This is a genomic window from Hydrogenophaga sp. (genome assembly GCF_050182545.1).
Classification (GTDB): Bacteria; Pseudomonadota; Gammaproteobacteria; order Burkholderiales; family Burkholderiaceae_C; genus Hydrogenophaga.
Genome location: NZ_JBFXCD010000003.1, coordinates 1 through 111765, shown reverse-complemented (window position 1 = coordinate 111765; position 111765 = coordinate 1). Strand labels below are relative to the sequence as shown.

112 protein-coding genes (1 of these 112 only partly in view) are annotated in these 111765 nt (G+C 68.1%); 51 read left to right on the top strand and 61 right to left on the bottom strand.

Features of this window, described 5'->3' with window-relative positions; all coding sequences use genetic code 11:
* Positions 1-172: the end of an RNA polymerase sigma factor RpoD gene (gene rpoD / locus AB7P10_RS04395; protein ID WP_428292631.1), read on the top strand. 2147 nt of this gene lie to the left of the window's left edge; the window shows 172 of its 2319 coding nt (coding positions 2148-2319); its start codon lies off the left edge, out of view; its stop codon occupies positions 170-172.
* Between the two features lie 67 nt (positions 173-239).
* On the opposite strand, the gene AB7P10_RS04390 is transcribed toward rpoD, so the two are convergent.
* The 10 genes from AB7P10_RS04390 to AB7P10_RS04345 form a co-directional block, all read right to left on the bottom strand.
* The gene (locus AB7P10_RS04390; protein WP_428292630.1) at positions 240-656 is read right to left on the bottom strand and encodes a PPC domain-containing DNA-binding protein; all 417 of its coding nucleotides are present in this window, start codon (positions 654-656) and stop codon (positions 240-242) included.
* 5 nt (positions 657-661) lie between these two features.
* Entirely contained in the window at positions 662-1123 is a 462-nt protein-coding gene (locus AB7P10_RS04385) for an N-6 DNA methylase (protein WP_428292629.1), read from the bottom strand.
* Positions 1124-1125: 2 nt separating this feature from the next.
* Positions 1126-1809, bottom strand: coding sequence for a hypothetical protein (locus AB7P10_RS04380; RefSeq protein ID WP_428292628.1), 684 nt, complete (start codon positions 1807-1809; stop codon positions 1126-1128).
* Positions 1802-2485: a hypothetical protein gene (locus AB7P10_RS04375; RefSeq protein ID WP_428292627.1), complete on the bottom strand. Its 684-nt coding sequence runs from the start codon at positions 2483-2485 to the stop codon at positions 1802-1804. The genes AB7P10_RS04380 and AB7P10_RS04375 overlap by 8 nt, the downstream gene beginning before the upstream one ends.
* Before the next feature lie 76 nt (positions 2486-2561).
* A complete protein-coding gene (locus AB7P10_RS04370) occupies positions 2562-3977 on the bottom strand; it encodes a DEAD/DEAH box helicase family protein (RefSeq protein ID WP_428292626.1) in 1416 nt (471 codons plus the stop codon).
* Positions 3978-4016: 39 nt separating this feature from the next.
* Positions 4017-5423, bottom strand: a complete 1407-nt coding sequence (locus AB7P10_RS04365) for a HAMP domain-containing sensor histidine kinase (RefSeq protein ID WP_428292625.1) — start codon at positions 5421-5423, stop codon at positions 4017-4019.
* On the bottom strand, positions 5420-6124 hold the full coding sequence (locus AB7P10_RS04360; RefSeq protein WP_428292624.1) for a response regulator transcription factor: 705 nt from the start codon (positions 6122-6124) through the stop codon (positions 5420-5422). Before AB7P10_RS04360 ends, AB7P10_RS04365 begins: the two co-directional genes overlap by 4 nt.
* Before the next feature lie 9 nt (positions 6125-6133).
* A complete protein-coding gene (locus tag AB7P10_RS04355) occupies positions 6134-6427 on the bottom strand; it encodes a hypothetical protein (RefSeq protein ID WP_428292623.1) in 294 nt (97 codons plus the stop codon).
* Positions 6428-6442: 15 nt separating this feature from the next.
* A complete protein-coding gene (locus tag AB7P10_RS04350; RefSeq protein WP_428292622.1) occupies positions 6443-6913 on the bottom strand; it encodes a Spy/CpxP family protein refolding chaperone in 471 nt (156 codons plus the stop codon).
* A 69-nt stretch (positions 6914-6982) separates the two neighbouring features.
* Positions 6983-7954: a LysR family transcriptional regulator gene (locus AB7P10_RS04345; RefSeq protein ID WP_428292621.1), complete on the bottom strand. Its 972-nt coding sequence runs from the start codon at positions 7952-7954 to the stop codon at positions 6983-6985.
* A gap of 78 nt (positions 7955-8032) precedes the next feature.
* Here AB7P10_RS04345 and uraD point away from each other — a divergent pair, with 78 nt between their 5' ends.
* From uraD to AB7P10_RS04330, 3 genes are read left to right on the top strand one after another with little or no spacing between them, the layout of a single operon-like run.
* Entirely contained in the window at positions 8033-8620 is a 588-nt protein-coding gene (uraD, locus tag AB7P10_RS04340) for a 2-oxo-4-hydroxy-4-carboxy-5-ureidoimidazoline decarboxylase (protein WP_428292620.1), read from the top strand.
* A complete protein-coding gene (locus tag AB7P10_RS04335) occupies positions 8617-9594 on the top strand; it encodes a Bug family tripartite tricarboxylate transporter substrate binding protein (RefSeq protein ID WP_428292619.1) in 978 nt (325 codons plus the stop codon). Before uraD ends, AB7P10_RS04335 begins: the two co-directional genes overlap by 4 nt.
* 5 nt (positions 9595-9599) lie before the next feature.
* On the top strand, positions 9600-9968 hold the full coding sequence (locus AB7P10_RS04330) for a hydroxyisourate hydrolase (protein ID WP_428292618.1): 369 nt from the start codon (positions 9600-9602) through the stop codon (positions 9966-9968).
* Positions 9969-9980: 12 nt separating this feature from the next.
* Here AB7P10_RS04330 and AB7P10_RS04325 read toward each other — a convergent pair whose 3' ends face one another.
* From AB7P10_RS04325 to AB7P10_RS04290, 8 genes are all read right to left on the bottom strand, one after another.
* Positions 9981-10979 carry an aldo/keto reductase gene (locus AB7P10_RS04325; protein ID WP_428292617.1) on the bottom strand — a complete coding sequence of 333 codons (999 nt, stop codon included), beginning with the start codon at positions 10977-10979 and terminating at the stop codon, positions 9981-9983.
* A gap of 5 nt (positions 10980-10984) precedes the next feature.
* On the bottom strand, positions 10985-11947 hold the full coding sequence (locus AB7P10_RS04320) for a Gfo/Idh/MocA family oxidoreductase (RefSeq protein WP_428292616.1): 963 nt from the start codon (positions 11945-11947) through the stop codon (positions 10985-10987).
* 60 nt (positions 11948-12007) lie between these two features.
* Positions 12008-12874 (bottom strand): class III extradiol dioxygenase subunit beta, encoded by an 867-nt coding sequence (locus AB7P10_RS04315; RefSeq protein WP_428292615.1) that lies wholly within the window; start codon positions 12872-12874, stop codon positions 12008-12010.
* A gap of 2 nt (positions 12875-12876) precedes the next feature.
* Positions 12877-13317, bottom strand: a complete 441-nt coding sequence (gene ligA, locus AB7P10_RS04310; RefSeq protein ID WP_428292614.1) for a protocatechuate 4,5-dioxygenase subunit alpha — start codon at positions 13315-13317, stop codon at positions 12877-12879.
* An 85-nt stretch (positions 13318-13402) separates the two neighbouring features.
* Positions 13403-14338: an amidohydrolase family protein gene (locus AB7P10_RS04305; protein ID WP_428292613.1), complete on the bottom strand. Its 936-nt coding sequence runs from the start codon at positions 14336-14338 to the stop codon at positions 13403-13405.
* A gap of 9 nt (positions 14339-14347) precedes the next feature.
* Complete coding sequence (gene ligK / locus AB7P10_RS04300) at positions 14348-15031, bottom strand: 4-carboxy-4-hydroxy-2-oxoadipate aldolase/oxaloacetate decarboxylase (protein WP_428292612.1); 684 nt, start codon at positions 15029-15031, stop codon at positions 14348-14350.
* An 85-nt stretch (positions 15032-15116) separates the two neighbouring features.
* The gene (locus AB7P10_RS04295) at positions 15117-16151 is read right to left on the bottom strand and encodes an amidohydrolase family protein (protein WP_428292611.1); all 1035 of its coding nucleotides are present in this window, start codon (positions 16149-16151) and stop codon (positions 15117-15119) included.
* A 28-nt stretch (positions 16152-16179) separates the two neighbouring features.
* Entirely contained in the window at positions 16180-16893 is a 714-nt protein-coding gene (locus AB7P10_RS04290; protein ID WP_428292610.1) for a substrate-binding domain-containing protein, read from the bottom strand.
* A gap of 123 nt (positions 16894-17016) precedes the next feature.
* On the opposite strand from AB7P10_RS04290, the gene AB7P10_RS04285 reads away from it, so the two are divergent.
* Positions 17017-17910, top strand: coding sequence for a LysR substrate-binding domain-containing protein (locus AB7P10_RS04285; RefSeq protein WP_428292609.1), 894 nt, complete (start codon positions 17017-17019; stop codon positions 17908-17910).
* 27 nt (positions 17911-17937) lie between these two features.
* On the opposite strand, the gene AB7P10_RS04280 is transcribed toward AB7P10_RS04285, so the two are convergent.
* The 8 genes from AB7P10_RS04280 to AB7P10_RS04245 form a co-directional block, all read right to left on the bottom strand.
* Positions 17938-18891 (bottom strand): AEC family transporter, encoded by a 954-nt coding sequence (locus tag AB7P10_RS04280; RefSeq protein ID WP_428292608.1) that lies wholly within the window; start codon positions 18889-18891, stop codon positions 17938-17940.
* Between the two features lie 136 nt (positions 18892-19027).
* Positions 19028-20020: a Bug family tripartite tricarboxylate transporter substrate binding protein gene (locus AB7P10_RS04275; RefSeq protein ID WP_428292607.1), complete on the bottom strand. Its 993-nt coding sequence runs from the start codon at positions 20018-20020 to the stop codon at positions 19028-19030.
* A 118-nt stretch (positions 20021-20138) separates the two neighbouring features.
* The gene (locus tag AB7P10_RS04270; RefSeq protein WP_428292606.1) at positions 20139-21455 is read right to left on the bottom strand and encodes a TRAP transporter large permease; all 1317 of its coding nucleotides are present in this window, start codon (positions 21453-21455) and stop codon (positions 20139-20141) included.
* A complete protein-coding gene (locus AB7P10_RS04265; RefSeq protein ID WP_428292605.1) occupies positions 21455-21976 on the bottom strand; it encodes a TRAP transporter small permease in 522 nt (173 codons plus the stop codon). Before AB7P10_RS04265 ends, AB7P10_RS04270 begins: the two co-directional genes overlap by 1 nt.
* 226 nt (positions 21977-22202) lie before the next feature.
* Positions 22203-23240 (bottom strand): TRAP transporter substrate-binding protein, encoded by a 1038-nt coding sequence (locus tag AB7P10_RS04260; RefSeq protein ID WP_428292604.1) that lies wholly within the window; start codon positions 23238-23240, stop codon positions 22203-22205.
* 149 nt (positions 23241-23389) lie between these two features.
* Positions 23390-24376, bottom strand: coding sequence for a PDR/VanB family oxidoreductase (locus tag AB7P10_RS04255; RefSeq protein ID WP_428292603.1), 987 nt, complete (start codon positions 24374-24376; stop codon positions 23390-23392).
* A gap of 7 nt (positions 24377-24383) precedes the next feature.
* A complete protein-coding gene (locus AB7P10_RS04250; RefSeq protein ID WP_428292602.1) occupies positions 24384-25166 on the bottom strand; it encodes a GntR family transcriptional regulator in 783 nt (260 codons plus the stop codon).
* Positions 25167-25168: 2 nt separating this feature from the next.
* Complete coding sequence (locus AB7P10_RS04245) at positions 25169-26278, bottom strand: Rieske 2Fe-2S domain-containing protein (RefSeq protein WP_428292601.1); 1110 nt, start codon at positions 26276-26278, stop codon at positions 25169-25171.
* Positions 26279-26420: 142 nt separating this feature from the next.
* On the opposite strand from AB7P10_RS04245, the gene AB7P10_RS04240 reads away from it, so the two are divergent.
* Together AB7P10_RS04240 and AB7P10_RS04235 are read left to right on the top strand one after the other, a co-directional pair.
* Positions 26421-27551 (top strand): 5-methyltetrahydropteroyltriglutamate--homocysteine S-methyltransferase, encoded by a 1131-nt coding sequence (locus tag AB7P10_RS04240; protein WP_428292600.1) that lies wholly within the window; start codon positions 26421-26423, stop codon positions 27549-27551.
* Positions 27548-28135 carry a 2-hydroxychromene-2-carboxylate isomerase gene (locus tag AB7P10_RS04235; protein ID WP_428292599.1) on the top strand — a complete coding sequence of 196 codons (588 nt, stop codon included), beginning with the start codon at positions 27548-27550 and terminating at the stop codon, positions 28133-28135. The genes AB7P10_RS04240 and AB7P10_RS04235 overlap by 4 nt, the downstream gene beginning before the upstream one ends.
* 13 nt (positions 28136-28148) lie before the next feature.
* Here the strand turns inward: AB7P10_RS04235 and AB7P10_RS04230 are convergent, their stop codons facing one another.
* Positions 28149-29984, bottom strand: coding sequence for an AMP-binding protein (locus tag AB7P10_RS04230; RefSeq protein ID WP_428292598.1), 1836 nt, complete (start codon positions 29982-29984; stop codon positions 28149-28151).
* On the bottom strand, positions 29981-30844 hold the full coding sequence (locus AB7P10_RS04225; protein WP_428292597.1) for an amidohydrolase family protein: 864 nt from the start codon (positions 30842-30844) through the stop codon (positions 29981-29983). The genes AB7P10_RS04230 and AB7P10_RS04225 overlap by 4 nt, the downstream gene beginning before the upstream one ends.
* A 161-nt stretch (positions 30845-31005) precedes the next feature.
* On the opposite strand from AB7P10_RS04225, the gene AB7P10_RS04220 reads away from it, so the two are divergent.
* The 16 genes from AB7P10_RS04220 to dnaJ all read left to right on the top strand — a co-directional run bounded on the left by AB7P10_RS04220 (position 31006) and on the right by dnaJ (position 49780).
* A complete protein-coding gene (locus AB7P10_RS04220; RefSeq protein WP_428292596.1) occupies positions 31006-31794 on the top strand; it encodes a crotonase/enoyl-CoA hydratase family protein in 789 nt (262 codons plus the stop codon).
* Between the two features lie 152 nt (positions 31795-31946).
* Positions 31947-33800, top strand: coding sequence for a feruloyl-CoA synthase (locus AB7P10_RS04215; RefSeq protein WP_428292595.1), 1854 nt, complete (start codon positions 31947-31949; stop codon positions 33798-33800).
* Between the two features lie 12 nt (positions 33801-33812).
* Positions 33813-35060 carry a thiolase family protein gene (locus tag AB7P10_RS04210; protein WP_428292594.1) on the top strand — a complete coding sequence of 416 codons (1248 nt, stop codon included), beginning with the start codon at positions 33813-33815 and terminating at the stop codon, positions 35058-35060.
* 21 nt (positions 35061-35081) lie between these two features.
* Positions 35082-35846 (top strand): SDR family NAD(P)-dependent oxidoreductase, encoded by a 765-nt coding sequence (locus tag AB7P10_RS04205; protein WP_428292593.1) that lies wholly within the window; start codon positions 35082-35084, stop codon positions 35844-35846.
* Between the two features lie 5 nt (positions 35847-35851).
* Positions 35852-36271: an acyl-CoA thioesterase gene (locus AB7P10_RS04200; RefSeq protein WP_428292592.1), complete on the top strand. Its 420-nt coding sequence runs from the start codon at positions 35852-35854 to the stop codon at positions 36269-36271.
* Positions 36272-36320: 49 nt separating this feature from the next.
* A complete protein-coding gene (locus AB7P10_RS04195; protein ID WP_428292591.1) occupies positions 36321-37454 on the top strand; it encodes an ABC transporter substrate-binding protein in 1134 nt (377 codons plus the stop codon).
* A 274-nt stretch (positions 37455-37728) separates the two neighbouring features.
* Complete coding sequence (locus tag AB7P10_RS04190) at positions 37729-38769, top strand: branched-chain amino acid ABC transporter permease (RefSeq protein ID WP_428292590.1); 1041 nt, start codon at positions 37729-37731, stop codon at positions 38767-38769.
* 10 nt (positions 38770-38779) lie between these two features.
* Positions 38780-40540, top strand: a complete 1761-nt coding sequence (locus AB7P10_RS04185; RefSeq protein WP_428292825.1) for an ABC transporter permease subunit — start codon at positions 38780-38782, stop codon at positions 40538-40540.
* Positions 40541-41275: an ABC transporter ATP-binding protein gene (locus AB7P10_RS04180; RefSeq protein WP_428292589.1), complete on the top strand. Its 735-nt coding sequence runs from the start codon at positions 40541-40543 to the stop codon at positions 41273-41275.
* Positions 41276-41320: 45 nt separating this feature from the next.
* Positions 41321-43030, top strand: a complete 1710-nt coding sequence (locus tag AB7P10_RS04175) for a tannase/feruloyl esterase family alpha/beta hydrolase (RefSeq protein ID WP_428292588.1) — start codon at positions 41321-41323, stop codon at positions 43028-43030.
* Between the two features lie 18 nt (positions 43031-43048).
* Positions 43049-44752 (top strand): acyl-CoA dehydrogenase family protein, encoded by a 1704-nt coding sequence (locus AB7P10_RS04170; RefSeq protein WP_428292587.1) that lies wholly within the window; start codon positions 43049-43051, stop codon positions 44750-44752.
* Between the two features lie 22 nt (positions 44753-44774).
* Positions 44775-45317, top strand: coding sequence for a MarR family winged helix-turn-helix transcriptional regulator (locus AB7P10_RS04165; protein WP_428292586.1), 543 nt, complete (start codon positions 44775-44777; stop codon positions 45315-45317).
* Between the two features lie 152 nt (positions 45318-45469).
* Positions 45470-45811: a winged helix-turn-helix transcriptional regulator gene (locus tag AB7P10_RS04160; RefSeq protein ID WP_428292585.1), complete on the top strand. Its 342-nt coding sequence runs from the start codon at positions 45470-45472 to the stop codon at positions 45809-45811.
* A 167-nt stretch (positions 45812-45978) separates the two neighbouring features.
* Complete coding sequence (gene grpE, locus AB7P10_RS04155) at positions 45979-46539, top strand: nucleotide exchange factor GrpE (RefSeq protein WP_428292584.1); 561 nt, start codon at positions 45979-45981, stop codon at positions 46537-46539.
* An 89-nt stretch (positions 46540-46628) separates the two neighbouring features.
* Positions 46629-48566, top strand: coding sequence for a molecular chaperone DnaK (dnaK, locus tag AB7P10_RS04150; RefSeq protein WP_428292583.1), 1938 nt, complete (start codon positions 46629-46631; stop codon positions 48564-48566).
* Positions 48567-48646: 80 nt separating this feature from the next.
* Complete coding sequence (gene dnaJ / locus AB7P10_RS04145) at positions 48647-49780, top strand: molecular chaperone DnaJ (RefSeq protein ID WP_428292582.1); 1134 nt, start codon at positions 48647-48649, stop codon at positions 49778-49780.
* A gap of 83 nt (positions 49781-49863) precedes the next feature.
* On the opposite strand, the gene AB7P10_RS04140 is transcribed toward dnaJ, so the two are convergent.
* Entirely contained in the window at positions 49864-50286 is a 423-nt protein-coding gene (locus AB7P10_RS04140) for a hypothetical protein (RefSeq protein WP_428292581.1), read from the bottom strand.
* A gap of 130 nt (positions 50287-50416) precedes the next feature.
* Positions 50417-51670 carry an MFS transporter gene (locus tag AB7P10_RS04135; protein ID WP_428292580.1) on the bottom strand — a complete coding sequence of 418 codons (1254 nt, stop codon included), beginning with the start codon at positions 51668-51670 and terminating at the stop codon, positions 50417-50419.
* A 96-nt stretch (positions 51671-51766) separates the two neighbouring features.
* Here AB7P10_RS04135 and AB7P10_RS04130 point away from each other — a divergent pair, with 96 nt between their 5' ends.
* Both AB7P10_RS04130 and AB7P10_RS04125 read left to right on the top strand, forming a co-directional pair.
* Positions 51767-53131, top strand: a complete 1365-nt coding sequence (locus AB7P10_RS04130) for an MBL fold metallo-hydrolase (RefSeq protein WP_428292579.1) — start codon at positions 51767-51769, stop codon at positions 53129-53131.
* A 103-nt stretch (positions 53132-53234) separates the two neighbouring features.
* Positions 53235-54440: a lytic murein transglycosylase gene (locus AB7P10_RS04125; protein WP_428292578.1), complete on the top strand. Its 1206-nt coding sequence runs from the start codon at positions 53235-53237 to the stop codon at positions 54438-54440.
* 3 nt (positions 54441-54443) lie between these two features.
* Here the strand turns inward: AB7P10_RS04125 and AB7P10_RS04120 are convergent, their stop codons facing one another.
* Positions 54444-55409 (bottom strand): helix-turn-helix transcriptional regulator, encoded by a 966-nt coding sequence (locus AB7P10_RS04120; protein WP_428292577.1) that lies wholly within the window; start codon positions 55407-55409, stop codon positions 54444-54446.
* Between the two features lie 112 nt (positions 55410-55521).
* Here AB7P10_RS04120 and AB7P10_RS04115 point away from each other — a divergent pair, with 112 nt between their 5' ends.
* Positions 55522-56127: a glutathione S-transferase family protein gene (locus AB7P10_RS04115; protein ID WP_428292576.1), complete on the top strand. Its 606-nt coding sequence runs from the start codon at positions 55522-55524 to the stop codon at positions 56125-56127.
* A gap of 92 nt (positions 56128-56219) precedes the next feature.
* Positions 56220-56882: a class I SAM-dependent methyltransferase gene (locus tag AB7P10_RS04110; RefSeq protein ID WP_428292575.1), complete on the top strand. Its 663-nt coding sequence runs from the start codon at positions 56220-56222 to the stop codon at positions 56880-56882.
* A 7-nt stretch (positions 56883-56889) separates the two neighbouring features.
* Here AB7P10_RS04110 and AB7P10_RS04105 read toward each other — a convergent pair whose 3' ends face one another.
* The 5 genes from AB7P10_RS04105 to AB7P10_RS04085 all read right to left on the bottom strand — a co-directional run bounded on the left by AB7P10_RS04105 (position 56890) and on the right by AB7P10_RS04085 (position 62174).
* On the bottom strand, positions 56890-58503 hold the full coding sequence (locus AB7P10_RS04105) for a DHA2 family efflux MFS transporter permease subunit (RefSeq protein ID WP_428292574.1): 1614 nt from the start codon (positions 58501-58503) through the stop codon (positions 56890-56892).
* Positions 58504-58522: 19 nt separating this feature from the next.
* Positions 58523-59818, bottom strand: a complete 1296-nt coding sequence (locus tag AB7P10_RS04100) for an HlyD family efflux transporter periplasmic adaptor subunit (RefSeq protein WP_428292573.1) — start codon at positions 59816-59818, stop codon at positions 58523-58525.
* A gap of 39 nt (positions 59819-59857) precedes the next feature.
* Positions 59858-61315, bottom strand: a complete 1458-nt coding sequence (locus tag AB7P10_RS04095; protein ID WP_428292572.1) for an efflux transporter outer membrane subunit — start codon at positions 61313-61315, stop codon at positions 59858-59860.
* 56 nt (positions 61316-61371) lie between these two features.
* Positions 61372-61893, bottom strand: a complete 522-nt coding sequence (locus AB7P10_RS04090) for a MarR family winged helix-turn-helix transcriptional regulator (protein WP_428292571.1) — start codon at positions 61891-61893, stop codon at positions 61372-61374.
* A gap of 110 nt (positions 61894-62003) precedes the next feature.
* The gene (locus tag AB7P10_RS04085; RefSeq protein WP_169801527.1) at positions 62004-62174 is read right to left on the bottom strand and encodes a hypothetical protein; all 171 of its coding nucleotides are present in this window, start codon (positions 62172-62174) and stop codon (positions 62004-62006) included.
* 224 nt (positions 62175-62398) lie between these two features.
* On the opposite strand from AB7P10_RS04085, the gene AB7P10_RS04080 reads away from it, so the two are divergent.
* The 16 genes from AB7P10_RS04080 (at position 62399) to AB7P10_RS04005 (ending at position 76360) form a co-directional block, all read left to right on the top strand.
* Complete coding sequence (locus tag AB7P10_RS04080) at positions 62399-63235, top strand: ABC transporter ATP-binding protein (protein WP_428292570.1); 837 nt, start codon at positions 62399-62401, stop codon at positions 63233-63235.
* Between the two features lie 75 nt (positions 63236-63310).
* Positions 63311-64312: an ABC transporter substrate-binding protein gene (locus AB7P10_RS04075; protein ID WP_428292569.1), complete on the top strand. Its 1002-nt coding sequence runs from the start codon at positions 63311-63313 to the stop codon at positions 64310-64312.
* Positions 64313-64355: 43 nt separating this feature from the next.
* Positions 64356-65141, top strand: coding sequence for an ABC transporter permease (locus AB7P10_RS04070; RefSeq protein WP_428292568.1), 786 nt, complete (start codon positions 64356-64358; stop codon positions 65139-65141).
* Between the two features lie 160 nt (positions 65142-65301).
* Entirely contained in the window at positions 65302-66057 is a 756-nt protein-coding gene (locus tag AB7P10_RS04065) for an SDR family oxidoreductase (RefSeq protein WP_428292824.1), read from the top strand.
* Between the two features lie 122 nt (positions 66058-66179).
* Positions 66180-66677 carry a cupin domain-containing protein gene (locus tag AB7P10_RS04060; RefSeq protein ID WP_428292823.1) on the top strand — a complete coding sequence of 166 codons (498 nt, stop codon included), beginning with the start codon at positions 66180-66182 and terminating at the stop codon, positions 66675-66677.
* A 23-nt stretch (positions 66678-66700) separates the two neighbouring features.
* Entirely contained in the window at positions 66701-67525 is an 825-nt protein-coding gene (locus AB7P10_RS04055; protein WP_428292567.1) for an alpha/beta fold hydrolase, read from the top strand.
* Between the two features lie 18 nt (positions 67526-67543).
* Complete coding sequence (locus AB7P10_RS04050) at positions 67544-68374, top strand: IclR family transcriptional regulator (RefSeq protein ID WP_428292566.1); 831 nt, start codon at positions 67544-67546, stop codon at positions 68372-68374.
* Entirely contained in the window at positions 68371-70062 is a 1692-nt protein-coding gene (locus AB7P10_RS04045) for a thiamine pyrophosphate-binding protein (protein WP_428292565.1), read from the top strand. The genes AB7P10_RS04050 and AB7P10_RS04045 overlap by 4 nt, the downstream gene beginning before the upstream one ends.
* Positions 70059-70856, top strand: a complete 798-nt coding sequence (locus AB7P10_RS04040; protein ID WP_428292564.1) for an aspartate dehydrogenase — start codon at positions 70059-70061, stop codon at positions 70854-70856. The genes AB7P10_RS04045 and AB7P10_RS04040 overlap by 4 nt, the downstream gene beginning before the upstream one ends.
* Entirely contained in the window at positions 70853-72325 is a 1473-nt protein-coding gene (locus AB7P10_RS04035) for an aldehyde dehydrogenase (protein WP_428292563.1), read from the top strand. The genes AB7P10_RS04040 and AB7P10_RS04035 overlap by 4 nt, the downstream gene beginning before the upstream one ends.
* Before the next feature lie 75 nt (positions 72326-72400).
* A complete protein-coding gene (locus AB7P10_RS04030; RefSeq protein ID WP_428292822.1) occupies positions 72401-73381 on the top strand; it encodes a Bug family tripartite tricarboxylate transporter substrate binding protein in 981 nt (326 codons plus the stop codon).
* A 5-nt stretch (positions 73382-73386) separates the two neighbouring features.
* Positions 73387-73719 carry a hypothetical protein gene (locus tag AB7P10_RS04025; protein WP_428292562.1) on the top strand — a complete coding sequence of 111 codons (333 nt, stop codon included), beginning with the start codon at positions 73387-73389 and terminating at the stop codon, positions 73717-73719.
* A gap of 11 nt (positions 73720-73730) precedes the next feature.
* Positions 73731-74174: a RidA family protein gene (locus tag AB7P10_RS04020; protein ID WP_428292561.1), complete on the top strand. Its 444-nt coding sequence runs from the start codon at positions 73731-73733 to the stop codon at positions 74172-74174.
* A 2-nt stretch (positions 74175-74176) separates the two neighbouring features.
* Entirely contained in the window at positions 74177-74956 is a 780-nt protein-coding gene (locus AB7P10_RS04015; RefSeq protein ID WP_428292560.1) for an SDR family oxidoreductase, read from the top strand.
* A gap of 35 nt (positions 74957-74991) precedes the next feature.
* Entirely contained in the window at positions 74992-75978 is a 987-nt protein-coding gene (locus tag AB7P10_RS04010) for a Bug family tripartite tricarboxylate transporter substrate binding protein (protein ID WP_428292559.1), read from the top strand.
* Positions 75979-75991: 13 nt separating this feature from the next.
* Positions 75992-76360, top strand: a complete 369-nt coding sequence (locus tag AB7P10_RS04005; RefSeq protein ID WP_428292558.1) for a RidA family protein — start codon at positions 75992-75994, stop codon at positions 76358-76360.
* A 45-nt stretch (positions 76361-76405) separates the two neighbouring features.
* On the opposite strand, the gene AB7P10_RS04000 is transcribed toward AB7P10_RS04005, so the two are convergent.
* Entirely contained in the window at positions 76406-76879 is a 474-nt protein-coding gene (locus AB7P10_RS04000; RefSeq protein WP_428292557.1) for a hypothetical protein, read from the bottom strand.
* 105 nt (positions 76880-76984) lie between these two features.
* Between AB7P10_RS04000 and AB7P10_RS03995 the strand changes: the two genes are divergently transcribed.
* Positions 76985-77794: a phosphatase PAP2 family protein gene (locus AB7P10_RS03995; RefSeq protein WP_428292556.1), complete on the top strand. Its 810-nt coding sequence runs from the start codon at positions 76985-76987 to the stop codon at positions 77792-77794.
* 49 nt (positions 77795-77843) lie between these two features.
* On the top strand, positions 77844-78347 hold the full coding sequence (locus AB7P10_RS03990) for a DUF1579 domain-containing protein (RefSeq protein WP_428292555.1): 504 nt from the start codon (positions 77844-77846) through the stop codon (positions 78345-78347).
* A gap of 14 nt (positions 78348-78361) precedes the next feature.
* Here AB7P10_RS03990 and AB7P10_RS03985 read toward each other — a convergent pair whose 3' ends face one another.
* From AB7P10_RS03985 to AB7P10_RS03940, 10 genes are all read right to left on the bottom strand, one after another.
* Positions 78362-79348, bottom strand: coding sequence for a fumarylacetoacetate hydrolase family protein (locus AB7P10_RS03985; protein ID WP_428292554.1), 987 nt, complete (start codon positions 79346-79348; stop codon positions 78362-78364).
* 39 nt (positions 79349-79387) lie between these two features.
* On the bottom strand, positions 79388-80050 hold the full coding sequence (locus tag AB7P10_RS03980) for a Crp/Fnr family transcriptional regulator (protein ID WP_428292553.1): 663 nt from the start codon (positions 80048-80050) through the stop codon (positions 79388-79390).
* 8 nt (positions 80051-80058) lie between these two features.
* Positions 80059-80385, bottom strand: a complete 327-nt coding sequence (locus AB7P10_RS03975; RefSeq protein ID WP_428292552.1) for a DUF3470 domain-containing protein — start codon at positions 80383-80385, stop codon at positions 80059-80061.
* On the bottom strand, positions 80382-81158 hold the full coding sequence (locus AB7P10_RS03970) for a ferredoxin--NADP reductase (protein WP_428292551.1): 777 nt from the start codon (positions 81156-81158) through the stop codon (positions 80382-80384). The genes AB7P10_RS03975 and AB7P10_RS03970 overlap by 4 nt, the downstream gene beginning before the upstream one ends.
* A 7-nt stretch (positions 81159-81165) precedes the next feature.
* Entirely contained in the window at positions 81166-82134 is a 969-nt protein-coding gene (locus tag AB7P10_RS03965; RefSeq protein ID WP_428292550.1) for a tripartite tricarboxylate transporter substrate binding protein, read from the bottom strand.
* Entirely contained in the window at positions 82131-83504 is a 1374-nt protein-coding gene (locus AB7P10_RS03960; protein ID WP_428292549.1) for a (Fe-S)-binding protein, read from the bottom strand. The genes AB7P10_RS03965 and AB7P10_RS03960 overlap by 4 nt, the downstream gene beginning before the upstream one ends.
* Positions 83495-83902, bottom strand: coding sequence for a RidA family protein (locus tag AB7P10_RS03955; protein WP_428292548.1), 408 nt, complete (start codon positions 83900-83902; stop codon positions 83495-83497). Before AB7P10_RS03955 ends, AB7P10_RS03960 begins: the two co-directional genes overlap by 10 nt.
* The gene (locus AB7P10_RS03950) at positions 83899-84225 is read right to left on the bottom strand and encodes a DUF1330 domain-containing protein (protein ID WP_428292547.1); all 327 of its coding nucleotides are present in this window, start codon (positions 84223-84225) and stop codon (positions 83899-83901) included. Before AB7P10_RS03950 ends, AB7P10_RS03955 begins: the two co-directional genes overlap by 4 nt.
* A 68-nt stretch (positions 84226-84293) precedes the next feature.
* On the bottom strand, positions 84294-84686 hold the full coding sequence (locus AB7P10_RS03945) for a VOC family protein (RefSeq protein ID WP_428292546.1): 393 nt from the start codon (positions 84684-84686) through the stop codon (positions 84294-84296).
* A 45-nt stretch (positions 84687-84731) separates the two neighbouring features.
* On the bottom strand, positions 84732-84950 hold the full coding sequence (locus AB7P10_RS03940) for a hypothetical protein (protein ID WP_428292545.1): 219 nt from the start codon (positions 84948-84950) through the stop codon (positions 84732-84734).
* 158 nt (positions 84951-85108) lie between these two features.
* On the opposite strand from AB7P10_RS03940, the gene AB7P10_RS03935 reads away from it, so the two are divergent.
* A complete protein-coding gene (locus AB7P10_RS03935) occupies positions 85109-86107 on the top strand; it encodes an aldo/keto reductase (RefSeq protein WP_428292544.1) in 999 nt (332 codons plus the stop codon).
* A 7-nt stretch (positions 86108-86114) separates the two neighbouring features.
* On the opposite strand, the gene AB7P10_RS03930 is transcribed toward AB7P10_RS03935, so the two are convergent.
* Complete coding sequence (locus AB7P10_RS03930; protein ID WP_428292543.1) at positions 86115-87104, bottom strand: cupin domain-containing protein; 990 nt, start codon at positions 87102-87104, stop codon at positions 86115-86117.
* Positions 87105-87197: 93 nt separating this feature from the next.
* Here AB7P10_RS03930 and AB7P10_RS03925 point away from each other — a divergent pair, with 93 nt between their 5' ends.
* The 3 genes from AB7P10_RS03925 to AB7P10_RS03915 are packed head-to-tail and all read left to right on the top strand — an operon-like array spanning position 87198 to position 90949.
* Positions 87198-88337 (top strand): FAD-dependent monooxygenase, encoded by a 1140-nt coding sequence (locus tag AB7P10_RS03925; RefSeq protein ID WP_428292542.1) that lies wholly within the window; start codon positions 87198-87200, stop codon positions 88335-88337.
* Positions 88338-88362: 25 nt separating this feature from the next.
* On the top strand, positions 88363-89361 hold the full coding sequence (locus AB7P10_RS03920) for a Bug family tripartite tricarboxylate transporter substrate binding protein (RefSeq protein WP_428292541.1): 999 nt from the start codon (positions 88363-88365) through the stop codon (positions 89359-89361).
* 7 nt (positions 89362-89368) lie between these two features.
* The gene (locus AB7P10_RS03915) at positions 89369-90949 is read left to right on the top strand and encodes a sulfatase family protein (RefSeq protein WP_428292540.1); all 1581 of its coding nucleotides are present in this window, start codon (positions 89369-89371) and stop codon (positions 90947-90949) included.
* A 25-nt stretch (positions 90950-90974) separates the two neighbouring features.
* On the opposite strand, the gene AB7P10_RS03910 is transcribed toward AB7P10_RS03915, so the two are convergent.
* Genes AB7P10_RS03910 through AB7P10_RS03890 form a run of 5 tightly spaced genes read right to left on the bottom strand, consistent with a single transcriptional unit; the run spans position 90975 to position 96359 of the window.
* The gene (locus AB7P10_RS03910) at positions 90975-91730 is read right to left on the bottom strand and encodes a CoxG family protein (protein WP_428292539.1); all 756 of its coding nucleotides are present in this window, start codon (positions 91728-91730) and stop codon (positions 90975-90977) included.
* The gene (locus AB7P10_RS03905) at positions 91720-92196 is read right to left on the bottom strand and encodes a (2Fe-2S)-binding protein (RefSeq protein WP_428292538.1); all 477 of its coding nucleotides are present in this window, start codon (positions 92194-92196) and stop codon (positions 91720-91722) included. Before AB7P10_RS03905 ends, AB7P10_RS03910 begins: the two co-directional genes overlap by 11 nt.
* A gap of 3 nt (positions 92197-92199) precedes the next feature.
* Positions 92200-93066, bottom strand: a complete 867-nt coding sequence (locus AB7P10_RS03900) for an FAD binding domain-containing protein (RefSeq protein WP_428292537.1) — start codon at positions 93064-93066, stop codon at positions 92200-92202.
* A complete protein-coding gene (locus AB7P10_RS03895) occupies positions 93059-95344 on the bottom strand; it encodes a xanthine dehydrogenase family protein molybdopterin-binding subunit (protein ID WP_428292536.1) in 2286 nt (761 codons plus the stop codon). Before AB7P10_RS03895 ends, AB7P10_RS03900 begins: the two co-directional genes overlap by 8 nt.
* Before the next feature lie 34 nt (positions 95345-95378).
* Positions 95379-96359 (bottom strand): Bug family tripartite tricarboxylate transporter substrate binding protein, encoded by a 981-nt coding sequence (locus tag AB7P10_RS03890; protein WP_428292535.1) that lies wholly within the window; start codon positions 96357-96359, stop codon positions 95379-95381.
* Between the two features lie 246 nt (positions 96360-96605).
* On the opposite strand from AB7P10_RS03890, the gene AB7P10_RS03885 reads away from it, so the two are divergent.
* Positions 96606-97148, top strand: a complete 543-nt coding sequence (locus AB7P10_RS03885) for a MarR family winged helix-turn-helix transcriptional regulator (RefSeq protein WP_428292534.1) — start codon at positions 96606-96608, stop codon at positions 97146-97148.
* A gap of 21 nt (positions 97149-97169) precedes the next feature.
* On the opposite strand, the gene AB7P10_RS03880 is transcribed toward AB7P10_RS03885, so the two are convergent.
* From AB7P10_RS03880 to AB7P10_RS03860, 5 genes are all read right to left on the bottom strand, one after another.
* Positions 97170-98135, bottom strand: coding sequence for a PDR/VanB family oxidoreductase (locus tag AB7P10_RS03880; RefSeq protein WP_428292533.1), 966 nt, complete (start codon positions 98133-98135; stop codon positions 97170-97172).
* A gap of 16 nt (positions 98136-98151) precedes the next feature.
* Positions 98152-99183, bottom strand: coding sequence for a Rieske 2Fe-2S domain-containing protein (locus tag AB7P10_RS03875; RefSeq protein WP_428292532.1), 1032 nt, complete (start codon positions 99181-99183; stop codon positions 98152-98154).
* Positions 99184-99227: 44 nt separating this feature from the next.
* Complete coding sequence (locus AB7P10_RS03870) at positions 99228-99452, bottom strand: recombinase-like helix-turn-helix domain-containing protein (protein ID WP_428292531.1); 225 nt, start codon at positions 99450-99452, stop codon at positions 99228-99230.
* Positions 99453-99470: 18 nt separating this feature from the next.
* A complete protein-coding gene (locus AB7P10_RS03865; protein ID WP_428292530.1) occupies positions 99471-100445 on the bottom strand; it encodes a VOC family protein in 975 nt (324 codons plus the stop codon).
* A gap of 225 nt (positions 100446-100670) precedes the next feature.
* Positions 100671-101552 (bottom strand): transglutaminase-like domain-containing protein, encoded by an 882-nt coding sequence (locus tag AB7P10_RS03860; RefSeq protein ID WP_428292529.1) that lies wholly within the window; start codon positions 101550-101552, stop codon positions 100671-100673.
* Positions 101553-101606: 54 nt separating this feature from the next.
* Here AB7P10_RS03860 and AB7P10_RS03855 point away from each other — a divergent pair, with 54 nt between their 5' ends.
* Positions 101607-104171 carry an FtsX-like permease family protein gene (locus tag AB7P10_RS03855; protein WP_428292528.1) on the top strand — a complete coding sequence of 855 codons (2565 nt, stop codon included), beginning with the start codon at positions 101607-101609 and terminating at the stop codon, positions 104169-104171.
* Positions 104172-104180: 9 nt separating this feature from the next.
* Here the strand turns inward: AB7P10_RS03855 and AB7P10_RS03850 are convergent, their stop codons facing one another.
* Genes AB7P10_RS03850 through AB7P10_RS03840 form a run of 3 tightly spaced genes read right to left on the bottom strand, consistent with a single transcriptional unit; the run spans position 104181 to position 111756 of the window.
* Positions 104181-105500 (bottom strand): glycosyltransferase, encoded by a 1320-nt coding sequence (locus AB7P10_RS03850; protein WP_428292527.1) that lies wholly within the window; start codon positions 105498-105500, stop codon positions 104181-104183.
* Entirely contained in the window at positions 105470-106786 is a 1317-nt protein-coding gene (locus AB7P10_RS03845) for a glycosyltransferase (RefSeq protein ID WP_428292821.1), read from the bottom strand. The genes AB7P10_RS03850 and AB7P10_RS03845 overlap by 31 nt, the downstream gene beginning before the upstream one ends.
* Entirely contained in the window at positions 106783-111756 is a 4974-nt protein-coding gene (locus AB7P10_RS03840) for a putative Ig domain-containing protein (RefSeq protein ID WP_428292526.1), read from the bottom strand. The genes AB7P10_RS03845 and AB7P10_RS03840 overlap by 4 nt, the downstream gene beginning before the upstream one ends.
* Positions 111757-111765 lie beyond the last annotated feature (9 nt).

Here is a 111765-nt window from a genome sequence, read left to right as displayed (position 1 = left end):
GCTGCGCATGCGCTTCGGCATCGAGATGTCCACGGACCACACGCTGGAAGAAGTGGGCAAGCAGTTCGACGTGACGCGCGAACGCATCCGCCAGATCGAAAGCAAGGCGGTGCGCAAGCTCAAGCACCCGAGCCGCTCGGACAAGCTGCGCAGCTTCATCGACACGCTCTAAGCGCGGACGTTGAAATGAAAAGGGGAGCCAGTGGCTCCCCTTTTTTCTGGGACGTTGCGCGCGGCCTCTAGGGTGCGCGCGGCCGCACCACCAGTTCCGCATAGCCGGTCACCGGGTCCGCCTCGCGCGAGAACGCCCAGCCCGGCAGCAAGCCCAGCAGCACCTCGGCGGTGGTGCGCACGCGGCAACCGGGCAGAACGTGGCCGCCGAACACCGCCCCTGTTGCCGTGGACACCGACATGTGCAGGTGCGAGTGGCTGCGCCCTTCCTCGTCCACACCAACGGTGCCACACAGACTCAGGATCTCGCTGTCGCCGCCGAGCGTCTGCGCCTGGTCCGCCCCGGCAAAGCGGATGCGTGCATCACCCAGGCCGCCGATGCCCGAGATCACGAACGCGGCCCGGCAGCCCCGCTCACGCACCACCGCTTCCAGGGCTACGCGCAGATCCTGGCCTGGGGTGAGGCGGATGGGCAGGGTGTTCATGGGGCTCAAGCTGTTTCTTCCACATCGGCACCCAGATCCCCTGCAATCAGTTTGAACTGCTCCAGCGCAGCTTGCAGGTCTTCCACAATTTCCTGGGCAATGACATCGGGTGCGGGCAGGTTGTCGCTGTCCGCAAGCGAATCGTCCTTGAGCCAGAAAATATCGAGACTGGCCTTGTCCCGAGCCACGATGTCTTCATAGCTGTAGTCGCGCCAACGCCCTGTGGGCTGCTCGGGACTCCAGGTGGCCTGGCGCTGGTTTCTATTGGCCTGGTTGTAGAGCGCCACAAACTCTTCCAGGTGCTCGCGTTGAAGTGGATTGGTCTTGAGCGTGAAATGCTGGTTGGTGCGCAGGTCGTAGATCCACAGCCTTTTCGTCCACGGCGTTTTGCTCGCCGGCTTCTTGTCAAAGAACAGAACGTTGGCTTTGACGCCCTGTGCATAGAACAAGCCGGTCGGCAAGCGCATGCTCAAGCAAAAAATGAAATCTGACTCAGGCGCGCGATGACAGTCTCTTCGCGTTCCGGGTCACTCAAGAGACCGGGCAAGGCATTTGTGAAGGCGGGCAAGGCCAGCACTTTCGCCACTGACCGGGCGATATGCACCCGCACATTGTCGGGCGCGGCCTTGACCTCCTCCACAAGGGCTGCACGCCCCTCCACCACGGTCATGATGTCCTCCAGATCATGGCTCACAAACACGTCATTGCCCCCCCGATCCTGGAAGGCTTCGAACTTGGTGGCCAGGAAGTACGGCGCAGAAAGGTGGCGCAGAATCAGGCCGTCTTCGCCTGTGGTCTGCTCCGCGGACTCAAAGCCCGCCCGGTACCACGGGTTGGCAAAACCCAGCACCTTTTCGTCCAGCGGGACCAGGTCCAGTTGCAGACGGTTCCAGAACCAGCGAAACGGTGGCGTGTTGTCCGCCATGGTCTGCTTGAAGCCGCGTTGCGCCAATTGGTCGGCGAGTTGGTGGTAGCCCGCCAGCGACGCCACTTCCACAATGGCGTCCACGTCTTCGGTCGGCCTCACGTCCATCAAGCTCGGGCTGTCGATCAGCAGCCCCGTGGCGCAACCGCCCACGAACACCACCTGCTCGCACAGCGGGCCCATCGCCCGCGCCATGGCCATCAACAGCGCGAGGTTCGGATCAGCCACGAGGCAACTCCTTGCTCGGCGCGGGCGCACTCGGGTCAATGAGCGCCTGCAGCCGCTCCATGGCCATGTTCCGCTCGCGTGCCTTGCCCACACGCAGGGCATCGAACAGCGCCAGCATGTCGTACAGCTTCGCGTCCTGCATGGCGGCAAAGGGCGCAGAAGGGTGCAGCGGCTCCACCCCCATGCCGCGCACCGATCCGTTCGGGTGGGGCCAGACAAAGTCCGTGCTGCCGGGTGCAAACACCCCGGCAAACGCGGGTGCGCTGTGGCTCGTGGGCACCCCCACCGCCAGCGGAAGACGCACGCCGGGAAACGCGTACTTGGCCCCGTGCAAGGCGAACTCCGCCAGCGCCTGGGCATGTACACGCACCGGGTTGTCGAGCGGCCCGAGCTCTTCCGAGGGAATAGCACCGCGGCGCACCCGCTTGCGCGTGACCCGATAAATACCCTGCGGCTCCTGGAGCGCATGGGCTCCCGCGCTGGCTGCGCTCGCATTCGAAGCTGCTGACGCGCGGTTCTGCAGCAGCAACCCTGACAGCAATCCCCGCTTCACCGAAGCATGGGCCTCCGAAGCGCTCAGCCCCAGCTCTTGCGCCAGGCGCGCATACGTCCAGCGCTGATCACCCCAAGCCACGAGCTTGAGGGCAACGAGAAAGTCTTGAGGCTTGAGTTGCATTTGTTCAATATTCGCGATTTGCGAATACAGAATATAACAACCAGGCGACCTTTCCGCAAGTCGACACGGCTGGCCGTCAGGGATACAGCACCAGATCGCCCACCACCTGGACAACCCCGGCCTCTTCCAGACGGCGAGACAGGGCGTCCGCGTCTTCGACCGTCGCGCCCTGCCCCACGATGGACTTCAGGTGGCGCAGCAGCGAGGCGAGCTTGGTCGGGCGGTTCTTGCCCATCTTGGCCAAGGACGACTTGGCCCGCGCCAATGCCTTGTCCGCTGGAGCGGGCGCTGTCTGGATCGCTGGCTTGGTCGCCGCTTTCTTGGACACCGCCTGCGTGGCCGGCTGCTTCTTGGTAGGTACCTTTTTGGCCACAGCCTTCTTCGCCGGCGGCGCCACTTTTTTGGCCGGTGCGGCCTTCTCTGCCTTGGCCTTCTTCGCTGGCACGGCCTTCCTGGCGACTGGCGCCTTCCTGGCCTTGAACCCCAACCGCGTTGCTCTGAACTCCAGCAACTTGGCGTGACCAAGCATCGAGTCATAGCCCTTGTCGTTCGCCACCACCACCAGGTTGGCATCCGGGTGTTTGGCGGCCAGGTAGCCCAGGTAGAACGACAAATGGAAGTCCAGCGCGTTCTTGCCCTTGACCACCCTTGCGCTGCCGTCGATGTGCCCGCCCTGCAGGTGCTGGACGATAAACTCCTCGCCAAACTTGTAGGCGTTGTGGGGGCTGGCGTAGGCGTCAAATTCCTTCTTGGTCTGCCGCGCCAGGTTGCCGCGGTCCACCAGAAACAGCACGCGCCGCGCGCCGCCGAACTTGATGAGCCGGTAGATGGCGCTGATGGCGGTGAAGGTTTTGCCGCTGCCGGTGGCCATCTGGATGAGGGCGCGTGGCTTGTTGGCGGCCAGGCTTATTTCGAGGTTGGTCACGGCCTCGATCTGCGCGGGCCACAGCTTGTAGCTGGCGCCGCCCTGCCCCCATTCGGTGACCAGCGGTGGGCGGCTTTGCATGCGCCGCAGGAAGGTCGGGGCTTCGGTGACGTCGGTGACACCCGCGGCGAAACCCGCCGGAGCCGGCAAATAGCTCAACCACTGAACCAGCAGTTCAGGTCGAAAGAAGGCGAACACCGGGCGGGCGCGGGGCAAGGGGTCCAGCCCGTTGGTGAAACGGGTTTCCACCCCGGTGGACTCGAACACGAAGGGCAGTGGCCGGCGCCACGCGGGCAGGCTGGCTGGCAGCCCCTGGGCGTAGCGGGCGCTTTGCACCTCGACGCCGCTGAGGGTGGACCCTTCCTTCTTGGCCTCGATGACGCCGCAGGCCTTGCCGTTCACGTAGAGCAGGTAGTCTGCAAAGCCATGGCCGGCATTGAGCGGGAATTCGCGTATGGCAACACCTGTGCCAGCCCGCAGGTTGGCGTGGGCCACATCGCAGAAGTGCCAGCCCGCCGCATTCAGCAACGCATCGATGGTCTGGCGGGCGCGGGCCTCAGGGGTCATGCGTCGGGCGTCTTGGTCCTGGTTTCCTCTTGTTGCATTCTAGGTGGCGCCCGGCAACACCACCGTCACCGCCAGCCCCGGCCGCGCATTGCGCACTGAAAACGTTCCCCCGTGCGCCTGCGCCACCAGCCGGCACAGGTACAGGCCCAGGCCCACGCCGCCGGCGCTGCGGGTGCGCGCGGTGTCCGGGCGGAAGAATGGCTGGCCCAGGTGGGGCAGCTGGTCGTCGGGCACGCCGGGGCCGTGGTCGCGCACCTCCAGTTCAATGCCATGCCCCACCGCCCAGGGGCGCACATGCAGCTCCACCGGCTGCGCCGCGCCACCGCCGTGCCGCAGGGCGTTGCCCAGCAGGTTGCGCAGCAGCAGGCGCACGCGGATGCGGTCGAGCGCGATGGCGGGCAGGCCGCTGGCCGCGTGCAGCGCGATGCCCTGCGCTGCGGGCTGCGTGGCGGCCAGTTCGTCGATCACCTCGCGCGCCAGCGCGGCCGCGTCGGTGGGTTCGCGGTGCAGTGCGGCGTGGCGGCCGGCCAGGCGCTCGCTCTCCAGCAGGTCGCTGATCAGGCGGGCCATTTCGCTCAGGTCGCGCAGCAGGGCCTCGCGCTGCGGCGCGATCTCCTCGGTCTCGGGCAGCAGTTCGGTGTTGAGCCGCGCGCGGGTGAGCGGGCTGCGCAGTTCGTGGCTGATGGCCAGCAGCAGCGCGCGCTGGGCTTCGAGCATCTGGTGGATGTCCTGGCCCATGGTGTTGATGGTGGCGGCCAGTTCGCCCAGTTCGTCAGGGCCTTTGGGGTGGCGCACGGGAATGGGCTGGCCGAACTCGCCCGCGCCGAATCGCAGTGCGCCCTGGCGGATGTCGTCCAGCGGGCGCAGCAGGCGGCGCACATACAGGTAGGCCAGCAGCGTGAGCACCAGCAGCGCGGTGAGGGTGTAGCCGATGAGCTTGGGGCGGCGTTCGAACGCGGCCTCGTTCAGGCCGAACTCGATGCGGTGGCCGTCGGCGGTCGTGCGCTGCAGCAGCTGCTGCCAGTCCTGGTCGTCGCCCCAGCCGGCGCCATCGCCATCGCCAGCGTCCTCGCGACCGAAGCCCCGCGGCCGGTCGCGCAGCCAGCGCGGACGTTCCTGCTCCGGGTGCGAACGCCAGTTGACCTGCGGGCCCGTGATGTCGATGGTGAGTGGCAGGCGCTGCGTGATCGCCCGGGCGCGCTCGGTGCTCGGCACGCCACCGCCGCCCGACACCTCGGCCGCCAGCCGGTCCACGTAGTCCATAAGCAGGGGGCGCGCCGCCTCGCGCCAGCCGACCGAGAACGCCTTCTGCGCCCCACTGATGAAGGTGAAGGACATGGCCATGGCCAGCAGCAGAAACACCAGCACCATGCGCAGCTTGAGCGAGCAGCGCAGCGCATGCAACGCGCGGCGGTACCAGGGCGCGCGGGCGGGGGCCATGCTCATGGGCCGAGCCGGCGCAGCGCCAGCGCATAGCCGGCGTTGCGCAGGGTCTTGATGCAGTCCAGCGGTTCGAGTTTCTTGCGCAGGCGGCTGACCACGATGTCCACCGCGCGGGTGTACAGGTCGGCCTCGTGGCCACGCAGCTGGTTGAGGATGTCGTCGCGGCTGAACACGCGACCGCTCTCGCGCGCGAGCAGGTGCAGCAGGTCGAATTCGGTGCTGGTGAGGTCGACCATTTCCCCCTTGCGCAGCACGCTGCGGCGCGTCGGGTCGATGGTGAGGCCCTCGAACACCAGGGTGTCGGGGTCGGCTGCGCCGGTTTGCGCGGCGGGCCCATTGCCGCCGTTGCGCCGCCGCAGCACGGTCTGGAGGTGCGCCACCAGTTCGCGCGGCTCGAAGGGCTTGGGCAGGTAGGCGTCGGCGCCCAGTTCGAGGCCGACCACGCGGTCCATCACGTCGCCGCGCGCGGTGAGCATGACGATGGGGATGTCGCTTTCCTTGCGAATGGTGCGGCAGAGTTCGAAGCCGTCCATCTCGGGCAGCATCACGTCGAGGATGGCCGCGTCGAACAGGCCACTGCGCAGGCGCGCCAGGCCTTCGCTGGGCTTGAGCGCGTGCGTCAGTTCGAGCTCGAAACGCTGGAAGTACGTCGCCAGCGGCGTGCCGAGCTGTTCGTCGTCGTCAATGAGCAGTACGCGGTGCATGCGGCATTGTCACACCGCGCGCAGGGCACGGTGGCGCTCGATCAGGCGGCGCAGGTGCTGCTGGCCACCGCGGTCCATGCCGTCGAAGCGGTCGGCCACCGAGAGGATGGCCGGCAGCGTGAGCAGCGCCTCGGCGGGCTGGCGGCGCGAGAGCCGGGCCCACAGGCCCAGCGCGTGCTCGCGGTCGAAGCGCGGGCCCCAGACCAGGGCCAGCAGCTCGTCGTGCGGGTCGTCCACGTCGGCCAGCAGCGCGCGGCCGTGGTCGCGCAGACGCTGGGCGATCGGTTCAAGCGCGGGTGACATGCAACCGGCCCCCGCTCAACCGCGCGAGAACCAGCCCTTGCGCTTCTGCATGCGCTCGCGCACCTCGGCCTGTTGCGTGGGGTTCAGGCTGTCGTAGAAGTCGGCCAGGGCGTTGATCACGTCCGGGCTGCTCACCTGCACCACGCGCGTCTTCTCGTCGAGCAGGTTCAGTGCACGGGCGCGGTCGAACTTCTCGCCCGCCACCAGTGCGCTGATCTCGGCTCGGGGGTTGGTCGTCTGGCCGATCAGCGCGGTGCGCTGCGCCTGCAGCTTGTCGGCCAGCACGTTGAGCTTTTGCTGCTGTTCGGCGTTGAGGTCGAGCTTGCTGGTGACGCGGCTGATCACCTTGCCGCGCACCTCGGCCATGCGCTCGGCACTCATGGGTTGGTGCGCATGGTCGCCGCGCGAGCCGCAGGCGGCCAGGCCACCGATGGCGATGGAGATGCCGGTGAAAGCCATGAGCGAGCGCTTGATCCAGGGTTTCATGACGGTGTCCTTTCAATGGGACTGTTGAACATGAACGCCATGGTGCCGCCGAGGGCCGCTGCAGGGGTCTCAGCGCGGTTTCGGTTTTTTTCGCTTTGTATCAGCGCCCACAGCGCGCACGCGGGCCAGGTAGTCGCTGACGTGAGTCCCCAGGCGCGCGGCCACCATGCGCGCGATGTGCGGCAACGCGCGGCCGGCGCTGATGGCCACGCCCACGGTCTGCGGCTGGGCGCTCTTGTCCTTCAAGGGCACGAAGCACAGCTGGCCGGCCAGGATCTCCGGGCCCGCATCGAGTTCGGACGTCAGCGCCACGTGGCTGCCGCTGCGCACCAGGCTCTTGACCAGCTGCAGCGAGTTGGTCACCAGCGGCGGGCGGGCTTCCTGCAGCAGCCAGTTGTGGCGCCGCTCAAGGTAGCGGCGAATGGCCAGCGCGCGGCTTTGTGCCGCGAGCGGCCAGGCGGCCACGTCCTTGAACGTGGCCTGGGCCTGCGCGGCCAGGGGGTGCCCGGGGGCCACCACGCAGCCCAGGGGCAGCTCGGCGCTGGCCACCAGGTGCAGGTCGCGCCCGGGCTTGAGGTTGAACGCCACGGCCAGGTCCACCTCGCCCGCGCGCAGCTTGTGCACCGCCTCGTCCGGGCTGACGATGTCCACTTCGAGCACGATGCCGGGGTGCTCGCGCGCCACCGCGAGCACGAACTCTGGCAGGAAACCGTTGACGTGGCTGTCCATCGCGGCCAGCCGCAACTGGCCCTGGCTCACGCCCTGCAGGTGCTTGATGTCGGAGAGCGTGCGGTTGAGGTCGGCCTTCCAGCGTTGTGCCAGCGCCAGCAGCAGCTCGCCCGCCGCGGTGAGCTGCATGCCGCGCGGCAGGCGCTCGAACAGGGGCACGCCGAGGCCGTCCTCCAGCAGCAGGATGTGGCGGTCGATGGCGGAGGCCGAAATGGACACCTCACGCGCCGCGGCCTGCACCGAGCCGAGCTGGGCGACCGCCGCCACGTAGCGCAGAGCCTTGGGATGCAGCATGTGGCTGGTGGGGTTCATGCGTTCTGAAAATTGGAATGCAACGTATTGAATTATGCGATGGACAGCAATGCAATGGCGGCTCAGACTGCGGCCAGCATGAACACTTTCCCCACCAAGCCCCTGCCCTGGGACGCCCTGGCCGAACTCGACGAAGCCGGCTTTGTCGCGCGCCTGGGCTCGGTGGTCGAGCACGCGCCCTGGGTGGCCCGGGCAGCGTGGTCGGCCCGGCCGTTCGCGCACTGGGACGCGCTGTACCAGGCGTTTTCGCAGGCGATCCACAACGCCGACCCATCACTGCAACGGGCGCTGCTGCTCGGCCACCCGGAGCTGGCGGGTCGCGAGGCGCGCGAGGGCAGCATGACGCCCGACTCGCAGGGCGAACAGGGCCGCCTGGGGCTGCTGGCGCTGGACGCGCCCACCGTCGCGCGCATCGCCACGATCAACCAGCGCTACCGGGAGCGCTTCGGCTACCCCTTTGTGGTGGCGCTTCGGTTGCACACGTCCCTGGAATCGGTGTTCCACCACGCCGGGCAGCGCATGGCGCATGACGACGCCACCGAGCTACACACCGCCCTGCAGCAGGTCTGCGAAGTGATGCGCGGTCGGCTCGCCAGAGCGGTCACCCCTGTTCCTTCCCCCGTCATCCACACGCCCACATCAACCCCATCGGAGAGCCCATCATGAAATACCTGCCCCACCGCCGCCTTTTGCTGGTCAGCGCCCTGCTGGGCCTGAGCGTGCCGGCGCTGCACGCCCAGAGCTGGCCGCAGAAGCCCATCCGCATCGTCGTGACCTTCGCGCCAGGGGGGTCGTCCGACATCGTGGCGCGGCTGCTGCAGCCCGGCCTGCAGGAAAAGCTGGGCCAGGTGGTGATCGTGGAGAACAAGCCGGGCGCGGGCAGCACCATCGGCGCGAACGAGGTGGCCCGGGCCGCGCCGGACGGCTACACGCTGCTGCTGTCCAACACCGCGCCCATCAGCATCTCGCCCTTCATGATGGACAAGGCGCCGTACGACCCGGTCAAGAGCTTCAGCCATGTGGCCTACATCGGCTCCGTGCCCAATGTGTTCGTGGTGCACCCCTCGGTGCCGGCGCGCACCCTGCCCGATCTCGTGAAATGGATCAACGCGCAACCCAAACCTGTGAACTACGGTTCGGGCGGCGTGGGCTCGATCGGTCACATCGTCGGCGAGATGTTCAAGCAACAGTACAAGCTGAACATGGAGCACGTGCCCTACAAGGGTTCGTCGCCCATGCACAACGACCTGCTGGGCGGCACGCTGCAGTTCGCGGTGGACACCCTGACGCAGAACGTGCCCTACATGAAGGACGGCAAGCTGGTGGGTCTGGCGGTGACCTCGCGCACCCGCGCGTCGATGTCGCCCGACGTGCCCTCCGTCGTCGAGGCGGGCTACCCGAAACTGGTAGCCGACAACTTCCTGGGTGTGTCCGCGCCCGCGGGCACGCCGGCGGAGGTGGTCGACAAAATCAACAAGGCCGTGAGTGAGGTGGTGGCTCGGCCCGACATCACCAAACGCCTGTCCGACCTCGGCGTGGACCCCATGCCCATGAGCGCGGCGCAGTTCACCCAGTTCGTCACCGATCAGGTGCGCGACTGGGCTCCGGCGGTGAAGGCCTCCGGTGCACGCTTGAACTGAACGCGATGAGCGGCGGACTCTCCATTCATTGCGTGGACGTGGCCAGCGGCCGCGTCGCCGAAGGCCTGCAGGTTTCGCTCAGGCGCCTGGGCCCGGACGGCGAGCCGACCGGGCCTGTGCTGGCCGAAGGCCGCGTGGGTGCCAACGGCGTGCTGCAGCACCCGGCGCTGATGGGCGAAGCCATCACGGCCGGTGGCTACGAGGTGCGTTTCGAGGTGGGCGACTTCTACCGCGGCCAGGGCACGGCCGTGCCCGATCCGGCGTTCCTGGAAACCGTGCCCTACCGTTTCCACATCGCCGACGTGTCGCAGCACTACCACCTGCCATTCAAGTTCACGGCCTGGGGCTTTTCGCTGTTCCGCGGCGGCGCCTGACGCGCCAGCCGTTCAATACGTTTCCGTATCGACTTCGCGGTTCGACTGTTCGTTGTAGCGATTGCCGCTCACCGTGCGCTGGTTGATCAGTGCGTCCAGCTCGGCGAGCGTGGCGGCGTCGAGCTTCACGTCCACCGCGGCCAGGTTGTCGCGCAGGTGCTCCACGCGCGCGGTACCGGGTATTGGCAGGATGTCCGGCCCCTGGTGCAGCAGCCAGGCCAGCGCGAGCTGGGCGGGCGTGCAGCCCACCCGGTCGGCAATCGCCCGGTACGGGGGCAGCAGTTTGAGGTTGGCCGCGAAGTGCTCGGGCGTGAAGCGCGGCATGGCGCGGCGGATGTCCCTGGCCTCGAAGGCGTTGACGTCGAGATCGTCGCCGCAGAGGAAGCCGCGCGCCACCGGGCTGAAGGCCACGAAGGCGATGCCCAGCTCACGACACGTGTCGAGCACCGCGATCTCCGGGTTGCGGGTCCAGAGCGAGTACTCGGTCTGCACCGCGGTGATCGGGTGCACCGCATGCGCCTTGCGCAGGGTGCTGGCCGAGACCTCGGACAAACCCAGTGTGCGCACCTTGCCCGCGCGCACCAGGTCGCTCATGGCGCCCACGCTGTCTTCCACCGGTACCTGCTTGTCCCAGCGGTGCAGGTAGTACAGGTCGATCACGTCCGTCTTGAGCCGGCGCAGGCTGTCCTCGCAGTTGCGGCGGATCGCCTCGGGCCGGCCGTCGATCACGCGCTTGACGCCGTCGTCGAACTGCACGCCGGCCATGCCGCCCTTGCTGGCCAGCGTGAACTGGTGGCGGTGCTTCGAGAGCACGTTGCCCACATGGGTTTCGCTGGCACCAAAGCCGTAGAGCGCCGCGGTGTCGAAATGCGTCACGCCTTCGTCGAACGCGGTGAGCAGCACCCGCTCGGCCTGCTCCTTCGACACCGGCGCGCCGTAGGCGTGGCAGATGTTCATGCAGCCCAGGCCAAGGGCCGAGACACTGAAGGGGCCGAGCTGGCGTTGTTGCATGGCGTTCAGCTGTTCGCGTTGAGCTGCTGTTCCAGCTGGTGCAGCACTTCGTAGCAGGCAAACACGCGCGCCACGCTGGAATTGGGCTCGCGGCCTTCCTGGATGGCAGCAAAGAACTCGCGGTCCTGCAGCTCGATGCCGTTCATGCTCACGTCCACCTTCGACACGTCGATCTTCTCTTCCTTGCCGTTGAACAGGTCGTCGTAGCGCGCGATGTAGGTCGCGGTGTCGCCGATGTAGCGAAAGAAGGTCCCGAGCGGGCCGTCGTTGTTGAACGAGAGCGAGAGCGTGCAGATCGCGCCGCTGGCGGCCTTGAGCTGGATGCTCATGTCCATGGCGATGCCCAGCACCGGGTGGATCGGGCCCTGGATGGCGTTGGCCTGCACGATGGGGCTGTTGGCCTGGTAGGCGAACAGGTCCACCGTGTGCGCGGCATGGTGCCACAGCAGGTGGTCGGTCCAGCTGCGCGGCTGGCCCAGCGCATTGGTATTGGTGCGGCGGAAGAAGTAGGTCTGCACGTCCATCTGCTGGATGTTGAACTTGCCGGCCTGGATTTCCTTGTGCACGTACTGGTGGCTGGGGTTGAAGCGGCGCGTGTGGCCGCACATGGCGACCAGGCCGGTCTGCTTCTGCAGCGCCACCACGTCCTGCGCGCCCTTGAGGCTGTCGGCCAGGGGAATCTCCACCTGCACGTGCTTGCCGGCCTTGAGGCAGGCCATCGTCTGCTCGGCGTGCATCTGCGTGGGCGTGCAGAGGATGACGGCGTCCAGCTCCTTGAGCGCGAGCGATTCGGACAGATCGGTGGTGACGTGGCCGATGCCGTACTGGGCGGCCACTTCCCTCGTCTTCTCCAGGTCGCGGCTGATCAGCGAAATCACTTCCACGCCGTCGATGTTCCTGATGCCGTCCAGGTGCTTGATGCCGAAGGCGCCGGCGCCAGCCAGCGCCACTTTGATGGTTTTGCTCATGTCTTTACTCCAGTTGGGGACAGAGCTTGCCGCTTGGCGGCGGCGGTCTGTCCCGCAAGGTTATTGGTTTTCCAGAATCAGGTGGCCCACCGCCGTGTTCGACGCGGGCACATGGTAGAAGCGTTGCACGGCCTTCGGGCGTGGGCCGCCGGCCGCATCGGCCATCGCGCCGCGCGCGATCAGCCACATCACGAGTTCGATGCCTTCACTGCCCGCCTCGCGCACGTAGTCGATGTGCGGAATGCTGGCGGCGGCCTCGGGGTCGTTGACCAATTTGTCGAGGAAGTCGTTGTCGAAGTCCTTGTTGATCAGCCCCGCGCGCGGGCCCTGCAGCTGGTGGCTCATGCCGCCCGTGCCCCAGATGTGCACGTTGATGTCCTCGTCATAGCTCGCCACGGCTTTGGCAATGGCCTTGCCCAGGTTGTAGCAGCGCCGCCCGCTGGGCACCGGGTACTGCACGACGTTCACCGCGAACGGGATCACCGGGCAGGGCCAGGCGCCCTTCACGGGGTCCTGCTGGCCGCACATCAGCGACAGCGGCACGGTCAGGCCGTGGTCCACGTCCATCTTGTTGACGATGGTGAGGTCGAAGTCCTGCTGGATCACCGATTGCGCGATGTGCGAGGCCAGCTCCGGGTGGCCCTTCACCACCGGCACCGGACGCGGTCCCCAGCCTTCGTCGGCCGGCTGATACTCCGCCGCCGTGCCGATGGCGAAGGTCGGGATGATGTCCAGGCTGAAGGCCGTGGCGTGGTCGTTGTAGACCAGGAAGATCACGTCGGGCTTGTGGTCCTTCATCCACTGCTTGCCGAACTCGTAGCCCTGGAACACGGGCTGCCAGTAAGGCTCCTGCGTCTTGCCGAGGTCGAGCGCGGCGCCGATGGCGGGCACGTGCGAGGTGTAGACGGATGCGGTGATGCGTGCCATGTTCAGTTCACTTTCCGGCCTGCGGAGCCTTGCGGTTGGCGGTGTGCCTGGGCGTCGCCGTCTTCACCGACCACGCGGTTGCCCTGGGCCGAGCGGCCACCGGCGACCATCATGTTGCGGTATTCCTCTTCCGTCATGCCGGTCATGGAGCCCGCCATTTGCTGGAAGCTCTTGCCGTCGGTCGCGCCGATCTTGGCCAGGAAGTAGATGTTGCCGCCCAGGCGGATGCACCAGTTCAGGTCGCGCGCGAGCACGGCCTGCTTCTGTTCTTCCGTCATGGCCCATTCGTCGAGATACGCGCGCTCGTCCTTCTTGAAGCGCTCGCGGTTCTCGGCCTTCATCAGGCTCATGCAGAACTGGTTGAGCCAGTAGCCCTTGCGGCTCTGCTCGGCGTCGAAGATGGTCGTGCCGGGCACGTCCAGGTAGGGTTTGTCGAGTGCCATGGTTATGCCTCCCGCCGAGCCGCCTCAAGGGCGGCATGCGCCCCCTGGGGGGGCAGCGAATACACGAAGTGAAGAGCGTGGGGGTTCATTGATTTTCCTCCGGCCAGTAAAGGCGCATGGGGTTGTCCACCAGCAGCTTCTTCTGCAGCTCGGCCGTGGGCGCGATCTGCGGGATGAAGTCGACCAGCAGGCCGTCGTCGGGCATGTGCTTCCTGAGGTTGGGGTGTGGCCAGTCGGTGCCCCAGATCACGCGGTCGGGGAACTCGTCAACCACGCGGCGGGCGAAGGGCACCACGTCCTGGTAGGCGGCCCGCTCGCCATCGAGGGCGCTGGGGCCGGTGACGGAGAGTCGCTCGGGGCAGGTCACCTTGCTCCACACGTTGGGGTGCTCGCGCATGAACTTCAGGAACAGCTCGAACTCGGGGCCGTCCGCCGGCTTGCTCACGTCGGGCGTGCCCATGTGGTCCACCACCACGGTGGTGGGCAGCGCGGTGAAGAAGTCCCACAACTCGGGCAGGTCCACCGCCTCGAAGTAGATGACCACGTGCCAGCCCAGCTTGTGGATGCGGGACGCGATCTCCAGCAATTCCTCCTTGGGCGTGAAGTCCACCAGGCGCTTGACGAAGTTGAAGCGCACGCCTCGCACACCGGCGGCGTGCAGGCGCTGCAGTTCTTCATCGCTCACGCTGCGTTTGACCGTGGCCACGCCACGCGCCCTGCCGCCGCTGGCGACGCAGGCATCGACCATCGCGCTGTTGTCCGCCCCGTGGCAGGTGGCCTGCACCACCACGTTGCGCGAGAAGCCCAGGTGGTCGCGCAGCGCAAACAGCTGTGCCTTGCTCGCGTCGCAGGGCGTGTACTTGCGCTCGGGCGCATAGGGAAATTCGGCGCCTGGTCCGAACACGTGGCAGTGCGCGTCCACGCTGCCGGGGGGCAGCTGGAAGCGCGGCTTGCTCGGGCCGTCGTACCAGTCGAGCCAGGTGTCGGTCTTGGTGAATCCACCGGAAGTTGGTTTGCTCATGCGTTGATCTCAGTCGATGTACTTGAGGCCCGCGGCAGCCAGCGGCTCGCGCATCTTGTACATGTCCAGCCCCAGCACGCCGCTGGCCAGCTTGGCGCGCTTCTCGCCCTCGAAGCTCTCGCGCTTGCGCGCGGCGTCGAGCGTGGCGGCGGCGCGCGCGGCGGGCACGCAGACCACGCCGTCGTCGTCGGCCACGATCACGTCGCCCGGCGTGACCAGCATGCCGGCGCAGACGATAGGGATGTTCACCGACCCCAGCGTGGCCTTGATCGTGCCCTTGCTGCTGATCGCCTTGCTCCACACCGGGAAGCCCATCTTCTGCAGCTCCCTGACGTCGCGCACGCCGGCGTCGATGACCAGGGCGCGCGCGCCACGGGCCTGGAAGCTGGTGGCCAGCAGGTCGCCAAAGTAGCCATCGGTGCACTCGGCCGTGACGGCCGCCACCACGATGTCACCCGGCTGGATCTGCTCGGCCGCCACGTGCATCATCCAGTTGTCCCCCGGCTGCAGCAGCACGGTGACGGCGGTGCCGCTGACCTGCTGGCCGGGATAGATCGGGCGCATGTAGGGCTTGAGCAGGCCCACGCGGCCCATGGCCTCGTGCACCGTGGCAGAGCCCAGCGCGGCCAGGCCGTCGGCGGCCGCGCGGTCGGCGCGGTGGATGTTGCGGTAGACGACGCCCAGTTCGTACATGTTCAGCCTCCGATGAGCCGCCTCAAGGAGGCGATAGCCCCCATGGGGGGCAGCGAATACACAAAGTGAAGAGCGTGGGGGGCCATTACTTTCCTTTGGATTTGAGGCGCGCATCCAGGCGCGGGAACACGCGGCGCACATTGCCTTCGTAGATCTGGTGCTTGTCGTCCGCACTCAGGATCTTCGAGGCCTCGATGTAGCGCTTGGTGTCGTCGTAGTAGTGGCCGGTGGTCGGGTCGATGCCGCGCACCGCGCCGATCATCTCGCTGGCGAACAGCACGTTCTTCACCGGGATCACGGTGTTGAGCAGGTCGATGCCGGGCTGGTGGTAGACGCAGGTGTCGAAGAACACGTTGTTCATCAGGTGCGTGTCCAGCAGCGGTTTCTTCATCTCCTGCGCCAGGCCGCGGAAGCGCCCCCAGTGGTAGGGCACGGCACCGCCGCCGTGGGGAATGAGGAACCTCAGCGTGGGGAAGTCCTTGAACAGATCGCCCTGGATCAGCTGCATGAAGGCGGTGGTGTCGGCGTTGAGGTAGTGCGCACCGGTGGTGTGGAAGCAGGCGTTGCAGCTCGTGCTCACGTGGATCATGGCCGGCAGGTCGTACTCAACCATCTTTTCGTAGATGGGGTACCAGTGCCGGTCGGTCAGCGGCGGGCTGGTCCAGTGGCCGCCCGACGGATCGGGGTTGAGGTTGATGCCGACCGCGCCGTATTCCTTGACGCACTTTTCCAGTTCCGGAACGCAGGTCGCCGGGTCCACGCCGGGGCTCTGCGGCAGCATGGCCACGGGCACGAAGTGGTCGGGGAACAGCGTGGAGACGCGGTAGCAGAGTTCGTTGCAGATGGCGGCCCAGGTGCTGGAGACGTTGAAGTCGCCGATGTGGTGGGCCATGAAGCTCGCTCGCGGCGAGAACAGCGTGATGTCGCTGCCGCGCTCCTTCATCAGCCTGAGCTGGTTGGTCTCGATGGACTCGCGCAGCTCGTCGTCGCTGATCTTCAGATCGGCCACTCTGGGCATCTGCGCCGGGTCCTTGATGCCGGCGATCTGCTGGTTGCGCCAGGCCTCCAGCGCCTTGGGGGCGGTGGTGTAGTGGCCATGGCAATCGATGATGAGGCTCATGAGGTCTCCGGTGGTTTTCTTGAAATGGTCAGGCGGGTTCCATGCCCTGGCGGCGCTTGGCCGCCTCCGCCTCGGGCGATGTCATGAAATTCAGCAGGGCGCGCACCTGGGCGTCCCGAGGGGAACCGGCCGCCACCCCCACCGGCACGCCGGCGGAAAAGATGGTGGTGATCTCGACCCCGGGCGGCATGCCGCCGACCAGTGTGATGCCTTCGACATGGATCAGCTCGCTGAGCTGCTGGAAGCCGAGTTCGACCTCACCGCGCGCCACCAGCGTGCCCACCGGCACACCGGGCGGCGCCTGCACGGTGCGTTCGCGCACCGCGTCGGCAATGCCCCAGCGCTCGAACAGCGCCGCCAGCGCCACACCGCTGGGACCGGTGGAATAGCTGATGTTGCGCGCGGTCAGCACGGTGCGCCTGAGCGCGTCGTCCGAACCGATGTTGGGCACCGGCGCGCCCGCGCGCACGGCGATCGCCACGCTGGAGCGCACGATGTCGACGCGGCTGCCCGCACGCAGGTGGCCGGCAGCGATCAGCTTGTCGATCGCGTCCGAGCCCAGCACCACCAGATCGAAGGTCTCGCCCGCGGCCACGCGCTTCGCGGCATCGACGCCACCGACCGACTCGATCGCCACCGCACAGCCCGCGCGCTGCCCAAAGGCCTCACCCAGCTCGCTCAGCACCTGGCGGGTGGCCATGGACGAAATGCCTCGGAGGGTGGGGGTTGTCTCGGTGTTCATGGTCGGATGCGTGATGAACTTGGCATTGTGGACCTCGCCACCCCTCTAGAAAAGCTGCAGCCACCGCTAGCAGCTAGAACAAAATTACATAACTATGATCATGGATTCCACCCGGGCTCTTCGATGGATCTGAAACAACTCGAATACTTCGTGCGCGTGGCCGAACTCGGCAGCTTCACGCGCGCGGCCACCGCGCTCAACGTGGCGCAACCTGCGCTCTCGCGCCAGGTGCGCCTGCTCGAAGTGGAACTGCGACAGAACCTGCTGGTGCGCAACGGCCGCGGCGCCACGCCCACCGAAGCGGGCAAGCTGCTGCTGGCGCACGGGCGCGGCATCCTGCACCAGGTGGAGCGCGCGCGCGAGGAGCTGGGCCGCGTGCGCGGCGCGCTCGCCGGGCGTGTGGCCATCGGCCTGCCGCCCAGCCTGGCGCGTGTGCTCACGGTGCCGCTGACGCGGGCCTTCCGCCAGCACCTGCCGCAGGCCAGCCTGTCGATCAGCGAGGGGCTGTCGGTCGCGATGCAGGAGTGGCTCACCACCGGCCGGCTGGACATCGCCGTGCTCTACAACGCGCAGCCCTCGCCCGATCTGGACATCCTGCCGATGAAGGACGAGGAACTGATGCTGGTGGAGCTGCGCCCCCCAGGCCTGCCCGAAGACCCGCCTCCCGCGGCCATTCCCTTGCGCGAGGTGGCCGCCCTGCCGCTGGTGATTCCGAGCCGGCCCAACGCGATCCGCATGCACGTGGAGACCGAGATGGCCAACATCGGCTGCCGGCTCAACGTGGCCCTGGAGATCGACGGGGTCTCGGCCATCCTCGACCTGGTGGCCGATGGCGCGGGCGCGGCCCTGCTCTCGCGCAACGCCGTGGCCAGTTCGATCCGGCCCTCGGCCTACCGCATGCGGCCGGTGAGCGAGCCGCCGCTGCGCACCCGCCTGTGCCTGGCCACCAGCTCGCAGCGACCGGCCACGCTCACGCAGCAGGCGGCGCTGGACCTGATACGACAGGTGTTGAACTGAGCCCCTGCCGCGCATCGCGGCGGGCGGCTATCCCTTCAGCATCCAGAGGATGGCGCTGAGGGTGAAGAAAGAGGCCACGGTCGTGGCCAGCAGGGACGCGGCGGTGAATCCCTCGAAACCATGGCGCTGCGCCAGCAGTGGGTAGATGCCCAGCATCGGCATGGCGGCGGCCAGCACGGCGGCCACGCGCAGTTCGCCGTCCAGCGCGGGCAGGCCCAGCAGGGGCAGCACGCTGACAGCCACCCACACCGCCGCCGGGTGCAGCAGCAGCTTGCCCGTGGCCACCTGTGCCACCTGGCGCCGCAGGCCCCGCACCTGCAGGCCCACCAGCGAGCCGCCGATGATGAACAGCGCCAGGCCGCCGCTGGCCGCGCCGAACAGGTTGACGGTGCGCGCGAGCACGGCGGGGAGTTGCCATCCGGTCAGGGCGACGCCGAACCCCAGCACGATGGCGATGATCATCGGGTTGCGCGCCAGGCGGCCCAGCGTCTGGCGCAGCGCGTCTTTCCACGACAGGCGCGCCGCGCCCGATGCCCCCACGTCGGCCAGCGTCATGAGCAGGGGCAGCTTGAGCAGGTTTTCCACCAACAGGTTCATGGCCAGCGCCACGCCGGCCAGCGGGCCGACCGCGAGCAGCAGCACCGGGTAGCCCACGTAGCCGCTGTTGCAGCAGCTCATGCCCATGGCCATGTAGGCGCTCTCGCTCAGCCCGCGGCGCTGCAGGCGGTGCGCCACCCACAGGCTGGTCAGCAACAGCGCCATCGAACCGGCACCGTAAGCCAGCAGGTAGCCGGGTTGCCACACCTCGGCCAGCGGGCGCGAGGCCAGCGCGTTGAACAACAGCGCGGGCAGCGCGATCTGGATCACGAAGCTGCCCAGCACCCGCATGTCGGCCGGCGAGAACACGCGCCAGCGCACGCTGGCGAAACCCAGCGCGATGCACAGATAGATCGGCCCGGTGATGGCCAGGATGTCGAGCAAGAGATCGCCCCGAACTGGAGAAACGAAAAAAGGTCCGGCGCGCGCGGACCTTCCAGGGCACCCGAGGATCCGGCTGCGCCGGTCCCAGGGTGCGCCCCCCTTCGAGGGGGGACCCGCGCAGCGTGGCGGGGGGTGCTTACTGCTTCGGAATCCCGGCGCGCTCGATCACGCCGCTCCAGCGCTTGATGTCGGACGCCAGCAGCGCGGCGGTCTGTTCGGGCGTGCTCGAGCGCGCGTCGATGTTCAGGTTGCGCAGCTTCTCGCGCACGCCGCCGTCGGCCAGCGCGGTGGCGATTTCGCGCTGCAGGCGGTCCACCGCAGGGCGCGGCGTCTTCGACGGCACGGCCAGGGCGTTCCACGACGATGCGATGAAATCCTTCACGCCCGATTCGACGGCGGTCGGCACGTCGGGCAGCACGATGGAGCGCTTCTCGCCGGTGACGGCCAGCGCGCGCAAGGCGCCGGCCTTGATGTGCGTGAGCATGGGCGAGAGGATCTCGACCGCCACGTCGACCTGCTTGCCGCGGATGGCGCCCACCAGCGCGGGCGTTCCATTGAAGGGCACGACCTGCGCGTCGATGCCGGCCGTGCTCTTGAACAGCTCGGCCGCCAGGTTCTGCGTGCTGCCGATGTTGATGCTGCCCACGTTGAGCTTGCCGGGGTTGGCCTTGGCGAACGCGATCAACTCGGGCAGGGACTTGTGCGGCGAATCGGCGGGCACCACCACCACGATGTCGAAATAGCCCAGGGTGGACACCGGGGTGAAATCCTTGACGGTGTCGAACGGCAGGCTCTTGAACAGGCCGGCGGTGACGGCCGTGCCGTTGGACATCAGGAACATGGTGTGGCCATCGGGTTCGGAGCGCACCACCGAGTCGGCCGCCACCACGCCACCGGCACCGGGGCGGTTCTCCACCACCACCGCCTGGCCGAGCTGGCTGGAGAGCTTGTCAGCCACGATGCGCGCGGTGAGGTCACCGACGCCACCCGGGCCGAACGGCACCACGATGCGCAGACCCTTGGATGGGAACGTCGAAGTCTGTGCATGGGCCGGCACGGCGGCCAGCGCGGCCAGGGACAGGGCCACGCCCAGCAAAGCGCGGCGCGGGGTCAGGATGGGCTTGTTCATGGGTCTCCTCGGGATGGGTCGGAAGCAATCAGGGAGCGCAGACTGTAGTCCCATGCAAAAGGGCCCGCAATGCCTTGCAGGCCCTTTCAGTTATAGCGGCATGAGATAGCTGAGCCGGTCAGATTCTCAAAAGGAACAGTGTGATGGCCGGGAACGCCACCAGGATGGCGGTGCGGATCATGTCGCTGGCCACAAAGGGCAGCACCGCACGGTAGGTGTGCATGATCGGAATGTCCTTGGCCATGGAGTTGATGACGAACAGGTTCATGCCCACCGGCGGCGTGATGAGTCCGACCTCCACCACGATCAGCACCAGGATGCCGAACCAGATCGCGAACTCCTCGGGCGAGAGGCCGAAGTCCAGCACGGTCACGATGGGGAAGAACACGGGAATGGTCAGCAAGATCATGGACAGCGAGTCCATGAAACAACCCAGGACCACGTAGATCACCAGGATGCCCACCAGCACCAGCCAGGGGTTCAGGCCTGAGCCCGCCACCAGCTGCGCCGTCTCCTGTGGCAGCTGCGACAAGGCCAGGAAGGTGTTGTAGAGCCCGGCGCCGAGCACGATCATGAAGATCATGCCGGTGGCCATGGCCGTGCCCAGCACCGCACCCAGCAGCGTCTTGCGGTTGAGCCCTCCGGCGAACCAGGCCGCCAGACCGGTGCCAAAGGCGCCGATGGCCGCACCCTCGGTCGGCGTGAACAGACCGGTGTAAATGCCCCCCACCACGGTCACGAAGATCACCAGCACCGGCCACACCTTGGCGGTGGCGCTCCAGCGCTCCTTCATCGGCATGGGCGGCATGGAGCCCACTTCATGCGGCTTGAGGCGCGCGTAGATCGCGATCACGATCATGTAGCCCACGGCCGCGAGGATGCCCGGCACGAAGGCGGCGAGGAACAGCTTGGCAATGTTCTGTTCGGTCAGGATGGCGTAGATCACCAGCACCACGGAAGGCGGGATCAGGATGCCCAGCGTGCCGCCCGCGGCGAGCGCCGCGGTGGAGATGCCGCCGGCGTAGCCCGCTCGCTTGAGTTCGGGCAGGGCCACCTGGCCCATGGTGGCGGCGGTCGCCAGCGAGGAGCCGCAGATCGCGCCGAAACCGGCGCAGGCACCCACCGCCGCCATCGCCACACCGCCCTTGCGGTGCCCGATCCAGGCCTCGGCCGCCTTGAACAGCGCCTGCGAGAGTCCACCGAGCGCGGCGAACTGTCCCATCAGCAGGAACAGCGGAATGACCGAGAGGTTGTAGTTCGAGAAGGTGCTGTAGGTCACCTGCTTGAGCTGGTTGAGGATGGGGTCGGCGCTGCCATAGATCACCCAGGCGCCGCCCAGGCCGCACAGCAGCATGGCCAGCCCGATGGGGATGCGGATGAAGATCAGCAGCAGCAGGACCGGGAACGACCAGGCCGCGAGTTCGATACCTGACATCAATGTCCCCCAGTCGATTCAACGGTCCAGCCCGCGGGCTCCCTGGCCAGCCCGAGCTGGGCGGCCGTCTTGGCGATGTAGCTCAGGCAGCCGATCACGGCACCCACCATGCACAGGGCATAGGCCCACCAGATCGGCATCTGCAGGATGAAGGTGGTCTCCAGGTACTGGCGCTTCTCCAGCATGCCTTCCCAGAGCTTCCAGGTCAGCACCAGCCACACCGCGAGCATCAGCAGGTCGCTGACGATCACGACCGCCCTTTGCGCCCACGCCGGCAGGTGCATGTAAAGCAGGTCCACCGTGGCGTGGCCACCGCGCAGGTAGCACCAGGGCAGGAAGAAGAACACCGCGATGGCGGTACCGACCTCGACCAGTTCGAAATCGCCGGGCACCGGGCCGAGTCCCACGCCGATGAGCGCGCGTCCGGTCACGCTCACCACGATCATGAGGGTCAGCGCACACAGGGTGATGCCGCCCAGGATGGCCGACCATTTGGCCAACCGGTAGATGAATCCAATCATTCAGCGCTCTTTCATCGTCGAGAAGTGTCTGCCTGCCCCTGGGGGGCGATTGTCCGCCATCAGATGCGCCTGCTCGCCTAGCCTCAGGAACGAAAGCCGAGCAATATAGCGCATCATTTCTTATACGTAAATGACTTTACCCATGTTGAATATCGAACATCCTGCACCGAACAGCACTCCCTAAAAAAAACCGCCCCGGAGGGCGGCCTTGCGAGCGCGCAAGGAATCACTTGCTGTACTTCGCGATCAGGGCACGGGCCTCCGACGCCAGCTTGGCGCCATCGATGTTCTTGCCCTTCATTTCGTTGACCCAGTCGGTCTCCACCGTGGCGGCGGTGCGGCGCCAGCGCTGCGTCTCGGCCGCGTCGAGCGCGATGATGTTGTTGCCCGCCTTCTCGGCAATGGCCCGGCCGGCCTTGTCCCCCTCGTCCATCGCGCGGCCGAACAGGGCCGCGGTCTCGATGCCCGAGTTGGCGTCGATCACCTTCTTCAGGTCCGCCGGCAGCTTCTCGTAGGAGCCCTTGTTCATCGAGAACGCGAAGGTCTGCGTGTACAGGCCCGTCGAACCGGCAAAGGTGGTGTGGTTCTTAACCAGTTCGCTCACCTTGAGCGCGGGCGTCACCTCCCAAGGGATCGTGGTGCCATCGATCACGCCCTTGGACAGGGCTTCGGTCACGGCCGGCACGGGCATGCCCACCGGGGTGGCGCCGAGCTTGACCAGCATGTTGTTGATGATGCGGGAACCACCGCGGATCTTCATGCCACGCAGGCTCTCCAGCCCGGTCACCGGCGTCTTGGTGTGGAACAGGCCGGGGCCGTGGGTGTGCACCGCGAGCAGCTTGACGTCCTTGAACTCGTCGGCGGCGTTCTTCTCCACGTACTCCTGGAACGCGCGGGAAGACGCCTCGGCCGAGCCGCTCATGAAAGGCAGCTCGAACACCTCGGCCTTGTTGAAGCGGCCCGGGGTGTAACCCAGCACCGTCCAGGTGATGTCGACCACGCCGTCACGGGCCTGGTCGAACAGCTGCGGCGGTGCGCCACCGAGTTGCATGGCGTGGAACAGCTGCACCTTGATCTTCCCGCCCGACTCGGCTTCCACCTTCTGCGCCCAGGGCACGATGGCCCGCGCGGGGATGGTGGCCTGTGGCGGCAGCATCTGGTGCAGGCGCAGGGTGACCTGCTGGGCCATGGCCTGCCCGGCCACCGTGGCAGCCGCCACGGCGCCCAGGGCCAGCAAGGCGGTGCGGCGTTTGAAGATAGTCATGGTTGTCTCCGTTCCGTTGTGATGCACCGGGCCGGGAGCGTGTGGGCGCACTCCGGTCCGGCAGGGCTTGAACTCGATGAAACCCACACTGTGCATGTCCACCGGCCTCTCAGCCAGCCAAATAACCCACTTTCAGTTATGCCGTTATATTATGAAACTGTCTCGGGGCGCCAGGCCGTGTCCAGCGTGATGTGGCCCACCACACGGGACACGCAGGCGCAGATGCGGCGGTTCTCCCGCTTTTCGTGCGCACTCAGGAACACGTCGCGGTGGTCGATCTCGCCGTCCAGCGCCAGCACATCCATGGCGCACAGGCCACATTCGCCCCGGCGGCAATCGCTCATCACCTCGATGCCCGCGTCTTCGAGCGCATCGATCAGCGCCTGGTCCGGGCGCACCTCCAGCCGGGCTTTGTGGCGCGGCACCTCCACCCGGAATCCGGCGCTGGGCAGACGCCCGCCGCTGCCGAAGGTTTCAAAACGCAGGCTGGGCATTGGCCGCCCGGCGGCCGCCCACAGGCCGCGCAGCGCGTCCAGCAGGCCGGCCGGCCCGCACACATACGCCTGCGCGCTGGGCGGCAACGCGGCGACCTCGCCCGCCAGGTCCAGGCGCTCGCCGCGCTCCGAGACGCGGGCCACCAGGTCGTCGCCCAGCAGCGCGCGCAGCGACTCGCCATACGCCAGCTCGGCCTCGCTGCGCGCGGCATAAAGCAGGCGCACCGGCTGGCCGCGGCGCACCAGCGCCTGCGCCATGGACACCATGGGCGTGATGCCGATGCCCCCGGCCACCAGCAGCGTGGCCGGCGCCAGCAGCCCGAGCGGAAAGTGGTTCTGCGGTGCGCCGATCTCGATGGCGTCGCCCACGGCCAGTTGCCACATGGCGCGCGAGCCGCCGTGGCCGTCGTCCAGCCGCTTGACCGCGATGCGGTAGCCCGGCACCTCGCCCGGCAGGCCCACCAGCGAGTAGGAGCGCGTCTGCGGCCGCCCGCCCAGGATCACCTGCACCAGCAGGTGGGCGCCGGGCGCCCAGCGCTCGGCTGCGCCTTCGATCGGCGCGATGACGAATTCACGCACGGTGGGGGTGAGGTCGCGCAGGGCGTGGATGCGCGCGGATTGCCAGTTCGAATTGCTCTTCATGTCGGTCTCAACGGCGTCGAATCAGTTTGATGGCGGGCATGCTCGATGGCGCGTGCACCGTGGCATGGCCCGAGAGCACCTCGCGCAGGTTGCGCTGTGCCAGGCGCGAGTGCTCGCGCATGATGGCCTCGGCGCGCGAGCCTTCGCGCTGCTCGATGGCCTCGAGCACCTGGCGGTGCTGGTCCTGCGCCACCACTAGCATGTCGCGCGCGCGCTGGGAATGCGCCTGCATCACGACAAAGCCCGAGGGCGAGGCAAACGGCAGGCTCAGCACCTTCTCCAGCTGGCGCAGGATGGTCGGGCTGTCGGCCATCTCCCAGACCAGCGCGTGGAATTCGCTGTTGAGCGCGACGTAGTCGGAGAAGCCGTCGTCGTTGAGCGCGGGCGCGGCCAGCACTTCGTCGATGCGGTTGAGGCAGCGGCGCGCCTCGCCCAGCACCACGCCGGGCGCGCCGCGCTCGGCCGCCAGGCGCGCGAGCAGGCCTTCGAGCGTGCCGCGCAGTTCGATCGCGTCGGCGATGTCGCGCTCGGAGAAGGTCTGCACCACGTAACCGCCATTGGGCAGGGCTTCGAGCAGGCCTTCCTGCTCCAGCCGCATCAGCGCGGCGCGGATCGGCGTGCGCGAGACACCCAGGCGTTCGACGATGGCCAGTTCGGCGATGCGCGAGCCGCCTGGCAATTCGCCCGAGAGGATGAGTTCGCGCAGTTGCAGCAGCGCGCGCACCTGGGCACTTTCGGCGCCGGCTTCTGGGCGCGTGGCTTCCAGCGCACTGGACGTGACGGCGGCCATGTTCAGCCCGCCCGCCGGATCGGGATCACGGTCGGTCCCGCGCCCGGCGCGTCGCTGCGCTCGGCGTCCACCATGCGATCGATCAGGCGGCGCGCCCACATGGCGCCGGCATCGATGTTGAGGTTGTAGAACTTGTGGTCCGGGTGCTCCTCAATCGCCTTCTGCTGCGCCTCGAGCACGAACTCGTCCTCGCGGAAGATGGTGGCCACGCCCTCGCGAAGCTGGTGCGTGAGGCGCTGCTCGTCCAGGCAGTAGTTGCGCGCGAAGGCCCAGAAGTACAAGCAGGTGTTGCCGGTCTCTGGCGTGATGGTGTTGAGCACGTAGCCGTTGACGCCCTGGCCGCGGTCGCCGGGGTCGTCGCCACGCGGCACCGCTCCGCTGCCCGCGGGCGCCACGCCCACGTCGATGGTCACCGTGCACGGCGCCTCGAAGCGGATGATCTGCCAGCGGTCCACCGGGCCGGTGTAGCCCCGCGCGTGCTGGATCTGCCCGGCCCAGAACGGCGGCGCCTCGATGTTCTCCATCCAGCGCGTGACGGTGGCGGTGCGCTCGCCGTGCGTGGCCACGAACGGGGCCTCGGCCACGGCACGGTTGCCGATGCTGCTGCCATGCACGAAGGTCTCGTGCGTGAGGTCCATGAGGTTGTCCACCACCAGGCGGTAGTCGCACTGCACGCGGATCATCTTGCCGTCGCCGGCCCATGCGGGGTCATGGTTCCAGTGCAGGTCGGGCACCAGCGCCGGATCGGCCAGCGCCGGATCGCCCGGCCAGATCCAGAGGAAGCGGTGCCTCTCGACCACCGGAAACGCGCGCACGCAGGCCGAGGGGTTGAGCGTCTCCTGGCTCGGCATGTGGGTGCAGCGGCCTTCGGCGTTGAACACCAGCCCGTGGTAGCCGCAGACGAGTTCGTCGCCTTCGAGCCGCCCCATGGACAGCGGCAGCAGGCGGTGCCAGCAGGCGTCTTCCAGCGCCACCGCCGTACCGTCGGTCTGGCGGTACAGCACCAGCTTCTGGTTGCAGATCGTGCGCGCGAGCAGGCTGCGGCCCACCTCCACGTCGTAGGCGGCGGCGTACCAGGCGTTGAGCGGGAAATGGAAGGGCGTCGTGTTCATGGATACGCAATGTATACAGAAACATGGCTTTTTCAAGCGAATTCGACCAAATATTGGGGTTTTCCATAGGTTCATGTATTCATGAAAGGCTGGCAAAGTGCGCACTCCCGCTCTTTTCAGACCATCCACCACAGGACTTTCCATGAGCTTGCGCGCCCATCCCCCATTTCGTGCCGACCACGTCGGCAGCTTTCTGCGACCGGCCTACCTGCTCGAAGCGCGCGACCAGTTCTTCAACCAGAAGAGCATCAGTGCCGAACAGCTGCGCAAGGTGGAAGACCGCGCCATCACCGAGATCGTGAAGTTCCAGGCCGACGTGGGCCTGCAATCCATCACCGACGGCGAGTTCCGCCGCACCTATTTCCACATCGACTTCCTGGAACAGCTCGGTGGCGTCAAGACCGACATCCCGGTCACCATCCGCAAGCCCGACGGCACCGAAGAACTCGCGCCGCCCGTGATCCGCGTGATCGACAAGGTGCGCCACGCGAAGAACATCCAGCTCGCCGACTTCCAGTACCTCAAGGCGCAGGTGGAAGCGCTGGGCAAGCCCGGCCTCACGCCCAAGGTGACCATTCCCTCGCCCACCATGCTGCATTTCCGCGGCGGGCGCGCCGGCATCAGCAAAGAGGCCTACCCCGAGCTCGACCCGGTGTTCTACGACGACGTGGCCAAGGCCTATGGCGACGAACTGCAGAGCCTGGCCGACGCGGGCTGCACCTACGTGCAGATGGACGACACCAACATGGCCTACCTGTGCGACGAGCGCATGCGCGAAGCGGCGCGCCAGCGTGGCGACGACCCCAACGAACTGCCGCACCGCTACGCCAACTTCATCAACAAGGTGGTGGCGCACAAGCCCGCCGGCATGACGCTGGCCATGCACCTGTGCCGCGGCAACTTCAAGAGCACGCACGCGGCGGCCGGCAACTACGAACCGGTGGCCGAGGCGCTGCTGGCCGAGATGAAGCTCGACGCCTTCTTCCTCGAATACGACGACGACCGCTCGGGCGACTTCCGGCCCTTGCGCTACCTGTCGAAAGACAAGGTCGTGGTGCTGGGCCTGGTGACGACCAAGTTCGGCCAGCTCGAGAGCAAGGACGCGCTCAAGCGCCGCATCGAGGAAGCCGCGAAGTACGCGCCGCTCGACCAGATGTGCCTGTCGCCGCAGTGCGGCTTCTCCTCCACGGTGCACGGCAACAACATCGCGGTGGAAGACCAGCGCCGCAAGCTCGCGCTGGTGGTGGAGACGGCGCGGGAAGTCTGGGGGTGAAGCCGCTCCACTTCCACTTCGACTTCATCTCGCCCTACGGCTACTTCGCCTCCCTGCGCGTCGAAGACCTCGCCGCGCGCCACGGAAGGACGGTGGCCTGGCACCCCATGCTGCTCGGCGTGGCGGTGCTCAAGGTGATGGGACTCAAGCCGCTGATGGACACGCCGCTCAAGGGCGACTATGTGGAACGCGACGTGCTGCGCCATGCGCGCGAGCACGGCGTGCCCATGAAGCGCCAGCCGCGCGACGCGGTGATGCACCCGCTGGCCTGCGGCCGCGCGCTGGCCTGGGTCAACCGGCATTGCCCCGACCGCGCCGCTGCCGTGACGCACGCGCTCTACGGCGCCTGCTGGGGCGAGGGACAGGACCTGTCCACGCCGGCCTCGCTCGAACCCGTGGTGGGCGCCGAGGTTGCGCAGGCCGCCGCCAGTGAAGAAGCCGCGCTGCTGCTGCGAGCGGAAATCGACGCCTCCATCGCCGCGGGCATCTTCGGCTCGCCCACGCTGGTCATCGACGGCGAGCCGTTCTGGGGCGTGGACAAACTGGAGCAGGCCGAACGCTGGCTGGCGCGCGGCGGCTGGTAAGCCGCGCCCCGTCTCAGCCGAAGCGCACCTCGGTCGGCACGGCAATGGCCGCCAGCGCCGCCTTCAGTTGATCGGCCAGCGCTTCATCGGCCTCGCCCCCAAACCGCACGGTGGCGCGCTGGCGCCCGCCGTCGTCGACCGCGCTGACCCGCACCGGGCGCCCGGGCGCGAGCTCGCGCGCCAGATCGGTGAGCCTGAGCTCGATCGCGCGCAGCCGCAGTGCCGGCTTGAACACCTTGCCGATGGCCGTGAGCGGCAGCGCGTCGACGACGACCACGCGTCTGGGCACGGCGGGCCGCTCGTAGACCTGCGGCGCCACCGCGCGCAGCAAGGCATCGCCATCGATGGCTTCACCGCTGCGCAGCACCACGAAGGCGGCCGGCACTTCACCGGCGTAGGCATCGGGCTCGGCCACCACCGCGCACTGGGCCACCGCCGGGTGCGCCAGGAACGCGTCCTCGACCAGGCCCGGATCGATGTTGTGCGAACCACGGATGATCACGTCCTTGGCGCGGCCTGTGAGGTGCACGCGGCCTTCGGCGTCGAGGTGGCCGAGGTCGCCCGAGACGATCCAGCCCTGCTCGAACATGCCGGCGTTGCGCGTCGCGTCCAGGTAGCCCGGGCTCATGTGCGGGCCGCGCAGCACCACCACGCCGGTCTCTCCGGGCGCGCAGCGTTCGTCCAGCTTCGCTTCGCCATCGCGCCAGGGCACGGCATGCGCCTCGGTGAACGGCAGGCGCCAGCCGGCCGAGCCCGGCACGCGCGGCGCGTGCAGCGGCTCGATGCTCACCAGGCCGGCGCATTCGGTCATGCCCAGGATGTTGCGCACGGGGATGCCGGTGACGGCCTCGAAGCGCTGCGCCAGCTCGGCCGGCAGCGGCGAACCACCCGTGTAGGCGGCGCGGATGCGCGAGATGTCGGCGTCCACCGGCACGCCCAGCAGGCTGGCCAGCACGGTGGGCACGCAGGCGAGGTGGGTCACGCCTTCGCGCTCGCAGAAGCGCCAGTAGCGCTGCACGAAGCCGGTGTTGCGCATGCCGCCGAGCGTGGGCAGCACCTGGCGCGCACCGATGGCCAGCAAGGCCAGGCCATAGACGAAGGCACCCGCCACGTGAAAGAGGGGAAAACCATTCACCTCGACGCTGTGTTCGTCGCAGCCATAGTAGGCGTGCGCGAACCAGGCCGTGTGCGCCTCGTTGCCCGCGGTGTGCTGCGCCAGCTTGGGCGCGCCGGTGGTGCCGCCGGTGTGGAACAGCGCCACGACGCGGTCGGGGTTCAGGTCGGGCTCGAAGCCGAGCGTGTCGGGCTGCGCGGCCATCAGCTCCTGCAGCGAGGCCAGGCCGGGCACGGCTTCATCCACCGTGATCGGCACCAGCGCGCATGCGTGGTGCTGCTGCACCTTCAGCGCGGTGGGCCACACCGCCAGTTCGGCGTTCGGGCCGAGCGCGACCAGCAGCTTCGCGTTGGCCGCCTGCATCAGCGCGGCAATGTGGTCGGGTTGCAGCAGCACGTTGATCGGGCACACGCGCCCCGCGAGCTGGGCGCCCCACAGCACCGCATGGGCTTCGGGCGTGTTGGGCGCGAGCAGCGCCACGCTGTCGTCCGGGCCGATGCCGAGCGCGCGAAAGGCGTTGGCGGCGCGGTGGATGCCGGCCAGCAGTTCGCGGTAGCTCATGCGCCGCGGCGTGCTGGCCAGGTCCGCGTCGCGCAGGAAGGTGAAGGCCTCGCGATCGCCGAAGCGCTCGGCGGCGGTGCGGATCAGGCCATAGGGCGTGCGCTGCGGCGCCACCTCGGCCAGGGGGCGCCGCTCCAGCGCCTCGATGTCGGCCAGCGAGGCGAACGCCTTCATGCGAGACCCAGCAGGCGAACGGCATTGCCCTTGAGGATGCCGGGCATCACCTCGGGCTTGAAGCCGGCGACCTCGAAGTCCTTCATCCAGCGCTCGGGCGTGATCAGCGGGTAGTCGCTGCCGAAGAGGATGCGGTCCTTGAGCAACGTGTTGGCGTACTGCACCAGCTGTTTGGGAAAGTACTTCGGGCTCCAGCCGCTGAGGTCGATCCACACGTTGGGTTTGTGCGTGGCCACGCTCAACGCCTCGTCCTGCCAGGGGAAGCTCGGGTGCGCCATGACGATCTGCATGTCCGGGAAACTGATGGCCACGTCGTCCAGGTGCATCGGGTTGCTGTACTCCAGCCGCAGGCCACCGCCGCAGCGCATGCCCGAGCCGATGCCGCTGTGGCCGGTGTGGAAGATCGTCGGCAGCTTGTGCGCGTTGATCACCTCGTAGATCGGCCAGGCCATCTTGTCGTAGGGGTGGTAGCCCTGCACCGTGGGGTGGAACTTGAAACCCTTGACGCCCTCTTCCGCGATCAGCCGCTCGGCCTCGCGCGCGCCCATCTTGCCCTTGTGCGGATCGATGCTGGCGAAGGCGATCATCATGTCGCTGTTCTCGCGCGCGGCCTGGGCGATTTCCTCGTTCGGGATGCGGCGGCGGCCCAGTTGCGACTCGCTGTCCACGGTGAACATCACCAGGCCGATCTTGCGCTCGCGGTAGTAGGCGATGGTCTCCGCAATCGTGGGCCGGCGGTTGCTGCCGAAGTACTTGTCGGCCGCGCGGTCGTACTCCTCGCCGTAGTTGTCAAAGGGGTTGCGGCAGCTCACCTCGGCGTGGGTGTGGATGTCGATGGCGATGAGGTTCTGGTGGTCCATGTCTGTCTCCGGATGGGGCGGGGGTTGTGCAGAGCACCCTAGGGTAAACACGTAGCCGGCTGCCGGCCGGCGCGCTTGTTTTGGTTATTGTTTATAACAATAATGGCGGTATCCAACAAGCACGGGAATCCGATCGTCCCGAAGCACAGCCGAGAACCGCCATGCCCATCCATTCCACCGACATCAGCCTGAACCTGCAAGGGGAGTCCTCCGAAGTCGCCGTGATCACGCTGAACCGGCCCGCCAAGCGCAACGCGCTCAACGACGGCCTCATCCTCGCCCTGCGCGACATCTTCCAGGGCATGCCGCATGGCGTTCGCGCCGCCGTGATCCACGGTTCGGGCGACCATTTCTGCGCCGGCCTGGACCTGTCCGAGCTGAGCGAGCGCGACGCCGGCGAAGGCCTGCACCACTCGCGTATGTGGCACGCCGCGCTCGAATGCGTGCAGTCCGGCCCGGTGCCGGTCATCGCCGCGCTGCACGGCGCGGTGGTGGGTGGCGGGCTGGAACTCGCAAGCGCCTGCCACATCCGCGTGGCCGACGAATCGGCCTTCTTCGCCCTGCCCGAGGGCTCGCGCGGCATCTTCGTCGGCGGTGGCGGCTCGGTGCGCATTCCCAAGCTGATCGGCGCCGCGCGCATGACCGACATGATGCTCACCGGTCGTGTCTACAAGGCCGATGAAGGCGAGCGCATCGGACTGACCCAGTACCTCGTGCCGCAGGGCACCGCCTTCGAAAAGGCCATGGAGCTGGCCACGCGCATCGCGGGCAATGCCCCGCTGACCAACTACGCGCTGATGCACGCGCTGCCGCGCATCGCCGAACAACCGGCCGACCACGGCTTCTTCACCGAGGCACTCATGGCCGCGATCGTGCAGAACGCGCCCGAAGCCAAGGAGCGCGTGCGCGCCTTCCTCGAAGGCCGCGCGGACAAGGTCAAACGCGATTGAACGTTGCTCCCCCCGCGCCGCCTTCGGCGTCCACCCCCAGGGGGCGATGCCTGCGGCCTGGCAAAGCCAGTTCCGCGGCATCTCCGGATGAAGACACGCGCGCCGATGAGAGCCGTTTTCGAACCGATCACGACAACACGGACAGAGACAACATGACAGCAGCCAAATACCGCCTCCTGACATTCGGCGTCACCCGTGCCCATCTGCGCGACGGCGCGCCCGGTGTGCACTACCTGCGCGCCGCGCAGGACCTGCCCGCCTTCCCGCAGCGCATGACCGACCGCCTGGTGCACTGGGCGAAGACCCGCCCCGACCAGACGCTGTTCGCCCGCCGCGTGAAGAACGCGGACGGCAGCACCGGCGAGTGGCGGCACATCACGTTCGCGCAGGCGCTCGATGCCGCGCGGCGCATTGGCCAGGGCCTGTTGAACCGCGGCCTCTCGGCCGAGCGCCCGGTGCTGATCCTGAGCGAGAACGACCTCGAACATGCGCTGCTGGCGCTGGGTTGCGTGTATGCCGGCGTCGCCTACTGCCCGACCTCGCCGCCCTACTCGCTGGTCAGCCAGGACTTCGACAAGCTGCACCACGTGGTCAAGACGCTCACACCCGGCCTGGTGTTCGCCAGCGACGCGAACCGCTACGCCCGCGCGATGCTGGCCACCGTGGCCGAGGACGTGGAACTGGTCGCCACCGAGGGCACGGTGCCCGGGCGCGCCACCACCTCGTTCGCGGCGCTGCTGGCCACCGAACCCACACCGGCGGTCGATGCCGCGATGGCCGCCACCGGGCCGGACACCATCGTCAAGTTCCTGTTCACCTCGGGCTCGACCAAGATGCCCAAGGCCGTGATCAACACGCAGCGCATGTGGTGCGCCAACCAGCAGCAGATGAGCGAGTCCATGCCGGTGCTGGCAGAGACCCCGCTGGTGCTGGTCGACTGGCTGCCCTGGAACCACACCTTCGGCGGCAACCACAACTTCGGCATGGTGCTGTTCCATGGCGGCACGCTCTACATCGACGACGGCAAGCCCACGCCCGCGCTCATGGGCGAGACGCTGCGCAACCTGCGCGAGATTGCGCCCACGGTGTACTTCAACGTGCCCACCGGCTTCGAAGCCATTGCCAACGCGATGAAGACCGACGCCGCGCTGCGCAAGACCCTGCTCTCGCGCGTGCGGATGTTCTTCTACGCCGGCGCCGCGCTGGCGCAACCCGTGTGGGACGCCCTGCACGCCGCGCAGGAGGCCGAGATCGGCGAGCGCATCGTGATGGGCACCGGCCTGGGCATGACCGAGTCCAGCCCCTTCGGCATCTTCGTGACCAGCCCGAACGTGAAGGCCGGCGACCTGGGCCTGCCCACGCCGGGGCTGGAGCTCAAGCTGGTGGACATCGACGGCAAGACCGAGGTGCGCTACAAGGGCCCGAATATCACGCCGGGCTACTGGCGCATGCCGGCCGAGACGGCCGACTCGTTCGACGAGGAAGGCTTCTTCAAGACCGGCGATGCGGTGAAGTGGATCGACGAGACCGACATCCACCAGGGCCTGAAGTTCGATGGCCGCATCGCCGAGGACTTCAAGCTCGCCACCGGCACCTTCGTGAGCGTCGGGCCGTTGCGCGCCAAGGTCATCGCCGCCGGCGCGCCCTACATCCAGGACGTGGTGCTCACCGGCCTGAACATGAAGGAAGTCGGCGCCATGGTGTTCCCCACGCCGGCGGTGCGCGCGCTCAGCGGCCTGGGCGCCGACGCGCCCATGCACGAGGTGCTGAATGCCGCGCCGGTGCTCGCGCACTTCCAGGGCGTGGTCAACGAGCTGGCCAAAGCCGCCACCGGCAGCGCCAGCCGCATCGCGCGCCTGTGCCTGCTGGCCGACCCGCCCACCATCGACCGCGGCGAGATCACCGACAAGGGCTCGATCAACCAGCGCGCCGTGCTCACGCACCGCGCCGAGACCGTGGCGCAGCTGCACGACGGCACGCTGCACGCGATTCTGAAACCCCAGTAGAGACACGACCACATGGCTTCCCGCGGATTCTTCAACGCCTTCGACGACGTCTGGCTGCTGGCCGGCGTGCGCACGCCCCTGGTCGACTACTGCGGCGCGCTGGGCCACATCTCGCCCACCGACCTGGGCATCAAGGCCGCGCGCGAGGCGCTCGCACGCGCCGGCGTGCCCGGCGGGCACATTGGCTCGGTGGTGACGGGCAACATGGCGCCGGGCGACTTCGACCAGTTCTTCCTGCCGCGCCACATCGGCCTGTACGCCGGCGTGCCGGTGGAGGTGCCGGCCATCATGGCGCAGCGCATCTGCGGCACCGGCTTCGAACTGTTCCGCCAGGCCGGCGAGCACATTCAGGGCGGCGCCTGCGATGCCGCGCTGGTCGTGGGCACCGAGAGCATGACGCGCAACCCCATCGCGGCCTTCGACCACCGCACCGGCTTCAAGCTGGGCGCACCTGTGGGCTTCAAGGACTACATGTGGGAAGCCCTGAAGGACCCGGCGCCCGGCATCAACATGATCCAGACCGCCGAGAACCTGGCGAAAAAGTACGGCATCACGCGCGAAGAGGTGGACAGCTTTGCCTCGGCCTCGTTCGCGAAGGCCGTGGCCGCGCAGGAGAGCGGCTATCTGGCGGGCGAAATCGTGCCGGTGGTGAGCGAGAAGTTCGAACTGGACGGCTACAAGGCGCGCGGCATCCGGCTGCAGGGCAAGCTCACCGAAGTGGCGGTCGACACGCATCCGCGCCTCTCGCCGGTGGAGGTGCTGGCGAAACTCAAGCCCGTGTTTGAAGGCGGCGTGCAGACCGGCGGAAACAGCTCCGCGCTGGTGGACGCGGCCGCGGCCTGCGTGGTGGCGTCGGGCAGCTACGCCAACGCCAACGGCAAACGGCCACTGGCGCGCGTGGTCGCCGCCGCCGCCGTGGGCGTGCCGCCCGAGATCATGGGCATCGGCCCGGCGCCCGCCATTCGCCTGCTGCTCGAACGCGCCGGCCTGTCGATGAACGACATCGCGCGCTTCGAGGTGAACGAGGCGCAGGGCGCGCAGACCCTGGCGGTCGCGCGCGAACTGGGCATGGACCTGGCGAAGCTCAACGTCAACGGCGGCGCCATCGCACTCGGTCACCCGCTGGCGGCCACCGGCGTGCGCCTGACGCTCACGCTCGCGCGCGAGCTGCAGCGCAGCGGCCAGCGCTGGGGCATTTCCAGCGCCTGCGTGGGTGGTGGCCAGGGCATGGCACTGCTCATTGAAAACACGTCCGCCTGAAACAGAACCTAGGAGAACACCATGAACATTCAAGGACACGCCGCCCTCGTCACCGGCGGTGGCTCGGGGCTCGGCGAAGCCACCGCACGCGAACTCGCCCGCCTGGGCGCCAAAGTTGCGGTGCTCGACGTGAACCTGGACAACGCGAAGCGCGTGGCGGCCGACATCGGCGGGGTCGCCTGCCAGTGCGACATCACCGACACCGACAGCCTGCAGAACGCGCTCGACCAGGCCGCCGCCGCGCACGGCCCGGCGCGCATCCTCATGAACATCGCCGGCATCGGCACGGCCAGGCGCGTGGTCGGCAAGGACGGCAATCCCGCGCCGCTGGAAGACTTCGCCAAGGTCATCAACGTCAACCTGATCGGCACCTACAACGCCAGCCGCCTGTTCGCCGCGGCCTGCGCGAAGCTGGAGCCGCTGGAAGACGGCGAGCGCGGCGTGATGATGTTCACCGCCAGCGTGGCGGCCTTCGACGGCCAGGTGGGCCAACAGGCCTACAGCGCGTCCAAGGGCGGCCTGGTCGGCATGACCCTGCCCATGGCGCGCGACCTGGCGCAGCACGGCATCCGCGTCTGCACGGTCGCGCCCGGCCTGTTCAGCACGCCGCTGATGAAACAGCTGCCCGAGCCGGTGCAGGCCTCGCTGGCGGCGAGCATCCCGTTCCCGCCGCGCCTGGGCAAGCCCGAGGAGTTCGCGCAACTGGCCGCGCACATCGTGACCAACACGCACCTCAACGGCGAGGTGATCCGCCTGGACGGCGCCTTGCGCATGGCCCCCCGGTAAGCGCCATGACCAAAACCGTGATCTACGAAGTGGAAGTGATGTTCGGCGACTGCGACCCCGCCGGCATCGTGTTCTTTCCGAACTTCTCCCGATGGATGGACGCGTCCTCGCTGAACTTCTTCGTGAAGTGCGGCGTGCCGCCCTGGCGCGAACTGGTGAAGACGCGCGGCATCGTGGGCACGCCGCTGCTGGAAATCCACACCAAGTTCGTGCGCCCCGCCACCTATGGCGAGCGCATCCAGATTCACACCAGCGTGACCGAATGGCGCGAGAAGGTGTTCATGCACCGGCATGTGGTCAAGCGCGGCGACGACCTGCTGTGCGAAGGCACCGAGACGCGCGCCTTCGTGATCCACCCGCCCGAGGCACCCGATCGCATCAAAGCCATTCCCGTGCCCGAGGACATCAAGGCCCTCTGCTCCTGAACCCTTTCCCGACCCCGTTCCCCCAACCACCCCCAGAAGGAGACATTCCATGAAAGTTGCAAAGACCCTGGTGGCCATCGCCATCACGGCCCTGACCGGCACCGCCGCCCTGGCCGACATCAACATCGGCGTGAGCCTCGCGCTCACCGGACCGGGCTCCGGCCTGGGCATCCCGATGCAGAACCAGTTCAAGCTGTTCCCCAAGACCATCGCCGGCGAAAAGGTCAACCTCATCATCCTGGACGACGCCACCGACCCCGGCAAGGGCGCGGCCAACGCGCGGCGCTTCGTGACCGAGGACAAGGTCGACATGATCATCGGCTCCTGCATCACGGCCGTGGCCGCCGCCATGAGCGACATCGCCACCGAGGCCGGCACGGTGCAGCTCACCGGCTCGCCCGTGGGCCTGCCGCCCGGCAAGGACAAGTGGGTGTTCCGCCTGCCGCAATCCAACACGGTGATGGGCCACGCCGTGGTCGAACACATGAAGAAGCAGGGCATCAAGACCCTCGGCTTCCTCGGCTACACCGACGCCTACGGCGAGCAGTGGCTGAAGGAAAGCGCGCCGATCCTGGAGAAGGCCGGCATCAAGGTGATCGCCACCGAGCGCTTCGCGCGCACCGACACCAGCGTCACGCCGCAGGCGCTCAAGATCACCGCCGCCAACCCCGACGCGGTGCTCATCGTGGCCTCGGGCTCGGGCGCGGCCATGCCGCACATGGCCATGATCGACCGCGGCTACAAGGGCAAGATCTACCAGACCCACGCCGCGGCCACGCAGGACCTGATGCGCGTGGGCGGCAAGGCGGTCGAGGGTGCCTTCGTGGTGTCCGGCCCGGCCGTGATCGCCGAGCAGTTGCCCGACAGCCACCCCTCCAAGGCGGTCGCCATCGACTTCGTGCAGAAGTACGAGAAGGCCGTCGGCGCCGGCCTGCGCAACCAGTTCGCCGGCCACGCCTACGACGCGCAGATCGTGCTGGAGAAGGTCGTGCCCATGGCGCTGAAGAAGGCCAAGCCCGGCACGCCCGAATTCCGGGCCGCGCTGCGCGACAGCATGGAGACCATGGGCCGCACCATCTTCTCGCACGGCGTGATGAACTGGACGCCCGCCGACCACTGGGGCTTCACGAACGAAACCGGCGTGATGCTCAAGGTCGTCGACGGGAAGTTCAAGGTGGAGTGATTCGGAGCACCTCCCTGCGCCGCTGACGCGGCTTCCCCTCTCTCTGGCGCGCCTTCGGCGCTGGGAGGGGGGACGGCATCTCGGGCCGGCGGAGCCGGACCCTTGATGCCCTTGGAGTTCAGGCACTTCGCGCCGGTGAGGTCTGCGCTTTTCTCCCTCTCCCCTCTGGGGAGAGGGTTGGGGTGAGGGGCAGGCGCAACGGGGTCTTTTTCTGGCAGGTCTCGTGCGTCGCCGTTCGGGTTTTTTCCGCCCATTCTTTTCTCGTTAGGCTTTTATGGATTTCTCCATTGCCAGCATTCTGTTGCTCGACGGCCTGACCAACGGCGCGGTGTACGCGCTGCTGGGCCTGGCCACGGTGCTGGTGTTCACCGTCACCCGCATCATCTTCATTCCACAGGGCGAGTTCGTCGCGTATGGCGCGCTCACGCTGGCCATCTTCCAGACCGGCAAGGTCCCCGGCACCGTGTGGTTGCTGTTGCTGCTGGCGGGCCTCGCGGCCCTGATGGAGCTGGCCGAGCGCTGGCGGCATCAACGCAACGCCCTGACGGCCGTCAAAGCCGCCGCGCGCACCCTGGCCCTGCCGCTGCTGGTCTCGGCCGTGGCCATCTGGGCGGCGCCGCGGCAGTTTCCGCTCGCGGTTCAGGCCGCGCTCAGTGTGGCTGTCGTCACCGTCTATGGCCCGCTGGTCTACCGCGTGGCCTACCAGGCACTGGAGAGCGCGACGCCACTGGTGCTGCTGATCGTCTCGGTGGGCGTGCACTTCGCCCTGACCGGCCTGGGCCTGGTGTTCTTCGGCGCCGAAGGTTTCCGCAACCCCGCGTTCTGGGACGAGCGGTACACCATCGGTCCGGTCATGCTCTCGGGCCAGGCCATCATCACCGGCGCGGCCACGCTGGCGCTCATCGTGCTGCTGTGGCTGTACTTCGAGCGCTCGCTGCGCGGCAAGGCGCTGCGCGCCACCGCCGTCAACCGGACTGGCGCGCGCCTCATGGGCATTTCCTCGCAGGCCTCCGGCCAGCTCACCATGACCATGGCCGCCTTCATCGGCGCGCTCTCGGGTCTGCTGATCGGCCCCACCACCACGGTGTTCTACGACTCGGGGTTCCTGATCGGCCTCAAGGGCTTCGTCGCCGCCGTCGCCGCCGGTCTCGCCAGCTATCCCGGCGCGCTCATTGCCGCGCTGTTCGTCGGCGTGATCGAGGCCTTCGGCTCGTTCTGGGCCAGCGCCTTCAAGGAAGTGATCGTGTTCACCCTGATCCTGCCCGTCCTTCTCTTCCGCTCGCTGCGCAGCAAGCATTCCGACGAGGACCACTGACATGCCGAAGATGCAAAACATCGGCCTGCTGATCCTGGCCCTTGCCATCCCGCTGGTGGCGGTGCTGCCCCTGCCCGACTTCTGGATCGCGCAGCTCAACTACATCGGCATGTACAGCATGACGGTGCTGGGGCTGGTGCTGCTCACCGGCGTGGGTGGCCTGACCTCTTTCGGCCAGGCCGCGTTCGTGGGCATTGGCGCCTACACCACGGCCTGGCTCACGCTCAATCTCGGCCTGTCGCCGTGGGTCACGCTGTTCATCGGCCTGGGCCTCACGGCCGGCAGCGCGCTGCTGGTGGGCCTGATCACGCTGCGCATGTCGGGCCACTACCTGCCGCTGGCCACCATCGCCTGGGGGCTGTCGCTCTACTACCTGATGGGCAACCTGGACGCGCTGGGCAAGTACGACGGCCTGCTGGGCATCCGGAGCCTGTCCATCGGCGGCTTCGACATCGGCCAGGGTCGCGCCTTTTTCGTGCTGACCTGGTTCATTCTGCTGGCCTTCGCCGCCGCGCTGCTGCACCTGCTGGACTCGCGCGCGGGCCGGGCCATCCGCTCGCTCAAGGGCGGATCGCAAATGGCCGAGGCCATGGGCATCAGCACCTTCCGCTACAAGGTCACCATCTTCGTGCTGGCGGCGCTGTTCGCCTCGGTCGCCGGCTGGCTGCTCGCGCACTTCCAGCGCACGGTCAACCCCTCGGCATTCGGGCTGAAGATGGGGATCGAGTACCTGTTCATGGCGGTCATCGGCGGCGTGGGCCATGTCTGGGGCGCCCTCGTCGGCGCGGGCCTGATCCGCGTGCTGGAGGACCAGCTGCAGGTGCTTCTGCCACGCCTCATCGGCACCAGTGGCAGCTACGAAGTGATCGTGTTCGGCATCGCGCTGGTGGTGGTGCTGAGGTACCTGCCCGACGGACTGTGGTCCCTGGTCGCGCGCTTCGTGCCGAAGCCGCCGCGCAAGGTCGACTGGCAGGACGCCGCCGCCCTGCCCGCGCGCGCGCGGCCCGCCACCGGCGCACAGGTGCTGGACGTGCGCCAGGCGCGCATGGAGTTCGGTGGCCTGGTCGCGGTGAACGACATCAGCTTCCAGGTCCATGCCGGCCAGATCGTCGGCCTGATCGGCCCCAACGGCGCGGGCAAGTCCACCACCTTCAACCTGGTCACCGGGGTGCTGCCCGCCACCCGCGGCGAGGTGCACTTCCAGGGCGGCAACGTCGTGGGCAAGCCCTCGCGCGAGATCGCGCGCCTGGGCATGGCGCGCACCTTCCAGCACGTGAAGATGATCCCGGACATGACGGTGCTGGAAAACGTGGCGCTGGGCGCGCACACGCGTGGGCGCAAGGGCGTGCTGCCGGCCATGCTGCGCGCCAACCGCGCGGAGGAACGGCAGTTGTTCCGCGAAGCGCAGCGCCAGCTGGAGCGCATCGGCATGGGCGCGTATCTGCACGAACAGGCCGGCAACCTGGCCATGGGTCCGCAACGCCTCATGGAGATTGCGCGCGCCCTCTGCGCCGACCCCACCCTCTTGCTGCTCGACGAACCCGCCGCCGGCCTGCGCCACCAGGAGAAGCAGGCCCTGGCCGGCGTGCTGCGCCAACTCAAGGGCGAGGGCATGAGCATCCTGCTGGTGGAGCACGACATGGACCTGGTGATGCAGATCTGCGACCACCTGGTGGTGATGGAATTCGGCACCCTGCTCACCCAGGGGCCGCCCGCGCAGGTGCAGCAGGACCCGAAGGTGCGCGCCGCCTACCTGGGAACGGAACACTGAATGAACACACCGATACTTCAAGTCAGGGGCCTGCGCGCCGGCTACGGCCGCGCCGAGGTGCTGCACGGCATCGACATCCAGGCCGCGCCCGGCGGCGTGATCACCGTCATCGGCCCCAACGGCGCGGGCAAGTCCACGCTGCTCAATACCTTGATGGGCATCCTGCCCGGCCAGGGCGTCATCGAGTTCCGGGGGCAAGACATCACCACCCTCACGCTCGAAGAGCGCGTGATGAACGGCATGGCGCTGGTGCCCGAGAAGCGCGAGCTGTTCGGCACCATGCCGGTGGAGGACAACCTGCTGCTCGGCGGCTTTCGCCAGATGCGCCTGGGCAACGCGAAATGGCGCAGCCGGCTCGACGACGTCTATGGCATCTTCCCGCGCCTGCAGGAGCGGCGCACGCAACTCGCCGGCACGCTCTCGGGCGGCGAGCGCCAGATGCTGGCCGTGGGCCGCGCCCTGATGTCCGCGCCCGACCTGCTCATGCTCGACGAGCCCAGCCTGGGTCTCGCGCCGCTGATCGTGCGCGAGATCTTCGCCATCATCGAACGCCTGCGCCAGACCGGCGTGACCATCGTGCTGGTGGAGCAGAACGCGCGCGCAGCGCTGCAGGTGGCCGACCACGGCTACGTGCTGGAAATGGGCGAACTCAGCGCCCAGGGGCCGGCCAGTGAACTCGCCAGCGACCCGCGCGTGATCGAGACCTACCTCGGCACCGCGCGTCAGAGCGCCTGATCGATTGTTTGTTCCCGTCCACAACAGCCAAACAGGAGACACACCATGAAGACCCCCGCACCCGTTCTGCGCGCGTCGTTGCCCGTCGCGCTCGGCCTGGCACTGACCGCCTGCGCCACCGCCCCCGGCTCGTCACCGCCAGCCGCCCTCAAGCCCGCCACGGGCGCGAGCCTGCGCCAGTGCGAGACGCTGCCGGCGCAGTTCCGCTTCGCACAGACGGCCATCGACTCCGCGGCACCAGTGGCCGCGGGCGGCCTCATGCAGACCGGCCAGCCGGTGGCGGCGCATTGCCTCGTCAAGGGCCAGATGCACAAGCGCAAGGGCAGCGACGGCCGCGACTACGCCATCGGCTTCGAGATGCGACTGCCGCAGGCCTGGAACGGCCGCTTCTACTACCAGGGCAACGGCGGCCTGGACGGCGCCGTGCGCCCGGCCGAAGGTGCGCTGGGCGGTGGCCCGCTCACCGGCGCACTGGCCCAGGGTTTCGCCGTCATCAGTTCCGACGCCGGCCACACCGGCGCACAGACCACCGTCTTCGGCCTGGAGCCGCAGGCCCGGCTGGACTATGGCTACCAGGCGGTGGCCAAGCTCACGCCCATGGCCAAGGCCCTGATCGCCAGTGCGTATGGCAAGGCGCCCGACCGCTCCTACATCGGCGGCTGCTCCAATGGCGGGCGCCACGCCATGGTGGCGGCCGCGCGGCTGGGTGAACAGTACGACGGCTACCTGATCGGCGCACCCGGCTACCGCCTGCCCAACGCGGCGCTGGCGCAGCTGTGGGGCGCGCAGCGCTGGATGCCGCTGGCCACGCCCGGCGCCACGGTGAAGCACCCGCTGAACCCCAGCGCGAACATCCCCGACCTGGGCAGTGCCTTCAACGCGGCTGAGCGCCAGACCGTGGCACGCGCCATCCTCGAGCGCTGCGACGCGATCGACGGCCTGCGCGACGGCCAGGTGCAGGCCACACAGGCCTGCCAGGCCGCCTTCGACGTGGCGCGCGACGTGCCCACCTGCGGCGGCGCGCGCGACGGCACCTGCCTCACCCCCGCGCAGAAGACCACGCTGGCCCAGGTGCAGGCGGGCGGCAAGGTCACCAGCGGCCAGTCCATCTACAGCGCCTTCCCGTGGGACGCGGGCATCGCCGGCAGCAACTGGGCCACCTGGAAGTTCGTCAATTCGGTCGCGCTGGATCCGCTCTCGGTGGGCACCATCTTCACCGTGCCGCCCGCCGCGCCGGTGAACCCCGCCAGCGTCAGCATCGACGCCTTGCTCCCGGCCATTTCCGCCACCAACGACACCTTCCGCGAATCAGGCCTCTCGCTCATGAGCCCGCCCGGCCACGACAAGCCCGGCAGCCTGCTGCCGCTGCGCGCGCGCGGCGCCAAGATGGTGCTGTACCACGGCGTGAGCGACGCGATCTTCTCCGCCGAGGACACGCGCCAGTGGGTCGAGCGCGTCAACCAGCCCGACTTCGCGCGCTACTTCCCGGTGCCCGGCATGAACCACTGCAGTGGCGGCCCCGCCACCGACCAGTTCGACCTGCTCACACCGCTGGTGAAGTGGGTCGAGCAGGGCATGGCCCCGCAGGCCGTGACGGCGAGCGCGCGCGGCGCGGGCAACCCGGGTGGCGCCAACGCCGAGTTGCCGGCCGACTGGGCCGCCAACCGCACCCGCCCTCTGTGCGCCTACCCCAGCGTGGCGCGCTACAACGGCAGCGGCCCGGTCGATGCCGCCGCCAGCTTCAGCTGCCGCTGACCTGGGCCGACACCGCCGATGAACGCCTACCTGCCCCAGCCCGAGCGCCACGCCCACATCCTGTTCGGCGTGCTGCGCGCGCACAAGCGCGTGGCCGAACTGCCTGCGCTGGCCGAGCACGCCGACACCGATCTGCTCGGCCAGGTGATCGAGGAGGCGGGCAGGTTCGTCGGCGAGGTGGTCGCGCCACTCAACCGCGAGGGCGACGAAACCGGTGCGCAATGGAAGGATGGCGCGGTCACCACGCCGCGTGGCTTTCGCGAGGCCTACCAGGCGTTCTGGCAGGCGGGCTGGCCCTCGCTGGCCTGCGCGCCCGAAGACGGGGGGCAAGGCCTGCCCACCGCCCTGGAGGCGGTGCTGTATGAAATGCTCAGCGCCGCCAACCACGGCTGGACCATGGCGCCCGGCCTGCTGCACGGTGCGTACGAATGCATCCGCCACCACGGCAGCGACGCCCTGAAGGCGCGCTACCTGGAAAAACTGGCCACCGGCGAATGGCTCGCCACCATGTGCCTGACCGAGCCGCACGCCGGCAGCGACCTGGGCCTGGTGCGCACCAAAGCGCTGCCGCTGCCCGACGGTCGTTTTTCACTCAGCGGCACCAAGATCTTCATCTCCGGTGGCGAACACGACCTGAGCGACAACATCGTGCATCTGGTGCTCGCGCGCCTGCCCGATGCACCGCCCGGGCCCAGGGGGCTGTCGCTTTTTCTGGTGCCGAAGTTTGAAGCGGATGGCTCGCGCAGCGCGGTCCACTGCGAGCGCATCGAGGAAAAGATGGGCCTGCACGGCAGCCCCACCTGCGTGATGCGTTTCGACGATGCCGCCGCCGACATCGTGGGCGAACCCGGCAAGGGGCTCAACGCCATGTTCGTGATGATGAACGCCGCGCGCCTGCACGTGGGCCTGCAGGGCATCGGCCTGCTCGACGCCGCGTGGCAGAAGGCGAATGCCTACGCGCAGGATCGCCGCCAGATGCGCGCGCCGGGCAGCAGCAGCCGGGCGGGCGAAGCGGACCTGATCGCCCTGCACCCCGCGATGCAACGCATCCTGCACACCCAGCGCGCCTGGATCGACGCCGGGCGCGTGCTCGCCTACCGCACCGCGCTCGAACTCGACACCCAGAAGCACCACCCCGAAGCCGCGCGCCGCGAGGCCGCCGCGCGCTGGTGCGGGCTCGTCACGCCGGTGCTCAAGGCCGCCTGGACGGAGCAGGCCTTCAGCGGCGCGAGCGCCTGCCTCCAGGTCTTCGGTGGCCACGGCTACGTGCGCGAATGGGGCGTCGAGCAACACGTGCGCGACGCGCGCGTGGCCATGATCTACGAGGGCACGAACGAGATCCAGGCGATCGACCTGCTGCTGCGCAAGACCCTGCCCGATGGGGGTGCCGCGCTGCAGACACTGCTGAGCGAACTCGGCGCCGATCTGGCCGCCGTGCCGGGCGCCGGACGCGCGCGCGCCGCGATCGTGCGCACGCAAACCTTCCTGCGCGACACGCTGCTGCCGCAGGCCACGGCCCAGGGCATCCCGCCCGAGCGCCCGTTCTGGCTGGCCGACGACTTCCTGCGCGCCACCGCACTGCTGCTCATGGCCTGGGCCTGGTCGCGCATCGCGGCCGCACCCGGCGGCGACGCCGCGGCCGAGGCCGCCTTCTGGCGCTGGGTCTGGCCCGAGTTCGACATGCGCATGGCCATGATGGCCGACTCCCTGGCAACGGCCTGAACCGCCAAGCTATGCTCTGACCATGCCCGACACCTCGACCCACAACGCCCTGCGCCGCCCCCGCGCGGCCCGCAAAACCCCGCGCGTGGACCCGTTCGACGGCGCCGAAGGCAGTGGCACGGCCACGCCCAGCGCACCCGAGGTGGACACGCAGTACCTCGAAACGCTGCTGGGCTACAACGCCCGGCGCGCGGCGCTGTCGGTGATCACGGTGTTCCTGCGACGCATGGAACCCTTCGGCCTGCGTCCGGTGGACTTCTCGGTGCTTTCGGTGATCGCCCACAACCCGGGCGTGACCTCGCGCCAGATCTGCGCGGCGCTCGACATCCTGCCGCCCAACCTGGTGGGCCTGGTCAAGAGCCTGCACAAGCGCGGTCTGATCCTGCGCAAGACGCATCCGACCGACCGGCGCGCGCAGGGCCTGCACCTCTCGGCCGCAGGCCAGCGCCTGTACCGCGAGGCCCAGGCCACCGCCACGATGCTCGAACACGAGGTCTCCGGCCGGCTCTCGCCCGAGGAGCTGCAAACCCTCATCGGGTTGCTGCGCAAGGTCTACCGGGCGTAGGCGCCCAACGCCTGTGCGGCAATCGGGGTAAATCCGTAGCCTTGGCCTTTGCGCCACATTGCTGCAGCGCACGCAGCTAGCAAACTGGTAGCGCACACCATTCCTGCCTATAGTGGAAATGCCCGGAACAGGGCCGCCCCAGGAGACAGCGCATGAGTGCCAAGGACCAAGCCGCCGTGATGCAGCTCTTCGACCTGCTGGAATCGCGCTACGCACTGCGCGTGATCTGGGCCCTGAGCGACGGCCACCCCCAGACCTTTCGCCTGCTGCAGGACAGCGTGGGCGGCGTGACACCCAATACCCTCAACACCCGCATCAAGGAACTGCGCGCGGCCCGCCTGGTGGACCACGGCGGCCAGGGCTACCGGCTGACGACCCAGGGCGCCGAGCTGGCGCGCCGCCTGGCCGAAGTGCAGCAGTTCGCGGGCAAGTGGTCGCACCAGCAGGCACGCACGACCACCACCCAGCCGAACGCGCACACCGCCGGGACTTAGAATCACCCCTCGGGGCCGACCCGCCCCGCTCCGGGCCGATCGTTGCTGTCGGCACCGGCACCGCCCCGGTGGCCATTCGCCACCCACCCCCTTGAATCCGCCGCCACAGGCCCCACCTGTCGCGCACGGCCCCTGCTGGCCCCTGTTTTCACGCACTTCACATACCCATGAGCCAGACGCCTGACCAGAACAAGCCTTCCGACCCGAACATGCCCGCCAGCCCGGAGGAAACCCTGGCGGCCGAAGCGGCCAACGAAGCCGACGCCATGGCGGCCCTGACCCAGGAAGTCGCCACGCTCAAGGCGCAAAACACCGATCTGGCCGACCAGTTCCTGCGCGCCAAGGCCGAGGCGGAAAACGCCCGACGCCGGGCGGAGGAAGAGGTCAGCAAGGCGCGCAAGTTCGCGGTGGAGAGCTTTGCCGACAGCCTGCTGGCCGTGGCCGACAGCCTCGAAGCCGGCCTGGCCATCCAGGAAGCCACCCGCGAACAGCTGCGCGAAGGCTCGGAGGCCACGCTCAAGCAGCTCAAGAGCGCGCTGGAGCGCCACAAGGTGCTGGAGATCAGCCCGGCCCCGACCACGAAGTTCGACCCCCACCAGCACCAGGCCATCAGCATGGTGCCGGCCGACCAGGAGGCCAACACCGTGGTGACCGTGCTGCAAAAGGGCTACCTCATTGCCGACCGCGTGCTGCGCCCGGCCCTGGTGACGGTGGCGGCGCCGAAATGACGCCCTCGCGGCCTTGAAATACCCACGGGTTATCCACACCTTCCCCACATCGTTTTTCACATCTTCATCTTTCGCATCGGAGCAACAACATGGGACGAATCATCGGCATTGACCTGGGCACCACCAACTCGTGCGTGTCCATCATGGAAGGCAACACCACCAAGGTGATCGAGAACGCCGAGGGCGCGCGCACCACGCCGTCCATCGTGGCCTACCAGGAAGACGGCGAAGTGCTCGTGGGCGCCTCGGCCAAGCGCCAGGCCGTGACCAACCCCAAGAACACTCTGTACGCGATCAAGCGCCTGATCGGCCGCAAGTTCACCGAGAAGGAAGTGCAGAAGGACATCGACCTCATGCCCTACTCCATCGTGGCCGCCGACAACGGCGACGCCTGGGTGGAAGTGCGCGGCAAGAAGATCTCGGCCCAGCAGGTCAGCGCCGACATCCTGCGCAAGATGAAGAAGACCGCCGAGGACTACCTGGGCGAGCCGGTGACGGAAGCCGTGATCACGGTGCCCGCGTACTTCAACGACGCCCAGCGCCAGGCCACGAAAGACGCCGGGCGCATCGCCGGCCTGGATGTCAAGCGCATCATCAACGAGCCCACCGCCGCGGCCCTGGCCTTCGGCCTGGACAAGCAGGAAAAAGGCGACCGCAAGATCGCCGTCTATGACCTCGGCGGCGGCACCTTCGACGTGTCCATCATCGAGATCGCCGACGTCGACGGCGAGAAGCAGTTCGAGGTGCTCTCCACCAACGGCGACACCTTCCTGGGTGGCGAGGACTTCGACCAGCGCATCATCGACTACATCATTGGCGAGTTCAAGAAGGACCAAGGCGTCGACCTGAGCAAGGACGTGCTGGCTCTGCAGCGCCTCAAGGAAGCCGCCGAGAAAGCCAAGATCGAGCTCTCCAGCTCGGCCGCGACCGACCTGAACCTGCCCTACATCACGGCCGACGCCTCGGGCCCGAAGCACCTGAACATCAAGCTCACGCGCGCCAAGCTCGAAGCCCTGGTGGAAGAGCTGATCGAGCGCACCATCGCGCCCTGCCGCACGGCCATCAAGGACGCCGGCATCAGCGCGTCCGACATCCATGACGTGATCCTGGTCGGCGGCATGACCCGCATGCCCAAGGTGCAGGAGAAGGTCAAGGAGTTCTTCGGCAAGGAGCCGCGCAAGGACGTCAACCCCGACGAGGCCGTGGCCGTGGGCGCCGCCATCCAGGGCCAGGTGCTCTCGGGAGACCGCAAGGACGTGCTGCTGCTCGACGTGACCCCGCTGAGCCTGGGCATCGAGACCATGGGTGGCGTCATGACCAAGATGATCGCCAAGAACACCACGATCCCGACCAAGTTCGCGCAGACCTTCTCGACCGCCGAGGACAACCAGCCGGCCGTGACCATCAAGGTGTTCCAGGGCGAGCGCGAGATCGCCTCGGGCAACAAGCTGCTGGGCGAGTTCAACCTGGAAGGCATCCCGAGCGCACCGCGTGGCATGCCGCAAATCGAAGTGTCGTTCGACATCGACGCCAACGGCATCCTGCACGTGGGCGCCAAGGACAAGGGCACCGGCAAGGAAAACAAGATCACCATCAAGGCGAACTCGGGCCTGTCCGAGGAAGAAATCCAGCAGATGGTGAAGGACGCCGAGCTCAACGCCGCGGACGACAAGAAGAAGGTCGAACTCGTGCAGGCGCGCAACCAGGCCGAGGCCATGGTGCACAGCGTGAAGAAGTCGCTGGGCGAGCACGGCGACAAGCTGGAGGCCGGCGAGAAGGAAGCGATCGAGGCCGCGATCAAGGACGTGGAAGAAGCCGCCAAGGGCGAGGACAAGGCCGAGATCGAGGCCAAGACCGAAGCCCTTATGGCTGCGAGCCAGAAGCTGGGCGAGAAGGTCTACGCCGCGTCCCAGGCCGAGGCGGCGGCCGCTGCCGGTGGCGAGGAAGCGGCCGCGCAACCGGGCAGCAGCAAGGCGGCCGACGACGACGTGGTCGACGCCGAAGTGAAGGAAGTCAAGAAGTCCTGACCGACCGAAGTTTTTCGATCATCCGCCGCGCCGGGGCAACCTGACGCGGCGTTCGTGTTCAAACACAAGCCCGAAAAAACATGGCCAAACGCGATTTTTACGAAGTGCTGGGCGTGCCCAAGAACGCCTCGGACGACGAGATCAAGAAGGCGTATCGCAAGCTGGCGATGAAGCACCACCCGGACCGCAACCAGGGTGATGCGGCCAAGACGGCCGAAGAAAAGTTCAAGGAGGCCAAGGAGGCCTACGAGATGCTGTCGGACCCGCAGAAGAAGGCGGCCTACGACCAGTACGGCCACGCCGGCGTGGACCCGAACATGCGTGGCGGCCCCGCGGGTGCCGATGGCTTCGGCGGCTTTTCCGAGTCCTTCGGCGACATCTTCGGCGACATCTTCGGTGGCGCACGCGGCCAGCGCGGCGGGCGCCAGGTCTACCGGGGCGCCGACCTTTCCTACGCCATGGAAATCTCGCTGGAGGAAGCCGCGGCCGGCAAGGAAACGCAGATTCGCATCCCTTCCTGGGACAACTGCGACACCTGCTCCGGCACCGGCGCCAAACCCGGCACCAGCGTGAAGACCTGCCCCACCTGCCACGGCCAGGGCGCGGTGCAGATGCGCCAGGGCTTCTTCAGCGTGCAGCAGACCTGCCCGCAATGCCATGGCAGCGGCAAGATCATCCCCGAGCCCTGCACCACCTGCCACGGCCAGGGCAAGATCAAGAAACAGAAGACGCTGGAGATCAAGATCCCCGCCGGCATCGACGACGGCCAGCGCATCCGCAGCACCGGCAACGGCGAACCCGGCCAGAACGGCGGGCCTTCGGGCGACCTCTACATCGAGGTGCGGCTGCGCAAGCACGACATCTTCGAGCGCGAGGGCGACGACCTGCACTGCCAGGTGCCCGTGAGCATGACGATCGCCGCGCTCGGCGGCGAGATCGACGTGCCCACCCTGCAGGGCAAGGCCACCATCGACCTGCCCGAAGGCACCCAAAGCGGCAAGACCTTCCGCCTGCGCGGCAAGGGCGTCAAGGGCGTGCGCAGCAGCTACCCCGGCGACCTGTACTGCCACGTCGCGGTGGAAACCCCGATCAAGCTCACCGAGCACCAGCGCAAGCTGCTCAAGGAGCTGGACGAGTCGTTCAAGAAGGGTGGACACAAGCACAGCCCGAACGACAAGGGCTGGTTCGAGAAAGCGAAGTCGTTCTTCAGCTGATCGCGCAGCCGCGCATGATCAGAAAAGGGGCACAGGGCAACCGGTGCCCCTTTTTCATTTGCAGGTCAGTGGACCGCGCGGGTTCAGGCCACCCTCTTTGCCGACAGCAGCGGCAACAGAGCGTCTGCGACGTCCTGGTATTCCTGGCCGCCACGGCGCTTGAGCGTCTGCAGCTCCTGCACGAGCCGCTGCGCCGCGCTGCCGTACTCCTGCGCCTTGATCGCCTCGATGTCGGCCTGCAACGCCTTCAGCCTGTCCACCGCGTCCCGCGTCCTGCGGTCGGTGGGCTGGGCCTGCTCGGCGATGCCGATCAGCGCTTCGGTGAGCATGCCCAGCTGCTTGCCGTAGGAGGCCCGCTCCGTGACCCGGGCCTCGATGCCGGCGTTGCCAGCCTCCTCAGGAATGTGCTGCGCGAACCAGGCCGACCGGGGTTCGATGTGCTGCGACACCGCGCCGCTCCAGGGGAAATGAATCTGAGGTGCCCAGAACCAGAACCAGGGGTACATGCCAGCTCCCGATGTCAACGAAGGTCCCTGCAATTTAACGCCCGACGGGTGCGGGCGCCAGCGCCGCGGTGAACGGGCGCGGTGGCGGGCATGGGACGGGAGGTGGAGCGTGCGCCGGGCATGGAGGTGGCTACAGGCGCGACTCGTGCAGTGTGTCGGGCGCGCGCGGGTCCAGCTGCAGCACCGCTTGCGAGCTGCTGGCCATCGGCACGTAGTGCTCCTTGGCGCCGCGCTCGCCGCGGTTCATCGGCCGCAGGCGGATGAAATACCACGCCAGCATCGACAGGGCAAACAACATGGCCACGAAATACAGCAGGAAGCTGCCCGGACCGAGCGCGTCCATCGCGGCCCCGGCCACCGTGGGACCCACCGTCGCGCCCACGCCGTGCAGCAACAGCAGGCCACCGGTGACCTGCAGCACGCGGTCGCGCTCGATCAGGTCGTTCACGTGCGCCACCGACAGGCCGTAGATGGTGAACACCAGGCCCCCGAAGGCCGCGCCGATGGCCACCAGCCACAGGGCGTCGTCCAGCGCAAACAGGTAGGCCAGTGTGGCCACCACCGACGCCAGCAGGCAGACCGTGAGCAGCACCACGCGGTGGTCGTAGCGGTCCGAGAGGTAGCCCACAGGCCATTGAAACAAGGCGCCACCCAGGATGGTGATGGCCATGAAGCTGGCACTGCCCGCCTCGCTCATGCCCACCCGCTGGCCGAACACATGGCCCAGGCTGTAGAGCGCGCCGCTGACCAGCCCCGAGCCCACCGCCCCCACCACGCCGATGGGCGAGATGCGGAACAGCTCGCGCAGCCCCAGGCGCGGCGCATGGGTGGGCGGCGGCTCGTCCACTCGCGTGAGCGTGATGGGCAACAGCGCGAACGAGAACAGGATCGAGGCCAGCGCAAACGGCACGAAGCCGCGCGGATCACCCACCAGCAGCAGCCACTGGCCCAGCGCCAGTGCGGCCTGCGACACCAGCATGTACAGGGCGAACACCCGCCCGCGCTGCCCGCTCGGCGCGAGCACGTTGAGCCAGCTTTCCACCGCGATGTACAGGCCCACCAGGCACAGCCCGTTGACAAAACGCAGCACCCCCCAGGCCCAGGGATTGAGCCAGAGCGCATGCAGGATAGGCAGCGTGGAGGCCACTGACGCCATCGCGGCGAACGTCCGGATCGGACCGACGTGACGGATGATGCCCGGGCAGGCGTAGGTGCCGTAGACAAAGCCGGCGAAGTAGGCCGACATGATCAGCCCGGTGACCAGGACCGAGAAATTGGCCGACGCCGCCTGCACACCGATCACGGAAAACATCAGGCCCGTGCCCAGCACGAGGAGGCCCACGCCACCCAGCAGCGCGGTGAGGGGAAGTGCAATGGATTTCATGGGCGCGGACCCAGCATACATCGCGTCGCGCTCGCGGCCATGCGGTGACATGGCGCGCCCCTCCAGCGCGCACAGGTGCCGCGTAAGATCGCCCGCATGAGCGTTCGCATCCGATTTCTCGGCGGGGCCGGCACCGTCACCGGCTCCAAATACCTCGTGGAACACGAAGACCAGAGCCTGCTGGTCGACTGCGGGCTGTTCCAGGGCTACAAGCAGCTGCGCCTGCGCAACCGCGACCCGCTGCCGGTGCTGCCCAACCGCATCGGCGCGGTGTTGCTCACCCACGCCCACCTGGACCACAGCGGCTACCTGCCATTGCTGGCGCGCGAGGGCTTTCACGGCAAGGTCTGGGCCACGCCGGCCACGCGCGACCTGGCGGCCATCCTGCTGCCCGACAGCGGTCACATCCAGGAAGAGGACGCGGCCTTCGCCAACCGCAAGGGTTTCTCGAAACACGCGCCCGCGCTGCCGCTCTACACCGAAAGCGATGCGCTCCAAAGCCTCAAGCTGCTGCGCACGGTGCCCATGCAGCAGGCCTTCGAGCCGCTGCGCGGCTGGACCGCGCGCTTCTCGGGTGCGGGGCACATCCTGGGTGCGGCCAGCGTGCTGCTGGAAGTGGGCGGGCGGCGCATCCTGTTCTCGGGCGACCTCGGCCGTCCGGACGATGCCCTCATGCTCGCCCCGGAGCCGCCGCCCGCGGCCGACGTGGTGGTCTGCGAATCCACCTACGGCGACCGCGAGCACCCGGAAGAAGACGTGCTCGCCGAACTGGGCCCGGCGCTGCAGCGCGTGGCCGCGCGCGGTGGCACGGCGGTGGTGCCGGTGTTCGCGGTCGGCCGCGCGCAGGCCCTGCTGCATGCCATCGCGCAGCTCAAGGCCTCGGGCAGCCTGCCGCACGGCCTGCCGGTTTACCTCGACAGTCCCATGGCCATCCACAGCACCGCGCTGTTTGCGCGCCATCTGGGCGAGCACCGGCTGAGCGCCGCGCAATGCCGCGACATGGCGCAGGTCGCGCGCATGACGCGCAGCGTGGACGAGTCCAAGGCCATCGCGCGCCAGCACGGCCCCAAGGTGATCCTGGCCGCCAGCGGCATGGCCACTGGCGGGCGCGTGCTGCACCACCTGGCGCAATACCTCGGCGACCACCGCAACATGGTCGTGCTCACCGGCTACCAGGCCCCCGGCACACGCGGCGCCACGCTGGCGCGCGGCGGCACGCAACTGCGCATCCACGGGCAGGACTGGCCGGTGCGCGCCGAGGTCGTGCAACTGACCTCGGCCTCGGCCCATGCCGACGCCAGCCAGCTTCTGGGCTGGCTGCGCTCACTGCCCCGGGCGCCGCGGCGCGTGTTCGTCACCCATGGCGACATGGAGGCCTCCGACGCGCTGCGCCGCCGCATCGAGACCGAACTGCGCTGGCAGGCCCTGGTGCCGGAGCACGGCAGCACCAGGGCCGCTTGAACATCTGCACACACAACCGACTGAACGTCTCATGCGCTCCCGACTCCGAGTCGGGAGGCGACGCGACCCATCCGATGCTCCCCTCCCCGACCACCCGACCCCGATGACCTCGTTGCGCTCCCCCCTGCTCCTGTCCGCCGTCCTGCTCGCGTGCGCGCCCGTCTGGGCCCAGGCGCCGGCCGCCGACCGCGGGTTCGACACCTGCCTGAACAGCTTGCGCGCGCCCGCCAGCGCGGCGGGCGTGCGCGACGCCGCCTTCACGCAGTTCACCCAGGGCCTGGTGCCCGACATGACGGTGATCGACAAGCTCAACTACCAGCCCGAATTCCGCACCGCGATCTGGGACTACCTCGCCGGTCTGGTGGACGGGCAGCGCGTCGACGAAGGCCTGGCCATGCTGAAGCAGCACGCCGACACCCTGGCGCGCGTGCAGGCGCGTTACGGTGTGGACCCGGCCACGGTGGTCGCGGTCTGGGGGGTGGAGAGCAACTACGGCCAGACCTTCGGCACCTCGCCGCTGGTGCAGTCGCTGGGCACGCTCTCTTGCTACGGGCGGCGCCAGGGCTATTTCCGCACCGAGCTGTTCGCGGCGCTGCGCATCCTGCAGGCCGGGCACATCGCGCCCGAGCGGCTTGTGGGCTCATGGGCCGGCGCGTTCGGGCACACGCAGTTCATGCCCAGCACCTTCGAGCGCCTCGCGGTGGACTTCGACGGCGATGGCCGCGCCGACCTGATGGACAGCGCGCCGGATGCGCTGGCGTCCACCGCCAATTACCTGGCCCGGGCCGGCTGGCAGAGCGACCAGCCCTGGGGCTTCGAGGTGAAGCTGCCGCGCGGCTTCAACACCAGCAACGAAGGACGGCGCACCAAGCGCACCATGGGCGACTGGGCCGCGCGCGGCGTCACCCGCGTTGACGGCTCGCCCCTGCCCACCAGCGTGGGCGCGGCCGGCCTGCTCACGCCAGCCGGCGCAACCGGCCCGGCCTTCCTGGTGCTGCGCAACTTCGACGCCATCTACAGCTACAACGCCTCCGAAAGCTACGGCCTGGCCATCGCGCACCTGTCGGACCGTCTGCGCGGCGGCGGCCCCTTCGTCACGCCCTGGCCCACCGACGACCCGGGCCTCTCGCGCGCCGAACGCCGCGAGCTGCAGACGCTGCTGATCCTGCGCGGCCACGACATCGGCGAGGTCGACGGCATGCTGGGCGAGCGCAGCCGCGTGGCCATCCGCGCCGAGCAGCAACGCCTGGGGCACGAGGCCAGCGGGCGCGGCGGACAGAAGCTGCTGAAAGCGCTGCGGGGCGGCTGAGGATCAGCCGTGCGCCGCCAGCGCGCGCGACACCCGATCCCCCGCCGCACGCAGCCGCTCGATGAGGGCCGGTGGCCCCAAAGGCTCGAACTCCACATCCAGCGACATCAACCAGTACACCAGCCAGTCGAGCTGGTGCGCCGGGCAGCGCATCAGGCAGCGCGTGTCGTCGATGGCTTCCAGCAGCGCCGCCGCGGGCGGAATGCGCGGTGCCATGACCGCCACAGGCTGGTGCAGCACCACCCTCGCCTCTTCGCCCTGGATGTCCACCGCGATCGCGCCCGCCACGTAGGCGCGCAGGTCGCCGCCGCCGGGCCCGGGGCGTGGCGCGAAGTGCGCGCCGTTGACCGGTTCGCCCTCCACGCGGTCGATGCGGAAGCTGCGCCAGTCGTTGCGCGCCGGGTCCCAGGCCACGAGGTACCAGCGGCTGCCGGTGTGCACCAGGCCCTGTGGCTCTACCGTGCGCGTGCTGCTGCGGCCTTTGCCGTCGCGGTAGGCAAACCCCACCCGCAGCTGGTCGCGGCAGGCGGTGGCCAGCGTGGCCAGCACGCCCGCGTCGATGGTCGGTCCCATGCGCTGCATGGGCAGGATGGCCGAGCGCAGCGCGGCGGTGCGGCGGCGCAGGCGTGCGGGCATCACCTGCTCCAGCTTCACCAGCGCGCGCAGCGAGCCTTCCTCCACACCGCTCACGGTGCCTGCCGCGGCGACCTGCAGGGCGATGGCCACGGCCAGCGCCTCGTCGTCGTCCAGCAATAGCGGCGGCAGCGCCTGCCCGGCGCGAAAGGCATATCCACCGGCCACGCCACTGCTGGCGTGAATGGGGTAGCCGAGCTGGCGCAGCCGGTCGATGTCGCGGCGCAGGGTGCGCGGGTGCACCTCCAGCCGGTCGGCCAGTTCGGGGCCTGCCCAGTGGCTGCGGGTCTGCAGCAGGGAGAGCACACGCAGCAGTCGGGTCGACGATGAGAGCATGGTCACATGCTACCTCTTGTCGAGGGTCATAACTGTCCGCAATGTCCACGACATTGCGGGCACGGGTTCGGCGCGGTGCCGGACCGGTTTTCAAACCTTGAAGGAGCCCAACATGTCCAAGATCGTTCTCTACTGGCACCCCATGTCCAGCGCCACCCCGGTCGCCTGCGCCCTCGCCGAACTCGGCGTGCCGCACGAGCGCGTCAAGGTCGACATCACCACCGGCGAGCAGCGCCGCCCGGACTTCCTGGCCCTCAACCCCAACGGCAAGGTGCCCACCCTGACGGTGGACGGCGCGCCGATGTTCGAGGCGCTGGCCATCGAACTCTGGCTGGGCCACACCTTTGGCGTGAAGAGCGGCCTGTGGCCGGCCGGCGGCACGCGGGAACACCTGCAGGCGATGTCCTGGTGCACCTGGTCCTACGTCACCTACGGCGCGCAGCTGGTGCGCCTGCAGGCCGCGCGCGACCTGGGCACGCCCGACGACGCCCATGGGCGCGCAGCGCACAAGGGGCTGGACGAACTCCTGGCCCTGCTTGACGCGCGCCTGGCGGCACAGCCCTGGATGCTGGGTGCCGACTATTCGCTGGTCGACCTCTGCGTGGGCTCCGTCATCGGCTACAGCGCCTACATCGGCGCGCCGGTGGCGTCCCACCCACACGTGCAGGCCTGGCTGCAGAAGGTGCAGGCGCGCCCGGCGATGCAGATCGAGGCCTGAAGCACACGCCCGTCGCCGTGCGGTGGCGAGCGGGCTTGCGCGCTCGGGCGCCATGCGTGGTACCGTGTCCCACACCCTCCACGAAAGCACCCATGCCAGGCTACCAGGTCCGGACCGAGACATTGCAACTCGGCGGCGAAGACTGGCACATCCGCCGCCTCAGCGACGACCAGCAATACACCGACACCGACCGCAGCGCCGCCGACATCGGCCTGCCGCCGGCGGGCTGGTCGCATTTTGGTCAGGTCTGGCCCTCATCGCGCGTGCTGGCGCTGGCCATGCTCACCCACCCCGTCGCGGGCCTGCGCGTGCTGGAAATCGGCGCGGGCCTGGCGCTGGCCAGCCTGGTGATGCACCGGCGCGGCGCGGACGTGACCGTGAGCGACTGGCATCCACTGACCGAGGAATTCCTGCGCCACAACCTCGCGCTCAACGGCCTGGGGCCCCTGCCCTACCAGACCGGCAACTGGGAGAGCACCGCCGCCACCGACAACCCGGCGCTGGGCCGCTTCGACCTGATCGTGGGCAGCGACCTGCTGTACGAACGCCAGCAGCCGGCGCAGCTCGCGGCCTTCATCTTTCGCCATGCCGCGCCTGCGGCGGTGGTCGTCATCGTCGACCCGGACCGGGGCAACCGCAGTGCCTTCGGGCGGGACATGGCCGCGCTGGGCTTCACGCTGACCATGCTCTCGGCCGCGCGCACGCTGGAAGATGGCGCGGCCTACAAGGGCCGCTTCCTGACCTTCACGCGTTGAGCGAGGCTCAGTGCGCGCCGCCGGCGTCCACCGCCGCGCCGTGCACCGGCTTCGAGAACCAGATCAGCGCCACCAGCACGAAGAACAGCGCGGCCGAAAGGTAGAACAGGTCGGTCACGGCCATCGTGAAGGCCTGCTGGTTGATCAGGCGGTCGATCGTGGCCAGCGCCTGTTCGCGGTTCATGCCGCTGCCCATGAGCTGATCCAGCATGGCCATGGCGGTGGCGTTGCCGGTGTGGATGGATTCCACCAGCTGCGCGTGGTGCAGCGACGCCCGGCTCTCCCACAGCGTGGTGAACAGCGAGGTCCCCACCGCGCCGGCCGTGATGCGCACGAAATTGGACAGGCCCGCGGCCGACGGCGTCTGGTGCGGCTGCAGGCCGGAGAACACGATGGCCTGCAAGGGAATGAAGAAGAAGGCCATGGCCGCGCCCTGCAGCAGTGTCGGGATCAGGATGGTCATGAAGTCGGCCTGGGTGTTGAAGTGCGAGCGCATCCACAGCACCGCACCGAAGCCGACAAACGCCACGGTGGCGAGCGTGCGCGGATCGATGCGGCTGACGTTCTTGCCCACCCAGGGCGAGAGCACGATGGCCAGCAGGCCCACGGGCGCGGTGGCCAGGCCCGCCCAGGTCGCCGTGTAGCCCATGTGCTGCTGCAGCCACAACGGCAGCAGCACCACGTTGCCGAAGAACAGCCCATACGCAATGGACAGCGCCAGCGTGCCGGTGACGAAGTTGCGCCGCGCAAACAGGCGCACCTCCACGATCGGGTGCTTGTCGGTCAGCTCCCATGCCAGGAAGAACAGGAAGCTCACCACCGCCACCACCGCGAGCAGCAGGATCTCGCCCGATTCAAACCAGTCGAGCTCCTTGCCCATGTCGATCATGATCTGCATCGCGCCGACGAACAGCACCAGCAGCACCAGGCCGATCACGTCCAGCGGCACGCGGCGCGGGCCGGGGTCGCGGCTGCGGTAGATCGACCAGGTCAGCGCCGCCGCGAACAGGCCGACCGGGATGTTGATGTAGAAGATCCACGGCCACGAGATGTTGTCCGTGATCCAGCCGCCCAGCAGCGGCCCGGCCACGGGCGCCACCAGCACCGTCATGCCCCACATGGCCATGGCGGTGCCCGCCAGCGCGCGCGGGTAGCTCGCCAGCAGCAGGGTCTGCGAGAGCGGGATCATCGGCCCGGCCACCAGGCCCTGCAGCACGCGAAAGGCGATCAGCGTGCCGATGTTGGGCGCCAGGCCGCACAGCCACGAGGCCAGCACGAACAGCAGCACGCTCATGGTGAACAGGCGCACCTGCCCGAAGCGCTGCGTGAGCCAGCCGGTCAGCGGCACCGAGATCGCGTTGGCCACCGCGAACGAGGTGATGACCCAGGTGCCCTGCGCGGGGCTCACGCCCATGTCACCGGCAATGGCCGGTATCGAGACGTTGGCGATCGACGTGTCGAGCACGTTCATGAACGTGGCCAGCGACAGGGCGATCGTGCCCAGCACCAGCTGCCCGCCCTTGAGCGGTTCAAACGCCACGGGCGCTGCCGCCGGTGGCGGTGGTGATGATGCGGCTGGCGGTTCAGCGGCCTGTGGCGTGGTCGCGGCGATGCTGCTCATGCGAGGTCTCTGCCCGGGCTCAACGTGCCAGGGCCACGGCCGGCGCGGCGGTGGTGCTCGGGGTGGCGGCCGGCGGCGCCGGCTTCACGTGTCTTGTCGCCGCGGTGCGCGGGCCACCGCCATGCTGGGCGATGAGTTGTCGCACGCGCGCGTCGGCCTCGCGGTTGTCCTGCTCGAACACCGCCGTCTGCACCGCCACCGGTGTGGCGCCTGCGTCGGCAAGCATGCGGCCATTGGTCTGACTCACGTCCACGCGCGCTTCCATCGACAGGCCCAGGCGCAGCGGGTGGTCCGCCAACTCCTTAGCGTCCAGGCGCACGCGCACCGGCACGCGCTGCACCACCTTGATCCAGTTGCCGGTGGCGTTCTGCGCCGGCAGCAGCGCAAAGGCCGCGCCCGTGCCCGCGCCCAAGCCTTCGATGCGGCCGTGGTAGACCACGTTCTTGCCGTAGACGTCGGCGGTGAGCTCCACCGGCTGGTCGATGCGAAGGTTCTTCAACTGGCTTTCCTTGAAATTGGCCTCCACCCAGACCTGGTCGAGCGCGATCACCGACATCAGCGGCGCCCCGGCCTGCAGGCGCTGGCCCAGCTGCACGTTGCGCCGAGCCACATAGCCGCCCACTGGCGCCTGCAGCTCGACGCGCTGGAGTGCCACATAGGCCTCCCGCACGCGCGCAGAGGCGCGCAGCACATTGGGGTGCTGCTCCACCGAGATGCCTTCGGTGAGCGACTGGCTCGACGCGAGTTGCTCGCGCGCCGCGGCCACGGCCGCGCGCGCGGCTTCGGCGTTGCTGCGGGCGGCGGCCAGCTGGGCCGTGGCGTGCTTGAACTCTTCCTGGCCCACGGCACCACTGGCCACCAGGGGCTGGCGGCGCGCCACGTCGTCCTGCAGGCGCTGCAGGTCGCTCTGCGCGCGCGCGAGATCGGCCTCGCGCAGGGCGATCTGCGCGCTCTGCGTGCGGTTGTTGGCGTACAGCGTGCGCACCTCACGCACGGTCTGCGCCAGCTGCGCCTCGGCCTGCTCGAGCGCGATTCGCGCGTCGGTCGGATCCAGTCGCACCAACCACTGACCGGCCTGCACGTGGTCGTTGTCGTTGGCGTTGATCGCCACCACGGTGCCGGCCTGCTGCGGCGTGATCTGCACCACGTTGCCCTGCACGTAGGCGTTGTCGGTGGTCTCGAAGTGGTTGAGCACCAGGGCCCAGTAAGCGCCGTAGCCGATGCCGGCCACGAGCACGGCGGCGGCCACGCCGGTCAGGGCTTTCCTGCGCGCGGGGTTGCCGGGGGTTGGAGGGGTGTCGGGAGAAGTCGTCATGCAAAGCTCCGGTGAGCTGGAAGATGGTTTGAAGGTGTTTCAGCGGTTGTCGTCGGACACGAAACCGCCGCCCAGGGCGCGCACCAGCGCCACCTGGGTCGACAGCGCGCGGGCCTGCAGGTCCACGCTCTGGCGCCGCTGGCTGAGCACCGAGGTTTCGGCCGTGAGCACCGTGAGATAGCCGCTCAGGCCCGCGCGGTAGCGCTGGGTCGCGATGTCGTAGGCCGCTTCTGCAGCGTCGCGCGCCTGCGCCTGCTGCGCACGCTGGCGCTCGATCGACTGACGGGCGCTGAGCTGGTCAGCGGTCTCGCGCACGGCTTCGAGCACGGCACCGTTGTAGCTTTCCACGGCGGCGTCCAGATCGGCCGTCTTCACGCGAAGCTGTGCGCGCAGCCGGCCTGCGTCGAACACCGGCAGGTGGATCGCCGGCCCGATGCCGGCCTGTCGGCTGCCCGCCTCGACCAGGCGGTCCAGCCCGATGCTGGACAGGCCCACAAACGCGGTCAGGCTCACGTTCGGATAGAACTGCGCCCTGGCCGCACCCACACCCTGCGTGGCGGCCTCCATGCGCCAGCGCGCGGCGCTGATGTCGGCCCGGCGGCCCAGCAGGTCGGCCGGCAGCACCTCGGGCAGGGGCAGGGTCTTCAGGTGCCGCAGGTCGGGACGCAGCGCGTCGTAACTGTTGGGGGGCAACGCGGCCAGTGCGGCCAGCGCGTGCCGCGCCGCAGCGATCTGCTCGTCCAGTTGCTCGATCTGCACGCGCGCGTCGGGCAAGGCACCTTCGCCCTGCTTGAGTTCCACGCGCGTGTCCAGCCCGGCGTCCACCCGCTGGCGGATCAGGCCGAGCATCTGCTCGCGCTGCGCGAGTGCCTGCACCGCCAGTTCGCGCTGCGCCAGCAGGCGGGCGAGCTGCACGTACGTCTGCGCCACCTGGCTGGCCAGCAGATTGCGCGCGGCCTGCAGGTCGGCGGCGGCAGCGCGCTGCGCGCCCACCGCGGCTTCAATCGCGGCGCGATGCCGGCCAAAGAAATCGAATTCCCAGTTGCCGGCGAGCTGCGCGTTGGCCAGCGTCTGCGTGGAGCCGCCCAGCGGCGCCGGATAGATGCTGTTGGCGCTGAAGCGCTGGCGCGTGGCGTCGGCGCTGGCGCTGATCTGCGGGCCGCTGGCCGCTTCTTCGCCCGCCGTGGCCGCTTGCGCACGGCGCAGCCGGGCCTGCGCCGCCTTCAAGGAGGGCTGGGCCTGCAAGGCCTGATCGATCAGGGCCGAAAGCGGGTCATCACCCCAGCCGCGCCACCAGTCTTCGGGCAGCGGATCCGGCAGTGCGGCGCTGCCCACCGGCTGAGCCAGGCCAGCGGCCTGTGGCGTCAGAACGGCGGATTGCGCCTGGATGCCGGCGCTGCTCGCGCAGCCGGCGAGCAGCGCCGCCAGGGCCAGCGACAGCGCCGCGCCCAGATGGCTTGCGTCATGGGATTTCGCAATTGGTTGATAGGGCTTCATTTGCTTAGGCAAGTAATTGGGCAAAAAAAGAGAAGGCTGCGCGGACGCGACCGGCGTCAACCCGCCTCGCGCAAGGCGTCACCGTTGTCGACCATGCGGCCCAGCAAACCCAGCAGGGTGTTCCATTCGGCCTTGCTGAAACCCGCCAGGTGCAGGTTCATCACCTCGGCCAGCACCTCGGGCACGTGCTCCATCACGGCCTCTCCCTCCGGCGTGAGTTCGACCACCACCACGCGGCGGTCCTCGGTCGAGCGCACGCGCTTGCACAAGCCCTTCTTTTCCAGGCGGTCGAGCAGACGCGTCATCGCGCCGGCGTCGATCTGCGCCCAGCGCGCGAGCTCGGCCACGGTGGACTTGCCGCGCATGCGCAGGCTCATCAGGGGGCTCCATTGCGCGGTGGTGAGGTCGTGCAGGTCCAGGCGCTTGTCGGCCTGGTGGACGATGGACAGCATCACGCGCTTCAACAGGTACCCCACGCTCTGGTCGGGTTTGAAGTTGACGCCGTCGTAGAAATGGACGGGCTTGGGTGTGCGTGGCATGTCGCGCTTGGCTGGATCGGTGAAGGCCTGAATATACATGCCTAGGCAATATTTATCCAGGCAAGCGCATAAAACCGTCCAGCCCAAAAGGAAAAAGGCCCGCGATGCGGGCCTTTTGCACGGGGCTGGCCGCTGGGGCCAGCGGGCGATCAGCCGCCCTTCTTCGAGCGCTTGCCCGGGTTCTTCTTGCTGCGCGTGGCCACGCCGCGCTCCAGGCTCACGCGCTGGCCGCGGCCCGGGGTGGTCAGCGACACACCAGCGACGGGCGTAGGACGGGGAGTGGCTTTGCGGTCGGCTTCGGTGACGATTTTGTTGCCCATGGCTGGTTCCTGAGAGAGATTGCAAAGCTGCTATTAGGCCATAGACGAACGGCAGCGCATCACCCACGGCCCGGGCACGCCGCGCCGACCCGGCCGCACAGGCCGCCAATACCCCGCGATCTTGGTAGGTTTTTGCAGACAAAGGTCGGCAAGAGCCCTAGCATTGATTCCGTAATGAATCAACGTTTCATATACAAAACGTCAACCGCCACCCGCAGAACCCCATGAACGACGCACTCCACGGCTCCAGCAGCGCAGTCCCGGCCGCAGGCACGGCGCACCCCGCGATCGAATTCATCGGTGTGGACAAACGCTTTCCCGCCCGCGGCAAGAACCCCGAGGTGCTGGCCGCGCGCAATGTGACGCTGTCCATCCAGCCGGGCGAGGTGGTGTCGCTGATTGGACCATCGGGCTGCGGCAAGAGCACGTTGCTCAACATGGGCTCGGGTCTGGCCAAGACCTCGGCCGGCACCGTCAAGGTCAACGGCGAACCCGTGACCGGCCCGAACAAGCACGTCGCCTTCATGCTGCAGAAGGACCTGCTCATGCCCTGGCGCACGATTGCGCAGAACGTGGAGTTCGGCCTGGAGCTGCGTGGCGTGAAGGCGGCCGAGCGCGCCGAGATCTCGACCCGGCTGCTGGCCCAGTGCCACCTCAAGGGTTTCGGCAACAGCTACCCGCACCAGCTCTCGGGCGGCATGCGCCAGCGCGCCGCGATGGCGCGCACGCTGGCCGTGGACCCCATCGTGCTGCTGATGGACGAGCCCTTCTCCGCGCTGGACGCACAGACCAAGATGATCCTGCAGCAGGACCTGGCCCGCACCGTCGCCGAGAACAACAAGACCGTGCTCTTCATCACCCACGACCTGAGCGAGGCGGTCGCGCTGTCCGACCGCATCCTGGTGATGAGCGAACGCCCCGGCACCATCGTCGAGGAAATCCCGGTCGACATCCCCGGCCGCGAGAACCCGATGCAGCGCCGCAAGCACGCCGCCGTCGGCGACTACGTCAGCCGGCTCATGGAGCTGCTCAAGCTCGATGCGCAGACCGAAGTGCACTGACCGGCCCTTGCCCGCAAACGCCGCCCCTTTTCTTCTCCCTTCCTTACCGTTCCACCACCACACCCTGGAGTTGCCATGAAGATGACCCGCGCTTTCAACGGAACCCGCCGTGCCTGCCTCAGCCTGCTTGCCACGGTGGCGCTGGCTTCGCCCCTGGCCGCGCACGCCCAGGTGCAGGAAATCACCTACCTGCTGCCCGCGCCCGGCACGCTGCCGGCCTTCGGCCCCTGGATGCTGGCGCAGGCCAAGGGCTACTACGAACAGGAAGGCCTGAAGGTCAACTTCGTCACCGCGCGTGGCGGCGTGGACGTGGCCAAGCAGATCGGCGCGGGCAACGCGGTGATCGGTGGCGCCATCGGCGACACGCCCATCATCGCGCGCGCCCAGGGCATCCCGGTCAAGGCGGTGGCGGTGCTGGGCGCCGGCTCGCTGATGCAACTGGTCAGCCACAAGGACGAGAAGATCGAGAGCCCGCGCGAGCTCAAGGGCAAGACCGTGACCGTGCTGGCCTACACCGACACCACCTACTACGCCCTGCTGGGCATGCTCAGCAAGGTCGGCCTGACCAAGAACGACGTGAACATCCAGGCCGCCGGCCCGGCCGGCGTGTGGCAGCAGTTCGCGGCCAAGAAGGCCTCGGCCATGGCCGGCGTGCCCGACTGGACCGTGAGCGCCATGGACGCCGGCGCGCAGGTCGACATCCTGCCGGCCGACGTGTACTTCAAGAGCATGGCCCAGGCCATCCTGGCCTCGGACGAGACCATCGCGAAGAACCCGCAGCTGATCCAGAAGCTGGTGCGCGCCACGCTCAAGGGCATGAAGGACATCATGGCCGACCCCAAGGCGGCCACCGCGGTCTACGTGAACCACGTGCAGGTGCACAAGGGCAAGGAAGCCAGCATCCAGAAGGCTTTCGAGCTGTTCAACCAGTACGTCTACGCCAAGCAGAAGGTGCCCGGCACGATGGACGAGGCGCGCCTGGGCGAGCTGCAGAAGTTCTACGTCTCCAACGGCGTGGTGCCCAAGGAGACCCCGCTCAAGGACCTCTACACCAACCAGTTCGTGATGGCCAAGTAAGCCCGAACCGCCCCCTGCCCCTCACTGCCTTCGAAAGCCCGACATGAAAGACGTACTGCAGCGGTACAGCACCGCACTCTGGAGCCTGCTGGTGCTGGTGGTGTTCATGCTGCTGTGGGAGTACGGCCCGGGCGCGCTGGAGGTGCCCGAATTCGTGCTGCCGCCGTTCACCCGCGTCGCGGAAGAAGCCGTGCGCATCTGGAACGGCGAGCGCCTGCTCTGGCATGCCGGCATCACGGCGATGGAGGTGGTGGTGGGCTTCGTGCTCGGCTCGCTGCTCGGTGCCCTGATCGGCTACGCCCTGGGCATCTCGCCCAAGGTCGAGGCCGTGCTCTCGCCCTACCTGCTGGCGCTGCAGATCGCGCCCAAGGTGGCCTTCGCGCCGCTGTTCGTGATGTGGCTGGGCTACACGGTCTACCCCAAGATCCTGGTGGCCATCCTGATCGTGTTCTTCCCGGTGCTCATCAACGTGCTCTCGGCCATGCGCACCATGGACCACGACATGATCAACTTGGCGCGCTCGTTCTCGGCCACCCGCCTGCAGGTGTTCCGCATGGTCGAGTACCCCACCACGCTGCCTTCGCTGTTCTCCGGACTGCGCATCGCCAGCACGCTGGCGGTGATCGGTGTGGTGGTGGGCGAACTGGTGGGCGGCAACATGGGCCTGGGCTATCTGCTGGTGTTCTTCGAGGGTCAGGGCAACACCGCCGGGGTGTTCGTGGTCATCGCCGCGCTCACCGTGATCGGCATCCTCGCCTACTACGCGGTGGTGATCGCCGAGAAGCGCGTGCTGCACTACCTGCCCAGCGCCGAGCGCCGCGTGGCCTGAAGACTATGAACACCCCCCTGCGCCGCTGCGCGGCTTCCCCCCTCTGTGACGCGCCTTCGGCGCTTCGAGGGAGGGACGGCGTCTCGGGCCGGCGAAGCCGGACCCTTGACGCCCCTGCACCAGCGCTCCCTCCTGCGCAACAGAAGCTGTAGTGAACACCATGATCCACAACGAAATCCAGTTGCCCGGCCGCCGTGTGCTCGTCACCGGTGCGGCGCGTGGCCTGGGCGCCAGCTTTGCCCAGGCGCTGGTGCAGGCCGGCGCGCGCGTCGTGATCAGCGACGTGCTGCACGAACAGGGGCGCGAACTGGCCCGCGACCTCGGCCCCTCGGCGCACTACGTGCCGCTGGACCTGCTGGACGCGGCCAGCGTGCGCGACGGCGTGAACGCGGCCGCGCAGTGGCTCGGTGGCCTGGACGGCCTGATCAACAACGCCGCCATCACCAACTCCGGCGGCAAGGATATGGCGCAGATCAGCCCCGAGACCTGGGACCTGGTGATGGACGTCAACGTGCGCGGCACCTGGCTCGTCACCACCGCCGCCCGCCCGCACCTGGCCGCCAGCGGCACGGGCCGCGTGGTCAACCTCGCGTCCGACACCGCGCTGTGGGGCGCGCCCAACCTGCTGGCCTATGTGGCGAGCAAGGGCGCGGTCATCGCCATGACGCGCTCGCTGGCGCGCGAGATGGGTGCCGACGGCATCACCGTCAACGCCATCGCGCCGGGTCTCACGCTGGTCGAAGCCACTGCCTACGTGCCGCAGGAGCGGCACGACTACTACCTCAAGGGCCGCGCCATCCAGCGGCCCCAGGTCCCCGAAGACGTCAACGCCGCCGCGCTGTTTTTGCTGACGCAGGCCAGCGGCTTCATCACCGGTCAGCTGCTGCCCGTCAACGGCGGCTTTTCAATGAACTGAAGAAGGAGAAAACCATGAGCACCGCGATCATCGACAAGCCAGCGGCGGCCAACGCGCCCGTGTTCAACGAACGCGGCCTGATGGACCCGAACATCCCGCCCGAAGCCGAAACCCAGCGCGGCATGATGCGCGCCGAGGGCCAGAGCTTCGCGCAGTGGATGGAGACCCGCGTGGCGCGCAAGTCCACACGCAGCTACGACTGGGACGCGCTGAAGTTCCAGGCCGACTACGACCCCAAATACCGCCGCGCGCAGATGCGCTACGTGGGCACCGGCGGCACCGGCGTGAACAAGGACACCAACACCGTGCCCGCCGCGCACTTCACCTTCTCCACCATGGTGATCCCGGCCGGCAACATCGGCCCTTCGCATATCCACTACGACGTGGAGGAAATCTTCTTCGTCATGCGCGGCGCCATGAAGGTGGTCTGCGAGAAGGACGGCGAGCGCTGGGAGACCATCGTCGGCGAGCGCGACCTGATCTCGGTGCCGCCCGGCGTGTACCGCGAGGAGCACAACGTGGGCGACGAGGACGCGCTGATGTGCGTGATGCTGGGTTCACCCAAGCCGATCACGCCGACCTACCCGCCCGATTCGCCCCTGGCAAAAATCAAGCGCTGATCGCAAGACAACCGGGCCGCCCCATGACGCCTCTCGAAGCCCTTGCCCTGCACCCGCTGCGCTCCGTTGCGCTGGCGGACGGCGCGCGCGTGTCCTTCCGCGACGCCGGTGCCGCGCCCGAGGCCACGCACGTGCTGCTGCACGGCATCGGATCGGCCTCGGGCAGCTGGGTGCGCCAGCTCGACGCGGCGCGCGGCCAGGTGCTGCGTGTGCTGGCCTGGGACGCGCCGGGCTACGGCGGCAGCGACGCGGTGGACAGCGACTGGCCACGCGCCGATGCCTACGCCGAGCGCCTGTGGGCCTGGCTCGACGCATTGGACGTGCAGGCCCCGGTCACCCTGGTGGGGCATTCGCTGGGCGCGCTCATGGCCGCGCGCACTGCCGCGAAGGCGCCGCAGCGCGTGCGGCGGCTGGTGCTGCTCTCACCGGCCGCGGGCTATGGCGACGCCGAAGCCGCCGTGCGCGACAAGAAGCTGCAGGACCGCCTGGCCACGCTGGAACGGCTCGGCCCGCAAGGCATGGCGCAGGCCCGCGCCGCGGCCATGCTCTCGCCCGGCGCGGCGCCCGAGCTGGTGGAGGCCGTGCGCGACAGCATGTCTCAGGTCATCCCGGCGGGCTACACGCAGGCCGCGCGCCTGCTCGCCCACGGCCAGATCGCTACCGACCTCGCGCAGCTGAACTGCCCGGTGGCGGTGGCCAGCGGCAGCGCCGACACCATCACCACGCCGGCGGCCTGCCAGGCCGTGGCACAGGCGGCCGGTGTGGCATGGAATGATCTGGGTCCCGTGGGCCACGCGTGCCCGCTCGAAGCCCCCGGCCAGGTCAACGCCCTGCTGGGCCTGCACTAGGAAGAGGAGAACAACGCCATGGCCAACGACAAGAACACCGACGACCGCTACACCGTGCCCGCGCTCATGCGCGGCCTGCAGTTGCTGATGCTGTTCAACCGCGACGAGCGCGAGCTCACCGGCGCCGAGATCTCGCGCCGCCTGGAGCTGCCGCGCGCCTCGGTGTTCCGCATGCTGCAGACGCTCGAACAGGGCGGCTTCGTCGAACGCGTGGGCGACGGCGCCTCCTACAAACTCGGCCTGGCCGTGCTGCGCCTGGGCTTCGAGTTCCTGGCGTCCATGGAACTCACCGAACACGGCCGCCCGATCATCGAGGCCCTGCGCGACGCCTGCGGCTACTCGGCCCATGTGGTGGTGCGCGACGCGCGCGACGTGGTCTTCATTGCAAAGGTGGCCGGGCGCAGCGCGCTCTTCCACTCCATCCAGGTCGGCGCGCGCCTGCCGGCCCACGCCACCGTGCTGGGGCGCCTGCTGCTGTCCGACCTCGACCTGAACGCGCTCAGGCAGCTCTACCCCGAACCCGAACTGCCGGTCTACACCCCGCGCACGCCGACCACGGTGGAGCAGCTCAAGGTGCTGATCGACCAGGACCGCGCCAACGGCTACGGCGTGAGCCAGGGCGGCTTCGAGACCGGCATCTCCACCATCGCCGCGCCGGTGTTCAACGACCGGGGCGAAGTCGCCGCGGCGGTGAGCATCAGCGTGCCCGCGCAACAGGTTCAACCCGGCGAGCTCGACGTGCTGATCCAGCACGTTCGCGACGCCGCGGCCCAGCTCACCGAACGCATCAGCCATTCGCCCAACCGCGGCGGCTGGCAGACCAAACCCCCTGAAAAGAAAGTCGCATGAGCCCGTCACACAAACGCATCACGGTGGGTGAGCTCGCCGCCCGATTCCTGGAGGAATGCGGCGTGCGCGCCGCCTTCGGCGTGATCTCCATCCACAACATGCCCATCCTCGACGCGTTCCACACGCGCCAGAAGATCCGCTTTGTCTCGGCACGCGGCGAGGCCGGCGCCTGCAACATGGCCGACGCGTATGCGCGGGTCAGCGGCACGCTGGGCGTGTGCGTCACCAGCACCGGCACGGGCTGCGGCAACGCGGCGGGCGCGATGGTCGAAGCCATCACCGCCGGCACGCCGCTGCTGCACCTGACGGGGCAGATCGAATCGCCCTTCCTGGACCGCGACCTGGGCTACATCCACGAGCACCCTGCGCAGCTGGCCATGCTCAAGGCCGTGGGCAAGGACGCATTCCGCATCCGCAACCCCGAGACCGCGCTGGCCACGCTGCGCGAGGCCGTGCGCCTGGCGCAGACGCCGCCCTGCGGCCCGGTGAGCATCGAAATCCCGATCGACGTGCAGAAGATGAAGCTGGACTTGCCGGCCGACCTCTCGCCGCTGGCGGTGCCCCCGGTGCAACCCAACATGGCCGCCGTCGACGTGCTGGCCGAGCGCCTGCTGGACGCCAAGCGCCCGCTGCTGTGGCTCGGTGGCGGCGCGCGCGGCGCCGGCGCGGCCGCGCAACGCCTGGTGAAGATGGGCTGGGCCGTGGTGTCCTCGGTGCAGGGCCGCGGCATCGTGCCGGAAGACCACCCCGCCACGCTGGGTTCGTACAACCTGCAGAAGCCCGCCGAGGAGTTCTACGAAACGGTGGACGCCATGCTCGCGGTGGGCACGCGCCTGCGCAGCAACGAAACGCTGAACTACAAGCTCAAGCTGCCCGCCACACGTTACCGCATCGACGCCAACCCGCTGGCCGACAACCGCGGCTACAGCAGCGAACTGTTCGTGCACGGCGACGCCGAGCTCACGCTCAACGCACTGGCTGACCGGCTTGAGGCGGCCATGGGTTCGGGCCGCATGCAGATCGACCCGAAGCTGGCCGCCGACGTGAAGCGCGCCCGCGCCGAAGCCGGCTCGCTGGTGGACGGCACGCTGGGCCAGTACGTCAAGCTCAAGAACACGCTGGCCGAGGTGGTCGGCAAGCAGCTCTGGTGGGTGCGCGACATCACGCTCTCCAACAGCATGTGGGGCAACCGCGCCCCCGCGCTGGACCACCCGCGCGGTGGTGTGCACGCCCTGGGCGGCGGCATCGGCCAGGGCCTGGCCATGGGTGTGGGCGCGGCCGTGGCCGATACCGAGCACGCGCTGGGCCGGCGCACCGTCTCGCTCTGCGGCGACGGCGGCTTCATGCTCAACGTGGGCGAACTCGCGTGCGCCGCGCAGGAGAAAGCCAACGTGGTCTTCCTGGTCATGAACGACCAGCGCTACGGCGTCATCAAGAACATCCAGGACGACATCTACGGCAGCCGCCACGCCTATGTCGAACTGCACACGCCCGACTTCGCGCAGCTCTGCGCCAGCCTGCAGGTGCCGCACCACAAGCTGGCCGACCCGGCCACCACGCGCGCGACGCTGGAGAAGGCCCTGGCGCACGGCGCCGGCCCCGTCGTGGTCGAGGTGGACATGAACGCCTGGGGCCCGTTCGCGGTCAAGTTCGCCGGCCCGCCGAAGAAGAAGGAAGAAGAGGTATGAACTTTCAGCAGCAGGTCACGATGATCGGCTTCGGCGCCATCGGCCGCACGCTGATGGCGCGCATGGCCGGACACCCTGCGGTGCGCATCACCCACGTGGTGGTGCCCGAGAGCCACCGCGCCGAGGCGCAGGCCGCAGCGGGCGACGGCGTGACGGTGTGCAGCGACGTGCCGGCCGAGACCGCCCTGCTGCTGGAGTGCGCGGGCCACGCCGCGATCGAAGACCACGTGCTGCCCGCGCTGGAGCGCGGCATCGAATGCGCAGTGCTGTCCATTGGCGCGCTGTCGGAAGACGGCCTGCCCGAGAAGCTGGCCGACGCGGCACAGCGCGGTGGCACGCGCGTGCACCTGCTCGCCGGCGCGGTCGGCGGCATCGACGCCATCGCATCGGCCCGCATCGCCGGCCTGGACAGCGTCACCTACACCGGCCGCAAGCCACCCACGGGCTGGCGCGGCACCCCCGCCGAACAGGTGGTTGACCTGGACGCCATCACCGCGCCCACCGTGATCCTGGAAGCCTCGGCGCGCGAGGCCGCGCGCCTGTACCCGAAGAACGCCAACGTGGCCGCGACCGTCTCGCTTGCCGGGCTGGGGCTGGACGCGACCCGCGTTCGCCTGGTCGCCGACCCGACCGTGACCGAGAACATCCATGAGATCGATGTGCGCGGCGCCTTCGGCGAGATGCAGATCACCATGCGCGGCAAGCCCCTGCCCGACAACCCCAAGACCTCCGCGCTGACGGTGCTCTCCGCGCTGCGCTTCCTCCACAACCGCACCTCGGCCGTGACGATATGACCACGCAACTGCAAAGCTTCTTCGCGGGCCGCTGGCGCGATGCCTCCGGCCCCCTCTACACCACCGAGTACCCGCACGACGGCAGCACCGTGGCCGAGCTTCACGCCGCCACCGCCGCCGATGTGGACGAGGCCGTGCAGGCCGCCGAGCGCGCGCGCCTGCAGCCCGCCTGGGCCGGGCTCAAGCACCACGAGCGCGCCGGCATCCTCTACCGCATCGCCAACGGCATCCGCGAGCGCGGCGAGGAACTGGCGCAGCTGCAGCGCCTGGACAACGGCAAGCCCATCAAGGAATGCCGCGCCCTGGTGGCCAGCGCCGCGGGCACCTTCCAGTTTTTCGGCGCCGCCGCCGAAACCTGGGAAGACACGATCACGCCCTCGCGCGGCGACTACCTCAGCATGAGCGTGCACGAGCCACTGGGCGTGGTCGGCGCGATCACGCCCTGGAACAGCCCCATCGCCAGCGAAGCGCAGAAGCTCGCGCCCGCGCTGGCCGCCGGCTGCGCCATGGTGTTCAAGCCGGCCGAGATCACGCCGCGCATGGCCATCGAGCTGGCGAAGATCGCGCAGCAGGCCGGCGTGCCCGACGGCATCCTGAGCGTGCTGCCGGGCAAGGGCAGCATCGTGGGCGACGCGCTCGTCAAGCACCCGCTGGTCAAGCGCATCGCCTTCACTGGCGGCACCAACGTAGGCATGGGCATCCAGCGCCTGGCGGCCGAGAAGCTCATGCCGACCTCGCTGGAACTGGGCGGCAAGTCGCCCACCATCGTCATGCCCGACGCCGACCTGGACCACGCCGTGGCCGGCGTGCTCTACGGCATCTTCAGTTCCTCGGGCGAATCCTGCATCGCCGGTTCGCGCGCCTTCGTGCACGAAAGCGTGTACGACACCTTCAAGGCCCGCCTGCTCGACGGCGTGAAGAAGCTGCGCGTGGGCGACCCGTCGCTCGAAACCACGCAGATGGGCCCGCTGGTCAATCTCGGCCACCGCGCCTCGGTGGAGCGCTACGTGCAGCTCGGCCGCGACGAAGGCGGCACCGTGCTGTGCGGCGGCGAACGCCCCACCGGCGGCTACTTCGATGGCGGCAGCTACTACCTGCCCACCATCTTCGAAGGCCTGCCCAACAGCGCGCGCATGTGCCAGGAAGAGATCTTCGGCCCGGTGCTCGCGCTGCTGCCCTGGAAGGACGAGGACGACCTGATCGCCCAGTGCAACGACAACATGTTCGGCCTGGCCTCGGGCATCTGGACGCGCGACTTCAAGAACGCCTGGCGCATCGGCCGCGCGCTGCAGACCGGCACGGTCTGGGTCAACACCTACAAGCTGTTCTCCATCAGCACGCCGTTCACCGGCGTGAAGATGAGCGGCTACGGCCAGGAGAAGGGCCGCCTGGGCATCCTCGAATACACGAGCCAGAAAAGCTTCTACATCGGCCTGAACGAGGCGCCCATGCCCTGGGCCGGCAGCTGATCCGCATGGCCTTGCCTTGCCGTGCCTTGAACCGAATTGAATTGAACTGAACCCTTGAAAGGAACCCGCTTCATGATGACCCGCCGCACCCTCGCCGCCGCCGCCGTGCTGGCCCTGGCCTCCACCCCGCTGCTGGCGCAGACCGCCGCCGAGAAGGCGCTGGCCGCCGAGAAATTCACCCTCGTCGCGCCCTTCCCGCCCGGCGGCCCCATCGACACGCTGGCGCGCGTGCTGGCCGACGGCCTGGGCAAGCGCTACAACCAGCTGGCCGTGGTGGACAACGCGCCCGGCGCTGCCGGCAACATCGGCATGGACAAGGTCAAGCGCGCCAAGGCCGACGGCCACACCCTGCTGGTGATCCCCGCCGGCAACCTCACCATCAACCCCACGCTGATGCCGAAGTTCCCCTTCAACATCCAGAAGGACTTCGTGCCCGTGGCCATGCTGGCCAAGACGCCCAACGTGCTGGTGACCAACCCCGCCACTGGCATCAAGACGGTCGCCGACGTGATCGCGCGCGCCAAGGCCAAGCCCGACACGCTGTCGTACGCCTCCCCCGGCGTGGGCAGCGGCCTGCACCTGGCGGGCGAACTGTTCAAGTCGCAGTCCGGGGCGGACATCCTGCACATCGCCTACAAGGGCACGCCGCCGGCCATCAACGACGTGATGGGAGGCAACGTGCCGCTGATGTTCAGCAACCTGCCCACCGTGCTGCCGCACATCAGGAGCGGCAAGCTCGTCGCCCTGGCCGTGACCGACAGCGCGCGCACCCCCACCGCGCCCGAGATCCCGACCCTGACCGAACTGGGCGTGCCCGGCGTGGTGGTGCCCTCCTGGTACGGCCTGCTGGCCCCGGCCGGCACGCCCGCCGACGTGGTGGCGCAGCTCGCGCGCGACGCCACCGCCATCCTGGCCGAGCCCGCCGTGCGCGAGCGCCTGCAGGGCCAGGGCCTGAGCGCCTGGGACATGCAGACCACCGCTTTCGACAAGCACATCCAGGACGAAACCGCGCGCTGGGGCAAGGTCATCAAGGACCGCGGCATCACCGTGGAGTGAGCACCGTGAGCGACGCCAGGCCCAACCCCAACGTGCTGATCACCATCGTGCTCAAGCACCACGCCGGCCTCACGCTGGACGAGGTGCAAGCAAAGCTCAAGGCCAGCGAATGGTGGGAGCGCTTCCCGGTGGAAGGCACGCGCGTGGTGTCGTGGACGGTGGCCATGGGCCTGGGCCAGATCGTCACGCTGGAGGTGCCGCCGCACCTGCTGGGCCAGGTCAATGTGGAGCTGGAGCGCTCGGCCTGGGGGGTGTTCGCCACCGAGTGCTACCCCACCTACGACTTCGTGCCGGTGCGCGAGCGCATCAAGGCGCGCGTGGCCGCCGGTGGCCAGTGACATGACATGACATGACGCCTGAAAAGATCCACTGCCCCCAGGTACCCGACCTGCCCACCGCGAGCTGGACCAACGGCTGGCGCATTGGGCAGGAGGTGGTGATGTCCGGCATGACCGCGCACCCCGCCACGCGCGAAGCCGCCGAACGCGGCGCGCCCCTGGGCGCCTACGAGCAGGCCATGCGGGTGCTGAAGAAGCTCGAAGCGCTGGTGGTGGCTGCGGGCGGCCACAAGCACAACATCGTCAAGACCGTGGTCTACCTGACCGACATCACCGACAAGGACGAGGTCGGCCGCGCGCGGCGCGACTTCTTCGGCACGCCGCACACGCCGTGCTCCACCCTGGTGGCGGTGAGCGCGCTGGTGTTCCCCGAACTGCGCGTGGAGATCGACGCCTGGGCGCGGCTCGATGTCGACCTCCGTCTAGCGCAACCCCTTTCATCCAAGGACAACTGAACATGGACCTGGGCATTGCCGGCAAGAAGGCGCTCGTGTGCGGCGCGAGCTCGGGGCTGGGCCACGCCTGCGCCGAGGCGCTGGTGAAGGACGGCGTGCACGTGGTGATTGCCGCGCGCACCGAAGGCCCGCTGCGCGAAGCCGCTGAACGCCTGGCCGCGCTGGGCGCGGGCCGCGTGGAGTTCGTGGCGGCCGACGTGACGAGCGACGCAGGCCGCGCGCGCATCTTCGCCGCGCACCCCGACTTCGACATCCTGATCACCAACGCCGGCGGCCCACCGCCCGGCGACTTCCGCACCTGGGACCGCGAGACCTGGCACCAGGCCATCGACGCCAACATGCTCGCGCCGATCGAGCTCATCAAGGCCACGGTGGACGGCATGATGGCGCGCGGCTGGGGCCGCATCGTCAACATCACCTCCAGCGCGGTGAAGTCCCCGCTGGACGGGCTGGGCCTGTCCACCGGCGCGCGCAGCGGCCTGACCGGCTTCGTCTCCGGCCTGGCGCGCACCACCGTGGCGCGCGGCGTGACCATCAACAACCTGCTGCCCGGCACCTTCGACACCGCGCGCCTGGCCGGCAACTTTGCCGCGCAGGCGAAACGCGAAGGCAAGAACGTGGACGCCGTGCGCGAGGCCCGCCTGGCCAAGCACCCGGCCCACCGCTTCGGCGCGCCCGCCGAGCTCGGCCACACCTGCGCCTACCTGTGCAGCGTGCACGCCGGCTACATCAACGCGCAGAACATCCTGCTGGACGGTGGCTCGTTCAGCGGCGTGTTCTGACGCCTTTCCCCCACACACCCAAGGAGACAACCCACATGACCGCCCGCCGCCACCTGCTGCTCAGCGCCCTCGCCGCCACCACCGCCCTCGCCCTGCCCACCGGCAGCGCGCTGGCGCAGGCCTACCCCAGCAAGACCATCAGCCTGATCGTGTCCTTCCCGCCCGGGGGGGACACCGACGCGCTGGCGCGCACCTTTGCCGAGAAGCTGTCCGCCCGCGTGGGCCAGCCGGTGGTGGTGGAGAACAAGACCGGCGCCAGCGGCACCATCGGCAACGCCTACGTGGCCAAGGCCGCGCCCGACGGCTACACGCTGCTGTTCACGCCGAACACGTTTGCCACCGCGCCGCTGGTGCTCAAGCCCGGTACCGGCGCCGTCTACAACCCGCTGACCGACTTCACGCCCATCCTGCTGGCGGGCACGCAGTCGCTGTTTCTCATCACGAACGCGGGCGCGGGCCTGAACACGGTGAGCGACGTGGTCGCCGCCGCCAAGAGCGGCAAGATCGGCAACTACGCCAGCCCGGGCAGCGGCTCGCCCATGCACATCCTGGGCGAAATGTTCAACCGCTCGGCCGGCGTGAAGATCGCGCAGATCCCCTACCGCGGCAGCGGCCCCGCCATCACCGACCTGGTGGCCGGTCACATCCCCATGATGTACACCACGCTCGGCCCGGTGGCGCAGTACATCAACACCGGCAAGCTGGTGAACGTGGCCGTGGCCGACCCGCAGCGCTCGCCGCTGGCGCCCAACGTGCCCACCCTGGCCGAAGCCGGCGTGAAGGACGCCGAGGTCGGCGCGTGGCAGGGCTTCATGGGCCCCAAGGGCATGCCCGCCGACGTGGTCAAGACGCTCAACGGCCACCTGAACGAGATCCTGAAAATGCCCGACGTGCAGGCGCGCATGACCACCATGGCACTCATCCCCGCCGGCGGCGAGCCCGCCGCGCTGGCGAAGATCAACCAGTACCACAACGAACGCTACGGCAAGGTGATCCGCGAGACCGGCATCAAGGCCGACTGACGCCGCCGCACCGATGAAGGAAGTCATCGACGTCGGCCTGCCGCCCTTCAAGCAACCGTTCTCGTGGATGGTGCGCGCCGGCGGCGTGCTCTACACCGCGCACGGCCCGGTGCGCGAAGACGGCAGCGTCGACACCACCGGCAGCATCGAGGAACAGGCCCGCCTGACCTTCAGCAACCTGCAGCGCGCGGTGGAACGCGCCGGCAAGACGATGGACGACGTGGCCCAGGTGCTGATCTACATGACCGACGTGTCAGACATGCCGGTCATCGACGCCGTGTACCGCGAATTCTTCAAAGCCCCCTGGCCCAACCGCTCCAGCGCGGGCGTGGCGCTGGTGGTGCCGGGGATGAAGATCGAGATCGTGGCTTACGTGGCTTGAGACGGCCCGGCCCGAACGCCGGTGTGCATCGGCGCGGGCCGAACGTCAACCGTGCGCCACCCGGATGCCGAACGCCGCGCGCAGCTCGCGCAGCGGCACATTCAGAAACGCCTCGTACCCCACCCACGGCCAGCGCCGCGTCTGCCTCGCACAACGCCAGAGCGTGCGAACGATCAGGTACGGCGACGCGAGAAGCGCCAGCAACGTGCTGCCCAGCGGCAGCCGGGTGTAGATGTCCAGGGTTTCGTGGTGCGTGTAGCCGCGCAGCACCGCCAGGCCACCGGTGGTGCCCAGCAGGCTGCTGAGCTTGACCACCGCCTCGTCCGGCATGGTGGTGCCGCAGCCGTACACCACGTGCACCGCATCGTGCGAACGGAAGAACTGCTTTGCCTCGGGTGAGAGCAGATCGCCGTCGCGCTTGAGCGCCGGATTCGCCTCGAAGTACTCCGCCAGCCCCTCCGCGAGCGTCTGCGTGCTGTGCGCGGACTGGAAGCGGTGGCGCATCCCGGACAAGCCCATGGTCGACTCCTTGGAGACGGTGGATGACAACGTTCGGCGCATCCTACGCGGGGAAGCGCGGCGCCGGCAGGCACCCGGTGCAGCCACGGGCAGTACAGTCCCCCGATGGACGACGACCTGACCCAAGCCCTCGCCTGGGCCGAATGGCTTGGCGCGCACGCGCTGCCCGTGCTGGTGACCGCTCTGCTCGCGGTGCTCATGGCCTGTGCTGCCCTCGTGGTCGGCTTCCACCGCTACGGCAACCACATCGCATGGAGCCGCCTGCCGCGCCCGCTGCTGCTGGGCCTGTGCCTGGCCGTTGGCGCGGGGGTGCTGGTCGGCATGGCGTCGCTCTTTGCGGAGATGCTGGAAGCGTTCGACGCGCAAGAGGAGATCGGCCAGTTCGACGAGCGGCTGACCGAGACCCTGGCGCGCGAGCTCTCACCAACCGTGCTGCGCTTCTTCGGCCTGTGGACGCAGCTGGGTGACCCGTGGCCGCTGACGCTGCTGGTGATGATGGTGGCGCTGGTGTTGCTGCTGCGCCGGTACACGTCGCTGGCGCTGGGCTGGGCGGTGACCTGCGCGGGCGGTGGCCTGCTCAACCGCTTGCTCAAGTCCATCTTCGAGCGCGTGCGCCCACTGCACGACCATGGCTTTGCGCAAGCCGATGGCTACAGCTTTCCCAGCGGGCACACCTCGGGCTCGTTGGTGGTGTACGGCATGCTGGCCTACCTGTGCCTGCGGCTGCTGCCGCCGCGCTGGCACCTGGGCGGCGTGCTGCTGGCCGCCACGCTGGCCTTCACCGTGGGCTGGAGCCGCGTGATCCTGCAGGTGCACTGGGCCAGCGATGTGATCGCCGGGTTCGCCTTTGGCGTGGCCTGGCTGACGCTGTGCATCACGGCGATCGAACTGGCTCGGCGGCATTCGCGCGCATAGCCCCGGCCTTCATCCACAGCGCGCCATTCAAGGAAGAGGAGGACACACCATGGGTCGCAAGGAATTTGAAGCCTCACGCGCAAGCGGCGTGCACGCGCAGCTGGCGCGCATGGCCGGCCAGTGGCAAGGCCGCTTTCGCCTGTGGTTCGAGCCCGGTGAGCCGGCCGAGGACTCGGTGCAGCGCGGCAGCATCCGCGTGCTGCTGGGTGGCCGCGTGCTGCTGCACGAGTACAGCGGCCACTGCAGCGGCGAGCCCATGGAAGGCGTGGCGCTGATCGCCCACCACCTGGACGAACGCCGGTACGAATCGGCCTGGGCCGAAAGCTTCGGCACCGGCACGGCCATCATGTTCAGCACCGGCGCCAGCGGCGACCCGCGCCTGTCGATGCTGGGCAGCTACGCCGACGGACAAGGCGGCGCGCGCTGGGGCTGGCGCACCGAGATCGAGCAGCCCGACGACGACACGCTCGACCTGCGCATGTACAACATCAGCCCCTTGGGGGAGGAGGTGCTGGCTGTGGAGGTGAATTACGGGCGGGTGGCTTCCGCTTAAGGCGGTAGCTGGTGTCATCGGGGCTGCACCACAACCCTCTGCTGAATCGAACCGAACACGGTCTGACCGCTGCTGTCGAAGGCCTCGATCCGCACCGTTTCACCATGCTGCAGATAGGGCGTCACAGCCTTCCCGCCTTCCAGTATCTCGAGCATCCGTTTCTCTGCAATGCAGCCGTACCCGGCCCCTGCACGGCGATTGGAGACCGTGCCGGCCCCCAGCAGCGTTCCGGCACAGGCGGAGCGAGTACGGCAAAGGTGGCAGGCGAGATCCGCGAACGAGAAGTGCATGTCGTCCCCACTGCGCAGACGCCCCACCTGCTCGCCGTTGCGCCAGACGGCCAGATCAAGATGCAGCCGCTCCCCATCCCAAGCAGGGCCGAATTCGTCGAGTGTCACCGCCACGGGTGAGAACGCCGATGCAGGTTTGCTCTGGACGAAGCCGAAGCCCTTCGCCAGTTCTGCCGGAATCAGTTCACGCAAAGAGACGTCATTGACGAGGACGGCGAGCCGAGCGCCTCTGGATCCCTCCTCCGCCGTCGCCCCGGCGGGCAGGTCACCCAGTACAAGCGCCAGCTCGGCCTCAAAGTCGATGCCCCATGCGGCATCCGCGAACACCATGTCATCGTTGGGGCCCAGCAGCGTGTCGCTCCCCCCCTGATACATCAAGGGATCGCTGTAGAGCTCGGGCGGCATGGCAGCACCTCGCGCCTTGCGCACCAGTTCCACATGGTTCAGATAGGCCGAACCATCTGCCCATTGATAGGCGCGGGGCAGTGGCGCCATGCACATGGATGCCTGAAAGGGAAAGGCTCCCGCCAGTTGGCCGGCTTCCAGTTGGGCGGCCCGAAACCTCAGGTCCTGCTCCACGGCGTTCCAGCGGTCAAGGGCTGCCTGCAGCGTCTGTGCAATGTCTGCAACGAATACAGCCCTGTCCAGTCGGTTGGTCACAAGAACCAGTTGCCCATCGCGCGACCCATCGCGGTAGGTTGCGAGCTTCATTCAATGGTCTCCAGGGTTTCGCGAGCGCGTCATCGGCGCTCAGCGCATCAGTCCTTCGGGGTCCAGGATGGCAATGCATCCTGGCTGACGGGTAACCAGGCCGCGCCGCTCAAAGTCAGCGAGCGTCAGGCTGACCCAGGTGCGGCTCGCGCCGATCATCTTTCCAAGGTCATCGTGGGTGAGATCGTGCACGGCCTGTTTGCCGTTTGGCGTTCTGGTGGCCAAGGCCACCAGAATGCGCCCAAGCCGTTGCGACGCGGAATCCAGCACAAGCGGCGCGCTGCGTTCGATGTTCTCCACGGCCAGCAAGGCCAGCAGGCGCGTGATGTTGTGAGAGAAGCGGGGAAAACGCTCCAGGCAGGCGGAAAAATCGGTGGCTGACAGGATGGAAACATCCACCTGCCCAGCCGCTTCTGCGGACAGGATCCGCGGACGCTGAAGCACGGCGGCGGCCAGTCCGAGGATGCTCCCCCCGTTGAGCATGCTGAGCGTGAATTCCTCCCCTTCGGGTGACGTGATGAACAGGCGAACCCGTCCATTGCGCACCACCACCAGCGTGTCGCTGGGTTCGCCCTGGCTGAAGATCACGGCGCGGGGTGGTGAGTAGGACCGTGCGCGCATGAGGCTGTGCACAGCCTCTGCCTCTTCGTGACTGAGGCCCTGCAGCGCCTGATTCCATTTGGGATTGTTCCGCCGTTCCATCGCGCACACTATGCCGCAGCCTCACTGAAGTACCGATCAAACTTGTCGGCCTCACCGCGAAACAGGTCTGCATCCGGTGGCGCAGGTCGGGGTTCCGAAATCGCGGGCCATTGTGCCGCCATGCGCTGATTCAGGTCGCGCCAGAGCGGTGCAGCATCCATATCAAACGCAATCGCCGCGGCCGGGCATTCCGGCTCGCACACGCCGCAGTCGATGCAGACTGCCGGGTCGATGACAAGCATGCTCCGGCCTTCCCGAAACGCGTCCACAGGGCAAATGGCGACGCAATCGGTGTACTTGCACCGGATGCAGGCCTCGGTCACGACGTAGCTCATTTCTCGACGAATGCCCGCTCGAACACGTAGTCGCCGGCCTCGCCCGTGCAGGGAGAAGCCTCAAACCCGCGGGCATCCAGTTCGGCGCGGATTTCTGCCAGAGCAGGCGGATTCCCGCAGATCATCACCCTGTCCGAAGCGGGCGAGAGCGGGGGCAATCCCAGGTCTTGCGCCAGCCGGCCGCTGCGAATCAGATCCGGTATGCGCCCCGTCACCTTGAATGGCTCGCGCGTGCAGGTCGGGTAGTACACAAGGCCGCGGGCAACCTGTTCCCCCAGGTACTCGTCGTTGGGCAGGTTTACCTGCAGGTCCTCCGCATACGCGAGTTCACTCACATACCGCACCCCGTGCACCAGAACGACGCGCTCGAACCGTTCATAGACCTCCGGGTCGCGCACAAGGCTCATGAAGGGCGCCAGGCCCGTGCCCGTCGCGAGCAGGTACAGATGGCGTCCCGGTCGCAAATCGTCGAGCACCAGGGTCCCTACGGCTTTGCTGCCAACCAGCACCTCGTCCCCTTCATGAAGGTGCTGGAGCCGCGACGTCAACGCACCATCGGGTACCTTGATGCTGAAGAACTCGAGCTCCTCCGCATGGTTCGGACTGGCGATGCTGTACGCGCGCATCAACGGCTTGCCTGCCACTGGCAGGCCCACCATGACGAAGTGTCCATTTCGAAAACGAAGACCGGGCGCACGCGTGGTGGTGAAGCTGAACAGCGTGTCGTTCCAGTGCCTTACGGAGGTAACGCGTTGGGTGGTGATGGCACTCATGCTCGGCTCACTGCACCTTGATGTTGCTCTCGCGGACCACGCGGGACCAGCGCGACACTTCCGACCGGATGAAGCGGTCGTATTCCTGCGGGCTGCTGCCCACCGGCTCCATGCCGAAGTTTCGTACCTTTGCAGCGAATGCCGGTTCCTTCACCACGGCAGCAATGTCCGCACCCAGCTTGTCGATCACGGGCCGTGGCACTTTGCTGGAAGTCACCATGCCAAAGGCAGACACCACCTCAAAGCCTGGAACCGTCTCCGCAATCGTGGGATACGTGGGGTCGCTGGGCATCCGATCCTTCAAGGTGATGCCAAGGACCTTCAGCCGGCCAGCCCGGACGTATTCCTTCACAGGTGCCCACACGTCGAACATGAGAGGGACGCGACCGCTGAGCACGTCGGCATGGGCAGCCGCACTTCCGCTGTAAGGCACGTGCAACAGGTCGGTGCCCGCGAGAGAGTTGAGCAGCGCCCCGGACATGTGGTTGAGCGTTCCGGCACCCGGCGTGGCGTAGCTCAGTGAATCCGGCTGCGCTCTGGAAAGCGCGATCAGCTCGCTCAGGTTGTTGGCCGGCACCGACGGATGGGCCACCAGCACGCAGGCCGACGTGGTGATCTGGCTCACGCCCGCAAGGTCGCCCAGCGTGTCGTAGGGCAGGTCGCTGCGAATGGCGGGGTTGACCACATGTGCCATGACCACCATGCCGATGGTGTGGCCGTCCGGAGTTGCCTTGGCAACCAGGTTGGTGCCGATGGTGGAGCCACCACCGGCACGGTTCTCGATCACCACCGGTTGTTTCCACTTCTCCGACAACCTTTCACCCAGCATGCGCGCCAGAACGTCGGTGGGGCCACCGGCGGTGAATGGCACCACGATGCGCACGGGTTTTGACGGGAACGCTTCCTGCGCTCTCAGTGGCAAGACCGCACAGGCGGCAGTTGCAATGGCGAGCACGAATCGGGTCAAGAGCTTCATGAGAGTCCTCCGGTAGTAGGTGAGTGACACATGTGGGTAGACGGGGTGAAGGTACTTCTGGGCGCATCGCTCGCCAGGCAGTCCAGGCCGCCCTTGAATTCGGCGACCGCGAAAATCTCCGCGCCATGGCGTTCCAGCCATTCGCTGTCAATCGACAGTCCGTTTTTCTGCAGCAAGGGTTGCGAAGCCTCCACGATGGCCTTCCAGTCCGCGAGGTGCCGAAGCTCCTTGAGCCGATCTGGATGAGGCGCCTGCCCCAATGCCTGGGCGAGGAGCTCCGTGAAGTTCAGCACTTCGAACTCCTCGGTTCTCTCCAGACCGATGAAGGCCATGTGGCAGCCGTGGTACAGCGTGACGAGTGCATCGGCCTGGTGGAACCTGACGCGGTCGACTAGGTGCTGATGTTCCCGGGCCTGCAATGCGGGCGTCTTGGAGCAGCCGGATCCACCGCAGGTGTAGGACGACTCCAGAACCATCTCCACCACCTCCAGTCCTGGTATCGAGCGCAACAGGGATTCAACGTTGCGCCCGATCTCGGGCATCCCCTGATGCGCGTGCAGCACCACCCGACGAGGAATTCGATGGACAAAGAGCTCCTTGAGCCGATCGGCACGCGACACGAAGTAGTCCGTCACGTGGTCGAACTCGTACTCACGGGGAACAAAGCCCTGCAGGGTTTCGTTCAGATGAACTTCACAGGTCGGGCACCAGTTCAGGATCTTCTCTGGCTCGAATGCCGCGAAACGCTTGAGCGTGTGGGCGGTGACGCGCCCGCCCACCTGCACTTCCCCCTGCCATTTGGAGGCGATGACACCGCAGCAGGATGAAGGGCCGCCCGCCACTTCGTAGTCGACTTCGAGAGCATCCAGGACCGCCATGGTGTTGAACATGAGGTTGGGCGTTCGAAGAGCGTTGCAACCGGTGTAGAACACCATCTGCGCCTTGCGAGGACGCGCCGGCACAAACAGGCGCGCATAGTCAGGAGGCAGCAATTGCATGGCGATCATCAGTTTGATGGACCGCGCCATCCGCCGAAAGAGTTGAGGAGTCCGGCTCTCTCTGGCGGCGTCGTGCATGCTCGCCAACATCAGCAGGCGACGGGGATTGACCTCTTCCGGGCACGCGGGAATGCAATCACCACACCCGTTGCACCCGTGCAGCCAGTCGGCCGAGGCTGCTTGCGGTGCCACACCGGTGCGCAGCAGTTTCAGAACGCCACCAATCACCTGGCGTGGCTCGGCGCCTGATGCCGCGCCGTGCGGCACAACGGGGCACACCTCGACGCATCGCGCGCATCCCGTGCACGCCGACAGCAAGTCCTGGGTCTCGCTGCCCAGGTAGACGTCCGCATCAGCTGTCATCACACCCATGGGGCTTGCCTCGGCAGATGCACCACCGCCTCAATTTCAACCAGCATGCGCGGGTCGATCAATCGCGAAACCTCCAGCAACGTGGCGGCAGGCTTGCCGACAAAATACGGAGCCCGGATTTCAAGCGTCTCCGTATGGAATCGCTCGATATCGGTCGTGTACAGCGTGTACTTGACGACATCCTCCCAGCGTGCGCCGGCCGCCTTGATGATGTCATCGAGGTTTCGAAAGCACTGTGCGGTCTGCTCTCGAATGTCGCCCTCGCCTACGATCCGCCCTTCGGGATCTCGTGCAGTGATGCCCGCCGTGTGCAGGGTGAGGCCCGAATGCACCACGCCCATGGAGAACCTGACCGCGTTCTCCCAGGGTTTGCCAACCTCCACCACACGGCGGCTCATGCTGGAACCCCATTCAGCAGCAGTACGACGCACTCGGCGCCTGCACGGCGGTCCCGACCGATCTCCTGGTACTCGGGCGAGTCCGACCAGGCGCGGAAGGTCGCTTCGTCGGGAAACGAAAGCACAACGACCTTGTCGCCGAACCAGGTCCCTTCTTCAACCTTCGGAGCTTCGTCGGCAGCGAGGACTTGCCCCGCGAACTTCCGGAAGACACGACCGAACGCTGCCTGATAGCGGTCGTAGGCGGATCGATCCTTGAACTTCAGCTGGGCAACAACGTATACGGCCACAAGGACACCTTGTTTCGAGTTGAGGTGTTGCAAGTGTCCTGCGACGTGTCGTTCCTTCCAGTTAACTTCTTAACATCCGACCAGCATTGCCAGCCACACCACTAGCAGCCCTCTCCCTTTGCAATGTCCTGCCCAATCATCAGCCGGTGCCCATCCGGCGTCGCCACCAGAAACTCCCGCATGCCGTGTGGCTTGTCCGCCGGCGGCTGTGGGATCAGCGCGCCGCGCTGAACGAATTCCGCGTGCAGCGCGTCGACGTCGTCGACGTGCAAGTAAGCAAAGTAGCTGTGGTCGCCCGTGGCGGACGCGGGCATGGCGTCGGGGCAGTGGCCGATCATGATGCGCACGCTGCCGCGTGCCAGCAGTTGCCACCCGCTGCCTGCTGGCCACTCGGCCTTGAAGCCCAGGGCGTCCCTGAAGTAGGCGGTGCTGCGTTCGATGTCGGGCACGGCCAGCACGAATGCAAACGGGCGCAGCGGGGGTGTCTGGGGCATGTGGCTACTTCCGGGTGTCTCGGGGCGGGCACTCGGGCACGTGGGTTATCGGTACAGGCTGTCGCCCGCGTCCAGCGCCGGCGGGCGCAGCAGGTCCTTGTCGATGCCCATGACCGCGCTGGCACGTTCCACCGCCTGCCACAGCAGGGCCGGCATCTTCAGGATGTCTTCGGGTGTGTCGGCGTTCGCAATCCAGGCGCTGATGTGCTGGTGCTGTTCGGGGGTGAGCAATGCCAGGTTCAGCATCTCGTCGATGGTTTTCATGGGGTTCGGGCGGGTTGGGTCTGGCACACAAGGCGCAGGTTACGTCATCCCCGTCATCCTGCGGCAGCGTGGGTCATTCAGCGCATGGATGTGTCCGCCGCGGCGTCCGGTCTAACATGGCCCGACCGGCCTGCCCTGTGAGCCGAACAAGGAGATGCATGAAACAACGCCAACTGGGCGCCACCGGCCCCGCGACATCCGCCATCGGCCTGGGCTGCATGGGCATGAGCGAGTTCTATGGCCAGACCGACGACGACGCCGCGCTGCGCACGCTCGAACGCGCGCTGGCGCTGGGCGTCTCGCATTTCGACACGGCCGACACCTACGGCCTGGGGCACAACGAAACGCTGCTGGGCCGCTTCATCACCGCTGGGGGCGCGGCGCGCCGCCAGCGGGTGGTGCTGGCGACCAAGTTCGGCATCGTGCGCAAGGCCGGCCAGTACGAGCGGCGCATCGACAATTCCCCAGCCTATATCCGCGAAGCCTGCGACGCGTCGCTGCGGCGCCTGGGCGTGGACCACATCGACCTGTACTACTGCCACCGCCGCGACCCGGCTGTGCCCATCGAGGACGTGGTGGGCGCCATGGGTGAACTGGTGCAGGCGGGCAAGGTCGGGGCCATCGGCCTGTCGGAGGTGTCTGCCGACACGCTGCGCCGCGCGCATGCGGTGTGCCCCGTTGCCGCGGTGCAAAGCGAGTATTCGCTGTGGAGCCGCGAGCCCGAGGCCGGCATGCTCGCCACCTGCGCCGAACTGGGCGTGGCCTTTGTGGCCTACAGCCCGCTGGGCCGCGCTTTCCTCACCGGCACGGTGGACGTGGGCCAACTGGCGGACAACGACTTCCGCAAGCACAACCCGCGCTTCGTAGGCGAGGCACAGGCCGCGAACCAGCGCCTGGTGGCCGAGCTGACGGCCTTCGCCGCCGAACGCGGGCTGAGCAATGCGCAGGTCGCGCTGGCGTGGCTGCTCAACAAGCACCCGCATGTGGTACCCATTCCCGGCACGCGCCGCATTCTCTACCTGGAGAGCAATGTGGGTGCGGTGGACATCGCGCTCACACCCGACGAGATCGCGCAGCTGGACCGCCTGTTCAACCCGCAGGCCGTGGCCGGCGCACGCTACCCGGAAGCGGGGCTCGTGGGCATCGAGGGCCGGTAGGCCGCGATCAATCCGGCGCCGACGCCGTGAGCGGGTTGCCCATGGCCGTGCGGCGTGCCACCTCGCGCTTCGCGTACGCGGTGGGGGACAAACCCGACCAGCGCCGGAACGCGCGGGCAAACACCTTGTCGGACTCATAGCCCGCGTCCTGCGCCACCCGGGCCAGCGGCAGGTGGCCGGCCTCCAGTTGCTCTGCCGCGAGGGCCATGCGGTGGCCTCCCAGGTAGCCCATGGGGGTGTCGCCCACCAGGGCCTTGAAGCGCTCGCTGAAGCGCGAGCGCGACATGGCGGCCTCGCGCGCCAGGGCTTCCACGCTCCAGCCGCGCGCGGGCTCGCGGTGCATGGCGGCGATGGCGCGGGCGATGGCCGGGTCCGACAGGCCGCGCCACCAGCTCGCTTCGGCGGGCCCGGCGGCGCGCAGCAGGTGCTCGCGCAGGATGTTGACCAGCAGCAGCTCGCCCATGCGGCTGGCCGAGAGGCGCCAGCCGGGCCGCTGGCCCAGCGTCTCCGTCACCAGCGCCTCCATCGAGGCGGCCAGGCTGACGGCGGTGGACAGTTCGCTGGCGCGCACGTGGATCAGGGGCGGCAGCACGCTCAGCACCGAGTGGCGGCAATAGGCGGAGAACCACAGCAACGCGCTGAACATCTCGCACGGCTCACCGCCACCGCCGTGGCGCAGGTCCAGCGGTGCTTCGTCGCGCGCGCCGGGCGTGCGCTGCGTCAGCAACTGCGCGAAGGGCACGGTGGGGGCGTCGGGCGCGGAGCCCATGCGGTGCGGTGCGCCCAGCGGCATCATGACCAGGTCGCCCGGTTCCACGCGCAGGGGCGCGCCGCCACCGGTCGCCTCGATCCACCAGGGCGCGCCGCGCGCCATTCGGATCATGGCCGAGCCCGACACGCCATTGGAATGCAGACCCCAGGGCGCGGAGAGGTGGAACCGGGCGGTCACGGCCCGTTCGGCGCGGCAGATGCCGAGGACTTCGCTGAGGACATCCATGGACGAATCGTACCCATTTCAGGCGTCCGGGCGGTTGAGCATGCGGGGCACGCGCTGAACAATGCAGCTCTCGTCAATGCAGGAGACACGCGCATGAGCCATCTGAAAATCGGTATCGCTGGCGGCGGTGTGGGCGGCCTGGCCGCGGCCATCGCACTGCGCCGGCAAGGCCACGACGTCACCGTGTTCGAGCAGGCCAAAGGCTTCTCGCGCGTGGGTGCGGACATCAACCTCACGCCCAACGTGGTGCGCGCCATCGACGGCCTGGGCGCGGGCGCGGCCATTCGCGAACGCGGCGCACGCCCCACCTTCCGCATCAGCCGCGACTGGGACACCGGCGCCGAAACCTCGCGCCTGGGCATGGGCAACATCGCCGAAGAGCAGTACGGCGCGCCGCAGGTCACCATCCACCGCGCCGACATCATCCACGCGCTGGCCGAACAGTTCCCGATCGAACAGATCCAGTTCGACAAGCGCATCAAGACCCTCACGCAGAACGACGCCGGTGTGACCGTGCAGTTCGAGGACGGCGGCACCGCGGCGTTCGACGCGGTGGTCGGCGCCGACGGCATCCACTCGCGCGTGCGCACCGCCCTCTTCGGCGAAGAGCACCCGCGCTTCACCGGCGTGGTGTCGTTCCGCTCGGTGGTGCCCACCGAGCGCGTGAAGCATGTGCCCGAAATCGAAGCCTTCACCAAGTGGTGGGGCCCGAACCCGCAGAGCCAGATCGTCACCTTTCCGCTCAACCAGGGCAAGGAGACCTTCATCTTCGCCACCACCGGGCAGGACAGCTGGACCGAGGAGTCCTGGACCAGCGAGGGCGACGTGAACGAGCTGCGCGGCTTCTACAAGGACTTCCACGCCGACGCGCGCGCCCTGCTCGACGCCTGCGACAGCACGCTCAAGAGCGCGCTGTACGAGCGCGACCCGCTTCCCGCATGGTCGGTGGGCACGGTCACGCTGCTGGGCGATGCCTGCCACCCCATGCTGCCCTTCATGGCGCAGGGCGCGGGCATGGCCATTGAAGACGCCGTGGTGCTGGGCCGCGCGCTCGCGGGTGTGAGCAGCCGCGCGCAGGCAGAAGCCGCGCTGCGCCGCTACGAGAAGACGCGCCAGGAACGCACCGCGAAGATCCAGATCGGATCGCGCGGCAACCAGTGGATGAAGGGCCAGGGCAACGCCGACTGGGTCTATGGCTACGACGCGTGGAACGAACCCCTGGCCAGCGCCTGAACATTTTTTGAAGGAGACAAATGACATGAGCACCCCCCACACCACCCTGGCGCGCCGCGCCCTCGCCTGCGGCCTGATCGGTTCCGCGCTGGCCCTGGCCCTGCCCTTTGCCGCGGCGCAGGGTTTCCCGAGCAAGACGGTCACCCTGGTCGTGCCCTTCCCGCCCGGCGGCGGCCCCGACCTGGCCGCGCGCGTGCTGGCCGACAAGCTCGCGCCGAAGTTCGGCCAGCCTGTGGTGGTGGAGAACCGCCCCGGCGCGGGCGCGCTGCTGGCCGCGAGCGCCGTGGCGCGTTCGGCCGCCGACGGCCACACCCTGCTGTTCTCGCCCAACACGGTGGTGATCTCGCCGCACGTGCTCGCGCCCGGCGCCGGCAGCGGCGTGGACGTGCACAAGGACCTGGTGCCCGTGATCTCGCCCGCCACCACGCCCATGGTGCTGGTGGCCAACCCCACGCTGGGCGCGACCACGCTCAAGGGCGCGCTGGACGCGGCGCGCAAGAGCCCCGGCCTGCCCTACGGCAGCCCTGGCAACGGCTCGCCCATGCACTTCGCGGGTGAAATCCTCAAGCGCTCGGCGCAGGTGGAACTGCTGCACGTGCCCTACCGCGGCGTTGGCCCCTCGATCACCGCCGCGCTCAGCGGTGAAGTCAAACTGCTGTTCACCGGGCTGGGCGGTGCGGTGCCGCACATCAAGGCGGGCAAGCTGGTGCCGCTGGCGCTGACCGAGAAGCAGCGCTCGGCCCTGTTGCCCGACTTGGCCACCGCCACCGAACAGGGCGTGGCGGGTGTCGAGGTCAACGCCTGGTACGGCGTGCTCGCACCGGCCGGCACGCCGGCGGCCGTGGTCGCGCAGCTCAACCAGGCGTTCAACGAAGCGCTCAAGTTGCCCGACGTGCGCGAGAAACTCGCCGGCGCCGGCCTGGACGTGCTCGGTGGTTCGCCGCAGGTGCTGGCCGATTTCATGAAGGCGGACAACGAGCGCTACGGCAAGCTGGCGAAGGAACTCAACATCAAGGCAGATTGAGCGCCCTATGAGCGGCCGCCCGAACTTCCTGCTGTTCATCACCGACCAGCACCGCGCGGACCACCTGGGCTGCTACGGCAGCCCCGATGTGCGCACGCCGCACATCGACGCACTCGCCGCGCAGGGCTGCCGGTTTGATCACTTCCACGTCGCCACGCCGATCTGCCAGCCCAACCGCGCCTCGCTCATGACAGGGCGGCTGCCCAGCGTGCACGGCCTGCAGATGAACGGGCGTGAGCTCTCGCTGGGCGAACGCACCTTCGTGCAGACACTGCACGAGGCCGGCTACCAGACCGGGCTGGTGGGCAAGTGCCACCTGCAGAACATCACCACCATCCCCGCGCCCTGGCCCGCCGCCGGCCAGCGCCTGCCGCAGGACGCGCTGCAGGCCTTTCCAGGCCGCTACGGGCAGGAGGTGTGGAAGCGCTGGGAGGACGACCCCGCCTTCGAGCTCGACCTGCCCTACTACGGCTTCGAACAGGTGCGCCTGACCATCGGCCACGCCGACGAACAGCACGGCCACTGGCGGCGCTGGCTGCGCGAGCAGACGCCCGAGGCCGACCGCCTGATCGGCCCGGACAACGCCATGCCCACACCTGGCCTGGCGCTGGCCGCGCTGCGCCAGGCCTGGCGCACCCGCGTGCCTGAGGAGCTGTACCCCACGAGCTACATCGCCAGCCAGACCTGCGACATGCTCGCGCGCATGGCCGGTGCGGGCCAGCCCTTCTTCGTGCAGTGCTCCTTCCCCGACCCGCACCACCCGTTCACGCCACCGGGCCGCTACTGGGACCTGTTCCACCCCGACGACGTGACGCTGCCGGCCTCGTTCCATGCCGAGCCGACCGACCCGCCGCCGCCCCTGCGCTGGCTGCGCGAACAGCGGCGCGGCAACCCGGCATTCCGCCCGGGTTACGGCAGCTTCGCCGGATCCGAGCAGGAGGTGCGCGAGGCGCTGGCCCTCAACCACGGCAGCCTGGCCCACATCGACGACAGCATCGGCCGCGTGATGGCGCAGTTGCGCGCACTCGGCCTGGACGACAACACCGTGGTCATGTTCACCAGCGACCACGGTGACCTGCTCGGCGAGCGTGGCCTGATGTTCAAGGGTGGCCTGCACTACCCGGCGCTCACGCGCGTGCCCTTCATCTGGCGCGACGGCGCTGCGGCACCGGCGACTGGAAGCAGCAAGGCTTTGACGCAGACCATCGACATCGCCGCCACCGTGCTCGACCGCGCCGGCCTGCAACCCGCCAACGGCATGCAGGGCGCCTCGCTGCTGCCGTTGGTGAGCGGTGAAGCCACCGCGGTGCGCGAGCAGTTGCTGATCGAGGAAGAAAGCCAGCGCAGCGACTTCGGCATGGACCGCCGCGTGCGCATGCGCACCCTGCGCGACCACGGCCACCGCATCACGATCTACGACGGCCAGCCCTGGGGCGAACTGGTGAACCTGCGCGACGATCCGCTGGAACTGCGCAACCTCTGGGACGATGCGGCCAGCCTTTCACTGCGCCGCGAACTCATGGAACGGCTGGCACGCACCATGCTGTCGGCGGCGGACCAGAGCCCGTACCCGGGCGCAGCGGCCTGACGGGCGCGCGCCGGGCGCGCGCGAATCAGACCAGCGTGCGCAACCAGGCCGCGCAGTCCTGCGAGGCCTGCACCGGCCAGTGCACGGTGAGGGTGGTTTCGCCGCGGCGCAGTTCCACGCGGATGTCCTGGCCAACCGCCGGGGCCTGGCCGAACAGGCGCGCCCAGAAGCCCGGGCTTTGTGCGGCACGCGCTGGTGCGGCGGGCACGGCCTGCGGCGCGGGCGCGTGGTGCACGGTGGGGGGCGGTGCCACATCCGGAGCAGATGATCCGGCTGCCGGCATAGCAACGGCAGGTTCCGCCGGCACCTCAAGGGGCATCGCCACCGCCGCACCCGTGCCCGCCAGCCGCGCCGCCGCGTTCACCCCGAACTCGTCCCACATGCGGTCGGCCTTGGTCTTCATCACGCCCAGGCCGAAGGTGCCCATGCGGCCGAGCACGTCCACCTTCACCTTCATGCGCAATTCGGTGCCGCCGCCCTCGCGTTCGGCCAGCCACATCTCGCTGGTCTGCTTGAGCGAGCTGGCCACCGAGGCGTCTTCGCCCGTGCCTTCGGCGCGCAGGTAGCGCGGCTCGTCGCGCTCGACGATGCGCGTCTTGAGCTTGAAGCGCGCGCTGATGAAGGAGATCTTCACCTTCATCACCGCGACGTATTCGTCGTCGCTGATCACGTCGATGGATTCCATGCCCGGCACGCAGGCGCCCATGGCATTCGGGTCGAGCAACAGGGCCCAGACGAGCGCGGGGGGCGCGTCGAGCAACAGGGTCTTTTCAATTTCCACGCATCTTCTCCGCGGCGGTCAGGATGGATTCGACGATCTGGGTGTAGCCGGTGCAGCGGCAGAGGTTGCCGTTGAGGCCATGGCGCACCTCGTCTTCGCTGGGCGACGGGTTGTTCGCCAGCATCGCGCACGAGGTCATGAGAAAGCCCGGCGTGCAGTAGCCGCACTGCAGGCCGCCGCACTGCATGAAGCTCTCCTGCAGCGGGTGCAGCTGTTCGCCCTGCGCCAGGCCTTCCACGGTGGTGATGCTGCGGCCCTGCGCCTGCACGGCCAGGCTCAGGCAGGACTTGACGACCTGGCCGTCGACCAGCACCGAGCAGGCGCCGCAGATGCCGGTTTCGCAGCCTCGCTTGGTGCCGGTGAGGTGCAGGTCGTCGCGCAGGAAGTCGGACAGCAGGCGCCGCGCGGGCACGGTGCATTGCACGGCTTCGCCGTTGACGGTGAGTTCAATCGGATGCTGGCTCATGGCTTAGTCCTCGGTCAGGCCAAACAGGCCGGCGATGTTGCGCTGGGCCACGACGCGCACCATCTCGCGGCGGAAGTCGGCGTCGCCGCGCGCGTCTGAGACGGGTTCGATGTCGGCCGCGACCAGGGCGGCCGCTTCGGCCGCGACTTCGGCGGTGACGGTCTTGCCGGCCAGAAAGGCCTCGGCGCGTGGCAGGCGCACGGGGATGGGGGTGGACGCGCCGACGGCGATGCGCGCTTCGGTGCAGGTGGCGCCCTGGCGCCGCGCCAGCAGTGCCACGCTGACCAGCGGCCGATGCTCAGCCGCGGTGCGCAGGAAGCGCGCGTACTGGCCACTGGCGTCGGCCGGCATCGGCGGCACGCGGATCTCGGTCAGCAGTTCGTCGGGCTCCAGCGCGGTCGTGTAGTAGTCCACCAGAAAGTCCGGCATGGCCAGCACGCGCTCGCCGCGCGCGCTGCTCAGCACCACCTGTGCGTCCAGCGCGAGCAGGCAGCCAGGTGGGTCGGTGGAGGGGTCGGCGTAGCAGAGGTTGCCGCCGATCGTGCCCTGGTTGCGCACCTGCGGGTTGGCCACGCGCGCGGCCATGCTGGCCAGCATGGGCCAGCGCTCTTGCACCAGCACAGAGGCAGCCACCTCGGCGTGCGGCGTGAGCGCGCCGATGCGCAGGCCGCCGCGCCCGTCCAGCGCGATGCCGCGCAGGTGCTGCAGCCGGCCCAGCGACACCAGGTGCGTGGGCGTGAGCATGCGCTGGCGCATGCCCAGCAGCAGCGCGGTGCCGCCCGCGATCACGCGGCACTCGTCGCCCAGGTCGGCCAGCATGCGGCTGGCTTCGGCCACGCTGGCGGGTTCGAGGAAGTCGAAATCAAGCATGGGTCGTCTCCCGCAGGGCACGCAGGCCCGCGAGCACTTTCTGCGGCGTGATCGGCAGGTCGGTGATGCGCACGCCCACGGCGTCGTACACGGCGTTGGCGATCGCTGGTGCGCCGGGCAGGATGGCGGTTTCGCTCGCGCCCTTGGCGCCGTGCGGGCCGTTGGGTTCGTGGGACTCGACCAGGCCGCCGCGCAGCATGGGCACGGCGTCGGCGGTGGGCATGGTGTAGTCGGCAAAGTTGCCGTTCATGAGCCGGCCGCCTTCCAGTTGCAGTTGCTCGTAGAGCGTCCAGCCCATGGCCTGCACGGTCGCGCCATTGGTCTGGCCGTGGATCGCCAGCGGGTTGAGCGCCTTGCCACAGTCGTCGCTGACGAAGCTGTCGGTCACCGTGACCTGGCCGGTCCGCGTGTCCACCTCGACCTCGACAGCCTGCGCGGCGAAGGAATACGCCGGCGCGATGTTGCCGTACACCTGGTCGTCGTGCATCTGCGTCTTCGCGTCCCAGTTGCCCAGCACCTGGATGCCTTCGCCACCATGGCGCCAGATGTGCTGGCGCGCCAGCTCGGCCAGCGTGCGGCGCTGTTGCGGCTGGGCCTTCACCTGCACGAAGCCATCGGCCAGTTCCAGTTGCTCGGCCGGTGTGTCCAGCATCTGCGCGGCCACGGCGAACAGCTTGTCGCGCGCGGCGTGCGCGGCCACGATGGCGGCATTGCCCGCGGCCATGGTCACGCGCGAGGCCAGCGAGCCGATGCAGAAGGGCGCGGCGTCGGTGTCGGGCGCCATCACCTGCACGTGCGCCAGGGGCAGTTGCAGTTCGTGCGCAACGATCTGGCTGAGCATGGTCATCGCGCCCTGCCCCATGTCGCCCTCGCTGCAGTGCACGACCAGGCGACCGTCCTCGTTGACCTTGATCATCACGGTGGAGCCGTCCCAGTTGCCGATGGTGCGGTTGCCGCTGACGTGCATGGCCGCGGCCATGCCCACGCCGCGGCGGCGCACACCGGTCTGCGGCGCGCGCGCGCGCCTGGCCGTCCAGCCGATGGCTTCGGTGCACTGGGCGATGCATTCGAGCAGGCCGGTGCTGCCGACCTGCCAGCCGTGCACCGAGGTCTCTCCGCGCCCGATGGCGTTGCGTTGGTGGATGTCCACCGGGTCCAGCCCGAGCTGCTCGGCCATGGTGTGGATGTGGCTGTTGAGCGCGAACAGCATCTGCGTGCCGCCGAAGCCGCGGAACGCGCCGTGGGGCGGCGTGTGCGTGTAGGCCATGACGGCGTGCGAGCGCACGTTCTTCAGGCGGTGTATGTTGTCGCTGCGCATGGCGCTGACGTGCATGACCTCGGGCGAGAGGCCGCAGTACGCGCCGCAGTCGGCCAAGATGCGCACGTCCTTGGCGACGATCAGGCCGTCGCGCGTCATGCCCAGCCTGAGCGTGATGCGCTCGGGCACGCTGGAGCACGCGGCCTGGAAGTCTTCCAGGCGGTTGTTGACCAGGCGCACCGGGCGGCCGGTTTTCAGGGCGAGCAATCCGGCCACGAGCTGGTTGTCGTCCTCGATGATCTTGCCGCCGAAGCCACCGCCGACCGTGGCCGCCTGCACGCGCACGCGCGAGACCGGCAGCTCCAGCACGGCGGCCAGGCGCGCGCGCGCCAGGAACACCGACTGCGTCGAGGTCCAGACCTGCAGGCGGCCTTCGGCGTCGACCTGCGCCACGGTGGCCATGGGTTCCAGGTAACCGGGGTACTGGGCGTGCGTGGTGTAGGTGGCTTCGTGGACCAGGTCGGCCTGCGCGAAGCCCTCGTCCACGCTGCCGCGCTCGAAGCGGATCTCGTGCGCCACGTTGCCCCGGCCCGGGTGCACGCCCGGCGCGTCGGCGTCCAGCGCCTCCTCGGGGGTGAGGATGGCGGGCAGCTCTTCGTACTCGACCTCGATCAGGTCCAGCGCGTCGCGCGCGATCTCGTCGGAAATGGCGGCCACGGCCGCCACCTCTTCACCGGCGAAGCGCACCACGCCATCGGCCAGCACGGGCCGCTCCTTGTGGTGCACGCCCCAGCGGGTGGCCGGCGCATCGGCGCTGGTGAGCACCGCCTTGACACCGGGCAGCGCGCGCGCGGCGGCGGTGTCGATGCGCACGATGCGCGCGTGCGGGTACGGGCTGCGCAGGATCTTGCCGTGCAGCATGCCGGCGAGCTGGATGTCGCCCGCGTACACCGCGCGACCCAGCACCTTGGCGCGCGCAGTGACCTGGGGCGTGTCCCGCCCGAGGGTGGATGTGCTCATGGGGTTTCCTTCCGGCCGGGTGTGGACCGCAGGCTCAGTCGGCCTGGATGTTCAGGTCCTTGACCAGGGTCGAGAGCCGCGCGAAGTCGTCGGCATTGATCTTCGCCAGGGCCTCGGGCTTGCCGCCCACCGGGCGCGAACCGAAGCTGGCCATCTTCTCGACCACGTCGGGCATGCGCAGGATCTCGTTCATGTGCTCGTTGAGCAGCCTGATCACCGCCGGCGGCGTGCCTTTGGGCGCGAAGATGCCGTTCCAGGCGCCGAGCTTCACTTCCGGATAGCCCTGCTCGGCCACGGTTCGAAGTTGCGGCATCAAGGGGCTGCGTTCGTCGTCGGTCAATGCCACAGCGACCAGCTTGCCCGACTTGAGGTGCTGCTCCACCGCGCCCAGCGTCGGGTAGCCCATGCTCACACGACCCGCCAGCATGTCCGGAATCATTGGCCCGACGCCGCGGAACGGGATGTGCTGCACCTGGATGCCGGCCGCGCGGTTGAGCCACTCGGCGGCGATGTGCATCGGCGAGCCCGCGCCCGGGCTGGCATAGGTCAGTGGCTTGCCCGCCTTGGCTTGTGCCACCAGGTCCGCCACCGTCTTGATGCCGGTGTCGGGGTGGGTCACCAGCAGCACGGACTGCATCGCGGTGAGGATCACCGGCTCGAAGTCCTTGAGCGGGTCGTAGGTCGCGCTCGACGCCAGCTTGAGCACCATGGGCGCGGTGGTGAACGGGTTGGGCGTGAACAGCAGGGTGTAGCCGTCGGGCCTGGCGCTCGCCACCAGGGTGTTGCCCAGCGTGCCGCCGGCGCCCGGCTTGTTCTCGACGATCACGGTCTGCTTCAGGCGCTGCGAGAGCTTGTCGGCGAACAGGCGCGCGGTTGCGTCCGAATCGCCCCCTGGCGGATAGGCCACGACCAGGCTGATGGTCTTTTCGGGGTAGGCATCGGCCATGGCGCTGCCTGCAAACGCGGCCCCGGCGGCCAGGGCCACGGCCATCAACTGTCGACGATCGATTTTCATCTTGCACTCCTGTGAAGGCGGTTCGGTTCATGAGCGGCCCGGCCCGATCGTGGGCTCGGCGCGGGTCTTGTTTCACATCGGAAACGTACGTTCACGATAGAGACAGATGCATGGTAGATCGGCGTCGTTGATCGATCAACAACAGAAACCCGCAATCTAACACTTTGTTGCAATTTAATTGACTGATCAACGACGGTTTTGCCCGGGAGCGGCGCACAAGCCCCGGTGAGCCGCCAGAATCCCGCCATGCGACATGAACTGCGAGACCACACACCGCTCACCCCGCCCGCCCCACCCGAAGGTGCGCCCTGCCCCTGGGCCGACCTGCCGCCCGATGGCGACGCGCTGGCGGTGCACGATTTCCTGACCACCCTGTTCAGCCACACCAGCAACGCGCTGCGCCGCGCGATCACCCTGCCCTACGCGGAGCGCTACCAGCTCTCGGTGTCAGAGTGGCGCATCCTCTCGGTGCTGGCGCACGCCGGCACCCTGCCCTTTGCCGATCTGGTGGAGCAGGCGGCGGCCGACAAGGCGCAGGTCAGCCGCACGCTGCGCCTGCTGGACGAGCGCGGGCTGGTGGCGGTCGAAACACCGGACACGGGCACGAAGAGCCGCAAGGGCCTGGTGTGCCGCATGACCGAGCAAGGGCAGGCCTTGTACGAACAGGTGATGCCCGAGGCGCGGCGCAGCCAGGCGGCGATGATCCTCACGCTCAGCCGCGAGGAGCGCAGCACCCTGTACACGGTGCTGGGCAAGCTGCGGCGCCAGTGCGAGGCTGCGGAGGGCTGAGCGCAGAAGCGCCGGCGACGCTCAGATGTCGAGCACGAGCCGCGCGCTCTTGCAGCCCGAGACGCAAACCATCATGGCCTTGTTGGCCGCGCGCTCGGCGTCGGTGAGCACCGAGTCGCGGTGGTCAGGTTCGCCTTCGAGCACCTTGGTCTCGCACGAACCGCAGATGCCCTCTTCGCAGCTGAAGGGCACGTCGGCCTTGATCTCGATCAGGCGCTGGTGCAGCGTCGTGTCCGGTGTGACCTCGAAGGTCTGACCGCTGCGGCGCAGCTCGACCGTGAAGCTCTGCTTCGCGTCGGCCGAGGCGGCGATCTCGACCGCGGTGAAGCGCTCGATGTGGGCGTTGGCGTGGCCGAGTTCGGCGCAGGTCTTCTCGAAGTTGTCGAGCATCACCGCCGGGCCGCAGGCATAGAAGTGTTCCGTGGCGGCGGGCGCTCGCCGGCCCAGCAGGGCCTTGAGGTCTGGCGGACCGCCCTGCTCGTCGTCGAAATGCCAGGTGACGGGCACGCCCAGCGCCTCGATCTCGGCCACGAAGGCCGCACTCTTGCGCGAGCGCGCGAAGTACAGGAATTCAAAGCTCTTGCCGATGTCCTTGAGCCGCCGCGCCATGCACAGCACGGGCGTGACGCCGATGCCACCGGCCACCAGCACCGAATGCGTGGCGTCCTCGTGCAGGGGGAAGTTGTTGCGCGGCGCGCTGATGGTGATGCGCATGCCCACGCGCAGTTGCTCGTGCACGCAGCGCGAGCCGCCGCGGCTGGCGCGGTCCTTGAGCACGCCCACCACGTAGCGGTCGCGCTCCTGGCAGTTGTTGCACAGCGAGTAGCTGCGCACCATGCCATTGGGCAGGTGCAGGTCGATGTGGGAACCGGCTTCGAACGCGGGAAACACCACGCCCGCCACGGGCCGCAGTTCCACGCTGATGGTGTCATCGGCCTCGAAACGCAGGGTGTGGACCCAAGCCTGCAAGGTGGTGGCGTTGCTCATCGATCAGTCCCGTGTGTCAGGCGACAGCTTTGTCGAGCTGCGCCTTGGCCAAGTTGCGCAGGTGGCGGCGCAGGCGCACGATGCCCATGTCGTGCGCGTACAGGTGCTCGCGCTTGTTGGCGTCGGGCTCCATGTTCTCCACCGCCACGCGGTCCTGCTCGAGCACGTTCCAGTGGCGCTCTTCCAGCCGGTTCTTGTACAGGAAGCGCCAGGTGTCGCGCTGCCAGCCGTCCACCTTGCGGCAGCGCCAGTGGAACACGCCGGAGCTGCGGTTGCTGATGGGCGTGTAGCTGCCGATGATGGTGAAGTTGCCGCCAGGGCCGCCGGTCTTGGGGTACGGGATTTCCAGGCGCATGACGTGGATGCCCAGGTCCATCCACTCGGTCCAGTCGAAGTTGACGCCGCGCTGGCCCTTCTTCTCGAAGCAGAAGCCGTTGGGGATGTCGCGGATCTGGAACTCGGCCTGGCTGTCGCCCTCGCTCATGGTGTGCGACTGCTTGTGCAGGTACACGCCGTGCATCGGGTCCATCACGTTGTCGACCACGTAGCGGTAGTCGCCGCCCCACTCGGTGTAGCAGAGGAAGTTCGACCACTCGGGCGAGGTCAGTTCCTCGGGCAGGCGCAGCGGCGGCGCCTCGTCCAGGATGGGGTTGCTCGCGTTGTACAGAAAGATGGCGCCGGCGGCTTCAGTGGCGTGGAACATGCGCGCGGGGCGCGAGCCTTCGAGCTTGCAGCCCGGGCTGCCGGGCACGCGGGTGACGGTGCCGTCGCAGCGCACTTCGACGCCGTGGTACGGGCAGGCCAGGCGGTCGCCCAGGTTCACGCCCAGCGAGAGCGGCGCGCCGCGGTGCGGGCAGTGGTCCTCCAGCGCGTGCACCTGGCCGGCCTGGTCGCGCCAGACGGCGATCTTGTAGCCCAGGCGGCGGATCGAGATCGGGCTGTCCTTGACGAAGCCGGACGGGCAGACCGGGAACCAGAGGTCCTTGAGGCCGACTTCGAGGACGGCATCGACCGGGTCGAGCTGGACGTTGATGACAGAGGTATCCATGGACGTTTCTCCTGGCGGGTGGGCTGGGGATCGATCGGTGGCGCTCAGGCGCCGAGGCGGGCCATTTCCTGCTGGAAGGACGCGGCGGTCCAGCGCTGGCCGTTGGGGCCCGAGGGACCCGCGTCGTTGAGGTAACTCACCAGGCCGTCGAGGTCGTGGATGCCCTGGGCATAGGCCCGCTCGATCGAGTCGCCCAGCAGGCCCTCGTAGTTGGTGGGCGGCGCGGTGCGCGCCTGGTGGGTTTCGTTGTACAGGTCAGGGGTGCGCATGGAAGAGTCTCCTTCGGGTCATTCCGTGGGGGGCTTGGGCTTGTCGGTCATGAACTTGCCGCTGGGCGCGGGCGCGTTCACCTGGCGGCGGGTGTTGCCGTCGATGCCGCCCTTGATGGCCCATTCGGCGAACACGGTGGGGCCGGGCGTGAATTCGCGCGGCTGCCAGTCGGCGGTGAGTTCGTCCTCGTCGGTGTAGTACTCCACCAGCGCGCCGGCCGGGCTCTCGAAGTACCAGAAGATGGCCGAGGAGATGGGGTGGCGGCCCGGGCCGAGTTCGGTGCTCCAGCCGCAGCGCGACATGTGCATGCCGCCGCCGAACACCTCGTGCACGTCGCGCACGGCAAAGGCCACGTGGTTCAGGCCCTTGCGCGGCTCGGGGGGCTGCAGCAGGAACAGGTCGTGGTGGCCGCCCTCGGGTGCGCAGCGCAGGAACAGGCCGCGCTCGGGGTAGCGGTCGGAGACGGCGAAGTCCAGCAACTCGGTGTAGAACGCGCCGGTGGCCTTCAGGTTGGTCACGAAGAACACCACGTGGCCGACCTCGATCGGCGTGGCGCGGTCGTAGGCCGGGCTGCGCTGGTTCACGCGCCGGCGTTCGCTCCAGGTGTTGGTGAGCGCACTTTCCACCTGCACGGGGCGCTTCTTCGTCACCTGCAAGCGGATTGCCAGGCCATTGGGGTCGGTGCAGCCCACGCGCTCGTCTCCATCCACAAAGCCGGGCTGGCCCGCGAGCCGGCTCCGGTAACGCGCCAGGCTCTCAGCGGAGTCCACACCCCACACCACTTCGCGCAGCGTCGGGTCGGGCTCGACGCCGGCGGGCAGGCCCTGGGTGTCGGAATGGGCCACCACCACGCGGCAGCCGTTGAGCGATTCGAACGTCAGTGCCTGGGGGGCTTCTTCGACCAGCGTAAGCCCCCAGTCCAGGAAGAACTGGCGGCAGCGTGCCAGGTCGGTGGCGCCGAAGGTGATCTGGTCAATGCCCAATACGCTCATCTGTCGTCCTTGAAGTGCCTGACCGCAGCGACGAATCAGACGTTTCTTTAGTAAACCCGTGTTTCTTACTTGAAACGTTTTGAATTCTACCGGCAAATGCCAGGCATGGGAAGTGGCTTCGCACAGTAATTTGCTCGGTCTTGTGCCCAGCCGCGCCCCAGGCGCCCGCTGCCCGCCCGCGTGCATCCCTCCCCGGCAGCACGGTCAGCCGGTGGGTGGCCGGGCTCAGCCGCCTGCGGGACGGCCGCCGTCGGTGGACAGCGCTTCGGCCCGGTGCACCGGCATGTCCCAGCCGCGCTGCCGGCTGGTTTCGGCCGAGATGTCGATGCGCGGCGCGTGCGTGACCACGTTGCCGAAGATGGTGGCGAACGAGGCGTCGGCCGCGTCGCGCCCGGTGCCGATGCGCACGAAGCCCATGGGAATGGCCGTGCCCGAGGGGTCGAAGATGTACCAGCGGTGGCCGATGTAGGCCTCCACATAGGCGTGGAAGTCGGTCGGCCCCAGCGCCGGGTCGGCGCCGAAGTCGATCGCGGTGGTGAAGCGCTCGGGAATGTTGAGCGCGCGACAGAAGGTGATCATGAGGTGCGCGAAATCGCGGCACACGCCCTTGCGGTCATTGAGCGTGTCCAGCGCCGAGGTCATGGAGTTGCTGGTGTTCGACTCGAACCTGACCTGCCCCTGCACCCACTGCTGGATCGCCTGCACACGGCGGTAGCCCTGCGGCATCTGGCCAAACAGCTCGATGGCCATGGCGGTGACGCAGTCGGACTGGCAGTAGCGGCTGGGGTAGATGTAGGCCAGCGCATCGGGCGGCAGCTGGGCCACCGGCGTCTCGAACACGCTGTCGGGCTGTGAGACGTGGTGGTCGATGTCGAGCGTGGCGCGGTAGCGCAGCGTCAGCGGCCCCGGGCTGGCCGTCAGGCGCAGGGTGCGCGTGCGCGTGGCGGGGTCGGTGTGCATGACCAGTGGCACGGGCTGGCTCACCTGCAGTTCCTCCCACACGACGCTCTGCTGCGGCGCATGCGCGGCCTGCACGTTGAAGATGAAGTCCGCACCGGGCGCGTTGACGCCATAGAGCAGATCGATGGCGAGATGAATGTGGACCATGAGGGGCATCATGGGGGCAAACGCCTGTCGCCGCCGGGCTTATGCTGCAAAACCATGCGCGCGCTGCTCTCCACCTTTTCGCTGCAGGAGTTGCGCCACCACCCCTGGCGCAATGCCTCGGCCGTGGTGGCCGTCATGCTGGGCGTGGCGCTGGCGTTTGCCGTGCACCTGATCAACGCGTCCGCCCTGGCCGAGTTCTCCAGTGCCGTGAGCGCCGTCAACGGTGAGCCCGACCTGGAGCTGCGGGCGCGCCAGGGCGCGCTGGACGACCGCCTGCTGGCACAGGTGGCCGCGCACCCCGGCGTGGCGCTGGCCAGCCCGGTGCTGGAGCAGCCGCTGCGGCTGGCCGCACCCGACGGTGGCACACCCGTGGCCGCGAAGCTGCTGGGCGTGGACGCGCTGGTGGTCGCGGGCCCCTCGCCCGCCCTCATGCCGGTGGCCGATGAAGCCCCCGCGGGCGGGTCGGGCACAAGGCGCTTCGACCTGTTCGCGCCGGACGCGGTGTACCTCAACGCGGCGGCGCGGCAGCGCTTCGCGAACCAGCAGGCGCTGCCGTTGCCGGCGGGTCTGGCTTTGCCCGCGCTGCGCATTGCCGGGCGGGTGAATGCGCCGGGCGCGCCGCTGCTGGTGATGGACGTGGCCGCCGCGCAGGCGCTCACGCAGCGCGTGGGCGAACTCAGCCGCGTCGACCTGCGCCTGGCGCCCGGCGCGCGCGCCGACGCGGTGCTGGCCGCGCTGCAGTTGCCGCCGAACGTGATTGCGCAGCGGCCCGAACAGGCCGGCGAGCGCGTGAGCAACCTCTCGCGCGCGTACCGGGTCAACCTCACGGTGCTGGCGCTGGTCGCCCTGTTCACGGGTGCCTTCCTTGTGTACTCGGTGCTGGCGCTCTCGGTGGCGCGGCGCCAGCCGCAGTTTGCGCTGCTGGGCGTGCTCGGTCTCTCGGCGAACGAGAGGCTGCGGCTGGTGCTGGCCGAGTCCGCCCTGCTCGGCCTGCTGGGCAGCGCGCTGGGCATTGCCCTGGGCACGGCGCTGGCCGCGCTGGCGCTGCGCCTGCTGGGCGGTGACCTGGGCGGTGGCTACTTCCCGGGCGTGGCGCCACCGCTGCGGTGGAGCCCGCTGGCGGCCCTGGTGTACCTGCTGCTGGGCGTGGCCGCTGCGCTGGTGGGCGGCTGGTGGCCGGCGCGCGCCACCGCGCGCATGGCGCCGGCGCTCGCGCTCAAGGGGCTGGGCGCGCCCGCGCCAGGCGGCGCGCGACGGCACACGCTGGCGCTGGGCCTGGTGGTGCTGGCCGGCGCGCTGGCCTGGGCGCCTCCCGTGGCCGGCATCCCGCTGGCGGCCTATGTGTCGGTCGGTCTGCTGCTGGTCGGTGGCATTGCGGCGCTGCCGCTGGCCGTGGGCGCGCTGCTGGACCGCATCGCGCCGCACATCGCGCGCCATGCCCTGCCGGTGCTCGCGGTGGAGCGCGCGCGCCGCCTGCGTGAGACCGCCGCCGTGGCCACCAGCGGCGTGGTGGCCAGCCTGGCGCTGTCGGTCGCGCTCACGGTGATGGTGGCGAGCTTTCGCGATTCGGTCACGCAATGGCTGGACGCGGTGCTGCCCGCGCAGCTGTATGTGCGCAGCGCGGGTGGCGGAGGAGACACGAACCACCTGCAGCCCGACTTCGTGGCGGCGGTCGCGCGGGTGGAAGGCGTGGCCCGCGTCGACACGCTGCGCGCCACGCCGGTGCAGCTGGACGCGGCGCGACCCGCTGTCACGCTGCTCACGCGCCCGCTGGAGGCCGCACCCGGGCGCGCGCTGGGCCTGCCGCTGGTGGGCAACCCCCTGCCCGTTCCCGACGGCGCGCAAGCGGTGCCGGTGTACGTGAGCGAAGCCATGGTGGACCTGTACGGCGCACACCCTGGCACCTGGCTGCCCGATCTGGCGCAGGCCTTTGCCGGGCCGCAGGCGCGCGGCGTGCGCTTTTTCGTGGCCGGTGTGTGGCGCGACTACGCGCGCCAGCACGGCAGCGTGGTGATGGGCCGCGCCGACTTCGTGCGCCTGACCGGCGACACGCGCGTGAACGACCTCGCGCTGCACCTACAGGAAGGCACAGACGAGAACGCCGTGCGCGAACGCATCCGCGCGCTGGCCGCGCAGTACGGTGCCGAAGACCGGATGGAGTTCGCCTCGGTCGGCCAGATCCGCGCCACCTCGCTGCGCATCTTCGACCGCAGCTTCGCCGTCACCGTGTGGCTGCAGGCGGTGGCCATCGGCATCGGCCTGTTCGGCGTGGCCGCCAGCTTCAGCGCACAGGTGCTGGCGCGGCGGCGCGAGTTCGGCCTGCTGGCCCACCTGGGCCTCACGCGCGGGCAGATCCTGGGCGTGGTCGCGCTCGAAGGCCTGGCCTGGACGCTGCTCGGCGCGCTCGCCGGCCTCGCGCTCGGCCTGGCCGTGAGCCTGGTGCTGGTGCACGTCGTCAACCCGCAGAGCTTCCACTGGACCATGGACCTGGTGCTGCCCTGGGCACGGTTGCTCGCGCTGTGCGCCGCCGTGGTGGTGGCCGGCACCCTCACCGCCTGGCTGGCCGGCCAGGCGGCGGCTGGCCGCGACGCGGTGCGGGCGGTGAAGGAGGACTGGTAAGCCGCAAGCCTACGAAAGCAGGTTCGATTGGCGCGCCTGATCGCCAAGCCGGTTGGGTGGCCCAGCGGACATTGACTCAACGAGCGCCACCTGTCGCGGCAGGCAGTACCGTTTGAGGTCATAGCGCTCGCAGACCCGTTGACGTGCCTGCCAGCCCAGCCGTTCGCGCAGCTCGGCGTTCGCGAGGAGGCGCTCGATGGCGTTCACCAGCGCCTGTGAATCGAAGAAGTCCACCAGCAAGCCCTGCTGTCCATCGTCGATCGCCTCGCGCACCGGCGCGGTGTCGCTGCCCACGATGGCGCAACCGACGCTCATGGCTTCCAGCAGGCTCCAGCTCAACACAAAGGGATAGGTGAGGTAGACGTGAACCGTGGAGAGTTGCAGCGCGCGCGTGAAGGCATCGCGCTGCAACCGGCCCACGAAGTGCACACGCCGCGCATCCTCGGCCGCAATTTTCGAGCCCATCTCGGCGAACATGAACTCGCGCCAGTTCCGGTGTGACTGGGGAGCCGAGCCATAGCTCACCCCGTCTTCTCCCACGATGAGCACGTGCCCCTTCGGACGCGCGCGCAGCAGCGCCGGCAGCGCGCGCATGAAAACGTGAAACCCGCGGTAGGGCTCCAGATGGCGGGCCACGAAGGTGATCACCTCATCGCCCCTGCTGAGCTCGACGCCATCGGTCAAGCGCACCTCCACCGCGGGGGCCGGCTGTAGCGCGTCGGTATCAATGCCGTCGTGCACTACCTCGATGCGCTCTCGCCATGGGGATGGAAAACGGCTGGCTTGCCAACGCGTGGGACTCACGAGCAGATCGGCCTGACCCAGATGCGCTAGGTGGTTGAGATTTTTCATCTGCAGACGACACATCTGCTCGCCAGCATCTCCCCGGGAAGAAAACTCCGGATCGAACCCCATGTCCGCCCCTTCGGGTGCGTAGAAGAATTCACCATAGAGAACCAGCCTGGCCGCAGGCCACAACTGCTTGAGAAACAAGGACTCACCCCAGCCCGGATGGGCGTAGATCACGTCCGGCGAAAACCCCTCGCCATCGAGTTGCCGCGCCTTGCGCCAGCATGCTTCGCCGCGGATGGTCTTGGTCTCTATGTCCGCCACCCAGGGATGGACCCCTGGCGTGGTGCGCCCCTTGAGGGCGTATCCGTGCACGCTGACGCCGCGCCAGCGCACGAGCCCGGGCGACCTGGCGACCCGCAGCGCCACCACCTCGTGACCCCGAGCGGCCAGCGCTGGAGCCAGGTGAAGAAACTGCCCGGGGAAATTCTGATGAACAAACAGTATTCTCACGAAGAGGCCCCCATCGGGATGCTCCACATCTGGCCCGTCAATCGATCCATCTCGGCATGGATCTCTTTGCTGAACGTGCGCTCGGCCTGCGCGCATTGGACCTGCAACTGAATTGCCTTGCATCTTTCGCGATAGACGTCCGTTCCCAACATTTGATCCAGCGCTTTATCCAAGCCGTGGGATGCACGCCTCGGCTTCAGGCAAATGCCCAAGCCTTGCTCATGCAGTCGTTGCGCAACCATTCCTTTTTCGATGTCGGTGGGAATGACGATCTGCGGAATGCCTGCCAGCACAGCGCGCGTTGCGATGCCGACGGACCCATAGCTCACAACAAAAGACGCCTCCCGGAACACGTCGTTCAGGTCCAGCGGCTGTGCATGGACGCTGATGCCGTGTTCTTTCATGAAAGGCAAATGGCCAGAATATCCGGGCCAGAAGCAAAGCGTGGACACCTTCCTTCGCGCCAGGGCATGCAGCAACTGCTCGGCAACGATGGGCTCCCTGACATAGACAAAAGCGCGGGTGCGCGAAGGATCTGATGGTTCACCAGGCCACGAAGCATGGGCCGGCGTTGAGGACCGCGAGAGAAACGGTGCGTAAACGGCATTCTCTCGGGCGCCATAGGGATCGGTTTGTGGAAGGCAGTCCAAAAGTTGCCTCGGGTACGCAAGCACCTCACGCAGAAAAGGCGCAGGGCCTTGATGTCCAAGCGTTGCGATCACCCGCGCGATGGCGGCATCCACCGCAGCAACTTCAGCCGCCTCCGCCACAGAGATCTCCCCCGTTCTGGAGCGGAATCGCCCCAGACCCTGGCGTGTCGGTGGCGGGGCGTCAAAGCCACTGCTGATCTGCAACGCGGGTATGCGGAGAACACAAGCGGCCAGCGATGCGACTGGAGCGTAGTCCAGCACAACCGCTGCCGGCTTGGTCAGTTGGCACAGATTGACCCAGGCCTGCATGCTGTTTCGCAGCCATGGCTCATCGGTCCAGCCCTGGCCGGACAGCACCCCGGCGAAGGAGGCGGCTTGGGCGTTCGGGTGGTGGCGTCCCTCTCGGGCCGCGCAGCGCACCACCACCTTCGCACAGGGTATGCCCGCCAACGCCTCGGCAAACTGATTTCCCAGCACATGCGACACCGCAAGAATCGCCTCGCGCTGCTGCTCACGCAGCAACTCGACAACGGCCTTGATGCGCAGCAGATGCCCGAGGTTGCCGCCTTGTTCCCAGGCGATCAGGATCGGCCGGGCGCCCTCAGCCTGAACCGTGGGTCTGCCTGAGAAACGCCCGGAAGCAGGCCATGGTGCGCCCGTCACTGCCAACTGGCCGCGATCTGCGTGCCGAGCGCGTCGGCTCGCTGCTGGTCCAGCGTGAACTGACCCATGGGTGGTGGTGAGAAAGCCGCCATGGCGGAAACGAGACTATCAACCTGGCTCTTGATCAGGGCCTCTCCACCCATCGTCCTGAACTCGTCGATGCGGTGCTCATCCTGCGCCTGACTACCTTGCGGGTACCAGCGGGGGACGGTGATCGAGTCAGTGGTGCCGATGATGCTCACGCGCAGGTCGTTGCCCACCTGTTCGAACCACAACTGCTCTCGCGCTACGTCGGCTCCGAACTGGACGATGTCTTGATCGGAGAGCCAGGTCTCGGACCCGCCTGTCACGAGGTCAGCGCCGCCGCCGCGGCCGAACAGAATGGTGTCGTTGCCGCTGCCCCCCACCAAGGTGTCATCCCCGGACCCGCCATCGAGCATGTCGTTGCCGTTCCCCGCGACGATGACATCGTTTCCGCCCAGCCCGTTGATGGTGTCGTTGCCATCCCGGCCATACAGTACGTCGTCTCCTGTACCGCCGGCCAACTGATCGCCAATGCCCCCGCCATTCGTGAAGACCTGCAATCGGTCAATCATCCCTTGCACCGTCAGCTCGACCTCGTCTTCTCCAAACACGTACCGAGAGAAGCTGTAGTAACCCTCTGGTCCATCCGAAAGAAAGAAGCCTTCCACCCACACCGTGGACGCCTCGGGTTCGCTCCGGTGAATGATGCCGAGACTGTCGTCATTGCGCACAAACGCCAGGTCCTCCAGTTCTATGTCGGGGAACAGAAGGGTGTCGTCTCCATCTTCATCATGGACATAAACGGAGTCGATGCCATCGCCCGCGCGATAGACGACCGTATTGCTTGCGAAGGCGGAGAGCGCGATGAAGTCGTTGCCAATGCCGCCTTCGATCCAGGCAGTGGACCCCGCATTGGCCATGGAGTAGATCCAGTCGTCGCCAGCGCTCCCCAACATCACGGTATGCGTTACCCCGTCGGGCCCGAGTGCCTGCGCCATCAGCGTGTCGTTCCCGGCTCCGCCGTCCATCGTGCCGGCTGCTCGGATCAGGTCAGAACCTTCGCCACCGCGCAGCACGTCGTATTGGCTCTCACCGCCCAACGTGTCATCGCCAAGGCCTGCTTCGACCACAGTGCCCCCTTCGTCACTGAACACCTCAATCTCATCGCCCCCCGTGGTCCCGACCACGGTGTCAAATCCGACAGCAGTTACGGCTTCGATTTGGTCGTCAAATTGGGCCACGTCCAGGGTACCGCCATCGCCAAAGATGATCACACGGTCATGGCCTCCACCTTCGTGCTCAACGATCACGTCGTCCGGTTCGATTGCCCAGTACGTGTCGTCCCCCGCTCCGCCCACCAAAGTGTCGCGACCCGCACCACCTTCCATGAAGTCATTGCCGTCGCCACCATAGATGACGTCGTCACCGTCCAGCGCGTAGAAGGTGTCGTTGCCATCCCCTCCGTACATGACATCGTTGCCCATGCTGCCCACCATCTCATCGTCGAATGCCGTGCCGTGAATGCCTTCCTGCTCTGGATTCACATGCAACGTGAAGAGCCGTTCGGCTGTGGCACCTGCGCTGTCGGTCACCGTCACCCGAAGCGTCAGCTGTCCAGTGTCGCCACCGCCGGGTTGACCGCTCAGTTCTCCCGTCACGGGGTCGAACGTCAACCAGGCAGGCAAAGGGGACGCATCTGCGGTTTCGACCATCACGCTGTGGGAGTCACCAACGTCGACGTCCTGCACAGCGGCCGCTGACAACGACCAGGTCAATGGCTGACCGACCGTGACCTGCACATCGACCAGCGCACTCAACTCGGGCGCGTCGTTGGTGTTGTGCACCTCCAATGTGAACTGCTGCGTAGCGCTCTGGGTTTCGTTCAGAACGGCCGTGATCTGCAGATCAAGCACGCCGACGTCCTCATTGCCGGGCGAGCCCGACAAGGTCCCGGTCACCGGGTCAAACTGCAACCAGGAAGGCAGGGGCGTGCTGCCATCACCGAGGCGCAACTCGTAGGTGGGCACAAGATCGCCCTCGACATCAAATGCCGTGCCAGGGATCTGGAACGACCATGCGTCGTCTTCCAGCGCCACCACCGCTCCGATGGCCTGCGCCACCGTGACCGTGGGCTCTTCCGCCGGCCGCGGCGGTGCGATGTCCAGCATCTGCTGCAGCGTCCACACCGTGCCGTTCGAGAATTCGAAGCGCTCGACGCCCACGCCTTGTGGCGCATCGGAGTCGGGCACAACCACATGGGCGCCGCCCGCACCGCCCCAGCTGATGGACAGTGCCAGCTGCTGCCCATCGTCGGTGTCCACCACGGTCCATGCCATCTGCAAGGCTTGAGGTGTCACGCCGGAGCCGAAGCGCACCGTATCCACCACCGCCGACAACGGGTCAACCTCATCCGTCATTGCGGTGCCGTCGTAGATCGTGTCCCAACCCGGGTCTGCGGCATCCAGCGCGTACACATCGGCGCCCGCGCCGCCATCGAGGTGGTCGCTGCCATCGCCGCCGTGCAGGTAGTCTTCTCCCGCGCCGCCCAGCAAGGTGTCGTCGCCAGCGTCACCCATCAGGTAGTTGTCTCCTGCATTTCCGATCAGCAGGTTGTTCAAGGCGTTGCCTTGTCCGGAGAGGCCTTCGGAGCCCGTCAAGGTGAGCCCTTCCAGGTTGTCACCCAGGGCGAAAGACGTACCCGACAACACCATGTCGTTGCCTTCGCCGGCATGTTCGACGACCTCGTCTTCATAGTCGTCGACGACGTACGTGTCGTCGCCAAGACCGCCCTCCATCCGGTCCGCCCCTGCGGCACCATCCAGAAGGTTGTTGCCGGCGTTGCCGATGAGCACGTTGTTCTGGGCGTTCCCCGTTCCGTCGATGTGAGCCGTTCCCAGAAGGGTCAGGTTCTCCACGTTGGCGGACAAGGTGTGGCTGACATGGGCCTGAACCGTGTCCGTGCCTTGCCAGGCGTGCTCGATGACCACATCGCCGGCGTCGTCCACCACGTACGTGTCGTTGCCAAATCCGCCCATCAAGGTGTCTGCACCCAGGCCACCGTCCAGCGTATCGGCGCCCAGGCCACCCACCAGGGAATCGTCGGCCGCGGTGCCTGACAGCTGCAGATCCGGCGGCGCCGGCTGCTGCGCAAGCAGCTGAAGCAGCGCCGCGGTCTGGTATTCCGAGCCGTCCGCGAACCGGAACAGCTCGATGCCAGGCAGGGATACCCCGCTCACCGCATCGGCCAGGGGAATGAGCGCTTCCAGAAAGAAGGTTCCATCGTGGAACAGCTGCAGCACAACGGACTTGTCGTACACGCTGGTGCCGTCGTCCACGTTCTCGTCGATGATCCGGTACGTCAGGCGCGGCAGTTCGATCGATGCGTCGAACTCCACCACGTCCGAGTTTTGACGGGAGAGATCCCCACCATAACTCTCGAACCACTGGGCTGCCGCCCAGTCGTGCTCCGGCAATGGGATGAAGCGCGCCAGATCCTGGATGCGATCGACCACGCTCTCTTCGAATCCGATGACGTAGGTATCGGCGCCCGCCTGCCCATCGAGGAAATCCGCACCAGCGCCACCAATGATGACGTCGTTGCCATCGGTACCCATGACAGTGTCATCTCCCTCGCCTGCGTCCACCCAGGCGCCCAAGCCACGGAAGTAGTGGTCGGACACCTGGCCGGAGTAGTGGGTCAAATCGAGATATCCCCAATCACGCTCGATGCTCCAATCGCTTGTCCAACCGCCTCCCCCGTTCGAACTGCTTCCCAACAGAATCTGATCGTTGCCTTCACCGGTTTCCACCGAGCCACGGAACAACACCGGGTAGGAGGTTTCATTGCCGTATTGGTCGATGCTCACCTGCATCTGAGCGAGGTCGGGCCGCACAACATCGTCGCCCTGCGTGCCCACAATGCGTTCCTGGACTGCGCTGTCTTGAGCGTGCGTGACCGTCTCGATGCGGGTCGTGGTCGTCCAGCCTACCTGTCGGGTCTCCACGGAGGGCGGCGTTTGCGTACCGACAAAGCTTGCCCAGTAACCCACCAACTGCCCGGTGGCACTGAGAACGTTCTCTTCACTACCCGCGATCAGAACCCCGTCGTACGCAACACCGGAATTGATGGGCACAAACACCCTCTGCACTTGCGTGGTGCCCGGGTGGTTGATCGTCTCGAACACCGGCGTGCGCTCAACGATCTCCCTGTCCTCCGACCGCGTGGATGTCCGAAGGTAGGAACCGTGCTCATGCACTTGACCTTCAGTCATGGTGGTCGCAAGTACTTCCACAGAATCAGGCGTTGCCAGTGCCGCGGCACCCCAGGTGTTTGGACCCTGATATCGCTGCCCCAGACTGCCCAGCTGCGCAAGCTGAACATCAAGGAACGCATCTCTGCGCGCCTGCAGCGACCCGGGCACCTCAGGTGAGGGAGCGTCGATCAGTTCCGAGACCAAAAGCTGTTGCCCGTTCCGATCCACCACCCTCATATCCAGCAGCGCCTGCGTCTTTCCGCTCGCGCTATGCAGCATGACCGAGTTCGACGCGTCCTGCCGCACGAGAATGCCGCCCTGGTGCCAGGTCGCAGAGAGGCCTGCCATGTCCGCGTCGATGAACGCGAGCTCCCCGAGCTCGGAATCGTGAACCAGCACGGTATCGTCGCCGTCGTCCCTGCCGAAGATGTATCGATTGCTGCCTCCAGACCCCTCCAGCACATCGTCACCCAGACCACCGCGCACGGTGTCATTGCCATAGCCACCCAGCAAACGGTCGTTGTTGGCCGTGCCATTCAGGGTTTGATCCGAGTAGGCATCCGAGCCACCCGTCGCGTCGCCGTCGAACTGCCGGCTCTGCAGCCAGTCCTCCCAGGCGGCCCGGTCCTTGCTCGTGCCGTCACTGAACCGCAGCTCCTGGATCAGCTCCGCCAGGCCTGGCGCAAGCACCATGGCCGGGCC

Coding starts and splice junctions, on each gene's coding strand:
- AB7P10_RS04390 (WP_428292630.1), bottom strand. CDS start 656: ATGAACACCCTGCCCATCCGCCTCACCCCAGGCCAGGATCTGCGCGTA.
- AB7P10_RS04385 (WP_428292629.1), bottom strand. CDS start 1,123: ATGCGCTTGCCGACCGGCTTGTTCTATGCACAGGGCGTCAAAGCCAAC.
- AB7P10_RS04375 (WP_428292627.1), bottom strand. CDS start 2,485: ATGCAACTCAAGCCTCAAGACTTTCTCGTTGCCCTCAAGCTCGTGGCT.
- AB7P10_RS04370 (WP_428292626.1), bottom strand. CDS start 3,977: ATGACCCCTGAGGCCCGCGCCCGCCAGACCATCGATGCGTTGCTGAAT.
- AB7P10_RS04365 (WP_428292625.1), bottom strand. CDS start 5,423: ATGAGCATGGCCCCCGCCCGCGCGCCCTGGTACCGCCGCGCGTTGCAT.
- AB7P10_RS04360 (WP_428292624.1), bottom strand. CDS start 6,124: ATGCACCGCGTACTGCTCATTGACGACGACGAACAGCTCGGCACGCCG.
- AB7P10_RS04355 (WP_428292623.1), bottom strand. CDS start 6,427: ATGTCACCCGCGCTTGAACCGATCGCCCAGCGTCTGCGCGACCACGGC.
- AB7P10_RS04350 (WP_428292622.1), bottom strand. CDS start 6,913: ATGAAACCCTGGATCAAGCGCTCGCTCATGGCTTTCACCGGCATCTCC.
- AB7P10_RS04345 (WP_428292621.1), bottom strand. CDS start 7,954: ATGAACCCCACCAGCCACATGCTGCATCCCAAGGCTCTGCGCTACGTG.
- uraD (WP_428292620.1), top strand. CDS start 8,033: ATGAACACTTTCCCCACCAAGCCCCTGCCCTGGGACGCCCTGGCCGAA.
- AB7P10_RS04335 (WP_428292619.1), top strand. CDS start 8,617: ATGAAATACCTGCCCCACCGCCGCCTTTTGCTGGTCAGCGCCCTGCTG.
- AB7P10_RS04330 (WP_428292618.1), top strand. CDS start 9,600: ATGAGCGGCGGACTCTCCATTCATTGCGTGGACGTGGCCAGCGGCCGC.
- AB7P10_RS04325 (WP_428292617.1), bottom strand. CDS start 10,979: ATGCAACAACGCCAGCTCGGCCCCTTCAGTGTCTCGGCCCTTGGCCTG.
- AB7P10_RS04320 (WP_428292616.1), bottom strand. CDS start 11,947: ATGAGCAAAACCATCAAAGTGGCGCTGGCTGGCGCCGGCGCCTTCGGC.
- AB7P10_RS04315 (WP_428292615.1), bottom strand. CDS start 12,874: ATGGCACGCATCACCGCATCCGTCTACACCTCGCACGTGCCCGCCATC.
- ligA (WP_428292614.1), bottom strand. CDS start 13,317: ATGGCACTCGACAAACCCTACCTGGACGTGCCCGGCACGACCATCTTC.
- AB7P10_RS04305 (WP_428292613.1), bottom strand. CDS start 14,338: ATGAGCAAACCAACTTCCGGTGGATTCACCAAGACCGACACCTGGCTC.
- ligK (WP_428292612.1), bottom strand. CDS start 15,031: ATGTACGAACTGGGCGTCGTCTACCGCAACATCCACCGCGCCGACCGC.
- AB7P10_RS04295 (WP_428292611.1), bottom strand. CDS start 16,151: ATGAGCCTCATCATCGATTGCCATGGCCACTACACCACCGCCCCCAAG.
- AB7P10_RS04290 (WP_428292610.1), bottom strand. CDS start 16,893: ATGAACACCGAGACAACCCCCACCCTCCGAGGCATTTCGTCCATGGCC.
- AB7P10_RS04285 (WP_428292609.1), top strand. CDS start 17,017: ATGGATCTGAAACAACTCGAATACTTCGTGCGCGTGGCCGAACTCGGC.
- AB7P10_RS04275 (WP_428292607.1), bottom strand. CDS start 20,020: ATGAACAAGCCCATCCTGACCCCGCGCCGCGCTTTGCTGGGCGTGGCC.
- AB7P10_RS04270 (WP_428292606.1), bottom strand. CDS start 21,455: ATGTCAGGTATCGAACTCGCGGCCTGGTCGTTCCCGGTCCTGCTGCTG.
- AB7P10_RS04265 (WP_428292605.1), bottom strand. CDS start 21,976: ATGATTGGATTCATCTACCGGTTGGCCAAATGGTCGGCCATCCTGGGC.
- AB7P10_RS04260 (WP_428292604.1), bottom strand. CDS start 23,240: ATGACTATCTTCAAACGCCGCACCGCCTTGCTGGCCCTGGGCGCCGTG.
- AB7P10_RS04255 (WP_428292603.1), bottom strand. CDS start 24,376: ATGAAGAGCAATTCGAACTGGCAATCCGCGCGCATCCACGCCCTGCGC.
- AB7P10_RS04250 (WP_428292602.1), bottom strand. CDS start 25,166: ATGGCCGCCGTCACGTCCAGTGCGCTGGAAGCCACGCGCCCAGAAGCC.
- AB7P10_RS04245 (WP_428292601.1), bottom strand. CDS start 26,278: ATGAACACGACGCCCTTCCATTTCCCGCTCAACGCCTGGTACGCCGCC.
- AB7P10_RS04240 (WP_428292600.1), top strand. CDS start 26,421: ATGAGCTTGCGCGCCCATCCCCCATTTCGTGCCGACCACGTCGGCAGC.
- AB7P10_RS04230 (WP_428292598.1), bottom strand. CDS start 29,984: ATGAAGGCGTTCGCCTCGCTGGCCGACATCGAGGCGCTGGAGCGGCGC.
- AB7P10_RS04225 (WP_428292597.1), bottom strand. CDS start 30,844: ATGGACCACCAGAACCTCATCGCCATCGACATCCACACCCACGCCGAG.
- AB7P10_RS04220 (WP_428292596.1), top strand. CDS start 31,006: ATGCCCATCCATTCCACCGACATCAGCCTGAACCTGCAAGGGGAGTCC.
- AB7P10_RS04215 (WP_428292595.1), top strand. CDS start 31,947: ATGACAGCAGCCAAATACCGCCTCCTGACATTCGGCGTCACCCGTGCC.
- AB7P10_RS04210 (WP_428292594.1), top strand. CDS start 33,813: ATGGCTTCCCGCGGATTCTTCAACGCCTTCGACGACGTCTGGCTGCTG.
- AB7P10_RS04205 (WP_428292593.1), top strand. CDS start 35,082: ATGAACATTCAAGGACACGCCGCCCTCGTCACCGGCGGTGGCTCGGGG.
- AB7P10_RS04200 (WP_428292592.1), top strand. CDS start 35,852: ATGACCAAAACCGTGATCTACGAAGTGGAAGTGATGTTCGGCGACTGC.
- AB7P10_RS04195 (WP_428292591.1), top strand. CDS start 36,321: ATGAAAGTTGCAAAGACCCTGGTGGCCATCGCCATCACGGCCCTGACC.
- AB7P10_RS04190 (WP_428292590.1), top strand. CDS start 37,729: ATGGATTTCTCCATTGCCAGCATTCTGTTGCTCGACGGCCTGACCAAC.
- AB7P10_RS04185 (WP_428292825.1), top strand. CDS start 38,780: ATGCAAAACATCGGCCTGCTGATCCTGGCCCTTGCCATCCCGCTGGTG.
- AB7P10_RS04180 (WP_428292589.1), top strand. CDS start 40,541: ATGAACACACCGATACTTCAAGTCAGGGGCCTGCGCGCCGGCTACGGC.
- AB7P10_RS04175 (WP_428292588.1), top strand. CDS start 41,321: ATGAAGACCCCCGCACCCGTTCTGCGCGCGTCGTTGCCCGTCGCGCTC.
- AB7P10_RS04170 (WP_428292587.1), top strand. CDS start 43,049: ATGAACGCCTACCTGCCCCAGCCCGAGCGCCACGCCCACATCCTGTTC.
- AB7P10_RS04165 (WP_428292586.1), top strand. CDS start 44,775: ATGCCCGACACCTCGACCCACAACGCCCTGCGCCGCCCCCGCGCGGCC.
- AB7P10_RS04160 (WP_428292585.1), top strand. CDS start 45,470: ATGAGTGCCAAGGACCAAGCCGCCGTGATGCAGCTCTTCGACCTGCTG.
- grpE (WP_428292584.1), top strand. CDS start 45,979: ATGAGCCAGACGCCTGACCAGAACAAGCCTTCCGACCCGAACATGCCC.
- dnaK (WP_428292583.1), top strand. CDS start 46,629: ATGGGACGAATCATCGGCATTGACCTGGGCACCACCAACTCGTGCGTG.
- dnaJ (WP_428292582.1), top strand. CDS start 48,647: ATGGCCAAACGCGATTTTTACGAAGTGCTGGGCGTGCCCAAGAACGCC.
- AB7P10_RS04140 (WP_428292581.1), bottom strand. CDS start 50,286: ATGTACCCCTGGTTCTGGTTCTGGGCACCTCAGATTCATTTCCCCTGG.
- AB7P10_RS04135 (WP_428292580.1), bottom strand. CDS start 51,670: ATGAAATCCATTGCACTTCCCCTCACCGCGCTGCTGGGTGGCGTGGGC.
- AB7P10_RS04130 (WP_428292579.1), top strand. CDS start 51,767: ATGAGCGTTCGCATCCGATTTCTCGGCGGGGCCGGCACCGTCACCGGC.
- AB7P10_RS04125 (WP_428292578.1), top strand. CDS start 53,235: ATGACCTCGTTGCGCTCCCCCCTGCTCCTGTCCGCCGTCCTGCTCGCG.
- AB7P10_RS04120 (WP_428292577.1), bottom strand. CDS start 55,409: ATGCTCTCATCGTCGACCCGACTGCTGCGTGTGCTCTCCCTGCTGCAG.
- AB7P10_RS04115 (WP_428292576.1), top strand. CDS start 55,522: ATGTCCAAGATCGTTCTCTACTGGCACCCCATGTCCAGCGCCACCCCG.
- AB7P10_RS04110 (WP_428292575.1), top strand. CDS start 56,220: ATGCCAGGCTACCAGGTCCGGACCGAGACATTGCAACTCGGCGGCGAA.
- AB7P10_RS04105 (WP_428292574.1), bottom strand. CDS start 58,503: ATGAGCAGCATCGCCGCGACCACGCCACAGGCCGCTGAACCGCCAGCC.
- AB7P10_RS04100 (WP_428292573.1), bottom strand. CDS start 59,818: ATGACGACTTCTCCCGACACCCCTCCAACCCCCGGCAACCCCGCGCGC.
- AB7P10_RS04095 (WP_428292572.1), bottom strand. CDS start 61,315: ATGAAGCCCTATCAACCAATTGCGAAATCCCATGACGCAAGCCATCTG.
- AB7P10_RS04090 (WP_428292571.1), bottom strand. CDS start 61,893: ATGTATATTCAGGCCTTCACCGATCCAGCCAAGCGCGACATGCCACGC.
- AB7P10_RS04085 (WP_169801527.1), bottom strand. CDS start 62,174: ATGGGCAACAAAATCGTCACCGAAGCCGACCGCAAAGCCACTCCCCGT.
- AB7P10_RS04080 (WP_428292570.1), top strand. CDS start 62,399: ATGAACGACGCACTCCACGGCTCCAGCAGCGCAGTCCCGGCCGCAGGC.
- AB7P10_RS04075 (WP_428292569.1), top strand. CDS start 63,311: ATGAAGATGACCCGCGCTTTCAACGGAACCCGCCGTGCCTGCCTCAGC.
- AB7P10_RS04070 (WP_428292568.1), top strand. CDS start 64,356: ATGAAAGACGTACTGCAGCGGTACAGCACCGCACTCTGGAGCCTGCTG.
- AB7P10_RS04065 (WP_428292824.1), top strand. CDS start 65,302: ATGATCCACAACGAAATCCAGTTGCCCGGCCGCCGTGTGCTCGTCACC.
- AB7P10_RS04060 (WP_428292823.1), top strand. CDS start 66,180: ATGATGCGCGCCGAGGGCCAGAGCTTCGCGCAGTGGATGGAGACCCGC.
- AB7P10_RS04055 (WP_428292567.1), top strand. CDS start 66,701: ATGACGCCTCTCGAAGCCCTTGCCCTGCACCCGCTGCGCTCCGTTGCG.
- AB7P10_RS04050 (WP_428292566.1), top strand. CDS start 67,544: ATGGCCAACGACAAGAACACCGACGACCGCTACACCGTGCCCGCGCTC.
- AB7P10_RS04045 (WP_428292565.1), top strand. CDS start 68,371: ATGAGCCCGTCACACAAACGCATCACGGTGGGTGAGCTCGCCGCCCGA.
- AB7P10_RS04040 (WP_428292564.1), top strand. CDS start 70,059: ATGAACTTTCAGCAGCAGGTCACGATGATCGGCTTCGGCGCCATCGGC.
- AB7P10_RS04035 (WP_428292563.1), top strand. CDS start 70,853: ATGACCACGCAACTGCAAAGCTTCTTCGCGGGCCGCTGGCGCGATGCC.
- AB7P10_RS04030 (WP_428292822.1), top strand. CDS start 72,401: ATGACCCGCCGCACCCTCGCCGCCGCCGCCGTGCTGGCCCTGGCCTCC.
- AB7P10_RS04020 (WP_428292561.1), top strand. CDS start 73,731: ATGACGCCTGAAAAGATCCACTGCCCCCAGGTACCCGACCTGCCCACC.
- AB7P10_RS04015 (WP_428292560.1), top strand. CDS start 74,177: ATGGACCTGGGCATTGCCGGCAAGAAGGCGCTCGTGTGCGGCGCGAGC.
- AB7P10_RS04010 (WP_428292559.1), top strand. CDS start 74,992: ATGACCGCCCGCCGCCACCTGCTGCTCAGCGCCCTCGCCGCCACCACC.
- AB7P10_RS04005 (WP_428292558.1), top strand. CDS start 75,992: ATGAAGGAAGTCATCGACGTCGGCCTGCCGCCCTTCAAGCAACCGTTC.
- AB7P10_RS04000 (WP_428292557.1), bottom strand. CDS start 76,879: ATGGGCTTGTCCGGGATGCGCCACCGCTTCCAGTCCGCGCACAGCACG.
- AB7P10_RS03995 (WP_428292556.1), top strand. CDS start 76,985: ATGGACGACGACCTGACCCAAGCCCTCGCCTGGGCCGAATGGCTTGGC.
- AB7P10_RS03990 (WP_428292555.1), top strand. CDS start 77,844: ATGGGTCGCAAGGAATTTGAAGCCTCACGCGCAAGCGGCGTGCACGCG.
- AB7P10_RS03985 (WP_428292554.1), bottom strand. CDS start 79,348: ATGAAGCTCGCAACCTACCGCGATGGGTCGCGCGATGGGCAACTGGTT.
- AB7P10_RS03980 (WP_428292553.1), bottom strand. CDS start 80,050: ATGGAACGGCGGAACAATCCCAAATGGAATCAGGCGCTGCAGGGCCTC.
- AB7P10_RS03975 (WP_428292552.1), bottom strand. CDS start 80,385: ATGAGCTACGTCGTGACCGAGGCCTGCATCCGGTGCAAGTACACCGAT.
- AB7P10_RS03970 (WP_428292551.1), bottom strand. CDS start 81,158: ATGAGTGCCATCACCACCCAACGCGTTACCTCCGTAAGGCACTGGAAC.
- AB7P10_RS03965 (WP_428292550.1), bottom strand. CDS start 82,134: ATGAAGCTCTTGACCCGATTCGTGCTCGCCATTGCAACTGCCGCCTGT.
- AB7P10_RS03960 (WP_428292549.1), bottom strand. CDS start 83,504: ATGGGTGTGATGACAGCTGATGCGGACGTCTACCTGGGCAGCGAGACC.
- AB7P10_RS03955 (WP_428292548.1), bottom strand. CDS start 83,902: ATGAGCCGCCGTGTGGTGGAGGTTGGCAAACCCTGGGAGAACGCGGTC.
- AB7P10_RS03945 (WP_428292546.1), bottom strand. CDS start 84,686: ATGCCCCAGACACCCCCGCTGCGCCCGTTTGCATTCGTGCTGGCCGTG.
- AB7P10_RS03940 (WP_428292545.1), bottom strand. CDS start 84,950: ATGAAAACCATCGACGAGATGCTGAACCTGGCATTGCTCACCCCCGAA.
- AB7P10_RS03935 (WP_428292544.1), top strand. CDS start 85,109: ATGAAACAACGCCAACTGGGCGCCACCGGCCCCGCGACATCCGCCATC.
- AB7P10_RS03930 (WP_428292543.1), bottom strand. CDS start 87,104: ATGGATGTCCTCAGCGAAGTCCTCGGCATCTGCCGCGCCGAACGGGCC.
- AB7P10_RS03925 (WP_428292542.1), top strand. CDS start 87,198: ATGAGCCATCTGAAAATCGGTATCGCTGGCGGCGGTGTGGGCGGCCTG.
- AB7P10_RS03920 (WP_428292541.1), top strand. CDS start 88,363: ATGAGCACCCCCCACACCACCCTGGCGCGCCGCGCCCTCGCCTGCGGC.
- AB7P10_RS03915 (WP_428292540.1), top strand. CDS start 89,369: ATGAGCGGCCGCCCGAACTTCCTGCTGTTCATCACCGACCAGCACCGC.
- AB7P10_RS03905 (WP_428292538.1), bottom strand. CDS start 92,196: ATGAGCCAGCATCCGATTGAACTCACCGTCAACGGCGAAGCCGTGCAA.
- AB7P10_RS03900 (WP_428292537.1), bottom strand. CDS start 93,066: ATGCTTGATTTCGACTTCCTCGAACCCGCCAGCGTGGCCGAAGCCAGC.
- AB7P10_RS03895 (WP_428292536.1), bottom strand. CDS start 95,344: ATGAGCACATCCACCCTCGGGCGGGACACGCCCCAGGTCACTGCGCGC.
- AB7P10_RS03890 (WP_428292535.1), bottom strand. CDS start 96,359: ATGAAAATCGATCGTCGACAGTTGATGGCCGTGGCCCTGGCCGCCGGG.
- AB7P10_RS03885 (WP_428292534.1), top strand. CDS start 96,606: ATGCGACATGAACTGCGAGACCACACACCGCTCACCCCGCCCGCCCCA.
- AB7P10_RS03880 (WP_428292533.1), bottom strand. CDS start 98,135: ATGAGCAACGCCACCACCTTGCAGGCTTGGGTCCACACCCTGCGTTTC.
- AB7P10_RS03875 (WP_428292532.1), bottom strand. CDS start 99,183: ATGGATACCTCTGTCATCAACGTCCAGCTCGACCCGGTCGATGCCGTC.
- AB7P10_RS03870 (WP_428292531.1), bottom strand. CDS start 99,452: ATGCGCACCCCTGACCTGTACAACGAAACCCACCAGGCGCGCACCGCG.
- AB7P10_RS03865 (WP_428292530.1), bottom strand. CDS start 100,445: ATGAGCGTATTGGGCATTGACCAGATCACCTTCGGCGCCACCGACCTG.
- AB7P10_RS03860 (WP_428292529.1), bottom strand. CDS start 101,552: ATGGTCCACATTCATCTCGCCATCGATCTGCTCTATGGCGTCAACGCG.
- AB7P10_RS03855 (WP_428292528.1), top strand. CDS start 101,607: ATGCGCGCGCTGCTCTCCACCTTTTCGCTGCAGGAGTTGCGCCACCAC.
- AB7P10_RS03840 (WP_428292526.1), bottom strand. CDS start 111,756: ATGGTGCTTGCGCCAGGCCTGGCGGAGCTGATCCAGGAGCTGCGGTTC.